At 51.5% G+C, this 115,343-nt stretch carries 95 protein-coding genes and 7 tRNA genes (2 of these 102 cut by a window edge); 53 read left to right on the top strand and 49 right to left on the bottom strand.

Annotation, left to right across the window (positions count from 1 at the left end; translation table 11 throughout):
- The 4 genes in view from tgt to B9Y58_RS03775 are tightly spaced (at most 20 nt apart) and all read right to left on the bottom strand, a layout consistent with a single transcriptional unit that may run on beyond the window.
- Positions 1–1,042: the 5' portion of a tRNA guanosine(34) transglycosylase Tgt gene (gene tgt / locus B9Y58_RS03790; protein ID WP_085534752.1), read on the bottom strand. It extends 101 nt beyond the left edge of the window; 1,042 of the gene's 1,143 nt are visible here — the first part of the coding sequence; its start codon is at positions 1,040–1,042; the stop codon falls past the left edge of the window.
- 14 nt (positions 1,043–1,056) lie between these two features.
- Positions 1,057–2,010, bottom strand: a complete 954-nt coding sequence (gene hemC, locus B9Y58_RS03785) for a hydroxymethylbilane synthase (RefSeq protein ID WP_073054336.1) — start codon at positions 2,008–2,010, stop codon at positions 1,057–1,059.
- Entirely contained in the window at positions 2,003–3,238 is a 1,236-nt protein-coding gene (hemA, locus tag B9Y58_RS03780; RefSeq protein WP_073054334.1) for a glutamyl-tRNA reductase, read from the bottom strand. Before hemA ends, hemC begins: the two co-directional genes overlap by 8 nt.
- A gap of 20 nt (positions 3,239–3,258) precedes the next feature.
- Entirely contained in the window at positions 3,259–4,524 is a 1,266-nt protein-coding gene (locus B9Y58_RS03775) for a CotH kinase family protein (RefSeq protein WP_073054332.1), read from the bottom strand.
- 101 nt (positions 4,525–4,625) lie between these two features.
- Here B9Y58_RS03775 and B9Y58_RS03770 point away from each other — a divergent pair, with 101 nt between their 5' ends.
- On the top strand, positions 4,626–5,435 hold the full coding sequence (locus B9Y58_RS03770) for a hypothetical protein (RefSeq protein ID WP_073054330.1): 810 nt from the start codon (positions 4,626–4,628) through the stop codon (positions 5,433–5,435).
- 8 nt (positions 5,436–5,443) lie between these two features.
- Here the strand turns inward: B9Y58_RS03770 and B9Y58_RS03765 are convergent, their stop codons facing one another.
- The 9 genes from B9Y58_RS03765 to B9Y58_RS03725 all read right to left on the bottom strand — a co-directional run bounded on the left by B9Y58_RS03765 (position 5,444) and on the right by B9Y58_RS03725 (position 16,373).
- Positions 5,444–6,457 carry an Lrp/AsnC family transcriptional regulator gene (locus tag B9Y58_RS03765; protein WP_073054328.1) on the bottom strand — a complete coding sequence of 338 codons (1,014 nt, stop codon included), beginning with the start codon at positions 6,455–6,457 and terminating at the stop codon, positions 5,444–5,446.
- Positions 6,458–6,521: 64 nt separating this feature from the next.
- The gene (nirJ1, locus tag B9Y58_RS03760) at positions 6,522–7,694 is read right to left on the bottom strand and encodes a putative heme d1 biosynthesis radical SAM protein NirJ1 (protein WP_073054756.1); all 1,173 of its coding nucleotides are present in this window, start codon (positions 7,692–7,694) and stop codon (positions 6,522–6,524) included.
- A gap of 90 nt (positions 7,695–7,784) precedes the next feature.
- Positions 7,785–8,390 (bottom strand): penicillin-binding protein activator LpoB, encoded by a 606-nt coding sequence (locus B9Y58_RS03755; RefSeq protein ID WP_073054326.1) that lies wholly within the window; start codon positions 8,388–8,390, stop codon positions 7,785–7,787.
- Between the two features lie 173 nt (positions 8,391–8,563).
- Positions 8,564–8,851 (bottom strand): hypothetical protein, encoded by a 288-nt coding sequence (locus tag B9Y58_RS03750; protein WP_073054325.1) that lies wholly within the window; start codon positions 8,849–8,851, stop codon positions 8,564–8,566.
- Positions 8,852–8,975: 124 nt separating this feature from the next.
- Positions 8,976–10,901 (bottom strand): tRNA uridine-5-carboxymethylaminomethyl(34) synthesis enzyme MnmG, encoded by a 1,926-nt coding sequence (gene mnmG, locus B9Y58_RS03745; protein ID WP_073054324.1) that lies wholly within the window; start codon positions 10,899–10,901, stop codon positions 8,976–8,978.
- A gap of 9 nt (positions 10,902–10,910) precedes the next feature.
- Positions 10,911–12,197, bottom strand: a complete 1,287-nt coding sequence (locus tag B9Y58_RS03740; protein WP_073054323.1) for an FKBP-type peptidyl-prolyl cis-trans isomerase N-terminal domain-containing protein — start codon at positions 12,195–12,197, stop codon at positions 10,911–10,913.
- Positions 12,198–12,338: 141 nt separating this feature from the next.
- Positions 12,339–13,112, bottom strand: coding sequence for a hypothetical protein (locus B9Y58_RS03735; protein WP_073054322.1), 774 nt, complete (start codon positions 13,110–13,112; stop codon positions 12,339–12,341).
- Between the two features lie 115 nt (positions 13,113–13,227).
- The gene (locus tag B9Y58_RS03730; protein ID WP_073054321.1) at positions 13,228–14,922 is read right to left on the bottom strand and encodes a proline--tRNA ligase; all 1,695 of its coding nucleotides are present in this window, start codon (positions 14,920–14,922) and stop codon (positions 13,228–13,230) included.
- Positions 14,923–15,008: 86 nt separating this feature from the next.
- Complete coding sequence (locus B9Y58_RS03725) at positions 15,009–16,373, bottom strand: aminopeptidase P family protein (RefSeq protein WP_083532196.1); 1,365 nt, start codon at positions 16,371–16,373, stop codon at positions 15,009–15,011.
- A gap of 112 nt (positions 16,374–16,485) precedes the next feature.
- Here B9Y58_RS03725 and B9Y58_RS03720 point away from each other — a divergent pair, with 112 nt between their 5' ends.
- From B9Y58_RS03720 to B9Y58_RS03695, 6 genes are all read left to right on the top strand, one after another.
- Entirely contained in the window at positions 16,486–16,776 is a 291-nt protein-coding gene (locus tag B9Y58_RS03720; protein ID WP_073054320.1) for a hypothetical protein, read from the top strand.
- Between the two features lie 21 nt (positions 16,777–16,797).
- A complete protein-coding gene (locus tag B9Y58_RS03715; protein ID WP_073054319.1) occupies positions 16,798–17,748 on the top strand; it encodes a PhoH family protein in 951 nt (316 codons plus the stop codon).
- Positions 17,749–17,787: 39 nt separating this feature from the next.
- The gene (locus tag B9Y58_RS03710; RefSeq protein WP_073054318.1) at positions 17,788–20,073 is read left to right on the top strand and encodes an HD family phosphohydrolase; all 2,286 of its coding nucleotides are present in this window, start codon (positions 17,788–17,790) and stop codon (positions 20,071–20,073) included.
- A 185-nt stretch (positions 20,074–20,258) separates the two neighbouring features.
- Positions 20,259–20,447, top strand: coding sequence for a hypothetical protein (locus B9Y58_RS03705; RefSeq protein WP_073054315.1), 189 nt, complete (start codon positions 20,259–20,261; stop codon positions 20,445–20,447).
- 6 nt (positions 20,448–20,453) lie between these two features.
- A tRNA-Val gene (locus tag B9Y58_RS03700) sits at positions 20,454–20,528 on the top strand.
- Between the two features lie 23 nt (positions 20,529–20,551).
- A tRNA-Asp gene (locus B9Y58_RS03695) sits at positions 20,552–20,627 on the top strand.
- An 82-nt stretch (positions 20,628–20,709) separates the two neighbouring features.
- On the opposite strand, the gene B9Y58_RS14340 is transcribed toward B9Y58_RS03695, so the two are convergent.
- The 6 genes from B9Y58_RS14340 to B9Y58_RS03665 all read right to left on the bottom strand — a co-directional run bounded on the left by B9Y58_RS14340 (position 20,710) and on the right by B9Y58_RS03665 (position 27,494).
- Positions 20,710–21,894 carry an RICIN domain-containing protein gene (locus tag B9Y58_RS14340; RefSeq protein ID WP_073054313.1) on the bottom strand — a complete coding sequence of 395 codons (1,185 nt, stop codon included), beginning with the start codon at positions 21,892–21,894 and terminating at the stop codon, positions 20,710–20,712.
- 82 nt (positions 21,895–21,976) lie between these two features.
- Positions 21,977–23,542 (bottom strand): peptide chain release factor 3, encoded by a 1,566-nt coding sequence (locus tag B9Y58_RS03685; protein ID WP_073054311.1) that lies wholly within the window; start codon positions 23,540–23,542, stop codon positions 21,977–21,979.
- Between the two features lie 113 nt (positions 23,543–23,655).
- Positions 23,656–23,728: transfer RNA gene (locus B9Y58_RS03680), tRNA-Lys, on the bottom strand.
- A 259-nt stretch (positions 23,729–23,987) separates the two neighbouring features.
- Positions 23,988–24,449, bottom strand: coding sequence for a 23S rRNA (pseudouridine(1915)-N(3))-methyltransferase RlmH (locus B9Y58_RS03675; RefSeq protein ID WP_073054307.1), 462 nt, complete (start codon positions 24,447–24,449; stop codon positions 23,988–23,990).
- A gap of 98 nt (positions 24,450–24,547) precedes the next feature.
- Positions 24,548–25,276 carry a metallophosphoesterase family protein gene (locus B9Y58_RS03670; protein ID WP_073054305.1) on the bottom strand — a complete coding sequence of 243 codons (729 nt, stop codon included), beginning with the start codon at positions 25,274–25,276 and terminating at the stop codon, positions 24,548–24,550.
- Positions 25,277–25,334: 58 nt separating this feature from the next.
- Positions 25,335–27,494: an FISUMP domain-containing protein gene (locus B9Y58_RS03665; RefSeq protein WP_158278311.1), complete on the bottom strand. Its 2,160-nt coding sequence runs from the start codon at positions 27,492–27,494 to the stop codon at positions 25,335–25,337.
- Positions 27,495–27,618: 124 nt separating this feature from the next.
- On the opposite strand from B9Y58_RS03665, the gene B9Y58_RS03660 reads away from it, so the two are divergent.
- Both B9Y58_RS03660 and rpiA read left to right on the top strand, forming a co-directional pair.
- Positions 27,619–28,248: an FKBP-type peptidyl-prolyl cis-trans isomerase gene (locus B9Y58_RS03660; protein ID WP_073054752.1), complete on the top strand. Its 630-nt coding sequence runs from the start codon at positions 27,619–27,621 to the stop codon at positions 28,246–28,248.
- The gene (rpiA, locus tag B9Y58_RS03655; RefSeq protein WP_233247825.1) at positions 28,248–28,937 is read left to right on the top strand and encodes a ribose-5-phosphate isomerase RpiA; all 690 of its coding nucleotides are present in this window, start codon (positions 28,248–28,250) and stop codon (positions 28,935–28,937) included. Before B9Y58_RS03660 ends, rpiA begins: the two co-directional genes overlap by 1 nt.
- A 150-nt stretch (positions 28,938–29,087) precedes the next feature.
- On the opposite strand, the gene B9Y58_RS03650 is transcribed toward rpiA, so the two are convergent.
- Both B9Y58_RS03650 and B9Y58_RS03645 read right to left on the bottom strand, forming a co-directional pair.
- Positions 29,088–29,729 carry a hypothetical protein gene (locus tag B9Y58_RS03650; RefSeq protein WP_073054300.1) on the bottom strand — a complete coding sequence of 214 codons (642 nt, stop codon included), beginning with the start codon at positions 29,727–29,729 and terminating at the stop codon, positions 29,088–29,090.
- Positions 29,730–30,015: 286 nt separating this feature from the next.
- On the bottom strand, positions 30,016–30,240 hold the full coding sequence (locus B9Y58_RS03645) for a hypothetical protein (RefSeq protein WP_141225612.1): 225 nt from the start codon (positions 30,238–30,240) through the stop codon (positions 30,016–30,018).
- 75 nt (positions 30,241–30,315) lie between these two features.
- Between B9Y58_RS03645 and B9Y58_RS03640 the strand changes: the two genes are divergently transcribed.
- Complete coding sequence (locus B9Y58_RS03640; RefSeq protein ID WP_073054296.1) at positions 30,316–32,880, top strand: U32 family peptidase; 2,565 nt, start codon at positions 30,316–30,318, stop codon at positions 32,878–32,880.
- A gap of 219 nt (positions 32,881–33,099) precedes the next feature.
- Here the strand turns inward: B9Y58_RS03640 and B9Y58_RS03635 are convergent, their stop codons facing one another.
- Positions 33,100–33,681 carry a ribonuclease H1 domain-containing protein gene (locus B9Y58_RS03635; protein ID WP_072797750.1) on the bottom strand — a complete coding sequence of 194 codons (582 nt, stop codon included), beginning with the start codon at positions 33,679–33,681 and terminating at the stop codon, positions 33,100–33,102.
- 157 nt (positions 33,682–33,838) lie between these two features.
- Between B9Y58_RS03635 and B9Y58_RS03630 the strand changes: the two genes are divergently transcribed.
- From B9Y58_RS03630 to B9Y58_RS03620, 3 genes are all read left to right on the top strand, one after another.
- Positions 33,839–34,258, top strand: a complete 420-nt coding sequence (locus tag B9Y58_RS03630) for a hypothetical protein (protein ID WP_143154642.1) — start codon at positions 33,839–33,841, stop codon at positions 34,256–34,258.
- On the top strand, positions 34,258–35,130 hold the full coding sequence (locus tag B9Y58_RS03625; protein WP_073054293.1) for a PHP domain-containing protein: 873 nt from the start codon (positions 34,258–34,260) through the stop codon (positions 35,128–35,130). The genes B9Y58_RS03630 and B9Y58_RS03625 overlap by 1 nt, the downstream gene beginning before the upstream one ends.
- A gap of 71 nt (positions 35,131–35,201) precedes the next feature.
- Positions 35,202–37,256 carry a hypothetical protein gene (locus B9Y58_RS03620; RefSeq protein ID WP_073054291.1) on the top strand — a complete coding sequence of 685 codons (2,055 nt, stop codon included), beginning with the start codon at positions 35,202–35,204 and terminating at the stop codon, positions 37,254–37,256.
- 43 nt (positions 37,257–37,299) lie between these two features.
- Here the strand turns inward: B9Y58_RS03620 and B9Y58_RS03615 are convergent, their stop codons facing one another.
- On the bottom strand, positions 37,300–38,040 hold the full coding sequence (locus tag B9Y58_RS03615) for a glutaminyl-peptide cyclotransferase (RefSeq protein WP_073054289.1): 741 nt from the start codon (positions 38,038–38,040) through the stop codon (positions 37,300–37,302).
- Between the two features lie 26 nt (positions 38,041–38,066).
- Here B9Y58_RS03615 and B9Y58_RS03610 point away from each other — a divergent pair, with 26 nt between their 5' ends.
- The 3 genes from B9Y58_RS03610 to B9Y58_RS03600 are packed head-to-tail and all read left to right on the top strand — an operon-like array spanning position 38,067 to position 40,065.
- Positions 38,067–38,633 (top strand): DUF4416 family protein, encoded by a 567-nt coding sequence (locus tag B9Y58_RS03610; protein WP_073054287.1) that lies wholly within the window; start codon positions 38,067–38,069, stop codon positions 38,631–38,633.
- Between the two features lie 45 nt (positions 38,634–38,678).
- On the top strand, positions 38,679–39,050 hold the full coding sequence (locus B9Y58_RS03605) for a DMT family protein (protein WP_073054285.1): 372 nt from the start codon (positions 38,679–38,681) through the stop codon (positions 39,048–39,050).
- Between the two features lie 40 nt (positions 39,051–39,090).
- Positions 39,091–40,065: a M23 family metallopeptidase gene (locus B9Y58_RS03600; RefSeq protein ID WP_159450066.1), complete on the top strand. Its 975-nt coding sequence runs from the start codon at positions 39,091–39,093 to the stop codon at positions 40,063–40,065.
- 100 nt (positions 40,066–40,165) lie between these two features.
- On the opposite strand, the gene thiE is transcribed toward B9Y58_RS03600, so the two are convergent.
- From thiE to B9Y58_RS03580, 4 genes are all read right to left on the bottom strand, one after another.
- Positions 40,166–40,795, bottom strand: coding sequence for a thiamine phosphate synthase (gene thiE / locus B9Y58_RS03595; RefSeq protein WP_073054750.1), 630 nt, complete (start codon positions 40,793–40,795; stop codon positions 40,166–40,168).
- 167 nt (positions 40,796–40,962) lie between these two features.
- A complete protein-coding gene (locus B9Y58_RS03590; RefSeq protein ID WP_073054281.1) occupies positions 40,963–43,485 on the bottom strand; it encodes a glycoside hydrolase family 94 protein in 2,523 nt (840 codons plus the stop codon).
- A 53-nt stretch (positions 43,486–43,538) separates the two neighbouring features.
- Positions 43,539–44,135 (bottom strand): PadR family transcriptional regulator, encoded by a 597-nt coding sequence (locus B9Y58_RS03585; protein ID WP_073054279.1) that lies wholly within the window; start codon positions 44,133–44,135, stop codon positions 43,539–43,541.
- A gap of 289 nt (positions 44,136–44,424) precedes the next feature.
- A complete protein-coding gene (locus B9Y58_RS03580; RefSeq protein WP_073054277.1) occupies positions 44,425–46,287 on the bottom strand; it encodes a phosphoenolpyruvate carboxykinase (GTP) in 1,863 nt (620 codons plus the stop codon).
- Positions 46,288–46,557: 270 nt separating this feature from the next.
- Here B9Y58_RS03580 and glgC point away from each other — a divergent pair, with 270 nt between their 5' ends.
- Positions 46,558–47,808, top strand: coding sequence for a glucose-1-phosphate adenylyltransferase (gene glgC / locus B9Y58_RS03575; RefSeq protein ID WP_073054276.1), 1,251 nt, complete (start codon positions 46,558–46,560; stop codon positions 47,806–47,808).
- Between the two features lie 65 nt (positions 47,809–47,873).
- On the opposite strand, the gene B9Y58_RS03570 is transcribed toward glgC, so the two are convergent.
- On the bottom strand, positions 47,874–48,611 hold the full coding sequence (locus B9Y58_RS03570) for a hypothetical protein (RefSeq protein WP_073054275.1): 738 nt from the start codon (positions 48,609–48,611) through the stop codon (positions 47,874–47,876).
- Positions 48,612–48,789: 178 nt separating this feature from the next.
- Here B9Y58_RS03570 and B9Y58_RS03565 point away from each other — a divergent pair, with 178 nt between their 5' ends.
- Genes B9Y58_RS03565 through trmFO form a run of 4 tightly spaced genes read left to right on the top strand, consistent with a single transcriptional unit; the run spans position 48,790 to position 52,532 of the window.
- Entirely contained in the window at positions 48,790–49,644 is an 855-nt protein-coding gene (locus tag B9Y58_RS03565) for a NifU family protein (RefSeq protein ID WP_233247823.1), read from the top strand.
- Positions 49,645–49,683: 39 nt separating this feature from the next.
- Positions 49,684–50,736 (top strand): IMP cyclohydrolase, encoded by a 1,053-nt coding sequence (locus B9Y58_RS03560; RefSeq protein ID WP_072978933.1) that lies wholly within the window; start codon positions 49,684–49,686, stop codon positions 50,734–50,736.
- Between the two features lie 9 nt (positions 50,737–50,745).
- Entirely contained in the window at positions 50,746–51,201 is a 456-nt protein-coding gene (locus tag B9Y58_RS03555) for a hypothetical protein (RefSeq protein ID WP_073054274.1), read from the top strand.
- Positions 51,201–52,532 carry a methylenetetrahydrofolate--tRNA-(uracil(54)-C(5))-methyltransferase (FADH(2)-oxidizing) TrmFO gene (trmFO, locus tag B9Y58_RS03550; RefSeq protein WP_073054273.1) on the top strand — a complete coding sequence of 444 codons (1,332 nt, stop codon included), beginning with the start codon at positions 51,201–51,203 and terminating at the stop codon, positions 52,530–52,532. Before B9Y58_RS03555 ends, trmFO begins: the two co-directional genes overlap by 1 nt.
- Before the next feature lie 390 nt (positions 52,533–52,922).
- Here the strand turns inward: trmFO and B9Y58_RS03545 are convergent.
- A tRNA-Pro gene (locus B9Y58_RS03545) sits at positions 52,923–52,996 on the bottom strand.
- A gap of 88 nt (positions 52,997–53,084) precedes the next feature.
- Positions 53,085–53,157 (bottom strand) — tRNA-Lys (locus B9Y58_RS03540).
- Positions 53,158–53,283: 126 nt separating this feature from the next.
- On the opposite strand from B9Y58_RS03540, the gene B9Y58_RS03535 reads away from it, so the two are divergent.
- Together B9Y58_RS03535 and B9Y58_RS03530 are read left to right on the top strand one after the other, a co-directional pair.
- On the top strand, positions 53,284–54,294 hold the full coding sequence (locus B9Y58_RS03535; RefSeq protein WP_073054271.1) for a PorV/PorQ family protein: 1,011 nt from the start codon (positions 53,284–53,286) through the stop codon (positions 54,292–54,294).
- A gap of 12 nt (positions 54,295–54,306) precedes the next feature.
- Positions 54,307–55,056: a hypothetical protein gene (locus B9Y58_RS03530; protein ID WP_073054270.1), complete on the top strand. Its 750-nt coding sequence runs from the start codon at positions 54,307–54,309 to the stop codon at positions 55,054–55,056.
- Between the two features lie 43 nt (positions 55,057–55,099).
- On the opposite strand, the gene B9Y58_RS03525 is transcribed toward B9Y58_RS03530, so the two are convergent.
- From B9Y58_RS03525 to B9Y58_RS03505, 5 genes are read right to left on the bottom strand one after another with little or no spacing between them, the layout of a single operon-like run.
- Positions 55,100–55,546, bottom strand: a complete 447-nt coding sequence (locus B9Y58_RS03525; RefSeq protein WP_073054267.1) for a hypothetical protein — start codon at positions 55,544–55,546, stop codon at positions 55,100–55,102.
- Positions 55,546–57,336 carry an NrfD/PsrC family molybdoenzyme membrane anchor subunit gene (nrfD, locus tag B9Y58_RS03520; RefSeq protein ID WP_073054265.1) on the bottom strand — a complete coding sequence of 597 codons (1,791 nt, stop codon included), beginning with the start codon at positions 57,334–57,336 and terminating at the stop codon, positions 55,546–55,548. Before nrfD ends, B9Y58_RS03525 begins: the two co-directional genes overlap by 1 nt.
- Entirely contained in the window at positions 57,336–58,223 is an 888-nt protein-coding gene (locus B9Y58_RS03515) for a 4Fe-4S dicluster domain-containing protein (protein ID WP_158278310.1), read from the bottom strand. The genes nrfD and B9Y58_RS03515 overlap by 1 nt, the downstream gene beginning before the upstream one ends.
- A 22-nt stretch (positions 58,224–58,245) precedes the next feature.
- Complete coding sequence (locus B9Y58_RS03510) at positions 58,246–58,797, bottom strand: cytochrome c3 family protein (protein ID WP_143154641.1); 552 nt, start codon at positions 58,795–58,797, stop codon at positions 58,246–58,248.
- A gap of 32 nt (positions 58,798–58,829) precedes the next feature.
- Complete coding sequence (locus tag B9Y58_RS03505; RefSeq protein WP_073054261.1) at positions 58,830–59,240, bottom strand: hypothetical protein; 411 nt, start codon at positions 59,238–59,240, stop codon at positions 58,830–58,832.
- A gap of 42 nt (positions 59,241–59,282) precedes the next feature.
- Between B9Y58_RS03505 and B9Y58_RS03500 the strand changes: the two genes are divergently transcribed.
- The 6 genes from B9Y58_RS03500 (at position 59,283) to fabF (ending at position 66,755) form a co-directional block, all read left to right on the top strand.
- A complete protein-coding gene (locus B9Y58_RS03500; RefSeq protein ID WP_073054259.1) occupies positions 59,283–60,080 on the top strand; it encodes a hypothetical protein in 798 nt (265 codons plus the stop codon).
- A gap of 1 nt (position 60,081) precedes the next feature.
- On the top strand, positions 60,082–60,645 hold the full coding sequence (locus tag B9Y58_RS03495) for a manganese efflux pump MntP (RefSeq protein ID WP_073054257.1): 564 nt from the start codon (positions 60,082–60,084) through the stop codon (positions 60,643–60,645).
- 95 nt (positions 60,646–60,740) lie between these two features.
- Entirely contained in the window at positions 60,741–62,912 is a 2,172-nt protein-coding gene (gene ligA, locus B9Y58_RS03490; RefSeq protein WP_073054255.1) for an NAD-dependent DNA ligase LigA, read from the top strand.
- A 46-nt stretch (positions 62,913–62,958) separates the two neighbouring features.
- Positions 62,959–63,729, top strand: a complete 771-nt coding sequence (locus B9Y58_RS03485; RefSeq protein ID WP_073054253.1) for a DUF2334 domain-containing protein — start codon at positions 62,959–62,961, stop codon at positions 63,727–63,729.
- Between the two features lie 18 nt (positions 63,730–63,747).
- Positions 63,748–65,469, top strand: coding sequence for an AMP-binding protein (locus B9Y58_RS03480; RefSeq protein WP_073054251.1), 1,722 nt, complete (start codon positions 63,748–63,750; stop codon positions 65,467–65,469).
- A 35-nt stretch (positions 65,470–65,504) separates the two neighbouring features.
- Entirely contained in the window at positions 65,505–66,755 is a 1,251-nt protein-coding gene (fabF, locus tag B9Y58_RS03475; RefSeq protein WP_073054249.1) for a beta-ketoacyl-ACP synthase II, read from the top strand.
- On the opposite strand, the gene ruvX is transcribed toward fabF, so the two are convergent.
- Positions 66,752–67,162 (bottom strand): Holliday junction resolvase RuvX, encoded by a 411-nt coding sequence (gene ruvX, locus B9Y58_RS03470; RefSeq protein WP_073054247.1) that lies wholly within the window; start codon positions 67,160–67,162, stop codon positions 66,752–66,754. The two genes, fabF and ruvX, sit on opposite strands and share 4 nt — an antisense overlap.
- Before the next feature lie 179 nt (positions 67,163–67,341).
- On the opposite strand from ruvX, the gene nifJ reads away from it, so the two are divergent.
- Positions 67,342–70,911, top strand: a complete 3,570-nt coding sequence (gene nifJ / locus B9Y58_RS03465; protein WP_073054245.1) for a pyruvate:ferredoxin (flavodoxin) oxidoreductase — start codon at positions 67,342–67,344, stop codon at positions 70,909–70,911.
- 100 nt (positions 70,912–71,011) lie between these two features.
- Here nifJ and B9Y58_RS03460 read toward each other — a convergent pair whose 3' ends face one another.
- Positions 71,012–71,329 carry an STAS domain-containing protein gene (locus tag B9Y58_RS03460; protein WP_073054243.1) on the bottom strand — a complete coding sequence of 106 codons (318 nt, stop codon included), beginning with the start codon at positions 71,327–71,329 and terminating at the stop codon, positions 71,012–71,014.
- Positions 71,330–71,534: 205 nt separating this feature from the next.
- Between B9Y58_RS03460 and B9Y58_RS03455 the strand changes: the two genes are divergently transcribed.
- The 3 genes from B9Y58_RS03455 (at position 71,535) to B9Y58_RS03445 (ending at position 77,871) form a co-directional block, all read left to right on the top strand.
- Positions 71,535–71,610: transfer RNA gene (locus B9Y58_RS03455), tRNA-Asp, on the top strand.
- An 84-nt stretch (positions 71,611–71,694) separates the two neighbouring features.
- Positions 71,695–74,769 carry an FISUMP domain-containing protein gene (locus tag B9Y58_RS03450; RefSeq protein WP_073054241.1) on the top strand — a complete coding sequence of 1,025 codons (3,075 nt, stop codon included), beginning with the start codon at positions 71,695–71,697 and terminating at the stop codon, positions 74,767–74,769.
- A 21-nt stretch (positions 74,770–74,790) separates the two neighbouring features.
- On the top strand, positions 74,791–77,871 hold the full coding sequence (locus tag B9Y58_RS03445; RefSeq protein WP_073054239.1) for an FISUMP domain-containing protein: 3,081 nt from the start codon (positions 74,791–74,793) through the stop codon (positions 77,869–77,871).
- Between the two features lie 71 nt (positions 77,872–77,942).
- Here B9Y58_RS03445 and B9Y58_RS03440 read toward each other — a convergent pair whose 3' ends face one another.
- Entirely contained in the window at positions 77,943–78,866 is a 924-nt protein-coding gene (locus B9Y58_RS03440; protein ID WP_073054237.1) for a sugar phosphate nucleotidyltransferase, read from the bottom strand.
- Between the two features lie 143 nt (positions 78,867–79,009).
- A tRNA-Lys gene (locus B9Y58_RS03435) sits at positions 79,010–79,082 on the bottom strand.
- Positions 79,083–79,175: 93 nt separating this feature from the next.
- Between B9Y58_RS03435 and B9Y58_RS03430 the strand changes: the two genes are divergently transcribed.
- The 3 genes from B9Y58_RS03430 to B9Y58_RS03420 all read left to right on the top strand — a co-directional run bounded on the left by B9Y58_RS03430 (position 79,176) and on the right by B9Y58_RS03420 (position 83,327).
- A complete protein-coding gene (locus tag B9Y58_RS03430) occupies positions 79,176–80,087 on the top strand; it encodes a tyrosine recombinase (protein WP_073054235.1) in 912 nt (303 codons plus the stop codon).
- Between the two features lie 58 nt (positions 80,088–80,145).
- A complete protein-coding gene (locus B9Y58_RS03425; protein ID WP_073054233.1) occupies positions 80,146–81,939 on the top strand; it encodes a hypothetical protein in 1,794 nt (597 codons plus the stop codon).
- Positions 81,940–82,067: 128 nt separating this feature from the next.
- Complete coding sequence (locus B9Y58_RS03420) at positions 82,068–83,327, top strand: endo-1,4-beta-xylanase (protein ID WP_083532193.1); 1,260 nt, start codon at positions 82,068–82,070, stop codon at positions 83,325–83,327.
- Positions 83,328–83,329: 2 nt separating this feature from the next.
- On the opposite strand, the gene B9Y58_RS14335 is transcribed toward B9Y58_RS03420, so the two are convergent.
- Positions 83,330–84,382, bottom strand: a complete 1,053-nt coding sequence (locus B9Y58_RS14335) for a hypothetical protein (RefSeq protein WP_143154640.1) — start codon at positions 84,380–84,382, stop codon at positions 83,330–83,332.
- 79 nt (positions 84,383–84,461) lie between these two features.
- On the opposite strand from B9Y58_RS14335, the gene leuB reads away from it, so the two are divergent.
- A complete protein-coding gene (gene leuB, locus B9Y58_RS03410) occupies positions 84,462–85,553 on the top strand; it encodes a 3-isopropylmalate dehydrogenase (protein WP_072797651.1) in 1,092 nt (363 codons plus the stop codon).
- Positions 85,554–85,723: 170 nt separating this feature from the next.
- Positions 85,724–86,215, top strand: coding sequence for an NUDIX hydrolase (locus B9Y58_RS03405; protein WP_073054227.1), 492 nt, complete (start codon positions 85,724–85,726; stop codon positions 86,213–86,215).
- Between the two features lie 180 nt (positions 86,216–86,395).
- On the opposite strand, the gene lptE is transcribed toward B9Y58_RS03405, so the two are convergent.
- Complete coding sequence (gene lptE / locus B9Y58_RS03400; protein ID WP_073054225.1) at positions 86,396–86,908, bottom strand: LPS assembly lipoprotein LptE; 513 nt, start codon at positions 86,906–86,908, stop codon at positions 86,396–86,398.
- A gap of 63 nt (positions 86,909–86,971) precedes the next feature.
- Positions 86,972–88,123, bottom strand: a complete 1,152-nt coding sequence (locus B9Y58_RS03395) for a T9SS type A sorting domain-containing protein (protein WP_083532192.1) — start codon at positions 88,121–88,123, stop codon at positions 86,972–86,974.
- A gap of 212 nt (positions 88,124–88,335) precedes the next feature.
- On the opposite strand from B9Y58_RS03395, the gene serS reads away from it, so the two are divergent.
- The 4 genes from serS to B9Y58_RS03375 all read left to right on the top strand — a co-directional run bounded on the left by serS (position 88,336) and on the right by B9Y58_RS03375 (position 92,901).
- A complete protein-coding gene (serS, locus tag B9Y58_RS03390) occupies positions 88,336–89,622 on the top strand; it encodes a serine--tRNA ligase (protein WP_073054221.1) in 1,287 nt (428 codons plus the stop codon).
- A gap of 246 nt (positions 89,623–89,868) precedes the next feature.
- Positions 89,869–91,173: a hypothetical protein gene (locus tag B9Y58_RS03385; protein WP_073054219.1), complete on the top strand. Its 1,305-nt coding sequence runs from the start codon at positions 89,869–89,871 to the stop codon at positions 91,171–91,173.
- 11 nt (positions 91,174–91,184) lie between these two features.
- A complete protein-coding gene (locus tag B9Y58_RS03380; RefSeq protein ID WP_073054217.1) occupies positions 91,185–91,577 on the top strand; it encodes a hypothetical protein in 393 nt (130 codons plus the stop codon).
- A gap of 79 nt (positions 91,578–91,656) precedes the next feature.
- Positions 91,657–92,901 (top strand): nucleoside recognition domain-containing protein, encoded by a 1,245-nt coding sequence (locus tag B9Y58_RS03375; RefSeq protein ID WP_073054215.1) that lies wholly within the window; start codon positions 91,657–91,659, stop codon positions 92,899–92,901.
- A 7-nt stretch (positions 92,902–92,908) separates the two neighbouring features.
- On the opposite strand, the gene B9Y58_RS03370 is transcribed toward B9Y58_RS03375, so the two are convergent.
- The gene (locus B9Y58_RS03370) at positions 92,909–93,880 is read right to left on the bottom strand and encodes a calcium/sodium antiporter (protein WP_073054213.1); all 972 of its coding nucleotides are present in this window, start codon (positions 93,878–93,880) and stop codon (positions 92,909–92,911) included.
- 3 nt (positions 93,881–93,883) lie between these two features.
- Positions 93,884–94,957 (bottom strand): outer membrane beta-barrel protein, encoded by a 1,074-nt coding sequence (locus B9Y58_RS03365; protein WP_143154639.1) that lies wholly within the window; start codon positions 94,955–94,957, stop codon positions 93,884–93,886.
- Between the two features lie 249 nt (positions 94,958–95,206).
- Between B9Y58_RS03365 and B9Y58_RS03360 the strand changes: the two genes are divergently transcribed.
- Both B9Y58_RS03360 and guaA read left to right on the top strand, forming a co-directional pair.
- Positions 95,207–96,673, top strand: coding sequence for a leucyl aminopeptidase family protein (locus B9Y58_RS03360; protein WP_073054209.1), 1,467 nt, complete (start codon positions 95,207–95,209; stop codon positions 96,671–96,673).
- A gap of 20 nt (positions 96,674–96,693) precedes the next feature.
- Positions 96,694–98,529 (top strand): glutamine-hydrolyzing GMP synthase, encoded by a 1,836-nt coding sequence (gene guaA / locus B9Y58_RS03355; protein WP_073054207.1) that lies wholly within the window; start codon positions 96,694–96,696, stop codon positions 98,527–98,529.
- Positions 98,530–98,589: 60 nt separating this feature from the next.
- Here the strand turns inward: guaA and B9Y58_RS03350 are convergent, their stop codons facing one another.
- Positions 98,590–100,155, bottom strand: a complete 1,566-nt coding sequence (locus B9Y58_RS03350) for a YDG domain-containing protein (RefSeq protein WP_073054205.1) — start codon at positions 100,153–100,155, stop codon at positions 98,590–98,592.
- 109 nt (positions 100,156–100,264) lie between these two features.
- On the opposite strand from B9Y58_RS03350, the gene B9Y58_RS03345 reads away from it, so the two are divergent.
- The 4 genes from B9Y58_RS03345 to B9Y58_RS03330 all read left to right on the top strand — a co-directional run bounded on the left by B9Y58_RS03345 (position 100,265) and on the right by B9Y58_RS03330 (position 103,686).
- Positions 100,265–100,864, top strand: a complete 600-nt coding sequence (locus tag B9Y58_RS03345; RefSeq protein ID WP_073054745.1) for a TIGR01440 family protein — start codon at positions 100,265–100,267, stop codon at positions 100,862–100,864.
- Between the two features lie 145 nt (positions 100,865–101,009).
- Positions 101,010–102,734, top strand: coding sequence for a GGDEF domain-containing phosphodiesterase (locus tag B9Y58_RS03340; protein WP_158278309.1), 1,725 nt, complete (start codon positions 101,010–101,012; stop codon positions 102,732–102,734).
- 169 nt (positions 102,735–102,903) lie between these two features.
- Positions 102,904–103,110, top strand: coding sequence for a hypothetical protein (locus B9Y58_RS03335; RefSeq protein ID WP_073054201.1), 207 nt, complete (start codon positions 102,904–102,906; stop codon positions 103,108–103,110).
- A gap of 87 nt (positions 103,111–103,197) precedes the next feature.
- Positions 103,198–103,686: a phosphatidylglycerophosphatase A family protein gene (locus B9Y58_RS03330; RefSeq protein WP_233247822.1), complete on the top strand. Its 489-nt coding sequence runs from the start codon at positions 103,198–103,200 to the stop codon at positions 103,684–103,686.
- Between the two features lie 88 nt (positions 103,687–103,774).
- On the opposite strand, the gene purB is transcribed toward B9Y58_RS03330, so the two are convergent.
- On the bottom strand, positions 103,775–105,217 hold the full coding sequence (purB, locus tag B9Y58_RS03325; protein WP_073054197.1) for an adenylosuccinate lyase: 1,443 nt from the start codon (positions 105,215–105,217) through the stop codon (positions 103,775–103,777).
- A gap of 44 nt (positions 105,218–105,261) precedes the next feature.
- Positions 105,262–106,728 (bottom strand): BamA/TamA family outer membrane protein, encoded by a 1,467-nt coding sequence (locus tag B9Y58_RS03320; RefSeq protein ID WP_073054195.1) that lies wholly within the window; start codon positions 106,726–106,728, stop codon positions 105,262–105,264.
- 106 nt (positions 106,729–106,834) lie between these two features.
- On the opposite strand from B9Y58_RS03320, the gene B9Y58_RS03315 reads away from it, so the two are divergent.
- The 5 genes from B9Y58_RS03315 (at position 106,835) to B9Y58_RS03295 (ending at position 114,487) form a co-directional block, all read left to right on the top strand.
- On the top strand, positions 106,835–109,204 hold the full coding sequence (locus B9Y58_RS03315) for an MMPL family transporter (protein ID WP_158278308.1): 2,370 nt from the start codon (positions 106,835–106,837) through the stop codon (positions 109,202–109,204).
- Positions 109,176–110,369 carry a pyridoxal phosphate-dependent aminotransferase gene (locus tag B9Y58_RS03310; protein ID WP_073054191.1) on the top strand — a complete coding sequence of 398 codons (1,194 nt, stop codon included), beginning with the start codon at positions 109,176–109,178 and terminating at the stop codon, positions 110,367–110,369. The genes B9Y58_RS03315 and B9Y58_RS03310 overlap by 29 nt, the downstream gene beginning before the upstream one ends.
- Before the next feature lie 38 nt (positions 110,370–110,407).
- Positions 110,408–112,498 (top strand): ATP-binding cassette domain-containing protein, encoded by a 2,091-nt coding sequence (locus tag B9Y58_RS03305; protein WP_073054189.1) that lies wholly within the window; start codon positions 110,408–110,410, stop codon positions 112,496–112,498.
- On the top strand, positions 112,495–113,997 hold the full coding sequence (locus tag B9Y58_RS03300; protein WP_073054187.1) for a serine/threonine-protein kinase: 1,503 nt from the start codon (positions 112,495–112,497) through the stop codon (positions 113,995–113,997). The genes B9Y58_RS03305 and B9Y58_RS03300 overlap by 4 nt, the downstream gene beginning before the upstream one ends.
- Before the next feature lie 61 nt (positions 113,998–114,058).
- Positions 114,059–114,487: a YraN family protein gene (locus B9Y58_RS03295; RefSeq protein ID WP_073054185.1), complete on the top strand. Its 429-nt coding sequence runs from the start codon at positions 114,059–114,061 to the stop codon at positions 114,485–114,487.
- 63 nt (positions 114,488–114,550) lie between these two features.
- On the opposite strand, the gene B9Y58_RS03290 is transcribed toward B9Y58_RS03295, so the two are convergent.
- Both B9Y58_RS03290 and B9Y58_RS03285 read right to left on the bottom strand, forming a co-directional pair.
- The gene (locus tag B9Y58_RS03290) at positions 114,551–114,988 is read right to left on the bottom strand and encodes a type II toxin-antitoxin system VapC family toxin (protein WP_073054183.1); all 438 of its coding nucleotides are present in this window, start codon (positions 114,986–114,988) and stop codon (positions 114,551–114,553) included.
- Positions 114,981–115,343 carry the 3' portion of a hypothetical protein gene (locus B9Y58_RS03285; RefSeq protein WP_073054181.1) on the bottom strand. Its footprint extends 720 nt past the window's final position, so the window shows 363 of its 1,083 coding nt (coding positions 721–1,083); the start codon falls outside the window, past its right edge; its stop codon occupies positions 114,981–114,983. The genes B9Y58_RS03290 and B9Y58_RS03285 overlap by 8 nt, the downstream gene beginning before the upstream one ends.

The raw sequence follows: 115,343 nt of genomic DNA, 5'->3' as shown, positions 1-115,343 counted from the left end.
AGAAATGCAAGTTGTGGAGTGTTGAAAGAGTCCAGCCGAGGGGTTCCTTCGTCTTGAACAAGTGACGCACGTAGGCGCGTGTGTAGTTCCTGCAGCAATGGCAGTCACATTCCGGGTCTAGCGGGCGTTCGTCATCGGCAAATTTGGCGTTCTTGTAACGAAGCACTCCCCTGCTGGTATAAACGAGGCCATCCTGCGCGTTCTTGGCGGGCAGAATGCAGTCGAACATGTCGACGCCGCGCTTGATGAGCTCCAGCAGATTCCAAGGCGTGCCCACCCCCATCACGTAGCGGGCGCGGTCGGCAGGCAGCGAATTCGTGCAGAAATCCGCAATTTCGTACATGGTTTCAACAGGTTCGCCTACGGAAAGGCCGCCCATCGCATAGCCATCGGGAGCAATTTCCTTGAGGGCATCAATGGATTTTTGGCGGAGTTCCTTGTGCATGCCACCCTGCACAATCCCGAAAAAGAATTGCGGATAATCGTGAACCGGCGGGTTCTTTTCAAGCCAATCCTTCGCGCGCTTTGTCCAGGCGAGCGTGTAGTCCAGCGAGTGAGAAGCCTCCTCAACGGTGCTCGGATAAGGCGTGCATTCGTCAAAGGCCATAATGATGTCGGCCCCGATTTCGCGCTGGGCCTTCATCACCGATTCCGGTGAGAACAAATGATGCGAGCCGTCCAGATGACTACGAAATTCTACGCCCTCTTCGGTAATGTGGCGAAGGTCTTTGAGGCTCCAGACTTGGAATCCGCCGCTGTCCGTGAGCATCGGGCCGTTCCAGCCCATGAACTTCTGCACGCCACCCGCCTCGGCAATGAGCTTGGTGCCAGGGCGCAGATACAGGTGGTACGTATTCGCGAGAATGATCTGCGCCTGCATTTCGCGAAGGTCTCGCGACGAAAGTCCCTTTACGCTCGCGAGCGTGCCCACTGGCATAAAAATCGGCGTTTCGATTGTGCCGTGGCCCGTGCGGATTCGTCCGCGACGGGCTTTGCTGCGCGGCGACTTTGCCAGAAGTTCGAATGGGTTGCGGTTTTCCACGGGGCAATCCGAAATTAAAGTTGTTCGCGGATTTTTTGTGCAAGGGCGATGCCGGCGGCGCGGGCCTGTGAAACAGAGTCGGCGGCGCGGGCGTCAAGGGGCTGCGAAACCTGAGCGCGGAGCAGACGTTTGCTAGATTCATCCCAGTAGATGCCGCGGAGCGCGAGGGTGCTTGCATCGCTAAATTCAGCAAAGCTTGCGACCGGGAACTGGCAGCCTGCATTGAGTGCCTTGAGGTAAGCCATTTCGGCGACGGCGATGGCATACGATTCGGCGTCATTGACATGCGCAAGAATTGCGTCTATGGATTGCTTCGGGCTATTGCCCTCGCAATGACGCAGCTGAGAAAGTGTTTCGATGGCGAGGATGCCTTGGCCCGATGCCGGGAGCACTTGTTCGGTGCTGAAGTATTCTGTCACTTGGTCGGCAAGGCCCATGCGCTTGAGGCCGGCGGCGGCGAGCACAACGGCGTCGAGCTCCGCAAGCTTGGAAAGTCGCGTCTGGATGTTTCCGCGGATAGGCACGTATTCCAAATCCGGGCGAAGCGCTTTAAGTTGCACGACGCGGCGAATGCTACCGGTGCCGACGCGGGCCCCTGCAGGCAAATCCATGAATTTGATACCGTCCACTCCCCCGCGTGCAATAAAGGCATCGCGCGGGTCTTCACGTTTAAGAACCGCTGCAAGCTTAAATTCGGGCAATACTTCGGCAGGCATGTCCTTGAGGCTATGCACCGCAATGTCTGCGCGGCCTTCGAGGAGCGCCACTTCAAGTTCCTTGATGAATACGCCCTTGCCGCCGAAGCTCGCCAAGGACTTGTCGAGTCGGCGGTCGCCTTCGGTCGTCATCGAAACGAGTTCATAAGTCAGGCCAGGGTTTGCCGCTGCAATCGCCTCGGCGACCAATGTCGTCTGCGCCATGGCAAGGGCACTCTTGCGTGTCGCGACTCTAAGTTTCAATTCATTCATTGTTCGCCCCCAAGCACTTGAGGAACACTTGCACATCTTCGGGCGAATTTTCGGCCTTGACCTTGTACAAGAAATCATTCGCCATCTTTTTGGCAAAACGTTCGTACATCATTTGCACACGGTGGCGGTCTTCTTCGGGCAAATCCGGCATCGAGCGCAGCAATTTTTCGGATTCTTCGTTCGCCGACTTCAACATTCTTTCGGCATGCACGCTAATCTGCTTCGAGACTTCGTCCATACGCATCCACTGCAAGAATTCCTCGATGCCTTCTTTCAGAATTTTCTGGGCAGCTTCAAGCTCGATCATGCGCAGGCGGCGATTTTCAGACACGACCTTTTCAAGGTCATCGACACAAACGTATTGCACGCCAGCAAGTTCACCAATGTTAGATTCTGCATTGCGCGGGCTACCCAAATCAATCACCAAGCGTTTGGATTTTTCTACGGTCCCAATCGCTTTCGCATATTCCTCTTTCGTGATAATCGGTTCTTGGCAAGCACTGCAAAGAATCACCACGTCGCACTTGCCGATGACCTGGTAGCGGTCTTCGTAACGCACTGGCGTGAGCACGTCGGAATACTTTTCTGCATTTGCAAAAGTCTTGCTGCTTGCAAAAATCTTGGTCGTATTTTCTTGCACGTACTTGAGCATCAAGGAACCCATTTCTCCAAGGCCCACAATGTACACCGTTCGATTTTCCAAGTCATCGAAAGTGTGCTGCACCTGTTTCATTGCCAGGAACGGAATATTGCAGCTGAGCTTGCTCAAGTTGGTTTCAGTCTTGATGCGCTTGGTGGTGTGAATAGCGCTCTGAAAGAGTTTGTTCAGGGTGTTGCCCGTTGCGTGCAACTGGTGCGCCGTTTCGTAGGCGCGGCCAATCTGGTGCAAGATTTGGTCTTCACCCATTGCCACCGAATCAAGACCCGCACATACGTTCATCACGTGGTGCGCCACCTCGTCGTCCGACTTAAAATAAAAGAATTTCGCAAAATCGTCGTAGCTCTGCCCCGCCAGTTTGCAAACGTACTGAACAAGTTCGGCATCGGACAGGTCGCGGTCAGAGGCCACGTAAACTTCAGTGCGGTTGCAGGTCGCAAGAATCAAAAGTTCATCAAAAGGAGAATTACTCAATGCATTGGTCTTGACATCCATCGGGATGTAGAACTTTTCGCGGACTGCGATTTCGGCCACCTTGTGGCTCATGCCTGCCATGTAGATTTTACGCATGGACTAAATTTAGAAAAATCTCAATAGCCGATTTCTTTGTCAATCCACTGGTAACGTTGTTTCATCCATTCGATCATGGTCTCAACAGCCTCGTCATAAGAATCGTAAGGATCCTTAAGCGCCCAGTTTTCTGTATTTCGAATTATGGGCCAACGACGATATTCGTTCTTAATCGCCTTTTCGATAATGGAGCGGTAAACAGGAATGCTGTCAATCAGTTCCTTGAAGGTTTCTCGATGTTCGTTCCAATAATTGATAGCGGCATTGTCGACTAAAGAATTGTGAACGATATAGTAATTCAGGCGGTATCTGCGAATATACCAGTCTTCAGGATTCTTGTTCTGTTCACGAGAGGCGTTCCCAAAGGCCAAATCAAAATCCCATAGCGGTCCAAAGTGGATCGGTTCTCCTTTTTTCCAGGTGAAGAAAACGCTGCGGGCGTAATTGCCGTCTTCGTTTTTAGAATATTCCTGCACCCAGTAACAGAGAAGGTAGTCGTCGATATCAATCCAGTCCTTGATTTCGCTTGCCTTATGAAGGTATTGTTCCGCCATGAAATTTTCAAAAGCGTTCAAGTGGTTTTTCAAAAGTTCTTCTGTTTCGGGTGACGGATTCTTGGGAGATTTAATGTGGTAGTAGTATCCGTTATTGTCCGTCTGAATGTAGGGCGGGTCAAATTTTTTGGAATCTTCTTTTTCGACTAAAAATGTGGTGTCATTTTTTTCAATATTGACGCGATTCTTGGCCACCTTCACCGTTTCGGAGAACAAGTATAACCCCATATATTTACGATTCAGGTAAACTTCCACAAACTGCATTTTAGGCGTATACTTGGCACCGAGCCATTCCGAAAGGCGGGTCATCATGTAGTTACGCAAATGGGTCTTGTCGCCATAATTAGCAATCAGTGCCCAATCACGATTCTTGGGCATTCCAAGGAGTTTTACTTTGTCTTTAAATTCAAGTTTTAGGCCGTACTTGGGCATTTTAAAACTGGAATTGCCGCGGCCGCGCACGGTCAGTTCGTAGACTTCGCTTTCGGGGGCTTTTTCGCCATAGATTTGCAGGTGCGAAGGAATCTCGGTTTCTCGGTCACGAACACCTGCAAAGTCTTCGGTTTCAATTACGATTCTCGGGAGTCCGGCATAAGGATACATGGAATCGTCTATAGTCAAATTTTCGGGATCATTTTCTGGTTCAGCCCAGTAACATGCGTACAAACCGATGCAACAAAGAAATGCGGCAAGTAGTTTGAACAAGTTTATTTTGCGGGCAGAAAGAATCACTTGCGGAAATATAATTCTTTTATCTGTCACACTAATGGAATTTCACTGATATGAAATCCGTTTAGGGAATAAAATTCAGAAAAAAAAATTATATTTCTGATATGAACAAATTCTTCGGGTGCATTTTATTGGTTTCTTTTGCGGCATGTTTTGCCACAGAAAATTTGCATCCGATTGCGGCCCCAGCGACGAACGTTGGCATTCAAGGGACAGTTGAATTAGACGATGACGTTTACAGCGGCGACGTGGAACTTTCAGCGGAATATGCAGTGCACCAACGCCTAAGCCTTTATGTTGACGGCGCTTTCCGTTTCTTGAGTTACAGCTACGAGTATTCCACCGAAGGCTACATTCACAATTACTGCAACCTGCACGTGAACGGCTTTAACGAGACATACGTGGGAGCGAAAGGCCTTATTCTCCCCTATTTGGGGCTGAATCTCGGCTGGCAAATCCCGCCCGGCGAAGGCTCCCAAAAGAACCGCTTCCACCGCCTGAACATAGAGCCATTTAGCTTGCTGCAGATTTCCAAAAATCTAACCGTTGGCACCGCGATTCGCTACAACACCTTCCTCGAAGACAAAAACTATAAGCCCGGCGATGAAATCGGATTCAAGGCTTCATTTGTATGGAAACCGGGTTGGAATGATTCTTTAAAAAAAGGTTGGGAATTCAGCGAAGTCATTCTTTACCAGGCACGATTCAAAGAATCTGAAAACAGGAACCTAGACAAACGCTATCGCGGCATGAAGGACAAGTATCGCGGCATGAAAATGAAATTCGATGCCATGCGCTATTTTAACATTGCTGGAATGTCCACCGGGTTCGGTCTCAATTACGAAATCCATGACGGCACTCTGTTCGGCTTCGAAACTGGCCATCGAATTGGATTCGAAATGAAAATTAGGTAATCACCTTTTTAGGCGAAAAATTCAAAGCTTGTCTTCTTGAGTTCACGCACCGAATGTAAAACTGCGTAGTCGGGTTTGCCAATGGATTTGGCAGCCTCTTTGATGTAGCGGTCTAAATCTTCGGCAGATTGCGCATGCATCATAGCATACAGCGTGTACGGAAAGCCTTCGAAAGCCGGCCGCTCGTAACAGTGCGAAATGTAAGGCTTGCTTGCAAGAATTGCTCCAGCAGGATTAACCGAGTTCCTGTCTACTGACCACTGTCTACTGTCTACTGTTTCCGCAAAGCAGACCATCGCATTAAAAGCAAAACCAGCCTCTTGATGTCTAAGAATTGCCCCGAAACGGCGCATCCGTCTTAACGCCAAGTCTTCGCGGAGTTCGTCACACGAAACATCCCAATCCTTGAACGGGGTGAGCGTATGCGGTATGTCATTGCAAGCAATACGGATACGGGCTCTGTCATTTGCGGATAAGAAGTGGGCAGGAGATTGCTTCGCCTTCGGCTCGCAATGACGTTTTTCGTCACCAATTCTGTTTGCTGGTGCGCCAGCGCCCTTCATCACCGTGTTAATCTTGAACTTCTCGGTCGCACTAAGGATATGGACATCGTGCAGTTCCGTATTCGCACAAACTTCATCGACTATCTTTTGAATCTCTGCTTCAGATTGGGCCATGACCGTAAACCACACGTTGTATTCGTGGCTGCGCACGTAATTGTGGGTAATGGCAGGAATCACATTAACAACGGCAGCAAATTTTTCTAGAGCAGAATCGTCAGCAGCGCCGGAAACGGTTGACGGCACCTTGCCCGCGCAAAGGCGTGAAATAAAACCGAGCGCCTTGGAATCATAAACTCCCCCGATGCGGCGGATTATACCCGACCGGCGCAAATTCTCGATCGCGGCAAAAACGCTCTGTTCATCGGAGCCGAGCTGTTCCGCCAACACCAGATACGGGTGTTCTTCCAGCGGGAAGGCATCCTGGATGATAGCGAGAAGATGCTGTTCAAGTTCAGTCATGTAAAACTAGAAGTGAATGGTGTGGAGTGTGAGGTGTGAAATGATTTTCATTACACATTACACATTATCCATTAATCTCTTCGTCGGTCAGGTAGCAAGCCGGGTCCTCTTCCCAGAAATCGCCCGTTACAGCCTCGGCGCGGGTACGGAAGTTTCCGTTACAGAGATTCAGGTAGGCGCACTTGGGGCAGCGTCCCTTCAGAATCGGCTTACGGTTCTTGAGGCCCGCCATAATCGGGTTCGATTCGTCACTCCAGATTTCGCCGAAATTACGTTCGCGTACGTTGCCAAGTGTAATATACTGCGTAAACTGGTCGGGGTGAACGTTTCCGATGCTATCGACGTTTCCAAAGGCCATACCGCTACGGTTACCACCATTGCGCCGGATGAGTTCCAGCACCTTCTCGGCACGGGCAGGATCTTCGCGCTTCATGCGCAGGTAAAGGTAAACGGCATCGGCGTGGTTGTCGACTGTAAGTATTTCCTTGTTGATTCCGCGCTTCTTGAAGTCGAGCGTGCGGTCAATAATCAAATCCATGGCTTTGCGGCTTTCTTCATGGTTCAAGTCGTTTTGCACCATCGCCGAGCCGCGGCCGCTGTAAACCAAGTGATAGAAGCACACGCGGTCGATATTTTCGGCTTCGAGCAAGTCAAAAATCGCATTCAAGTCTTGCACGTTGTAGCGCGTAATGGTAAAGCGAAGGCCCACCTTCTGGCCCGTAGCCACACAGTTACGGATACCGCGCAAAGCGAGCTTGTAAGCGCCTTCCTTGCCGCGGAATTTGTCATGAGTCGCTTCGCAACCGTCTAAGCTGATACCCACGTAGCCCACACCCATGTCCTTGAGTTTCTTTGCAACATCGGGCGTAATGCAGGTACCGTTCGTGCTGATTGTCGGGCGAATGCCTTTAGAGGCTGCATAATTTGCCAATTCAAAAAAGTCCGGGCGCAAAAGCGGTTCACCACCGCTAAAGAGAATCACCGGCACCTTAAAATCGGCCAACTGGTCGATCAAAGCCAAGCCTTCTTCGTGGGTCAGTTCGTTCTGGTACTTGATGGCCTCGGAACGGGCATAGCAGTGCACGCAACTCAAGTTGCAGGTCTTGGTGCAGTTCCATACCACCACCGGGCCGCGACCGGGCACAACCCCATTCTTCGATTCATGGGCTTTGGGTTCGTAACGTAGCTGATCCCCATAGTTCGGGGTGTCCATCAAGAGCTTGGTAATACTGATCATAATCAAAAACTTTTTTGGGAATGTCCCAAAGATAGAAAAATAACCCCGGAGCCCGAGGTTATTTAAAGGTTACGCAAGAAAACTTGTAGATTAAAGCTTCACAGAATCCTTAGAGATGAACTTCTTGATCTTCTTGTCACCCATCCAGAGTTTCTTGTGGCTCTGCAGGTCGGTGAGTTCGAGATCCACCTGGTAGAAAATAACGGACTGGCCGCCTTCCTGGTCAACGATGGTATTGATGGTGCCGGTCAGCATCCAGTCAGCACCGGTTTCCTGGTGGAGTTCCTTGGAGGTTTCTTCAGTAGCGTTACCCTGTTGGTCGCGGACTTCTTCACGGAGTTCGGCACGTTCGGCAGAGTTGGCAACGAAGTCAACTGCGCCAGAATTCAAGAGGGCACGTTCCATGTCCTTGATAAAGGTTTCGACGCTGATGTGTTCGTGGCTCTTGTTGCGAACCTTACCGATCACGACAGTCGGGGTACGGCCCATTTCGCCGATAATCTTTTCAATCTTGGTGCTACCCAAGCAGCCAGAAATCATTTCATCAGCCACCAAGCGGGAGTCGGTGTCGTTCCACTTACCCGAAAGGTCCGTTGTAGAATTAGTGTCGATACGAGTGACAGTCTTGCCACCGCTGCTGCAAGCGACCATGCAGAGGCTGCAACCGAGAGCGAGAATAGCAAACAATTTACGCATTAGATTTCTCCTTGAAAATTTTTTACAAATGTACAATCTTTCGCTTTGTTTGTCTATGAATTAAGCCCTTCTATAGAAATAAAAAAGACAAATAGCCTAATCTGCCTGACAGAATAAAAAATACCGCAGAGCGAAATCTGCGGTACTTTTAAATTGTCGAAGAAAATCCGGAATTACTTTTCAGCGAATTTCTTAGAAGCTGCCTTGACCTTCGGGTCGTTCTGGGCATCCTTGATCTTCTGCTTGATACCGTCTTCAATCTGCTTCTTGAGCTTGGCGGCGAGGGCGGGGAAACGTTCTTCCAGGGAATCGCTAAAGACAGCCGGTTTCTTGGGAGCGGGAGCACCCTTACGCTTGGCGTTCAGGGGGCGCTTCTTCTTGGCCGGGGCCTTCTTTTCTTGGGATTTTGTTTCCTGAGGCTTAACTTCTTCTGTGGATTTGACTTCAGTTTCTTCTGACATAATAGACCTCTTGGAAATATTGTTAATTTGACGGCGCAAAAATAGTAAAAAATTCGCCTGTTCCTAGGTTTTGCAATTAAAAATTATGCTTTTTTAAGCTAAAAAAGGCGATTTTAGACTACCACTAGCCGTTCAATTTCTTGTTTTCGAGCCAATGGGCAAGCACGGTAATGTCGGCGGGGCGTACGCCGGGAATACGGCTAGCCTGGCCGAGCGTCAGCGGCTTGTGGGCATTCAAGCGCTGGCGACTTTCGATACTCACGGCGGTCACCTGCATGTAGTCAAAGTCGACGGGCAGGCGCACGGATTCCATCTTCTTCTGGTCATCGATTTCGCGGGCCTGCCGGTCGAAGAATCCTGCATAGATTTCTTCGGCATACATGAACCACTGGTCGCGGCGAGTCAGATTCAGGTCCGGCAGCGCGGTCCGGAACAATTGCTCGGGGTTAATTCCCGGACGGCGCAACACATTAATCCAGCGGGTACGTTCGGTCGACAACGCCTGGCCACCGGCTTCGAGAATCGGGTTTGCCTGGTCGGGCATTGCAGATTCTTCGGTCATGCGGGTGCGGGCGGTCGCCATCAGTTGCTGACGGCGTTTCCAGTCAGCGTAGTCGCTGTCCGAAATCATGCCGATTTTGTGGGCACGATCCTTAAGGCGAGTTTCTGCGTTATCGCTACGGAGGAACAGCCTGTATTCAGCGCGGCTCGTGAACATGCGGTAAGGCTCGTCGAGCAAAATATTCACCAAGTCATCGGCCATCACGCCAAGGTAACTATCCGAACGGCCAAGAATCAAAGGTTCTTCGCCCTTGATCTTGAGGGCGGCGTTAATACCAGCCAGGAGTCCTTGACCAGCCGCTTCTTCGTAACCGCTTGTGCCGCAAACCTGGCCTGCAAAATAAAGCCCGGAGACCTTCTTGCATTCAAATGTCGGGAAAAGCTGCGTAGCGTCTACAGAATCATATTCCACGGCATAGCCAATCTGCAATACACGGGCGCGCGTGAGCCCAGGAATCGTATGGATGGCTGCAAGCTGAATGTCTGCCGGCAAGCTGGAACTAAAGCCGTTAATATAGACGCGACCGATATCCGCCTGTTCCGGTTCAAGGAACAATTGGTGGCCGTCGCGGTCGCCAAAGCGGTTAATCTTGTCTTCGATACTCGGGCAGTAGCGCGGGCCCTTGCCGTGAATGCGGCCGCTGAACATGGGACTGTCCTTAAAGCCGCTGCGCAGAATGTCATGCGTCTTCAGGTTCGTGCGCGTAATCCAGCACACGCAGTCATTGCGGACGAATTTGTTCGCAGCATCGCCCCAAAAGTAATTTGCATCGCGGCCAGGAACGGTTTCTGCCAAATGACGGTCGCTCATGGGCCACGGAGTATCGTCTCCGCGTTGCACGTCGCATTCGTTAAAGTCAATGGAATCGGGGTCCAGGCGGCTCGGCGTCCCCGTCTTAAGGCGACGGAGCGCAATTCCTTCGCGGGCAAGGCATTCCGAGAGTTTATCTGCACTGGGCTCGCCCACTCGCCCACCGATGCTCGTTTCGAGCCCGGTAAACATCTTGGAAGCAAGGAAGGTTCCGCTCGTAATCACGAGCGAACGGGTAATATAGCGTTCGCCGTTCAGGAGCGTGAGTTCCAGGCGACCGTCGGCCATACGCGTAAAGGCAGCGAGTTCCCCCTGAATCACCGAAAGCCCCGGAAGGCTTGTAATGACTTCGCGGGCCACTTCGCTGTAGAACTTCATGTCGCACTGTGCACGCGGGCCCCACACGGCCGGCCCCTTGCTCATATTGAGCATGCGGAACTGGATGCCCGCCTTGTCGGTGAGTAGGCCCATCAGGCCGCCGAGTGCATCGATATCACGGACAATCTGACCTTTGGCCACCCCGCCTACGGCCGGGTTACAGCTCATACGACCGATGGCGTTAATATCCATCGTGAGCATGGCTGTTTTTACACCGAGTTTCCAGGCGGCATGGGTCGCTTCAATTCCAGCGTGCCCACCACCGACAACGACTACGTCGTATTCTGCGATTAGAGACATTAGAAGCGATTACTTCTTTTCTTCAGTCTTCGGAGCTTCAGGATTCCATTCTACCTTCTTGCCAGAGACAAGATCAGCGAGGTCCTTCTTGAGCTGTTCCTTTTCGCTTTCGAATGCAGCGTACATCTTGTACGTGCCGTCCGGGTTCACAACGTAGACCTTCGGAACGTAGCCGTCGCTATAGAGTTCGCCGAACTGGCGAGATTCGTCCCAAACCACGTTGATGGATTCGTCCCACTTGGCATTGTCCATGAACTTGCGGATGCCAACCTTCTGGTTTCCACCGCTTGCCACAGCGAGCGTAATCAAGCCCTTCGGGGCAAATTCCTTAGCCATGGCAAGAACTTCGGGTGCTGCGTGAGCGCAGTGACCGCAAGTAGCAGAGAAATACATAACCAGGAGCGGCTTGTTTGCAAACGGTTCAAGATTTTCGAGATCCTTTGCAATAGTCTTATCTACGGAAATCTTGGTGGCCTTCACCTTCAGGTTGAACTTCTGCGGCATACCGTTAGCAAGGGTATCGCCACGGAGCGGTGCAATTTCTTCTTTAAGCTTGGCTTCTTCTTCCTGCTGCTTCTTAATAGCTTCAGCACGCAAATCCTGCATTTTTTGCTGGTAGCGCTGGCCAATGGCATTGAGCGAATCCTGCGGGAGCTGGAGCGTGTAAGTAGAATCAGCAACCTTGGCGGCAGATTCTTTGATGCCCAAAATAAAGTAGTCCACATCGAATTCGGTCTGGAATTGGTTACCGATATTGATAAATTGGTGTGCAAACTGAAGACCGAGCAGGTAAGAGAACTTGGTGTTGTCTGGAGAATCGGCAGCAATAGTAATAGCGGCACCAGTAGAAGTCGGAGCCTTTGCAATCGGCTGAGCGCGGGCCACGGAATCAATGTAAGCCTTGATCTTTTCGTTATTACCTTCGGCCATCATAGCGCTATCCGGGCGGGTTTCTTCGTAACGCTTACGAGCGATCGTAGAGTAGCGCTGGCTAATAGCCTGCAGGGAATCCGGAATCATCTGGGGTTTGAAGTTCGTGTCTTTGCTAGACTTCACATCGTCAAGAACACCCTGGATAACGGCGTCTTGGAAAAGTTCCTCGCCCATCTGGCGCGGAATAATCGTGAAGTTCTGGCCACCGAACTGGGCACCCAGCATATAGGCGAACTTCTGGTCGTCGGTAGAATTTGCAGTAATTGCGGCCGGAGCCTTTTCAATAGCCTTTTCGCCATTGCAACCCATAAGACCAAATGCAGCCAATGCCGCAGAACCAAGAGCAATTTTCTTCATGTCCATATTGAATCTCCTTAGAGAAATTTTTTCGTCGTAAAATATAGAAAAAATGACTTTTTAGAAAAACTGGCCGACGCTTTTTTCAAATAAAAAAATCCTATAGCATTAGCTACAGGATTTTGCAATTCGAATATACACAGGCAATTAGGGAATCATTTGATAGCTAAAAGCTATCCCAACATCAAGCAGAGCCCCATTTTCATCGGGTCCATAACCTAATTCGAAAAGATAATTGTTAACCTGTTTTTGGAAACAGTATGCATCAGCATCTAAATCTAGACGACGGGCGCAACCAGTCGTTACAGCCCAACCATCTGCTACAAGAGTAGCCATTTTTTCTTCTAACTGCATTTGCGTCATAGGAATTTCAGAATATTTATATGCAGATGTATAAAGGGTACAAGAAACGTCCCCATCGTCGCCTTCACTATTCCAAATAGAATCTTTTTCTGGAATATTTGCCACATAGGCTGCATTTCGGCAATCACTTTCTAAACGAATACTAAAGTGATTTTCCCCTTCATACCAAAGCGTAACACCCATGTTCACACTATAGCTATAAGCCCACGATTGAGACCCTTTTTCAACTAACGTAGGAGCAATAGCCTCACCATATGCACTCAAATTATTCAAAAAATTCATTATAGTTGATGAGTCAACGGCTGTAGGGATTTCAACATTACATTGATCATCTGAATTCACTTCATTGACTGTGACATAAGGCAATTCCGGCTGGACAGGCAAGGCCTGCATGATTTTTTCACACTCATGCGGCAGAAGGATTGCCGATGTATTACCCACCGACGGTGTATTGATCGCACCCCCGTTCGAGCCGGAATTGGTACCGGAATCGCTTCCACAAGCAAGCATCATGGCGCAGACTGCGGCGACGAATGAAGTCAAAAGAATCTTTTTCATAAAACACCTCTGTTTATATAATCTCTCACGGAATGTAAGAAAAAAACACAGCTCCGTCAAGAAAAAAACACCCCTGCCGAAGCAGAGGTGATTAAACGCACGAACAACGCTTCGTTTATTCTTTAAAGTATGCCTTGGCCTTTTCGACAACGTCTTCGACCTTGACCATGGAGAATTCCTTTTCGTTACGGAACTTCCATTCGACTTCACCGTTCGCAAGTCCCTTCTTGCCGATGGCGATGCGCACCGGAGAGCCCCACAGGTCGGCGTCCTTGAATTTGACGCCCGGACGTTCGTCGCGGTCGTCCACGAGCACGTCGATGCCGGCGGCTTCGAGCTCCTTTTCGAACTTTTCAGCGAGTTCCACGAGTTCGGCTTCCTTGCCGATGGGAACGATTTCAACCTGGAACGGAGCGATGGACTTGGGCCAAATCGGTCCGAAGTCATCGTGGCTATTTTCCACGACAGAGGCCATCAGGCGGCCCACGCCGATGCCGTAGCAGCCCATGATGGCGGGTGCGGTGGTCTTTTCGGCGGTGAGGAACTTGGCACCCATGGATTCGGAGAACTTGGTGCCGAGCTTGAAGATGTTGCCCATTTCGATACCGCGAGTTTCCGTAAGGAGTTCACCGCAGCAAGGGCACTTGCAGACTTCGGAAGCTTCGGCAATGTCGGCCACTTCGAACTTCGGGAAGTCGCGCTTCGGGTTGCAATGCTTGAAGTGGAAGCCTTCTTCGTTGGCGCCGGTCACGAGGTCGAAGGAATCGGCGATTGCTTCGTCCACGATGATGCGGGTGTCGTGAGAATTGATCGGGGAAGCAAAGCCCGGAACCATGCCGCAGGCCTTGATGAGGCTGTCTTCGGCAGGGTAAAGTTCCTTCGCCTTCAGTAGGTTGTGGAGCTTGATTTCGGAAACGTCGAGGTTGCCCGGGACAACGACCGTGATGAGCTTGCCTTCGAAGTCGAAGAACACGCACTTGGCAGTTGATTCGGCAGGCACGTTCAGGAACTTGGTGAGATCTTCGATGCTTGCGCAGTGCGGAGTTTCGACCTTTTCGAGAGCTGCATTTTCGTCGCCCTTGAACGGCACGCGCTGGAATTTGGCGATTTCGCGGTTGGCCTGGTAGCCGCACTTCTTACAAAGAATCAAGTAGTCTTCGCCGTTCGGAGTATCCAGCATGAATTCGTGAGCGACCTTACCGCCCATGATACCCGTATCGCTCTGCACCACCACCGGTTCAATGCCCACGCGACGGTAGATGCGCAGGTAGGCGTCGTATTCTTCCTGGTAGTGACGGTCCAGATCTTCCTGGCTGGTGTGGAAACTGTAGGCGTCCTTCATCAGGAATTCGCGAACGCGGATAAGGCCGCCACGGGCACGGGCTTCGTCGCGGTACTTGGTCTTGAACTGGTAGAGCATCACCGGCAGCTGCTTGTAGCTGTTGAGCACGTAGCGCACGAGGTCCGTCATGGCTTCTTCGTGGGTCATGGCGAGCACCATGTTGTGGTTGTTGCGGTCCTTGAAACGCAGGAGTTCTTCACCGATGGCCTGGTAACGGCCCGATTCGCTCCAGAGTTCGGCGGTCTGTACCACCGGCAGGTCCACTTCGATACCGCCAATCTTGTTCATTTCTTCGCGGATGATGTTCACGATCTTCTGGATCACGCGGAAACCCATCGGCATCATGGAGTAGATACCGGTAGAGACGGGCTTGATGTAGCCGCCGCGCATCAAAAAGATATGGCTGGGCATGGTGGCGTCGCTCGGCGTTTCGCGGAGCGTCACGTAAAAGTACTTGGAGAGTTTCATGGTTTTTGCCTTTTAAAATTTTACGGACTAAATTTAGAAATTAGACGAGAGACGAGAGGCGAGAGACGAGAGAAACCGATAAAAAATCAACCTTTCATCAACCGTTCCAAATCGTCAACGGACTTCGGGATATCTTCTGAAATATTCCTGAATCCGTCCTTGGTAATCAGCAGGTCGTCTTCGATGCGGATACCGATTTTTTCGCGGTAGGTCTTGCCGGCAATGGTCGCCTTGAATTCGCCGTAGAGCCCCGGCTCGCAAGAAATCAGCATTCCCGGCTTGAGGACTGTATCCAAGGAGCGGGTTCCCGGTTCGCCTTCATGAATCTGTTCGCCGATAAAGTGGCTTACGCCGTGCGGGCGCTTGTCATACAATAGTTTGTACGAACCCTTCGCACCTTTAACCAAACGGCTTTCCAGTTCCTGCATAATATAGTCCCAAGGGACCATCCCGATTTCCTTGAGAGATACGCCCGGGCGCACATGCTTCTGGTACTCAACCTGAGAATCAAGCACTATCTGGTACAGCAATCTCTGCAACGGATTAAACTTGCCGTTTACAGGAATGGTGCGGGAAAGATCGCTGTGCAGGCTTCCGATGCGGATACCGAAATCTAACAGCACCAACTCCCCTGCTTTAAGCGGTTCGTCTTTTTTGACATAATGCAAGCAGCAAGCGTTTGCACCACCCGCGACAATCGTCGGGAACGCAAGGTCGCCATCGCTCTTGCGCTGCATTTCGTAATCGAGCTTCAAGCCCAATTCGCGCTCAGTCTTGAAGGCCTTCATTTCGGCAAGTACCATGCGGAAGGCGTTATTCGTGACCGCCTGCGCCGCTTCGGCATCCTTAATGCGCTCAGGTTCCAGCGGGAGTCTGAGGGCCCAGTGCAGAGCTGCAGCACTCTTGAGCTTGATGCCGGTTGGCTTAAGTGCCTTGAGCAACTGGTGCCTGAACCGGTCGTTGTGGTCTTCCTTGAACTTTTCAAAGTAGTAGGCGTAAGCGTAGCCCCCCTTCGAAAGCTTTTTCGCGCGGGCAACCACCGTGTCCATGAGTTCATCTACAGGGCGAACATCCTTAATTCCCGTTACGCGGGCCACCTCTTTATCGCCTTCCAAAAAGCCCAAGCGCTTGCCGTTCCAAAATTCCTTGAACGGGTCCTTGGGCGGAACAAACAAGATTTCTTCGTCGGTCCTAGGATCGAGCAACAGGTAGCAACCCGCCTGGTTGATTCCCGTCAGGTACATGAACGCCGGTTCCTGCACCATTTTATTCCAGATTTGCACGTAGGCTTCTTCTGTTCCGGGGTCCATCGGGATTCCTGCAAAAACGCAGAACGAATCAAGTTCCTTGAGCATGGCCTTGCGGCGTTTTTTATACAAATTCTTGGAATTGTAGCGTTCAGATGAGATAAAAACTTGCGAATAGGGCTTATAAATTGACTTTTCAACCATTTTTTCGCCTCTGAAAAGGTAAAATTTCGGTATAAATTTACCTTTTTCGCACCGCTTTTGCTTTAAATTATATACATTTGAGGCATCACAGACTAGAATGGAGCCTGATTAAATGTCTCTTTTTAAAAATTGGAAATTGATCCTTGCAGCATCAACTGTAGCACTGTTCACCGCTTGCGCCGGTTCTTCCGGTGGTTCTTCTAGCGACGACGATTATGGCGACGATAGCAGCTCTCCGTCCGCTCAGAGATCTGCTCCTAAGGAAAAGATTGACGAAAACAAGCTGAAAAAGACCGAAGACGAAGCTGTCGCCATTACCGAAGAAAACCATAAGCTCCGCAAGGAAATCTTCGAAGCCAAGAACAAGCTCGGTATCTCTACAGCTCCTGCTTCCGAGGAATAATTTATAGCTGACACGTTCTCGATGAACGAACTACGCTATTCTTTATCAGACGACCTGAAACGAACGATTTCAGGTGAGAACGAAACGGTTTTCCGCTTATTGGAGAGCCGTTTTTGTGTTGAAATACAGACAAGACTCCCGGGACTCCGCATTATTCCCAAAGAAAACGGCGATACAACGGGGGTTTTTGCTGTACTCGACCAGCTGAAAATGGCTGCGAGACACGGCAAGGTGCTTACGGCTAACGAACTGGAACGGATGCTAAACCCCACCGACGTTTCTCTAGATGACCGTAGCGGGGCTATTCCCACTACGCCCATTTTCAGAAACCGCATGGGTGTTTCTGTATTCGCAAAAACGAAAGCCCAGGCCGAACTAGTATCCGCAGTCGAACATAACGACATCATCTTTGCCAAAGGCCCCGCCGGAACCGGCAAGACCTTCTTGGCGGTAACGCTTGCAGTCGCAAGCTTGGAGCGGCACGAGGCAGAACGCATTTGCCTGGTGCGCCCGGCAGTCGAAGCAGGCGAATCGCTCGGCTACCTGCCCGGCGACTTAAAAGAAAAAATCGCGCCGTATCTGCGCCCCATCCACGACAGCCTCGCCGAGCTTTTGCCAGTGGAAAGGCTGCGCAAGTACGAAGAAACTGGCGCTATCGAAGTCGCCCCGCTCGCCTACATGCGCGGCCGCACCCTTAAGCGCGCCTTTATTATTCTAGACGAAGCGCAAAACACTACGCCCGAACAAATGAAAATGTTCCTCACTCGCTTAGGCCCCCACAGCAAAGCTATTATTACTGGTGATGCTACTCAAGTGGACTTGGGCAAGGGCCAAAAGTCGGGCCTGGTACATGCCATGAAACTCTTGAAAGGCATCCACGGAATTGCACAGGTGGAATTCGAAGCGACCGACGTGCTCCGCCACCCGCTCGTGAAAGACATATTGAACGCTTATGAAAAAGGGAAGGAATAACTTCCCAAAGTCCACTTCCTACGGTCTTAGAGAATATTTATGAAAAAGAAACAGATGAGACTTCATTTTATTATCGGCTGGGTTTTGATTGTCGCCGCCGCGATTTTCATGTTCCCCGATAAGAACATCGCGCTCCAGTCGGAACGCCCGCACTTGGGCCAGGTGAGTACGCGTACAATCGTCGCCCCCATCAACTTCGAAGTGCCCAAGTCTGAACAGGAAATTGAGGCCGAAAAGACCCGCGCCGCCGAAAAGGTGAATGCCATCTTTGGCTACAACAGCGACGAAACCAACCGCGTTTACGAAGACCTCAAGTCGTTCCTGCACAAGCTCGCCCAGTACGGTTCATTGCAAATTCAAATCAACCAGCTTACCGCAAGCGGCGAAAGCGACTCTACCCTGCAGTCCAAGGTGGTGCAGGCGTCCCGCATTTACGAAGTCTTGAAGCAGCGTATTTCAACATCTGCAATTAAGCCATTGAGTCTCAATTCCAAGGCTCGTGACTCGTTGCTGAACGTTTTCAACCGCATGTTGCAGGCAGGCGTTTCGAACACATTTATCGCAAGCACCGAAACGGCTGCTCAGCTTTACCGAGACAACTACAATTTGCAAGACTTCAAGTACATCGTCTACACCAAGCCGAACATTACGCTGATTAAAGATAACGAAAAGACGACTATTGAAGCAAGCAACATCCAGCCGCTCCGCCGCCGTATCGACGAAGCCTTTGCCCAGCTTCAGATGAGTTTCCCGAACGAACAGGGGCTCTTGAGCGCCTTCTACGAAACGTTGTTCGTGTTCATGATGCCGAACGTTTTCTACCTCGAAAAAGAAACGATTGCAAGTCGCGAAGAAGCCCGCAACAAGGTGACGCTCATTAAGGGCATGGTGCCGCGCGGCATGGAAATTGTGGCCCAGGGTGCTCCCATCACCAAGGAAATCCTCGAAAAGATTGACGCATTGCAGCGTGCCCAACAAAAAGAAGAAAACTCCAAGACCTTTACGGCCATTTATGGTAACGCTCTTATTTTTGTCTTGATTATTTCGTTCTTCTTCATGTTCCTGTATAGCACGCCCTCTAGAGGCATGTTCAAAAATGCTCGCCAGCTTTGGAGCCTTATCGCTCTTGCCATGTTGCAAATTATCGCCTTCTGGGGTGTGCGCCATCTGTCAGGTAGCATAAATAGTCTTGAAATTTCGATTATTTCCGAAAATCTCGACTTTATGTGGCTGTACCCGTTTGCATTTGCCCCCATTACGGCCACCGTGCTTTATGATCGCCGCATAGGCATTGCATTCACCGTTTTCTCGGCCATGATTTTTGGCATTTTGAACGGCTACGACCTCGCCGCCATGATATGCGCCATTGCAGTGACCTTTGTGGCAACCGCACCCATCGCCCGCATTCGCTACAGAGTGCAGTTCGTTTGGGGAATCATTGTCGGCATTCTTGCCATGGCCGCGGCGATTAGCGTTATGTTCTTGCTGCGCAACAGGCTTTCGTTCGAAGCATTCTACCAGAACTTGATTGCGGCAGGTGCAAACATCGTGCTTTGCTACGCCCTTACTTCTGTGGCATTGATTCACTTGATGGAACGTATTTTCGGTATCACCACGGTGCTGACCCTTATGGAAATGTCGGACTTCAACCGTCCGGCTCTCAAGCGCATTTCGGAATATGCTCCGGGTACATTCCACCACAGTATTCAGGTTTCAAACCTTGCCGAACATGTCGCCGAAAGCATCGGAGCCAATTCACTCTTGGTGCGCGTGATGGCGCTTTATCACGATATCGGCAAAACCATGCGCCCCGAATATTTTACTGAAAACCAGAAGCAAGGAATCAACCCGCATAACAACATCGATCCGTTGCAGTCGGTCAAGATTATTACCGGGCATGTGGAACAAGGCACGGCCCTTGCCAACGAATACAACATTCCGACCCTTGTTGCCGCAGGCATTCGCGAACACCACGGTTCTTCGATTATCCAATACTTCTACCACAAGGCGCTTGAAAACGCCAAGGAAACCGGCGAAGAAGTAAAGGTCGAAGATTACAGCTACAAGGGCCCGAAGCCGCAGAGCAAGGAAACAGCAATTCTTATGCTCGCCGACATTATCGAAGCGACTAGCCGCTCCATGACAGATACAAGTCCCGAAGCATTGGCTGCGATGATTCACAAGACCATCGAAAGCCGCTTTACCGAAGGCCAGTTTAACGAATGTAACTTGTCTATTAAGGAGCTGTTCAAGCTCGAACGGGCATTCCTGGATAGTTTGGACGGAACGTACCACACCCGCGTCAAGTATCCGGGACAGAAATAGACCGCTCGCGCCCAATCTACTAAGTACGTCCCCCGAGCGCTCGCTCTCGCAACCACGCCTCGTTAATACGAGGCGTTTATTGCTCACAGAGCAAAAAAAGTGCGCTTTTTAGCCCTAAATCGGTTGACAAGCGCCGTAAACTTTGTATATTTGGCTTCGTAATCTTGAGAAGAGGATTAATACTGATGGATAAAAAGAATATCATTCTGATTGCTCTCGGTGTGTTGCTCCTCGTTATCGGTTTCATTTGCCTCGCCACTGGCCCTGCAGACAATCCGGTTTCTCTCACGGTTGCACCGCTTATCTTGGTTGCCGCCTATCTCGTGGTCATTCCGCTCGGAATCCTCTGGAAGGGCAAAAAGCAAGACAAGTAAAATTTCGGGCGATTAGCTCAGCTGGTTCAGAGCGTCTGCCTTACAAGCAGAATGTCAGCGGTTCGAATCCGTTATCGCCCACTACCGAAAATCGGAAATGATTTGGGGTGGTAGCTCAATTTTGGTTAGAGCACCGGCCTGTCACGCCGGAGGTTGCGAGTTCAAGCCTCGTCTATCCCGCGAAAAAAGACTCTCTTTTAGAGAGTCTTTTTCGTTTGCAGTCATTCCGAACTTGGTTCGGAATTAGCTTATAAAATTGATTTCACCTGTTAAATAGAATCGTTCCGCGCCCGCGGCTTAGCGTCTGCTTGCGAACGGCGCGTCCCTTCAGGTCGAAGGTTCTCGTCGGCAACCGGAGCTGCTGCGTGTGTACAATTTGCCTTGCAGCAATATCCGTCTTGGAAGTATCCTTCTTGCTCGTATCCGCGACAGAGGTATCTGCAGACGAGGTGTCTGTAGCCGAAGTATCTTCCTCGATAGTTTCTTGAATCTGCCAGATGAACGAATCGTTCTGCTGTTTCGGATTCTGCACTACGGTATTTTCCACCGACTGCAGATAATGCCCGCTCTTGTAATTCTTGAGGTAGAATGCATTCGGTGTATTGACTGGAGCGCCTTCAAATACGTACCGCTGGTGAGCGCCGCCATTATAACCGTAGGTGGCCGCTCTAATGCCTGCCGCCGTGGATTCGTTCGGGATATCCACGACGCGGTTCCCGAGCTGAATGTAGTATGTAACCGGGTTGTCGCCCACCGAGAAAATCTTCACAAAAGTCGCCGTATCCTTACAATCCATCAATTCCAGAGCGTTACTCGAAGTAATCCCCATGCACTTCTTGGTATCGCCAAGGGACTTGATTCTCCCCTCTTTGTAGAACGCCACCTTGAACAGCTGCTGGTAAATGGTCTCCACGAGAATCACGTGGTTGATCAGGTCCTGCTCGGACTTGGCTTCGCTTGCCTGGTTCAAACCATACGGCCAGATATGCTGACGGTCGCAATGGAGTTCCGCGTTCGGGCCATCCATCTCACGAAGTTTCGCCTGAACTTTGTCGTTCCTGAAGACTCCATCTACACACGTTGCCGCATATTCCGACGTGGTCCCGATACCCATCGTGTGGCCCATCTCGTGCATGGCTGTCGGTACCACCATGTAGCTGCGGTTTTCGCCAAAGCGCAAGTCTCCGTTACTGCTGGCTTCGGCCGTGGGCACGCCCGGTGCGTAATACACGTTGATGAACTTCGAGAGGTTCGAGTAGGTATTGTAGAGTTTGACCGCCGAATCCATGACGGTCGTGATGCGCTTATAGGCATCCTGCTCGTCGGCGGTTGGATTCGTCGACTTATTATGCAAAGTGTATTCAACAGCTGAGAATGCATTGCCGGCAAGGCATACCGTCAAAATTGCAGACAATGTAAGGAACTTAAGCGACCCTGTAAAATTCATAAAGACTCCAATCCGAACACCATTCTAAATGTATATTCAGACCGGAGTCTATGCAAGTAAAATTTTCGATTTTACCTTGATTCTAGCCCTGCGAGGTAGCCGCGAAGGTCAGCTTTTCGTAGTTCTTGATGGCGAGGTTCAGACGATACTCGTTGGGGAACAGGCAAACGAGATTACGTTCCTTGTCCATCATGCAATCCATCGCATATTCTTCGGCGAACTTGGCCACATCGGCTTCGGGGCCCGACACCCAGCGGATTCCGTGTGCGGGCACGCGGTCCAGCGACACATCGGCACCGTATTCGCTCTGCAGGCGGAACTTGAGCACGTCAAACTGCAACTCGCCCACCACGCCAATCACAGGAATAGCGGACTTGAGCGGTTCGTACAGCTGGGTTGCGCCTTCTTCGCTAAGTTCGGCAAGGCCCTTCGCCATCTGCTTAGACTTAAGCGGATTCAAAAGCGTTACGCGGGCGAAGTGTTCCGGAGCAAAATCCGGAATGCCGGTGAAGTTGATTTTTTCGCCGTCGGTCAAGGTATCGCCGATGCGGAACAGTCCCGGGTCGTTGATACCCACGATATCGCCCGCCCAGGCGTGATCGATCACTTCCTTGTCCTTCGCGAGGAAAGCGGTCGGAGCAGCCAGGCGGATTTCGCGGCCCGTGCGCACGTGGTAAACCTTTTCGCCACGGGTAAAGCTGCCCGAGCAAATGCGCAGGAATGCCGTACGGTCGCGGTGCTTGGGGTCCATGTTGGCCTGAATCTTGAAGACAAACGCACTGAAGGCATCTTCGTCGGGGCTCACCGGGCGCTTGTCGGTCTCACGAACCATCGGGGGCGGCGCAAGCTTTGCAAAAGCGTTCAACAGTTGACGCACACCGAAGTTGTTCACCGCAGAACCGAAGAACACGGGGCACATTTCGCCCTTCAGGAACTTTTCGTGGTCGAACGGATCCATGGCGCCGGTCACCATCTCGTATTCTTCCTTGAACTGGGCGACCCAGTTTTCGCCGCACATTTCTACAAGGCGCGGATCGTCGGGGCCTTCCATCTGGATGATTTCCTGATGGCCTTCTTCTTTATTGAAGGTGTGGAAGGTGTTTTCAGCGATGGAATACACGCCCTTGAAAAGCTTACCCACGCCAATGGGGAGCGTAAAGGGGGCGACCTTGATTTTCAAGATGCTTTCAATTTCGTCGAGCAAGTCGAGCACGTGGCGGCCATCCAAGTCCATCTTGTTGATGAACGTGATGATCGGCGTATGGCGCATGCGGCACACATCCATGAGCTTGATGGTCTGCTTTTCCACACCGTTCACGCTATCGATAAGCACGAGGGCGGCATCCACGGCGGTGAGGGCGCGGTAGGTGTCTTCGCAGAAGTCCTGGTGCCCCGGGGTATCAACCAGGTTGAACATGCAACCTTCGAACGGGAAATTCAGCACGGAACTCGAAACCGAAATACCGCGCTGCTGTTCGATCTTCATCCAGTCACTCACCGTATAGCTGCGGTTCGCCTTGGCGCGCACGTGACCCGCTTCGCGGATGACGTTTCCGTACCAGAGGAACTTTTCGGTGATGGTGGTTTTACCTGCGTCAGGGTGGCTGACAATGGCAAAAGTGCGGCGTTTTTCGATTTCGGAATTCATGGCGCCAAATATAGAATAATGTTAATCAATTAAACAATGCTGATTCTGGCTCAAGGCCGGAATGACTTGCAGGCAAAAAAAGAAAAACCGCCTCGGGGTGAGACGGTTTTAAGTGGATGATGCAGGGGTCGAACCTGCGACCCGCTGATTAAGAGTCAGCTGCTCTACCAACTGAGCTAATCATCCATAGTCGCTTGGACGCGCACAATAATAGAAAAGATTTTTGACTCCGTCAAGGGGATATTCGAGCTTTTTTTTATAAAAAATCAAGAAAAAAAACTTTTTTTGATGCGGGCGGGGCCCCAGCTCGGAGTTGCGAAGGCCGCACGGGCCCCTCCCTGCACCCTCCCCATCCTTGGCCAACGCTATTGCTTCCACAACGATATACAACATTGATTTTCATCAACGTCATTCTCACTTGCATTTTACACAATATTTTGAATTTTTATCTATGATGGTACGGGTGGTTTTGCATGACCATCTGGACTCGGTAAAGCTGTTCCGCGAAAAGTACGCGGGCGTGGTCATGGGTAAAAGTCAGCGGCGAAAGCGACAGGAGCAAGTCGGCGGTCTTCTTCAAGTTTTCGTCGATGCCGTACGCCGACCCGATCAAAAACACGATATTCCCCGGAAAACGGTCGCGCAAGGTGTCCGACAGCTTGACCGTGTCCATCAGCTTGCCTTCTTCAGACAAAATAACGCGCTTGTATTCCGACTTCGGGAATTTCTTATCGAACAGGGCCGCCTCTTGAGCCAGCGCCTGCACGCGGTCGTCTATCTTGGATTCCTTGAGTTCCACAACTTCGAGCGGATACACTCCCCCACGCAAGCGCTTCACGTACTTGTCGACCTCGTCGGCAATAAACGGCGAACCCGCCTTACCAAAAACTGCTAAAACCCATTTCATTGTTTAGTAGGAAGTTAGAAGTAGGAAGTTGGAAGTTTTATGTTTAAGAGTAAAAGTAGGAAGATCCTGTCTACCGTCTACTTCCTACTGTCTACTATTTACCTTCCCACGCTTAAACGATCTATGAGGAAGCTCGGCATGCCGGCTTTTTTCATGCGTTCCTGCGTCTGGTATACGTCGTAGTCCACGCGAATCAGGCGCACGCACTTGGTCTCGGTATCAAGCAAGCACCAGCAAGAACGCGGGTCACGGTCACGCGGCTGACCTACGCTGCCCACATTCACCAGCAAGCGTTCCGTGTCTTCGATCCTGTATTCGTATTCATCCAGAATCTTAGGGATGGCGTTCGGGCGACTCGCCACAATCACCGGGCTGTGCGTATGCCCCACAAAGCAGTAGCGGCCCTTGAAATGTTCAAAAGCGTCGAGGGCGTCTTCGAGCTCGGTCACGTACACCCAGTCCGCGGGCGAAAGCGGAGAGGCGTGCACAAAACAAATATCGTTTTCTTCGCAAATGTACGGGAGCGTCCTCAAGAACGAGACGGATTCGTCGGACAAATGATTCTGGGTCCATTCAATCGCCTGCTTGGCATACGGGTTGAACCCGGCGCTGGATTCATGCTTGATCGCCACACTGTCGTGGTTACCGATAATGCAAATGTCCATATTTTCGCGAGCAAGACGAACGCATTCGTTCGGATCGGCACCATAACCCACCAAATCACCAAGGCAAACTTTCCTATCGACGTTGTTGTCTTTCATAGAAGCTATAACCGCTTCAAAGGCAACCGCATTCGAATGGATATCAGAACAAATTCCGTAAAGCATGGTCGTAATGTAGTAAAAAATGAGGGGATGAATGTCTTACACTTGTCGATAACTAGGGCTAATCCTTGACGCAACGGACGCTGAAACCATAATTATCAGCGCTACTAGATTGATAAATTTGAGAGCGATCACTGAGCAAAGAGATAGTGCCAAATTTACCATTATCTTCCTGTGCCAACCAAAAAGTCGCAAGCTCACCCGCATCATAGAAATAATCGTTTCCTTGGCTACCTCCGACAGGAATTGCCGAGAAACCGAAATCATCCGTACCATTGGCGTCAGCCCCCCAACCACTTGTGGATTTAAGCTTGTCTCCCGAATGTTCAACAATTTCATATAAAGCAAGCCAATCTTCTTTCGTCGGCAAATGCCATTTTTCAGGGCATGCGTTTGCCAAAGCCTTTACCTTGTAGAATCGTCCCGCCACAGTACACCATTCTTCTTTATTATAAGGGCACCAACTGATGGGAGGGTCGGAAGCATACTCTGGATGAATTTCATAATTCAAGTTTTCCGCCATCCACACTCTGTCACCGATTTTTACGGCCTTATAAACCTTGCCGTCGCGAGGGTCTTTCATGGTTTCATAAGCGATATCGGGGTTCAGACGTTTTTCTTTTGGAACATCCCAATGCCAATAATCCATCGATTGCTTTGAATATGCTTTTGCTAGCGTATCATTAACGCAACGAACAGATTTATAACTCGTTTTTAAATCGCCATACAAAATAAAATCATCAGTTTTATCCCATGAGCTTGTTGTTTTAACAGAAATAGAATGAACTAGATTATACGCAAGCTCAATAGAAGTCCAAAAGGCCGCATATTCATTATCCCTTGTTTGAGAAGAATCTATTTGAGAAGGAATGACAGAAAAACCATAGAGATCATATCCATTCCAATCGGTAGACGATTTAAATTTGTCCCCTTGATTGCTGCCGGGTGAAGTATAATCAAACAGCTCTTGCCATTCGGCTGATTGCGGCAGATGCCATCCTTCAGGGCAGACTCCACGTATCGGATAAATTGGCATACAAATCTTGCCGTAACCACAACCCTTACTATTGGAACTAAACCTTCCCGCACTATCAACAGCGTCACTCCATAGATAGTACTGGCCCGCCTTTAAGCAGTCTACTCCTTCATCTGGACATTTACTGTTTTCGGTTTCATAGTTCAGATTCTCAGCCATCCATGTATATACACCGATAACCACCGTCTTGTATGTCTTTCCGTCTCGACTGTCTGTCAATGTTCCGTACTTGCAAGTATCCGAAGAATCGCTTTTGCAAGGTTCAATCTTTTTTACGGGCTGGGGAACGGCAGCAACAGGTTCTATAGATTTCCTATCTTTCTTTGCATTTTCGGCAGCCTCGTCATCCATGATGCATCGAACCGAGAATACTTTTTCTTTTGATATACTCCCTTCATGTGCAGAACAATGGTAATAATCCAAAAGCAAATTATGAGCAAAAAGACCGCCATCATCTATTGAACTCCAAAAATTTGCAGATTGTTCCCCCACGCCTAATGCAGAAAAACCAAAATCATCTGTTCCGCGACAATTCTCATCAGTCACTTTCCAACCAGTAGTAGACTTCAGGGGACAACCGGCATCACTACTTACAGAATTTTTATGAAAATAAGGATCACGACCATCTATTGTAGTGAATAGGACGCTCCATTCTGCAGTCATCGGCAAATGCCAACCTTTGGGGCATACGCCACGCACTGGATAAATCGGCGAACAAACATTATTGAAGCCACAGCCTTTACCACTTTTGGAGAATATTCCAGCACTGTCCATCGCGGCACTCCAATAATAAAGTCGCCCGAATTTTTCACATGTGGAATCGCCATCAGCGTAGCAAAAGCTGGAAGAGTCGATATTCAAGGTCGGTTGCAGATATGCGTAGTTCAGATTTTCGGCCATCCAAATTTGGTCGCCGATTTTTACCGTCCGGTAAACATGCCCGTCGCGACCATCAGTCAGAGTATTGGCTGTTTCGTCATATATACTTTCGGCGTCACGCATCTCAATCTTGGAGGAACTAGAATTCTTTCCGGAGCCGCGACTGTCCGAAGAAAACGATGAATCCTTATCCGTTTTTTGAATTTCATCGGAAGATGGAGAACTGGAGCTGTCATCGCAGGCTACAGCCGCAAAAGACATTACCAGAAAAACGAGCAATGCAAGTATGTATTTAAGAATCTTCACTGAAGACCTCCTAGGTTCCCAAAACAATAATTCGGGCGAAATATAGTTTTTTTGCCGGTACGAGAAGCTGATGCTGACCTTCGTCAGCATGACTTCGTACGGGGATTGCTATATTTGGGCGCGTATGGAAATTATTCAAGACAAGCTGAAGGTCAGCATTGCCTATTCCTTGAAGGAACGCACCGGAAAGATTCTCGAAGAAGTGCCCGCGAGCTACCCGTTCGTGTACATTCACGGGTTCAACAACATTATTCCGGGGCTTGAAGACGCGCTGGAAGGCCGTCACTTGAATGAAAGTTTTTCTGTCGATATTCCGTTTGAACAGGGCTACGGCCCCTACCGTCCCGACTTGGTGATGGAGGTCCCGAAGGACGAACTCCGCGAGGTGGGCGAAATCTGGCTCGGAATGGAGCTCGAGATGTACATGGACGAGGACGTGCGCGAATTCCAGCTGCCGGAGACGGCGGACGAGTTCGTGGACGGGCTGAATCTGGACGACGACGAGGAATCCGACGGGATTTACACGATCAAGGAAATCAAGAAGGACACGGTGGTCGTGGACGGGAACCACCCCTTTGCAGGAAAGGACCTGACTTTCGACGTGACGGTGGTCGCTATCGAGCAGCCGAGTTTTACCGAGCTCGAAAGCGGCTACCCCGACCGCGAAGAGGATTTTGACAATTTTGACGACGGCTTCGACGGGGCCGACGGCGAAGATTTTGACGACAACAACCACAACAGGAGATGGCGCTAATGGCATCGATGGACGAACTCAAGAAGGCTGCAGGCGTACGCGCGGCAGATATGATCAAGGACGGCATGACCGTGGGTCTTGGAACGGGTAGCACCGCCGCCCACATGGTGAACCGCCTTGCCGAGCGCATCAAGACAGAAGGCTTGCATGTTGTGGGCGTGAGCACGAGCTGGAGCACCACGCTGCAATGCCGAAGCCTCGGCATTCCGCTCAAAGAAATGGGCGAAGTGAGCCACCTCGATATGGTGATTGACGGTGCCGACGAAATCGACGACCAGCGCAATTTGATCAAGGGCCGCGGGGCTGCCCACCTGCTCGAAAAGATTGTGGCCTCGATGACGGACAACTACGTGATTATCGCGGACAGCGGCAAGAAGGTGAACAAGCTCGGCGAAAAGTTCGCGGTACCGCTGGAAATCATTCCGGGCGCAATCGCCGTGGTGACCGAACGCGTGAAAAAGCTCGGCGGCGACTTGAAGGTACGCATGGGCGCTCCGGGCAAGGACGGTCCGGTGATTAGCGATAGCGGCAACCTGATTGCAGACGCCAAGTTCGGCATTATCGAAGACGCCGACAAGCTCGCCCGCAACCTGGAACACATCGTGGGTATCGTGGGTCATGGCCTGTTCGTGGGCATGGCGACCAAGGTGATTCTCGCCGACGCCGAAAAGGGCCTCGTGGAATTCTAGGCGAAATTAAGCATTCCCGCCAAAGCGGGAAATTTTATACAAATTAGAAAATCCTCGGCAAGATCCGGGGATTTTTTGTTCGCTTTGAAAAAAGCGAAAACCTCCGGTCGATGACCGGAGGCTTTCAATTTCGCGCTAGCGCGTGCTCAATTAGTCTTCGTCGGCGAGTTCCGGAGCCTTCTTGATCACGTTGCGGCGGCCGTAGCGGACCTTGGACGGATCGAAGGTGGTTTCGACGGCTTCGACTGCGGGTTCAGCGACAGGTGCTGCAGGAGCAGCAACCGGAGCTTCAACGGCAGGAGCGGCCGGAGTTTCAACCGGAATACGCGGAGCGAGCGGGCGGCGTGCTTCGGGAGCGGCGGCCGGGGCGGCTTCGACGGCGGGAGCTGCAGCTGCGGGAGCCTGGGCTTCGGCAGCTACGTTCTGAGCTTCAACGTTCTGTTCGCGGCGGCCTTCGCGGCGGTCGCGACGATCGCGGCGGTTGCCGCGGTCACGCTGTTCATTACGGTCGCGAGCAGGCTGCTGCTGTTTGTCGGCAGCGCGATTGTCGCGATTTTCCTTAGCAGGACGGTCCTTGCCATTGTTGTTCTGGCGATTTTCCTTGCGTTCACCGCGCTGAGCCATTTCCTGTGCGCTGATCGGGCGACGGGAAGCCGGCTTCAAGTTCATGTCCGGGGTGAGCTTCTTGAAAATCGGGGTACGAAGCATGGTAAGGAGCTTGTTAACCTTCGTGAGGATAACGATGCACAGAATCACTGCAACGAGTGAGAGTGCGAGTGCGATGTATTCCATTCGGGGCACCTCATAAGTAAGGGTTGACCGCAGGTGCAGGCTGGAAATAAACCCGCAGGCGGTGTGGCTGGTTCGTGTTTGTGTGTGCTTAAAGCCATCTTACTAGCGCCTCCTGAGAGGCTTGACGGCGATAAGGTTTCGGGCAAATTGGGCCAGCGAAACATTAAGGGGTCGCTGCCGCGGCAGCAGACCATGGTGAGCCACGGGCGCAAATATAACAAAACTGTTAAATAATTGGGGATTGATAGTTAAGAAACTCCCCCCAAAACCGCTCCGCCGATGGCGGTTAGGGGTGCATATCCAGCTTTTCCAGCGATTTTTTGACCGAATCGCCGTAAGCGGTCAGAGAATCCAGGTTTTTCTGCAACGAATCTACCTGGCCCTGGAGCACAGCATTTTCAGCCTTCAGGCGGTTCATTTCGGCCTCAGCCGCCTCGTCGGTACAGGCAGAAAGCGAAAAAGCGGACAAAAGGGCAAAGAAAATTGCAGACAAAGTAACCATTCGATTCATGCAACAAATATAATAAAACTTCCTACTGCCAACTGTCTACTGCCTACTGCCAACTATTATTCTATCTTTCCCCACATGAATTCAATCGCGCAGATAACGCCGGAACTGCTTTTACCGGTGGGAACCCGTGAAATGCTCGAAGCAGCCGTGAACAACGGAGCCGACGCCGTATACTTTGGAGTCCCCCACTGGAACGCCCGCGGCCGCACCGAAGACTTTACGTTTGACGACGTGCGCGACATGATCCGCTACGCCCGCATTCACGGAGTGCGCACCTTCTTGGCCATGAACGTGCTTGTTTTTGAGCGCGAGCTGCAAGAATTGCCTGAATTCCTCGAAAAAATCATTTCGCTTGAACCCGACGCCTTCATTATCCAGGACATCGGTCTTGCCCGCCTGATTCGCGCCATTTGCCCGAACCAGGAAATCCACGCCAGCACACAAATGACGCTTGCTAGCGCCGAGGGCGTGAATCTGGTGAAATCCATCGGATTCAACCGCGCGGTACTCGCCCGCGAACTTTCGGTGAAAGAAATTGCCGCCATCAAGGCCGCCACCGATCTCGAACTCGAAGTATTCATTCACGGGGCGCTTTGCGTCAGCTACTCGGGCCAGTGCCTGACCAGCGAAAACTTCGGCGGCCGCAGCGCGAATCGCGGCCAATGCGCCCAAAATTGCCGACTCCCCTACCGCATTTTTGTGGACGGCAAGGAATTCCGCGACACCGACGCCCAATACCTCTTTAGCACTCGCGACCTATGCGCCCTGCCGAAACTAGAGGAACTCGAAGAAATCGGCGTGAATTCGCTCAAAGTCGAGGGTCGCCTCAAGAGCCCCGAATACGTAGCCGCCGTTTCACGCGCCTACCGTAAGGCGTTGAACCGGATTCCGCTTGACGCCAAGGACATGGAACCGCTCGAAGTGCTATTCAGCCGCGGGCTTACCACCGGTTGGCTCGACGGAGACAATCACCAGGAGCTGGTGAACGGCACCTTCAGCAATCACCATGGTATGGTCCTCGGGCAAGTCGTGAAGGCAGACCGCGGGCAGATTATTGTCGATCTCGACAGTGCAATCTCCGACGCCGGCGAAAACGCTTGCTACCCGCAACCGGGCGACGGCATTCTGTTTGAAAATGCGGCTCTCGGCGTGAGTATCGGCAGCCGCCTGTACGCCGCGCAAGTCACCCATTTACCGCACGCCAAGCGCGGCGACCCCAAGCTCTTGAAACTTGAATTCGGGCGTGAATTCGATACCCGCCAGATTGCCGTGGGCATGCAAGTTTACCGCAACGACTCGCCCGCGCTTGAACGCGAGTTGCGCAAGACTTTTACCGACCGCGAACAACTCGCACGCTTGCCGATACACATGACGCTTTCAGGAAAAATCGGCGGCCCGCTCAAGCTTTCCGTTTACGACTCGCCGAAAAACGCCGTCGAAGTCGAGGCCGATTTTACTCTCGAAGAAGCCCGCAACAAAGGAAACGATGCCGACAAGGCGCTCCGCGAACTTGCCCAAAAAGAACTTTCGGGCCTGAGCGCCACAGCCTACCAGCTAAAGCACTTGGACATTCAAGTGGACCGCGGCGCATTCATCCCCGGAAAAATCCTTCGTACGCTCCGCCAGGCCGCCATCGAAAAGCTCGACGAAAAGCGCACCGAATGGAAGGTTTTGAACCCGAGCGCAGAGGCCGGCAAAAAATTCTTGAACGAGACCCGCATCAAGTTCAAGTCCGGCGCAGCTAGCAGCGGTGCACCTGCCGCCAACGGCACCACGCACCCGATTATCAGTGTCCTTGTCCGCAATCCCGACCAAATTGCAGCCCTCAAGGGCCTCGATATCGACCGCGTTATCATGGATTTCGACTGGGGCGTCAAATACGACGAATCCCTGCAGCAAATTCGCGACCTCGGCTTTGCGGCGGGCATGGCGACGCTTCGCATCCACAAGCCGGGCGAAAGCCATTACCTCAAGAACATCTTGCGGCTTTGCCCGGACTTTGCCCTGGTGCGAAACCTGGGAGCGCTCTCGATCCTTAAAGAAAGTGGAATTCCGCTCACCGGCGACTACAGCTTGAACGCTGCCAACAGCGCAAGCTACGACTGGCTCCTCTCGCAGGGGCTAACCACGCTCCATCCATCGTGGGACCTCAACAGCACGCAGCTCTTTGACCTTCTCGAAAACATCGACGGAGAGCGCCTGGAACTCACGCTGCACCAGTACATGCCCGCCTTCCATTCGGAATACTGCGCCTTCGCCCGCGCACTCACCACAGGCCGCCGCTTCCCCGAATGCGACAAGATTTGCACCAAGCACAAGGTGGAAATCCTGGACCACAAGGGCGAACGCCACTTTTTGCAGAGCGACGCCGAATGCCGCAACACGCTCTTTGTGGGCAAGCCACAATCGGCCCTCAAACTGCTCCCCCGCCTCCGCACCGCAGGCGTGAACCACTTCCGCCTCGAAATGCTCACCGAAGACGCCGAAACCGTGCGCCGCAAGGTGCTCATTTACACGCAGGCCATCCAAGGTAAAATCTCTATCGAAGACGCCATCCGCGAAGCGGGCATTCAAGAAAAGTACGGCCTTTCCGAAGGCCAGCTCTTTAACGAAAGTACCTGGCAAGACCGCAAGAAATAACGCTCTTGCGCTTTTGAAAGAAGCCCCGCCGCACCTAGAATTGGCGGAGCTTCCCAACTGAAAATTCGCCATCGGGTGGATAGCAAATTGCCGACATTCGCCGACAAAATCAAATTTAGTCACAATCCAGCCGAAACAGCAAAAAAAAATAAATTCCTGCAAACAAGTATTTGCAGGAATCTTCATTTTTTACAATTTGTCAAACCTTGTTTGCAAGAATCATTTCTTGGCGCGGGCAATGGCATCCTTTGCTAGTTTGTCCACAAGTTCGTTCCACTTGACACCGGTATGGGCTTCCACCTTTTCAAAACTCACGCGATGCAAGTAAGGCTGGGCCGCAGCCACATAACGCTTGGCGATATTGCTCTTCGCTTGCCATTCGCCTTTTGCCCAACGCGCAATGCCTTCATAGTCGTGGCAAATGACGCCGCATTTGTCGTTGGCATCGAGCCAGCGCATGGCTTGGTAAGAGGCCATCACTTCGCCGTCAATATTACGACTTTCAGCATCGAAGGCCGTAATGCCAGAACCGCGGGCGATTTCTTTATCATTTTCGGTCACAACGAATGCCCAACCCGATTTCGCAAATCCCGGCGAGAAGGATCCGTCTACAAAAACGCGTAAGCCTTCGGGCACAGGAGCTTCCATTCCAGAAATCCACGCTTCCGCCTCGGCGCGGGAACCAAAGGATTTAAAGAGTACACCTTTGACCCCATGGGTCAATTTTTCACATTCGGCCCAAGTCATAACGATTTTACTTTCGTTCGGGGACTTTATCGCATAGAATTTCTGTTTAGGCATGGCCCAAAATTAGTATATTTTGGATGTGAAACCGTCTCCATATTTTAAAGATTCTTTTAAATACTTTTTTAAACGATTCAGCAAAAAAGAATCGTTGTTTAAATGGTTTTTAAGTCAAGCTGGAGAAGACTCCGGCGTATTCGATTTTCCAGCATCTTTGAAAGGAAATCCGAAAACTCTCGTATTTTTGGACCGCACCTTGGAAAAGTCCGCCGCGTTCATACGCGCCATGCCCGACATATTTTTCAAAAATGCCCTCTTATGCGCCCATGAATCGCAGCAAGTTCTCGTTTCTGCTAGGCGTGCAACCGCAGTCTACTACACCGACTTGGAATGTCGCTACGGTGAAACCGCCTTCGAAGAGTTGGAAAACAAATTTAGGGCCTACAAGCCAGAAGTTTGCATATACCTGGGCGAGGCTTTTCTCCCCACCCTTTACTTGGCGAAAGTCAGTGGAGCCGGTTGCAGAATCGGCTTTGCAGACGAAAACTGTTTCCCCTTCTTGAACGTGTGCCTAAAGCCCACCCAATCCAGCGAAGCGGCCTTGATTAGACAGTATTACTACGGGGCCAAGTAATGCAAAAAGGGTATTCTACCATCATTACCGAAAACGGTGGCTATGCGGATCTCCACATGCACACCAAGCTCTCGGATGGTAACCTTTCGGTCGAAGAACTGCTCACCCTTTGCAAGCGCAAGGGTCTTCGTTGCATTTCCATTACCGACCACGACAACCTGGACAGCTATAACCTGGCTGTAGAACCCGCCAAGGAAATTGGCCTCGAAATCATTCCCGGCATCGAAATTTCAGCAGTGTGGCAGGGCAAGGATATCCATATTCTAGGCTACTTTTGCGATCCGACGAACCTCGCCCTGAACATGGAACTACAGGATTTCGCGAAACAGCGAGTCACCCGTGCGAAGGCCATTATCAAAAAATTGAACGCCCTGGGCATCGACATCACCTACGAAAAAGTCGTGAGCTACTGCAAGGGTAAAGTCATCGGCCGCCCGCACATCGCCATGTCCATGGTCGACGAAGAATACATTTCGAACTTCTCCGAAGCATTCACCAAATATTTAGGTGACGGCTGCGTAGCCTTTGTCGAAAAGAAGGGCCTGAACCCGCAACAGACTATCAAGCTCATTGAAAACGCCGGTGGAATCGCCGTACTCGCCCACCCCTACAAGTCGGGCCTTTCCGACGAGTTCATCGAGAACATGGTGGAATGGGGCGTACAAGGGATCGAAGTCTACAGCCCCGCCCAGAAGGGAGCTGTCGGTCGCAAATACAAAGAAATGGCCCAGAAATTCGGCCTCGTAGGCACCGGCGGTTCGGACTTCCATACCGAAGCTGGCGCATACCCGCCCAACTGCATGAAAATGCCTTACTCCGTGGTGAACGCCCTGCGCGAACGCCGTGAAAAGCTGAGAGCGGAATGGTACTAAAGAGAGTAGGAAGTAGACCGTAGGAAGTTGGAAGTGGTTAGTGATGTAGAATGTTTAATGTGGAATGTGTGATGAATAATGATGAATTAAAAAATAAGAATGATACGAGATTGTTCTTTGTTCGTTGTTCATTGTTCATTCTTCTTTTCTTGGCGACATCCCTATTCGCAGAGCAGATCAAGCCGGATCCGTACAACCTCCCGAAAGCGCAGGATTCCGTTTACAAGACTCCTTGGGGAATCGACCCTGCCCCGCGTGAAACTGACGCCGGCCGTTGGGTACTCCCCCTTCGCGGACTCATGCAGCGCACTTACGACATCTCCGGCCAAAAGTCCGAATGGGTGCTCGGCACCTCGATTCTCGGCGCACCGGAACTGGATGCAGACTTTTTAGGCATGGGTTCAATCCAGACCCGTTACCCGAGCAAGCTTGCAGGACTTTTTACCACACGGCTAGGTTACGACGCCACGACCCTCGGGCTGAACGGTGAAAACGGAATTCTGACCGAAGAACGCAAGGGAGTCCCGGTCGACACACCCGTGACCGACCTCAACTGGGAACGCCCCGCCTTTGGCGGTAATGCGCTCCGCCTCGACTTCCGCAGGCTCGTGACCGATTCCGTTTCGCTTGAATTCGGACTCGCCAGCCATTCCGACGTCGATTCCAAGGAATACAGCTACCAGAACGTGACGCACTCGCCCTACTTCGCCATGGGCCGCGACTCGACGCAAATTCCTTTTGGCGGGCGAAACATCGCCATGAACAGTATGCACATCCAGCCAATTCTCACCTGGAGATTCGGATTCGGTAAGGCATTCGCCAAATTGAACTACATAAACCTTCGTAACGCCGACAACACGAACCACAAGGTTCTGCTTGACACGCTCGACAAGGCGGTTCGCACATTCCAGACCGACCCCTACGTCATCGAGACACACACCTTCGGCTACGGCGGCGGAGTCGAATTCTACCCCACCCGTAAGCTTACCCTTTCAACTGATTTCCAATACACCGAACACGATATCGAACAGGATTCCCTCGGCCGTATTTTCAGGAAAACGCACGAATACACTGACACCTTGGGCAGGAAACTCGTTGATTCGCTCTTCTACGACACCGTGCGAACCACGAATTACCAATCGATGCTCGGAAACTTCGGCATCGCCTACCACACCATCTTCAATCCGGCTATCAAGTTCAAGTACGAATTCCTGAACACCGACAACACGAGTGCAAACGACACGACGCGCACTTACTACCAAGACCGCGAAGTCGGCTACCTGGAACTCAAGGACACCCTCTGGAACATGCTCCTTTTCCGCACGCAAACGGGCTTACAGCGCAACAGTTCCGTACGCGATTCCGTCGATATCGCTCCGGCCTACTCCGCCGACGTTTTAGCATTCTTGCCGTACCACCTGCGTGCAAGCGCCGGCTGGCGTCATGATAACAAGTTCCCCGATGTAGGCCAGCTCAAGATTGACGAAACAGGGCGCCTCGCCTTTGCACGCAAAGACCTCAAGTACGAAGAACGCGACCGCTATTCATTCAATTTAGGCTACCAGCAGCGAGAAGTCTTTTACGGACTCGGCCTCCGTTACGAAAACGTCGACAACCTGATTAAGCCCCGCTGGGTCAAGCGCGGTGCGGTCGACTCCACCGACGCCATCGACGACGTTTACACCTGGAGCAACATCGACAACGTGAACAGCCTCGACTGGATTCTGCAAGTCGGCTTCAGGCTTGGTAACTGGAAATTTTACCTGGAACGCGGCGAAACGCTCGACCGCAGCTTCAAGCTCATCGACACGCCAGAACTCTACTACAAGGGCTCCATTCATTGGCAAAACCGCTTTGTGCAAGACCGCCTGGGCGTGAGCGTACGTGTGGACTGGCAGTGGTTCGGCGAACGCTACGACTGTACGATTGGCGAACACGGCGGGCCCGAACTGGAACTTATGAAGAAGTACCTGGCGCTCGATTTTGAAGCCCGCATGCAGATTCTTTCGTTCGAGCTCTACACCCGAATCGAAAACTTCAACCACAGCATTTACATGCCTGCTAGCGGCTACACGCCCGAGGGGCTGCGCTTTGCCTACGGCATCGTGTGGAGCTTCAAGAATTAAGAATTCAGATTTCGGATTTCAGAGTTAAAAAACAATTCCGAAATCAGAATTCTGAACTCCGAATTTTATAAATAAACGGCCAGTTCTTGCCGGTAATCCAAAGATTCTTGCCGTCGTAGGCGATGCCGTTCAGCACGTCTACGTCAGGGTGCTTGCGCTGGATTTCGGCAACCTTGCGGCTTAAATCCAGGTAGCGAATTACCTTTCCGCTCGGGAGAGATATGACAGCTATTGCGCCTGTCTGCCAGATGTTCGCATAAAGCGTATCGCCCACGATTTCAAGTTCGTTCAAGAGCTTTACCGGGCGACCGCCATCGGTCACGGGAATGACTCCTACTACGTAGAATCCGCCCAAGGCAATCTGTAACAATTCGCTGGAACCGTTACTCATGAGGAGTGCATTTTTCCAATAGGTCAGGCCCCAGCCTTCGGTAGGAATGCTGAATTCGCCTTTCTTTGCAAAAGGCTTACGGCTGTAAATAAAGGCCTTCTTGGATTTCCAGGTCAAGTAGAAAATATCGTCGCCAACCGCAATCGAGCCTTCGCCAAAATACTTGTCTTCAAGCCTGGCGGAATCCAGAATCTTGCCGTCAAGCGTGCGGCGGTACAAGCCCGATTTTCCATACAGGCCGGTCGATTCAATCAGGTCGTTGCCATCAAAGAACAAGCCTTGCGTAAAATGGGTCTTTTCGTGAGGAATCGAATCTACAATTTCGGGAACCACACGAGGTGCTTCAGCAAAGGCGATAGAAACGAGAATACAAAAGGCAAGTAGAAAACGCATGGGCAAAAATTACTAAATTACGGCCCATGGGTGAACTAAGGACACCAGCCAAGGTCAAGATAATCGTAGGGATTCTTGCGAAAGATTCCCAGGCAGTTGAGGCAGTGCGCGACACGCTCCGCAACCGCTTCGGCGAAGAGGAGCTTGCGCTCCCGCCGTTCCCGTTTACCTTCACCAACTACTACGTCGATGAAATCGGGAACGCCCCCGTGCGTGCCTTTTTCAGCTACGAAACTCTGGTCGACCGCGAAACCATCGTCGACATCAAGCTCTGGAGCAACGACGTCGAACTCGAAATTGCCAAGCAGAACGGCACGCCCGGGCTTCGCCCCGTGAACCTGGACCCCGGCTACATGACGCTCGGGCAATTCTTCTTAGCGACCACCAAGGACCAGCGCCAGCGCGTATACATGCAACGCGGCATTTTCGTAGAACCCACGCTGTACTTTCAAGACGGGCATTTCCATGCCTTCGAATGGACCTACCGCGACTACCAAAGCGAAAAATACATCAACTATCTTGAACAAGTGCGCGCCCGCCTCGCCTACCAGATGAGCACCGGAAAGCCCTACCGTTTGCGAGCCAATCACTAACCACCAACCACTGACTACTGTCTACTTCCTACTGTCTACTATATTATGAAAGCCGGCATTTTCACCATTCTTCTCCTTTGCTGTTCCAACGTATTCATGACTTTCGCCTGGTACGGGAACCTTAAACTCAAGGAAATGCACATCAGCACCGACTGGCCGCTATTTCTCGTAATCGTAGCCTCTTGGGGAATCGCATTTTTCGAATACTGCATCGCCGTTCCGGCAAACGTCATCGGCAGCCGCATCAACGGCGGTCCCTTCACCCTGATGCAACTAAAAATCATCCAGGAAGCCATCTCCCTAACAGTATTCACCATCATCGCGACGACCGTTTTCAACAACGAAGCATTGCACTGGAACCATATTGTAGCCTTCGTTTGCATTATTGCAGCCGTATTCTTCGCATTTTTAAAGTAAATTTCACTCACTAGAATTTTCTTTGGGTTAAATGAGCTTTTTGGGACTTCACAAGTGGATGGGTTTATTTGTCGCGATCATCGTGGCAATCTCTTTCACGAGTGCCCCCGCTTACGCAAAAACCGCAACCGCCAAAAAATCCGAAAAAGAAACCTCGGCCCAAACGACGAAAAAGAAGTCCGACTCCAAAAAGTCCTCCAAAAAATCAAAAAAAGCCAAGCCCAAGAAGCCCAAGAAAATCAAACTCAGCGAAGACGACCCGAAAGCCTTCACCAAGGCCTTGCTCTACGACAAGCAGGGCGTCGAATACGAAATCGTCGAATCCAAAAAGAAAAAGCGCGAAAGAGCTAAGCAGCAAAAGAAGGAAGAAGAAGTCGCACAAATGGTCGACTCCTTCGACTTTTCGACAATCCTCCCGCCTATCACGCATGAGGCTCTCATCGGCTCGCCCTACGGCATCCGCAGCCACCGCCTGCACCGCGGCGTAGACGTCAACGTCATCAAGGACGAACCCGTCGTGGCCGCCTACCCCGGCGAAGTCACCATGTCGCGCTACAACAAGGGCGGTTACGGCCACTACGTACTCATTAAGCACCCGAACGGAATCGAGACTCTTTACGCCCACCTTTCCAAGCGCCTGCTCAAAGTCGGCGACAAGGTTTTCCCCGGCGATATCGTAGGCCTCGCGGGCAACTCCGGCAGGTCATCGGCGGCGCACTTGCATTTTGAAATCCGGTTTGGCGAAGTAAACATCGACCCCACCACCGTCATCGATTTCCCGCACTGGTCGCTAAAGCCGGGTATCGACAAATTCTCGATGAAAAAGGCCCGCAACGATCACCGCAAAATCCAGGCTCAACTCCGCAACTACAACTTTTATGTTGTTCAAGCCGGCGACTCCCAAGGGGATGTCGCCAACTGGTTCAATATTTCAATCGAATCGCTCTGCCGCATCAATGATTTAAAGCCCGGCGCTCCGCTCAAGGCAGGCCAGAAGCTCCGCGGCAGCAAATGACACAAAGAGTCATTACAATGACTCTTTGTGTCATTACAATGACTCATTGTGTCATCCTGAGCAGAAACCGTTAGGTTTCGTGTCGAAGGATCTACACCGATTATTTAAGCTCTAGAAAAGCTTGCTTCAATTCTCGCGTCGCCGTTTCCGGATCAGCCGCTTTCATAATCGCAGACACGGCGCAAATGCCCGCAATGCCCGAGCCCTTCAGCACATAAATGTTGTCCTTATTGAGCCCGCCAATCGCATTCACCGGAATCGGCACCGCCTTCACCACCTCTTTCAAGGTTTCTACCGGCGTAATCACCGTTTTCACATGGGTCGTCGTCGGGTAAATCGCGCCACATCCCAGGTAATCTGCGCCCTGCTCATAAGCTTCAAGCGCCTGCGGCACCGTCTTTGCAGTCGCCCCCACAATCGCGTTTTCGCCCATGAGCTTGCGCACAAATTTCACCGGCATATCGCTTTGCCCCACATGAACGCCCTCGGCACCAATCGCAAGCGCCACATCCACGCGGTCATCAATCATCAGAGGAATCCCGTAACGAGCCGTAATCGCATGCACTGCCTCGGCCAGCTGCAAATACTCGCGGGTAGAACGATCCTTTTCGCGCAACTGAATAATCGTCGCGCCCCCCTTGCAAGCAGCCTCCACCACAGGCAAAAAACGATCTTCCGGCACAGTCGTGCTATCCGTAATAAAATAAAGCGTCGTATCGAGATTCTTCATGCGCACAAATATAAAAATGTCCACTTCGTCAGAAGCGGACATTTTTTTAATCGTTTCTCAAACAAGAAACGCAGAGAGCCTAGCGAGAGCAGGAACGCTTGCCCGTAGCGTACAAAGCGTACGTGAGGGCGAGAGTGACGAACTATCGCGACGGCTATATGTGTTTCTTAACCCAAAGTGACAACGACCTTATGAACACCCTTCGTAAAGATCGGGGCCACGTCAGCATCAATCTTCTTGCCATCGACGATCATCTCGGCGACACCCTTGCACACGTGCTTCGGGTTCTTCACTTCGATTTCGTAGGTAGCGCCGCGGAACTTGCGGGTTACCTTGAAGCCGTCCCACTTGGAGGGGATGCAGGGGTTGATAATCAGGCCCTTGAAGCTTGCACGGACACCGATGATGAACTGCGTCGCAGCCTGGTAGGTCCAGGAGCTGGTGCCGGAGAGCCATGCGTTACGGCCCATGCCGAACTGCTTGTGTTCGTCACCGAGAATGTTCTGCGGATAGCAATACGGTTCAGATTCGAACTCGTCGAGCTTGGTGTTCTTGGCAGCCGGGTTAATTTGGCTGTAATACTGGAAGGCCTTGTCGCCACGGCCGAGAATCGTTTCGGCAATCATCACCCACGGGTTGGTGTGGAGGAAGATACCGCCGTTTTCCTTGGCTCCAGGAGGATAAGTGGAGATGCCACCCACGTTCGGGTCGAAGCCGCGGTAGCCCGGAGTAGAGCTCTTCACGCCGTTGGCGGTGTTGAGGAGCTTGTTCAAGCTGTCCATGCCCATCACGGCACGGTCGCCAGTAGCAATGCCAGAAATCACAGACCAGGACTGGCTGTTGCAGTAAATCTTGCCGTACTTGGCCTTGTTGGTGCCGTAGGCGTTGCCCTGCTTGTCGAACCAGCGGACCCACCACTTGCCGTCCCAAGCGCAGTCATTGAAGGCCTTCTTCACGTCTTCGTACCAGCCCTTGTACATTTCGACAGACTTGGTGTCGCCGAGAGCTTCGCAGATGTCCATCATTTCAAGGAGTGCCTTAGCATACAGGCCCGTGTTGAAGGAGGATTCTGCACCGAGCGGGAGGTTCATGCAGTCGTTCCAGTCGGCAAAGCCGAGGAGCGGAAGGCCGTGCTTACCGAGGTGAGTACGGGTGAAGTTGAGGGAGCGCTTGAGGTGTTCGAGCACAGTGCCCTTTTCACGCTGGGCGCGCTTCTTGCCGGCTTCGTAGAACGGAACTTCCTTCTTGAGGAGGTCCATGTTGCCGGTTTCCTTGAGGTAGTTGGCAATAGTGAGAACGATCCACAGGTGGTCGTCGCCGTACCAGTCAGCGTAAGCCGGGTTGCCGTTTTCGTCGAGCACACCCTTCTTTTCGCGGGAGTCACCGGCGTTAGCTTCGTTGCCGTTGTCTTCGGCAAGAGCAAGCGGAGCGTACTGGTGCATGGCGTTACCTTCCGGACGCTGCACAGAGAGCAGGTTCAAGGCGAGTTCCAATGCTTCTTCCGGCATGTGGCTCATCACGCCCATAAGGTCCTGGCTGGAGTCACGGTAACCGATACCGCGGCTGGTGCCGTAGCCCAGCTGATACAGGGACAGGTAGCGGCTCCAGTTCTTGGTGGTGTGGCACTGACGCGGGTTGTGAACGTTCACCATGGAGTTGAACGCTGCATCCGGAGTCTGCACCTGGATCGTAGAGAGGTACTTTTCCCAGAACTTGGCGAGTTCGTCGAAAGCCTTGTCAACGTTCTTCAAGTCGCGGTACTTCTTGATAGCCTTGGCAGCAACCTTCAGGCTCTGTTCCTGACCGAGCTGGGTGCAGGTGCGGAAGGTCTTGCCGGCGGCAATCTTGCCAGCGTGGATCATGAGAGCGGCAATGTTGTCGCCACGGTCGCATTCGCTGTTGGAAAGTTCTTTGTTGGCGAGGCTGAGCGGAGCGGCCCAGGAACCCATTTCGTTTGCGCCGAGGAACACGCGGCGGTCGCCATCGAAGCTACCGACCTTGCAGTTAGCGGTCACGTAGTTCACGGCGAAGTCACGCTTCATGTAAGCGTACTGTTCGAGCACCACGTGGCCGTCCTTTTCCCAGTGGCCCTTGAGGGTCATGGTCTGCGGGACCCAGTCGGCGTTCGTGAGCTGCTTTTCAGCTTCGAAGTGGCTGAATTCATAAACCGGGATAATGTCCACTTCCTTGGAAGCCTTGTCGAGGTTCGTGACCTGGATGTCCTGGAGGAGTGTGTTGGAGCCGGTCGGAACGAAAATCGTCACCTGCGTACGGAGGCCTTCGCATTCGGCGATCCAGCGCATGTAAGAAAGACCCACGTGGCATTCCCACTTCTTCATCTTGGTGAGAGTCGGAACCACGAACGGAGAGAACACGGTGTAACCCTTGGCGTTCTTCACGCGGATATAGATGGTGCTGGCCTTAAAGTCAGAGCAAGGCATCTGGGCGATGTACTTGGTGATACGGTTCAGGGCCGGGTCGCCCTTGCAAACGAGGGTACCGCCAGTAGTATCCACGATACCACCAAAGTTCAAAGTACCAACATAGTTGCACCACTTGATCGGGGTTGCCGGCGTGGTAAGCACGTATTCTTTCTTGGCGTCATCAAAGTAGCCGTACTTAGCTGCAGCCTTAGCTGTAACCTTCTTGGCGGCCTTCGGGGCGCTCTTCTTGGTCTGTTTTGTAGCCATTTTGTCTCCGTAAGAGGGGGTTGTTAAATTCCGGGTGTAAATATAGAAAAAAACTAGTCTTTCTTATTCACAAAATCGCGGTTTCCAAAGTTGATGTAGAAGTAGCCGTCGAGTTTCTTGTTGCGAACCGGATCGCGCAAGATTCCGATAGCGGCGCGCACGTACTTAAGTTCCACCAGAATGTGGTCGCGGCTCATGCAGTTCAGGAACGGGCCTTCGGCAAACAAAGTCGGGCGCGGTTCTTCGGCAATCATCTGTTCCAAACGTTCTACCTCTTTCACCAGACGGCGTTCATGCGCTTCCAGTGTGCGAATCAATTCCTTTTGTTCGGCACCGAACAAGAAGGCGAATCCGAGCGTTCTCGGGTCATCGTTAAAGCCGGTCAAATGCTTAAGCACTTCCTTACGCAAGGTTTCTCGACCCTTTTCGGTAATCGTGAAAACCACACGTTCGGGGCGGTTGCCGTCGCGTTCGGCACGACCTTCAATATCGCCATGCTTTTCGAGTGTCGAAAGCCTGTTGTAAACGGTCGACGTACTGAGGTTTGCCCAGCGGTCCAGTTCGCGGTTACGAACCTCGGTTATGATGTCGTAACCACTACGTTGCTTCTCGAGGATCAACCCCAGAAGAACCAAGTCATAACGATTCATATTTTACCTTCTTCTAATTCCACAGAATTTCATCTGTTAGATTATTCCAACTTGGAATATAACTAAAAATTGCCGTGTTGCGACAATTTTTTCTAAAAAAAAGTGTACACACGGCTATAATTTTTGACTATAACAGCAAAAAGAACCGCGGCCGGCAAATTGCCAGTCGCGGTTTCTTTAAGGATTTCCGTTAGGAATATAAGGTTGATTATGCGTTGCGCTCTTCGAGCGCAGGCATATCGCCTCGGTCATAGGGAAATGCAAGCATTTCCCTGCGACGCTCGGCTTATTATGCCTTGTTCAAACGATCCTGGATCTGGTCGATGATGTCGGAGAGTTCCTTCGGGAGGTGCTTGCCGAACTTCGGATAGTGGTTTTCCTTAACGTCAGCAAGTTCCTTCTTCCAGCCTTCCACGTCAACCTTGAGGATCTGCGGGAGGGTTTCCTTATAGTAGTCAGCGAGACCATCAGTATTGATGGCGCCTTCCTTCGGCATGTAACCGATCGGAGTTTCGACAGCGTTGTCAACACCGTTGCAGCGGTCGAAGATCCAAGCGAGCACGCGGCTGTTGTCGCCGTAACCCGGCCACATGAAGCCACCCGGAAGCTTTTCGTTGTTGGCATCCTTACGGAACCAGTTCACGTAGAAGATCTTCGGAAGCTTGTCTTCAGTGGACTTCTTACCGATTTCGATCCAGTGCTTGAAGTAGTCACCCATGTTGTAGCCGCAGAACGGGAGGATTGCGAACGGGTCGCGACGGATCTTACCGACCTGAGAGGCGTCAATCGTAGAGGCAGCCGTGATTTCGGAACCCACGATGGAGCCGAGGAACACGCCGTGGTTCCAGCTGAGGGACTGGTGAACCAGAGGAATGGTGGACGGACGACGGCCACCGAAGAGGATTGCAGAGATAGGCACGCCTGCCGGATCTTCCCATTCCTTGGCAATGCAGGGGCACTGCTTGGCCGGAGCGGTGAAGCGAGCGTTCGGGTGAGCCATTTCTTCGCCCTTAGGAGCCTTGTCCTTCGGGAGAGCGTCACGGGTCTTGCCCTTCCAGTCAACGAGCTTGCCCTTGGCCGGGTAGCCGATGCCTTCCCACCACACGTCGCCGTCTTCAGTGAGGGCGCAGTTGGTGTAAATGGTGTTCTTTTCTGCAGAGATAAGAGCGTTCTTGTTGGATTCTGCAGAAGTACCCGGAGCAACGCCGAAGAAGCCGGCTTCCGGGTTGATAGCGTAGAGACGGCCATCCTTACCAAACTTCATCCATGCAATGTCGTCACCGATGGTTTCGACCTTCCAGCCCGGGATAGTCGGGATGAGCATGGCGAGGTTCGTCTTACCGCAAGCAGACGGGAAGGCGCCAGTCACGTACTTGACTTCGCCCTTCGGGTTGGTGAGCTTGAGGATGAGCATGTGTTCAGCGAGCCAGCCTTCGTCGCGAGCGAGAACGGTAGCGATACGGAGAGCGAAGCACTTCTTACCGAGAAGAGCGTTTCCACCGTAGCCCGAACCGTAGGACCAAATGAGGCGTTCTTCGGGGAACTGAGTGATGTACTTGTATTCAACGTCAGCGCAGGGCCAGATGCCGTTGTCGCTTTCGCATTCGCGGAGCGGCTTACCAACGGAGTGGAGGCACGGAACGAAGTCAGCGTTCACGTCTGCATTGAAGATGTCGAGAACCTTCTTACCGGCGCGAGTCATGATGTCCATGTTGAGAACAACGTATTCGGAGTCCGTGACTTCGATACCGTTCTTGGAAATCGGGGAGCCGAGCGGGCCCATGCAGAACGGAATCACGTACATGGTACGGCCGTGCATACAACCCTTATAGAGCTTACGCATCGTCTGCTTGAGTTCAGACGGGTCGATCCAGTGGTTGGTCGGACCTGCATCTTCTTCCTTCACAGAGGAAATGAAGGTACGGGATTCGACGCGGGCCACATCAGACGGGAGAGAACGGAACAGGTAGCAGTTTTCCTTCTTGGCGAGCTTCGTGGCGAGGCCAGCCTTGACGCACTTCTGCATAAGGGCATCGTATTCTTCCTTGGAGCCGTCAACGACAACGACGTTGTCCGGTTCGCACATGGCAATCATTTCATTCACCCAAGTACTGATCTTCGGGTGCTTGATATCGTTAAGGGTAAGACTCATTATGAGCTCCTGTTTGGTTTAACGTTAAGTTTCGATAATTTCGAACGCGGTAAAATTTACAAAAAACAACGTCCAAATTGCAGGGGCATTGGCAATTTTTTGAACTAAATCACCCCATCCATCCGCCACACGCAGTCCGCCCTATACTGGCGAGCACAAAAAAAATTCGTTTTTTTTTGTAAAAATCTTTTCATTTAGCCTAAAATTACATAAATTAGGCTTGTATACACGAAAAGGGCGTTATAGCCCTCATTATAAGGTTATTAATATATGAGTTGGTCTTATTCTAGAGAACACCAGAAAAACATCCTTTGCATGATCATGGCCGGCGGTCAAGGCAGCCGTTTACAGCCCCTCACCCGCGACCGCGCGAAGCCTGCCGTCCATTTTGGCGGAACTTACCGCATTATCGACTTTGTGCTGAACAACTTCATCAACTCCGGCATCTTTAAAATCAAGGTCTTGACCCAGTTCAAGAGCGATTCCTTGAACAAGCACATTTCTGCCGCCTGGAACCTGAACGCAAGTCTCGACCAGTACGTGGACCTGGTTCCTGCACAGATGCGCACCGGTGATGACTGGTACAAGGGCACTGCCGACGCCATTTTCCAGAATATCAACTTGATTACGGACGAACGCCCGGACCTCGTGGCAATCTTCGGTGGCGACCATATTTACAAGATGGACATCAACCAGATGATTGATTTCCACCTGAGCCGCGCCGCCCTTTTGACCATCGCCGCCATTCCGGTGCCGGTCTCCGAAGCACGCGAATTCGGCATTATCGAAGTGGACGCCGACAACCGCATGATCGGTTTCGAAGAAAAGCCCAAGAACCCCAAAGAAATGCCCGGCAACCCCGGCTACTGTTTGGCCAGTATGGGCAACTACATCTTTACGAGCAAGTTTTTGGTGCGCGAACTCTTGAAGGGTGCTCAAAACGGCGCTACCGACTTCGGCAAGCACATTATTCCGAGCCTGTACAAGGACTACCCCGTTTACGTGTACGACTTCAACACCAACATCGTGCGCGGCGAACAGGCTAGCACCAAGGGTTACTGGCGCGATGTGGGTACGCTCGATGCCTTCTTCGAAGCGAACATGGACCTTTGCTCCGAAAACCCGCCGTTTGATCTTTACAACAACTACTGGCCCATCCGTACGTTCAACTGGAACCAGCCACCTGCAAGGTTCTTTGCCGGCGAAGGCAACGCCCACCAGGGTGCAGCCATCGACTCCATCGTGTCTTCGGGCTGTATCATTGGCGGCGGTACCGTTGTCAAGAGCATTCTTTCCCCCGGCGTTTCTATCCAGAAAGACGCCCTTGTCGAAGAATCGATACTGTTCCCGAACGTGACGATTGGCCCGGGTGCCAAGGTCCGCCGAGCTATCATCGAAAAGGGCCTACACATTCCGGCCGGCTTCCAGATTGGCTACGACCTGGAACGCGACAAGAAGCTCTTCCACGTCACCGAATCCGGCATCGTCGTGCTCGCGAAGGATACAATCATTAAGGCTTAATTGAAGACTTCTACTAGAAAAGCCCCGACATAGTCGAGGCTTTTTAGGTATTTTGGGAGAGAAAACTACTTTAAGCCAGGGGTTTGTTCAGGAATTTCGCCGCCACCCGGCATCGTAAAGCTGGAATCGCCCCAGTTGCCCATGCCACCCGGGAATTCACCGGTGCTGTCGCCACCGAACATTCCACCGAAGTCGGGCATCTGCATTTCCCACTGACCATCCTTGCAGATATAGGTCATGTCCATGCTAAAGGCGTCACCCATTCCCATGGATTCAGTCTTCGTGGCACCTTCTTCGTCGCACTTGTTGGCTGCAGCAGTCGCTGTGGAATCATATACCCACTGACCGTCCGTGCAAACTAACACGGCAGCACCCATCATATTCTGGGTAGCGCCTTCTTCGTCACACTTCATCATGTCGGCGAAAGCCGTGGAATCAAAAGTAAAGCCCGTAGTATCGAAATCAAACGAACCTGGGCCAACATTGGCAGATGTATCTACTGGGGCGTCCGTATTGGGTTCTTCGTTTGCGGGTTCCTCGCTTGCAGAACTTGCTGCCGGAGGTTCATCTGTCTTGCCTTCAGAGCCTTCTTTTGCAGGGTCTGTCGATTCTTTTGTAGAACTCTCTACACTTGAAGAACTTGCAGGGGCTTCATCTCCACCGGCATTAGATTCGCTCGAAAGAGTCGGCTGATCTTCACCGCCTGTAGGCGTTTCGGAACTAGCCGAAGAGGAATCGTCGCAAGCCATGAAAGTGAACATGGATGCAGCAACTACTGCAAAGCCCAACTTTTTTAGATTCATATTGTCACTCCTTGAAAAAGATATCTTCAATATAAGCATTTCTTACTCAGAAATACGCTGTTTAAACAATTTTAAACAATATTTCGAATAGTCTTGAAATAATTTTTACACACTTATAAAAACATTGCATTCTTCGCTTTTTCACACAAAACAGCCCAAAATTTCTAAATTTGTGCCCATGAGTGAAGAAAACCTGAGCCAAGCGCCGTGTAACGAAATGTCCCAAAAATTGCAAGAAATTGCCAAGGCCCCCAAATACCGTGGCGCCATTTTCCAGATTGAAGCCGACGAAAAAGGCCTCGCCCTGGTCGATGTCAAAGAGGCTAGCCTTAAAGTTTATTTGATGATAGACCCGGAATGCGACAAGATTCTGGAAACCAGGTTCTTTACCTACGGCGGCCCGATTTTTACTGCTCTTGCAGACACCTTCTGCAAAAAAATTCAGATGGCGACCATCGACGAAGCCTGCGCCATTACCGCCGAAAGCTTGGAACTCGAACTCCGCGACACGCCGGATGTTCCGGCCATTGCAGGCGCTGCTCCAGAAATCAAGCAGATGAACACGCTGATCAAGCGCGTTTACGATGTGTACCCCGAAAAGAAGGCGACCGCCATTCTGGTGCGCGAAAAGATGGAGCGCATCAAATACCGCACGCAAACCGCCGAAGGCCGCGCCGAAGCGGACGCCGAATGGAATGCCCTCACCAAGGTTCAGAAGATTGAAAAAATCGAAGCCTGGCTGCACCAGTCCGTACGCGGCATGCTCCAGGGCGATGGCGGCGACGTTGAAATTCTTGACTTGACCGAAGATAACCGCCTGAAAATCCGCTACCAGGGCGCATGTGCCGGTTGCGGTTCTGCCATGGGCGGAACGCTCTTCTACATTGAAGACGAACTGAAAAACAACGTGTACTACAACCTGATTGTGGAACCGGAAGACCCGCTCGACAACTTTACGCCGAACGAAATGTCCGATGCCGACCGCAATTTGGCTGGACTGGACGACAACAATCCTCCCCCCAGCCTTTTCTAAAATTTTATATTAAAGTTTGAAATCATCAAAGGAAACTCTATGTCCGAAGAACTCGTTTTGAAATTCGTTGACCCGAAGCCGATGCGCTACGGTGAAAATTCCCACCAGTCCGCTGTATTCTACCGCGACCCGACCTGCACCGAAGCAAGCCTCGCTACCGCCAAGCAACTCTGGGGTAAGGAACTTTCTTACAACAACATCGTGGACGCTGACGCAGCCCTCGAAATGGCCCGCGAATTCAGCGAAGGCAATGCCGTCGTGATCGTGAAGCACATGAACCCCTGCGGACTTGCAACGGGTGAATCCCTCCGCGAAGCTATGGAAGCAGCCTGGGCAGGTGACCCGGTGTCGGCCTTCGGTTCCGTGATTGCTGTGACCCGCAAGGTAGACCTCAAGACTGCTGAATTCCTGAAGGGTCGCTTTGTCGAAATCTTGCTCGCTCCGGCATTCGACGACGACGCTCTCGAATTTCTGAAGAACAAGTCCAAGGACATTCGCCTCCTCGAAGTCGGCGAAATCAAGAAGGCAACGCACTGCAAGGTGTACAAGCACGTGATTGGCGGCATGCTGGTGCAGGACCGCGACGTGGACACCTACGAAAAGTTTGAATGCGTGACCAAGGCCCAGTTCCCGAAGAACAAGGAAGACCTCGCCCGCTTTACCTGGCTCGTGACCAAGCACACCAAGTCTAACGCCATCGTGATGGGTTACGAATACAAGCCCGGCTACTTCCAGGTGATGGGTCTTGGCCCCGGCCAGCCGAACCGCATCGACTCTAACCTCCGTCTTTGTCAGCCGCGCGTTCGCGACAACGTCGCCCGCATGGAAGAAGCCAAGGCATTCTTCGACGAAAACGGCAAGTGCATTAACGAAGCCGGCCTCAAGGCTCTCGAAAAGAAGGTCTTCGGCGAAGTCGTGATGGGTTCCGACGCCTTCTTCCCGTTCCCGGACAACGTCGAAGCCGCCCACGATGCTGGCGTGCGCTACATCGTGCAGCCGGGTGGTTCCAAGAAGGACGACCTCTCTATCGAGAAGTGCGACGAATTCGGCATCGCCATGGTATTCACCGGCATGAGGCACTTCCGCCACTAAGGGTCGCCTATGGTTCCAACCTCCCAAAAGGAAATCAATCAGCGGGAAAAGGACCTGTACTACACGGTCCTTTCCTTCCTGAAAAAAATTCGCAAGGCAGGCAAAACTACCGCGAAAGAGTGGGACGAATACCGTTCCGCTATCAAGAGTGTTGCCATGACCGCCGATATGGGGAAGGCCGCTGACCTGTGGACCATGGACAACTTGGACCAGTTCAGCCCCGACAAAAGCCAGCTCCCGCCGCTCAACGACATGGAATACGTGGCACGTGTGTCACCGGAATTCTTGTCGCAGCTCATGGAAGCGCTCTATTACGGCATGCTTAACCCGACCCAGGCGAACATGATTTCCGACGAGATCCAGGACGCCGATCCGGAATACGTGACTTCGGCCTCGCTCGAGGAACTGCTCGTAAAGCTCTGGATTGGGAACGCCAAAAGCTACCGCAAGATGGTGGCGAACTAATGAACGAACGCGTACGTGTAATTGGTGGCGGCCTTGCTGGCTGCGAAGCGGCTTTGCAACTGGCGAGCCGCGGTTTTAAGGTTGACCTATATGAAATGCGCCCGGTCAAGAATACTCCCGCCCACAAGGACGGACACCTCGCGCAATTAGTTTGTTCCAACAGCTTTAAGGCTTTGGGCATTACATCTGCCCACGGGCTCTTGAAACAGGAACTCACGATGCTCGGGAGTTTTTTGCTGGATTCCGCCCGCGAAGCGGCCGTGCCCGCAGGCGACTCGCTCACCGTGAACCGCGATATCTTCAGCGAATCGGTTGAACGTAAAATTGCTGAATCGCCAAACATTACACTCCACCGCGAAGAAGTCACAAGCCTCGAAGGCGACTGCCCTACGCTCGTTGCCGCGGGCCCCTTGGCAAGCGATGCGCTCGCCGATGACATATTCAAGCGCCTCGGCAGCAACCGCCTGCATTTCTTTGACGCCATCGCCCCGGTTGTCGAAACGGACAGCATCGACTTTGACCACGCCTTTTACCGCAACCGCTGGGAAAAGGGCGAAACGGCAGACTTTATCAACTGCCCCTTGGACAAAGAAACCTACGCAGAATTTGTTCGCAAGCTCTGCGAAGCCGAAAGCACCGAGCCGCGCCCGTTCGAAAAGAACGAACTGTTCGAAGGTTGCTTGCCAGTCGAAGAAATGGCGCGTCGTGGCTACGAAACGTTACGCCACGGGCCCATGCGCCCGATAGGGCTTGGGCTTGGAAACGACGGTCATTTGTGGTACGCAGTCATCCAGCTCCGCGCCGAAAACAAGCAGAAGACTTTGTTCAACATGGTGGGTTTCCAGACGCGCCTCAAGTGGGGCACGCAAAAAGAAATCTTCACCATGGTGCCGGCGCTCAAGAACGCGAAATTTGCACGCCTCGGCTGCATGCACCGCAACACCTTCATTGAATCGCCCAAGTTCCTGGATAAAACGCTTCGCCTGCGCCCGGACCTTGAATGCGCCAAGGGCATTCCGCCTACATGGTTTGCGGGGCAAATTACCGGCAGCGAAGGCTACACCGAAGCGGTCGCCACCGGCTGGTACACCGCCTGGAACATGGCGCAGACCCTTTTGCACGGGCATGCCGACCCGCTCCCCGACGAAAGCTGCATCGGTTCCTTGATGAACCGCCTGGTGGAAGAAAACGAAGACTTCCAGCCGATGAATTTCAACTTCGGGTTGCTCCCCCACCACGAAGGTTTAAAGAAGAAGAACAAGAAGGAAATTCTTGCCGCCCGCGCCGAAGAAGCCGTGCGGAAATGGATTGCTGATAGGAAATTGGTGTAAGAAGGGCTTCACCTTCGGTGAAGCTGATCTGGCTACCTAAGATATAGAAAAAGCACCCACAAGGGGTGTTTTTTTCTATATCGGGGTAACCAGATTGTTCTTGCCGCTATTCGGCTTCGCCGAGCGGCGCGAACCCTACGGGCTATGCCTTAACGGCATAGCGCAAAATTCGCCTTACGCACTCTCGTTGTTCGTGCATAGGCAAATTTTGTGCCGCAAACCTCACTTTGTTTCGTATTTTGCCCTTCGGGCTTACTTGAACTTCGTTCAAGTTAAGGCCTAAAACCATCTGAGTTCGCTTCGCTCTCGATGGTTTTAGTCGAACTGGTCAGTTCGATCTGGCGTTAGCACGATACAAAAAGCGACCCCCTGAAGGGGTCGCGTTTTGTATCGGGGTAGCCAGATTCGAACTGACGACATTCTGCTCCCAAAGCAGACGCTCTACCAGGCTGAGCTACACCCCGAGTGTGTGCAAATATAATAAAATAACATTCGCTTGAGGAGGATTTTTTAAAAGAAAAACCGATTCTAGAAAATCTAGAACCGGTTTCCTGAGCTACGAAGGGCTCGAACCTTCGACCCACGCCTTAAAAGGGCGTTGCTCTACCAACTGAGCTAGTAGCCCGAACGCACCCAAATATATTAAACGTTTCGCCTTTTGTAAAGGCGAATCTTGCATTTATTCGTAAAAATTAACGCTTTTTTGAGGTTTTTCCCGCTCGCATTGCAACAATATTTGTAAATTTCAATCATGAATTTCAAACACCTTCTGACAGCGGTCTCGGCACTACTCGTAATTCCCGTAGCAAGCCATGCCTATTTCACTCAAGGCGATGCCGGACAAGAGGTGTTTTCGTTCATCAATACCTTTGATAGCCCACGTAATGCCGCTCTCGAAAAATCGGCCGGTTCAGGCGTAACTACCGATCCAACGGTTACGCAATTGAACCCCGCCGCAGTGATTTTACCCGAAGGCAAGAACCATATTGCATCGGCACACTGGCAAACGGGCGACATGGCCGACAACCAGGGTAGCATCTACTACACCGGTGACTACAACAAGTACATTTACCAAGTTTCGTACAATTGGCTTTCTTACGGCAATATCGACGGTTATAACGAATACGGTGAACCTACCGGTCAATCCTACGAACCGTTCAGCCAGTTGGTGACAGCAACAATCGCCTTTCCGCTCAAGCACATTCGCTTCGGCGCAACACTTAAGTTTGCGGCCGACAAATTGACCGATGAATCGGGCGACCGCACCGCTCTAGGAGCCGCTTTTGACTGGGGTATCACCTGGCAGTCCCAAAGCAACCGTTACGGACTTGCACTCATGGGCCGCGATTTCGGATGCCTGTTACGCGACTACGTAGACGACGGCGAAAACGAATACTACCCCATGTCGCAGACCTTTGCTATCGCAGGCTTTTTCAGACCCACGGTACTCCCCCGCCTCACGGTTTTTGTGGATAGCGATTTTCCGCGTTACCAAGAAGCCTTCCTGAGCCTAGGTGGCGAATACGCCTTCGGTCAGCACTTCTTTATTCGCGCGGGCTTTCAGCGCACCTGGCTCGACTTGATTCGCGACGCCAAGGAACTGATGGCCTCTGAAGACCGCCCAGACGAAACGAACAACGCCCACATGTTGAGCGCGGGCCTTGGCTACGCCATGGACTTGTTCGCCCTCGATTACAGCTTCTCGTACCTGGCAGAAGGAATGGGCCACGAGCACAGGCTCGGAGTTCGCGTGAACTTCTAATTCAGGTGCGCGATGCGGCAATTTGACGTCATTGTACTCGAAGCTCCTTCCTCTTCTAACAAATGGATTCCGCCTTTTGAAGACCCTGCTCTAGGGTGGTTTCACAGTCTTGACTGGAATCAGCCCCTGCAAAGCATTGATGCCGAATGGGTGGTTTTTGCCAACCCCGCCGTGAAAATTGACCGCGACTTTCTGAATAGTTTGGCCGAATGCATCGAAGGATTCCCGATGGTGGACGCCTTCGCGCCGAGGGTTAAGTTTGAAAGTCACTTTTACGGCGGTTTGCTCTTGAACGGCGCGAAGGGTTTCGCCCCGATTTCTGAAAACGAGAAGATGCGATTTGTCGCGGCTCCAAGCCCGATGATTGCTGTGTTTTCGAGCCGGATTATCCAGCGCACCGGGCTGTTCGATTTGGACCTGCCGCCCGAATTCAGACTGTTGGATTACACGCTCCGCATGGCACACGCCGGCGGTAAAATGTTTAGCGTGCCGTACCTGGTAGCCTCACTAAACGAAGGCAATTACGCCGGACTTTTGACAAGGCGATTCTTACACGAAAAGCAGGCTATCGCTCCGCTGTGGGAAATCTATTACAAAAGCCTCCCCATTGGCCTGCTATCGGCCTTCACGTTCCGCCATCTGACCATGCTCCCAAAATTCTTGGGGCTCGACAAAGGTAAAAAACGCCGGCAGTTCAAGCGCGACAAGGCCACTTCGCTGTCAAAACTGACCGCGAAATACCTCAAGGAAATTTCACTGTAAAACGAATCCCGCATCCTAATTACAGACAACTTCCTACTGTCTACTAAAAGAACACCCAGACGGCAAGCCAGAAGACCATCAAGCAGAATTCCATTTCCTTTGAAATTTTAGAAAGGAACGTGCTGCAAAGGGTCATGCAGAGTAGGGCCGCAATTCGGGTCCAGGCGATGTCGATTCCGCGGTAATAAAGGGCGATGCCACCAAAGAGTTCAATCCAGCACCAAAGCGATTGCGCAAGCACCAGATAACGCCTGCGGTAAAGCGGAAGGGAGGTGGTCGAAAGGCAAAGGCAGAGGGCCAACATGCGGAACGGGTAATGTTCCAGAGTCGGGTCGTTGATGTCGCCGGCAAAATAGCAGAACACTCCGAACAGGACCAAGAAGCCGGCAAGCAGGCCTCCATTGCGGTATGGCGACGAGCCCTTGCGCCACAGGAACGAGGCGCAACCGAGAGCGATGAGGCAAGAGAGCGAATTGGCAAGAGGAGTCATTACTGATCCTCCTTTACCGATTCGGGTACGGCGTTTTCGGCAAGCGTTTCGGCAAGCACGCGCATGTAATTCACTAGCCCAAGCGCTTCTTCTGACGTCAAGCGGCCCGCATAGGCATTCATGTTGTTGCGACCGTTCAGAATCACCTTGACAAGAGAATCGACGCCAAGACTATCGATTCGCTGCACACTCAGTTTTTGCGGCACAGGGTAAAATTCGCGCACAAATTTTTCGTTGAGGCGGCCGTCAACCCCGTGGCACGTGGCGCAGCGGGCATTCCATAGCAAACGGACATGATTTTGAGAAACCGGAGTATCGACACCTATCGGTTGTGAATCAAGTACATTCGATGTTTTTTCAGAAGAACCACCCGCAAAGAACGCCCCAAGGCAAGCTGCCGCCAAAACGAGCAAAACTACGCACAGAGTTTTTTCACGGCGAGTCATGTCGAAGGATTTTTCAACAAAGTAAGCGCGAACACACAGCGTAAAGGCTGTCACGACCGCAACAATCGGATACAGGAGCGGAACCACGTTCGCAATCGAAAGATCGACATTCGCAAACACGCTCTGGCCCCACACCCACACAGAGAAGAGAACAGCCGCGGCAAAGCCCACCAGCAAGGGGAATCGCAGGATGCGGTATTCTTCGGAAGACCAGGGCTGCATGTAAAAGCCCTTTCTGAGTTTCTGGATGCCGCGCACGCCCGTGAAGTTTTCTTTTTCGAATTCTTCTTGTTCGGCTTCGGCCAGATCGGTGCCGTCGACTTCGCCAAAATAGGAGCCTGCTCCTTCCATTTTCCTGTTCAAGTAGCGACGAATTCCAAAAAACAGCAGCATGAAACCGCCCACCGAGAAGGCGACAAGGCCCAAGTCAATCCGTCCAAAAGTTGCCGAGGCCGCCGTGGGCGAAACGAGATAGTAGCGTTCCAGGAACAGGCCGACGAGAATCGAGACCGAGAAAAAGATTCGGCCAAGACGGTGTTCGCGAATCACCGACACCATTCGGAGCTGCGGAAGGACTCCGGCAAAGATAAACGCCGAAGTGCAGAAATATCCTTTAAGAATGAGATCCCAAATCCAGATGGCGCAAAGAATCCAGGTACAAATGAGTTGCAAGCGTTCCAAAAGACGCACTCGGTAGCCTTCGGCGCAAATCAAAAGGTTCACAAGCGCAAGGCCCGAAAGAATTGCCCCCGCGATAAAGTAGACCGGAAAGAATGCGCCACGCCACTCCGGCACAAACGTGGTTGCAAAATCCAGGCTCACTATCGTATGTACCCAAAGCACCAACGGGAACAGGAGCCACGCCAAGGGCTTACGGTATTTATCGAGAGCCGGAATTTCGCGGGACTTTAAATGCACTCCAAAGAACAAGAGCGACAGAAGCGCATACACGGCAATGCAGCAGAAGTCCCAAACCAGGGGCGAACGCACATTCGCGAAATTGCCGCGGGCATCGAGGAAGGGGGCCACCATGTAAAAGTTATCGATAACGCCCAAGTGCATCAGCGGGAAAATTCCTGCAAACACAAGGCTTACGAGTGTCGAAAGTTCTGCAATCAAGGCCGTGCGACGGTCCAGTTTGATATCAAGCGCAAGGAATATCGCCGACAACAGCGTGCCGGCATGGGCAAGCCCAATCCAGAAAACAAACAGGCTAATGGGCGTTCCCCAGAAGGTCTGGGAATCCACCATCCAAGCCGAAGGCCCCTGATAAACGGAGTAACCCAGAGCGTAAAGCCCCGGCAAAAAAAGCGTTAGCCCTAGAATCATCAAGTAGCGAAACATTAACGCCTCCCCCGCATAAATACCACGGAAGGATCGAGTGCGGCAAGTTCTCGCGGCGCATACAGCACACGGTTCTTGGTGAGCTGGACAAGCGGCGACTTGTCATCGAGCCAGTTTCCAAAGACGATGGCGTTCTTGGGGCAAGCTTCGGCGCAGGCTGTTTTGACGCCGCGGCCACGCCATTCGGCATCGGTGCCCACGGTGAGCGAGGTCTTGAATTCAAGGCGGTCGTTCTGCAGGCGGTGCAGGCAAAGGCTGCATTTTTCCATAACGCCCTTGTCGCGGAGCGGAACTTCGCGATTGAACTGGCGGGCTAGCCCGAGTTTTTGGGCGTCGTTGAAATTGAACTTGCGGGCCTGAACGGGGCAATTCGCGCCGCAGAAACGGCTTCCGGTGCAGCGCTTGTACATCATAGCGCTCAGGCCATCGGGCGTGTGATTGGCGGCCCCCGTCGGGCATACGCGTTCACACGGGGCATTCCCGCAGTGCGCGCACATGAAGGGGGCGCCGCCGCGCATGTCGACCCAGTGCATAAAACGCCCGCGAGCGGCATCTTCTTCGGGAACGAGCGGCACGTTGTTTTCAAGGTTACAGGCCAGGATGCACTTGCCACAACCATCGCAAGCATCCAAATCGATCGCCATGCCGAAACGGTTGAGAGTCGAGGCTCCCGGAATCTTGAGGGCACCCGGAGTCGGGACTTTCTCGAGGTCGAGGGATTTTTTCGCCTGCGACATGGCGAGGCGGACTTCGTCTTCAAAGCGCTTGAGTTCGGGCACCGAGAGCTGCGACGCGATATCGCCGAGGACCGCCGACTTACGGCAACCGAAAAGGAGCCCCATGACAGCCACCAGCGAGCAACTCTTGATGAATTCGCGACGATCCATTCCCATAAGATACCTTACCGCGCTAGCGATGGCAAGCGGCGCAGTACGTGGCCGCCGGTTTAAAGCCTTTTTCTTTGAAAGTTTCGCCGCGATGGCACTTTAAACAACTCTGCATGTCGAATTTTTCGCCGCCGTAGCGGTTTTGCATATGGTTTGAACCATGGCAGTCGCTGCAAGCAACGCCTGCAGCCGCATGCACGCCGTGATGGAACACCACATGTTCCGGCAAAATCCGCTTGTGCGACCAGGGGCGGTCATCGGCCTTTGCCAAGACGGAATCCAACGTTTCGATTCCGGGATTTTCTGTCAGCGGGAGCCTGTGGCAATCCATGCAGTCCGCCTTGGAGGGCATGTAGGCATTCGCCGAGGCGCGAGCGCCCGTATGGCAGGCGGCGCAATCCAAACCGATGGAATCGCCGTGCAACGCGTGGTCAAAAGGGATCGGGCCCGGAGCATGTTCAGGAACGCGCGACTCCCCCATCAAGAAATCCGCCAAGAAGAAAGAGAATACGACGGCAAAACAAACTGCCGCCCACTTAAATAACCTTGATTTCTTTTCCTTCTCTCTTCTCATAGCTCAGAGCGTAGCGACCTCATCGCTCACACCTACTTCGGCCTTCCCGGATCATCCGGATTCTTGAGAATGTACAGGAGCCACGCCGTCATCATTTTCGCCTGTTCTTCGGTAAGCGGAGTGATTTCCATGGCCGGCCATTCTTCGGGGTGTTGCGGAGTCGGGTGCATCAGGTAGCGCACCATGCCTTCCGGATTTTCGGCATAATGCTCCACATTGTCGTGCATCGGAGGGGCAGCAAACTTGCGCGCCCAGCGGTGGCAGGCCTTACATTCGTAGTTATAGTATTCCTGGGCTTGCTTTTTAAGTTCAGGCGTAACCGGCGGAAGCACAGACAAATTCGAGACTGCATCTACCGCAAAAAGCGTACATGCCACTCCAAATACAAATGCTGCGACGCGCAATTTCACTAAAACACCATCCTTCAGGAGCGAGAGTCCCACGTGTCAAATATATGTTTTTATTTTTACACATAGGAGACACAAATGAAAAAAATACTTTTTTGCCTACTTCTTTTAGCGGGGTTTGCCGCAGCGAATACATGTACCGAAGCGGTGTTAAAACTTTACAAGGGATCATTGGATATCAAAAAAGGTGAAGCCTATCACGACTCATCTTATTTCATGGAAAACTATTATAAAGAAAATCCCTGGTCCCATAAACGGTATTATACCAACGGGAAACCTGATAGCTTAGTTATGGACCCTATGGATGGAGAAAGCCTCAGAATTACTCATTACTATTGGAATATTGATGAAACAAAACTTTCTGGCAAAGGTTCAGAACTTGTCTTTTTTCAAGAAGCTTCGGGTGATACAATCGTACTTAAAGAGAAAATTTATTCCGATGGAGAATTTGAAAGTTCCACTATAGTAAAAATAACGGACTCGTATATATCCACATTGGATGAACAAGACCATTCCTTTCAAGAACTTTTTTTCTCAAACGATACTTTATTCAAAAAAAATGTTTTTGATTATGATTCTGAAAATTCTAGACCCGAAATATTTTTTACGGTTGGCGATTCCACAAATGAATTAAAATGCTACGAATACAGAATGGAAGACGACAAGCCAGAACTATATGAGACCATAGAGATAATCAATACAGATAACGGTTATATGCTAAAATTTCTAGAAGAATCATCTACGGGATACTATCTGCGAGAATTCTTCTTTGTCAACCCAAGCACCACCGCCATCCGCAAGCAGCGTCCGACGGTAAAGATTTCGCCGAAGGCTAGGTACTTCGATTTGCTGGGTAGGTATAAATTCAGTAAGTAAAATGGGCATTATTGAAATCATTATTATCGCGATTGTAGAGGCGATGGATTGCTTCGCGGTCGCGATTGCCACGGGGCTTTCTAAAAAAGGAATCAAGTATAGCCGCGCCATGCTCCAGGCGGTTAGCTTCGGAGTATTCCAGGGTGGCATGACGCTGCTCGGGTATTTCCTCGGGAGTTTCGCCGAGCGCTGGTTCAATTCCGTCGGCACTCCCGTCGCCTGCACCATCCTTTGCATTCTGGGCGGGCGCATGATTTGGGGAGCCGTCCGTGGTGATGCGGGCGAAGAAGAAGGCGAACAGATTGCCGCGAAGAACTTGACGATTGCAAACATCCTGTTGCTTTCGGTCGCGACAAGTATTGACGCATTTGCTGTCGGGATTTCGTTTGCATTTCTGAACGCGAACATGGTTCTTGCCACCAGCGCCATCGCATGCGCAAGCTTTATCATGGGCGTCCTCGGGTACGAAATCGGCCGTCACGCCGCCAAACGATTCAAGACAAAGATTCCCGAAATCATCGCAGGAATTATTTTGATTTCAATCGGAATCAAAATGTTTGTATAACGCCTTCGGCACGCCGATAATATAGCCCATACCTCAAAGTGCCGCAGGCACGAGCCCACACCTCACTACCTTAAACTCTTTCTATATTAGCAGGTATGGACCAGAAAGACATTGACCGCACCCGGTATTTTGAGCTAAAGAAACAGCTAGAAGAAGCGAGCCGCCTTTATTACAAGGATGGCATCTCCCCCATGAGCGACCAGGATTTCGACTTCGGGCTCAAGGAGATGGAAACTCTCGAAGCCAAGTACCCGGAGCTGCGCGGCAAGGATTCCCTGACGCAGCGGGTCGGCAGTGACCTGACGAATGACTTTGCGAAAGTCGCACATGCGGTTCCGATGCTCAGTATCGCGAACGTGTACAGCGCCGAAGAGATGGCGGAGTTCGTGAAAGCCGCCGAGGACGGAATTTCAGCCCTTGAACCCCAAACCTCAAACCCCAAAGCGACCGAAGATCGCGACCTCATACCTCATACCTGGATCTGCGAGCGGAAAATCGATGGCGTTTCGCTTTCGATTGTGTACGAGAATGGACGTTTGAAGCAGGCGGCCACCCGCGGCGACGGAACCCAGGGCGACGACGTGACCCTGAACGCGCTCACGATTGCGGACATTCCCGAATACTTTGACGCGAAGAAGTTGAAAATTGACCCGAGCGAAATCCCGCAGGGCACATTCGAGGTACGCGGCGAAGTGTACATGGAACGCGAAGCCTTCGAACGCCTGAACGAGCAGTTCATTCTAGAAGGCAAGAAAATTTTCCAGAACCCGCGCAATACCGTCTCGGGTTCGCTCAAGCTCAAGAGCGTAGCCGAATGCAAGACTCGCCCGATGCGATTCTTCGCTTACCACATTCCGCAGAGCAACAACAAGACACACGAAGAAAACCTGCTACAGCTCAAGCGCCTCGGGTTCCACACGAACGACTACTGGACAGCCGATACCACCGATGAAATCATGAAGATTTCGGAGCAGATTGGCGCGAGCCGCGACAGCCTCCCCTTCGAAATCGACGGCATGGTCGTAAAGCTGAACGACCTTGCCATGCAGCGCGCCCTCGGCACCACGAGCAAGAGCCCGCGTTGGGCCATCGCCTACAAGTTCAAGGCCGAGCGCGCCTACACACCGCTCCTTTCTGTTGAATTCCAGGTGGGGCGCACCGGGGCCGTGACGCCCGTGGCAAACCTTGCCCCCGTGCGCCTTGCGGGCACCACCGTCAAGCGCGCCACCCTCCACAACTTCGACGAAGTCTCGCGCCTGGACCTGCATTACGGCGACACCGTCGGCGTCGAGAAGGGCGGCGAAATCATCCCGAAGATTACCGATGTCAAGAAGGAACTCCGCCCGGCAGGGGCCGTCCCCGTGACCGCCCCCGAAAAATGCCCCGTATGCGGCGAACCGCTCACCCACATCGACGACGAAGTGATTTTGCGCTGCGAAAACATGCACTGCCCGGCGCAGGTGCAATGTCTATTCGAGCATTTCGTGAGCCGCGAGGCCATGAACATCGAAAACTTGGGCCCTGCCCTTATCGCAAGCCTGATTGCCACGGGCAAAATCAAGCGCATTCCGGACCTGTACCGCCTCACGCTCGAAGACCTCGAATCGCAAGAGCGCATGGCCAAGAAGAGCGCCAAAAACGTCTTCGACGCCATTGCCGCATCGAAGGAACGTAGCCTCGAGAACCTGTTGCACGGCCTCGGAATTCGATTCGTGGGCCGCACCAGCGCCAGGAATCTCGCGAAGCACTTCCGCACGCTCGAAGCCATCCGTACCGCCACTGTCGAAGACTTGCAAAACGTCACCGACGTCGGCGAACGCATCGGAAAATCCGTCTACGACTTCTTCCACACCGAGCGCTACACGCAGGAAATTGACGAGTTGATTGAACTCGGGTGCCCCACCGAATTCAAGGGCGTCGTGAAGACGCTGTTCCAGGGACAAACCGCCGTCATCACCGGAACGCTCCCGAGCATGGACCGCGACGAAGCCCGCAAACTCATCGAAGAAAACGGCGGCAAGGTCAGTGGCTCCGTAAGCAAGAAGACCAGCTGGGTCCTCGCGGGCGAAGCCGCCGGTTCCAAGCTCACGAAGGCGAACGAACTCGGCATTCCCGTGCACGACGAAGCCTGGCTTCTAGCCCAAATCGCCTCCAGTGCCGACGAATCTCTTACAGATTCTGTAAAAAGCGCCGAATCTAGCCAGCAGAGTCGTTCCGAGAATCGCAATGACGTTCAAAACCCGAACGAACAATTAAGTCTTTTCTAGCCACATTTTCTATATATATGGCGTAAAATTCAATTAGGTTACCCTTATGGAAATCAACAAGGACATTGCCGACATCCGCGCCGCCGAAGCCATTCTTCACAAAAAGAAGAAGTACCTGCTGTGCTATCATAATTTTAACGTGAAAAACTGCAAGAAATCCGCCGAAGAAATTCGAAAGATTGCCGCTGCCGCCGGTTCACCCATCTCGATTGCCGTCGTTCCCTCTATCGGGGGCGTCCCTGAATCCGAAGCCGACGCCTTCCGCGAAGAAATCGGAAAATTCGTGCAGGAAGGCTACGAAATCTTGCTCCACGGTGTGCGCCACAACGCAGACCTGTTCATCAAGCGTAATCCCATCGGCAAGCTCGCGCTCGCCATTTCGCACAACGGTGCCGAATTTGCAGGCCTGAACAAGAAACTTTCGCAGATGCTCCTGAACCGAAGCATCGCCCTCTGGAAGGCCCACGGCTTTGGCCGCCCCTCCGGATTCATCGCGCCGGTCTGGCTCGACAACAAGCACCTCAAGAAGCAGGTGCTCGAGGAATTCAACTTCTACGAAGATTTGTTCTACATCTACCGCAAGGTCGGTAAACGCGTCAAGCCGTCGTTCTCGCAGATTTTGTCCTTCTCGATTATTCCGCATGCACTCCTCGGTGCCATGCAGATATTCTCGCGACTCGCCCTCCTCATTTACCGTGGAACACCGCGTCTTGTATTTCACGCCGGCGACATGAAGGCCATGGGTGAAGAAAACCTGCTTTCGCTTGTGAAGTTCGCTTCCAAGCACCGCGAAAAAATTATGTACCAGGATCTATAAGAGACCGGAGAGACACAAATGATACTCAATAGATTCCTAACACGAACCGAGTACTCCTCTTACGAGGATCTCTACGAAAACTTTAAGCTCAATATTCCCGAAGACTTTAACTTCGCCTACGACGTGGTCGACGAATACGCGAAGACCGAACCCAAGCGCGAAGCATTAGTCTGGTGCGATGACAACGACGAAAACCACATCTTTACCTTCAAGGACCTTTCGATTGCCTCGCAGCGTACCGCGAACTTTTTGGTAGAAAAGGGAATCAAGAAAGGCGACCGCGTGATGCTGATTTTGCGCCGCCGCTACGAATTCTGGTTTTTCCTCTTGGCGCTCCACCGCATTGGTGCAATTGCCATTCCGGCAACGAACATGCTCGCCGCCGAAGACCTGGAATATCGCTTTAAAGCCGCCGACATCAAGATGGTCGTCTCTTACGACGATCCAGCACTCCAAAAGGAAATCGACACCGCCTGCGAACACACGCACATTGTCGAAACGCTCGTGACCATCGGACAGTCCCGTCAGAACTGGATTAGCTTCTACGACGACTACGAAATCTGCCCGCCGAGTTTCCCGCGCCCCACAGGAGACGCCGCCACGCACAACGACGACATCATGATCGTCTACTTTACGAGTGGCACCAGCAGCAACCCCAAAATGGTCGCCCACACCTTCAGCTACCCGCTCGGTCACATCGTGACCGCCAAGTACTGGCAGAACGTGATTGACGGAGGCCGCCACCTGACCGTTGCCGAAACCGGCTGGGCCAAGGCGCTCTGGGGCAAAATTTACGGCCAGTGGATTGCAGGTTCTGCCGTATTCACCTACGACATGAACGTGTTTATTCCGGGCAAGCTGCTCGAAAAGATGCAGGAATACAAGGTGACCACCTTCTGTGCGCCGCCAACCGTATACCGCTACATTCTGCAGCACGGCGTTGAAAAGTACGACCTTTCAAGCCTCAAGTACTGCACCACCGCAGGCGAGGCATTGAACCTCGACATTTACAAGAAGTTCTTCGAAAAGACGGGGCTCCGCCTGCACGAAGGCTACGGCCAGACCGAACTGACGCTTACGACGGGCAACTTCGAATGGATGGAACCGCGCCCGGGTTCTATGGGCAAACCCTCCCCCGGCTACCGCATGGATATCGTGGATGCCGATGGCAACAGCTGCGGTCCCGACGAAGTCGGCGAAATCATCATCAAGATTGACGAAGGCAAGCCCTTCGGCATGTTCGGCGGCTACTACCGCGACGAAGAACGCACCCAGAAAGTCTTCGAGGGCGGCGTCTACCACACCGGCGACACCGCTACCCGCGACAAGGACGGATTCTTCTGGTTCGTGGGCCGTACCGATGACTTGATCAAGAGTTCCGGCTACCGCATCAGCCCCTTCGAAGTCGAAGAAGTGCTCCACAAGCACCCGGCCGTCTTGGAAGTTGCTGTGACTGGCGTCGAAGACAAGTCCCGCGGACAGGCCGTGAAGGCAACCGTCGTGCTCCAGAAGGGCTACGAAGCGTCGAAGGAACTGGCTAAGGAAATCCAGCTATTCGCAAAGAACGTGGCCGCCTCTTACAAGAGCCCGCGTATCATCGACTTCGTGTCGGAACTGCCGAAGACCATCAGCGGAAAAATCCGCCGCGCCTCTATCCGCGACAAGGACAAGGAAGATGCCAACGCGGCTAAGGACGCAGCCAATGCGGAGCAGCCCAAGACCGAAGAAAAAGAGAATTAAAATTTAAAGAGAAACAATCAACATTTAAGTATTACATGACAAAAAGACGCGTAGTAATCACTGGTATGGGAGCCGTGACTCCCGTTGGCAAGAACATCAACGATTTTTGGGCAGCCATTCGCGAAGGCAAGTGCGGTGTCGGTCCCATCACGCTTTTTGACGCAAGCAGCTGTCCGGTAAAGATTGCGGCCGAAGTCAAGGACTTCAAGCCCGAAGAACACGATATCGACCCCAAGGAAGCCCGCCGCATGGCCCGTTTCACGCAGTTCCTGCTCGCCGCCTCCAAAGAAGCAGTCAAAGACGCAAGCCTTACGCCCGAAGACCTTGCCCAAGATACCACAGGCATTGTCGCTGGTACAGGCCTCGGTGGCATGGACATTATCGATTCTACCTACACGCAGTACATGAATGGCGGCAAGCGCAAGGTTTCGCCCCTCGCCATGCCGCAGTTGATTCCGAACGAAGCGGGCGCAAATGTGTCTATCGCCCTCGGCATCACGGGTCAGGCCCATACGGTCTGCACGGCATGCGCTTCGGGCACTGACGCTATCGGTATCGCCCTTGACGCTATCCGCTCGGGTCGCCTGGATATTTGCCTTGCCGGTGGTTCCGAAAGCGGCATTACCGATTACAGTATCAAGAGCTTCGCCGGCATGCACGCCCTTACAGACAAATTCAACGACTGCCCGGAAAAGGCCAGCCGCCCGTTCGACTTGAACCGTTCCGGATTCGTGATGGGTGAAGGCGGTGCCGTGATGATTCTCGAAGAATTGGAACATGCCAAGGCACGCGGCGCGAAGATTTACGCCGAACTCGCTGGCTACGGAGCTTCTGCCGATGCCTACCACATCACGAGCCCGCGCCCAGGTGGAGAAACCTGCGCGAAGGCTCTCACCCGCGCCATCAAGGATGCAGGCATTGCCCCGACCGACATCGACTACTATAACGCCCACGGAACCTCGACGCATCTGAACGACGCGACCGAAACCGCCATGCTCAAGGTCGCCCTCGGTGATCACGCCTACAAGATCAAGGTGTCGAGCACCAAGAGCATGACAGGCCACTGCGTGGGTGCCGCCGGTGTGTGCGAGGCCATCGTCTCAACTCTTGCGATTCGCGACTCGTTCTACCCCGCCACCATCAACTACGAGACTCCGGATCCGGAATGCGACCTCGATTACGTTCCGAACAAGGGCGTCGAAGGCAACATCGACGTCGCTGCGTCCGCCTCACTTGGGTTCGGCGGTCACAACGGCGTGGTGATTATTAAAAAGTACAACGGCTAGTTTTCATCTAGCCATCTTTGTAGAATTATGGCGGCAGCGAGTTGATCGATGACCGCCTTATTTTTTTGCTTTTTCTTCTTGCTAAAGTAAGAAGTCTTTTCTTGCGCCTGCACGCTGGAATACGATTCATCCTGCGTGTACACAGGCATGCCCGGGAAACGCGTTTTCAAGTCTTCGATGAACTTCTCCACCACCACATTCTTGCCGTCTTTACGGCCATCAGGGTGATACGGCATTCCCACCACAAAAGCGTCTACCTTATTGATTTTCACCAACTCGTCTAGGCGAACAAACAGGTTTGTCGTCTTCTGGTCAATCGTTTCTCGCGAAAAAGCCATACGGAACTCGGAATCGGCAAATGCGACACCGACGCGGTGTTCACCATAATCAAGGGCTAAGTAGTTCATCGGCCATAATATAGAATTTAAAACACCCCCTAGATTTACGCAATTTTTCAAAAAAAATCCGTTCAAACCCCTTTAATCTTTATATTTTTCATCTTGGATTTTTCGCTTTTGGCTCCAAATGGGCCGAAAGTGCACTTAAATCAGATTTTTTCGAAAAAACCTAAAAATTGGAGACACACATGGCAAAAAAGATGATTGCGTGTGATGGTAACGAGGCCACCGCTAGCGTAGCATTTGCTGTTAGCGAAGTTGCGGCTATTTACCCGATTACACCGTCTAGTCCTATGGCTGAGCACGCCGACAACTGGAGTGCTGCAGGCAAGAAGAATATTTGGGGACAGGTTCCCCGCGTGTTTGAAATGCAGTCCGAAGGTGGCGCTGCCGGTACCGTTCACGGTGCTCTGCAGGCCGGTGCTTTGACCACGACCTTCACCGCTTCCCAGGGTCTTCTCTTGATGATCCCGAACATGTACAAGATTGCGGGCGAACTGACCCCCACGGTCTTCCATGTGACTGCCCGTGCCCTTGCCATGCAGGGCCTTTCTATTTTCGGTGACCATTCCGACGTGATGGCTTGCCGCCAGACCGGCTTTGCCATGCTCGCCTCCAGCTGCGTGCAGGAATGCCAGGACCTCGCTCTCGTGGCCCACGCATCCACTCTCGAAAGCCGCGTGCCCTTCATGCACTTCTTCGACGGTTTCCGTACCTCTCACGAAGTGATGAAGATCGAAGCTCTCGAAGACGGCGTTATCCGTAACGTCATCGACGAAAAGTATGTGAAGGCATGCCGGCAGCGCAGCCTCACTCCGGACCGCCCGACCATGCGCGGTACCGCACAGAACCCGGACGTTTACTTCCAGGGCCGCGAAACGGTGAACCCGTTCTACGCCAAGGTTCCGGAAATTGTCCAGAAGTACATGGACAAGGTCGCAAGCTACACTGGCCGTCAGTACCACATTGTCGATTACGTCGGTGCACCCGACGCCGAACGCGTGATCATTTCCATGGGTTCTTCGACCTGCACCATCGGTGACACCGTCAAGTACCTCAATTCCAAGGGCGAAAAGGTCGGTCTCGTGAACATCCGCCTGTACCGCCCGTTCCCGATGGAAGCCGTCGTTGCAGCCCTCCCGAAGACCGTCAAGAAGATTGCCGTCCTCGACCGCTGCAAGGAACCGGGTTCCGCTGGCGAACCGCTCTTCCAGGACGCCCTGACCGCTATCTCCGAAGCCGTGATGGCTGGCAAGATGGCCATGCCGAAGATGATCGGCGGCCGCTACGGTCTCTCTTCCAAGGAATTCACCCCGGCCATGGTCAAGGCCATCTACGACGAACTTGCCAAGGCCGACCCGAAGGCTCGCTTCACCGTCGGTATCAACGACGACGTTTGCCACACGAGCCTCACCATCGACCCGAACTTCAAGCTGGAAAGCGACTTCTTCCAGGCCATGTTCTTCGGGCTCGGTTCCGACGGTACCGTGGGTGCCAACAAGAACTCCATCAAGATTATCGGTAACGAAACCGACAACTACGCCCAGGGCTACTTCGTCTATGACTCCAAGAAGTCCGGCTCCATGACCACCTCTCACCTCCGCTTTGGTAAGAGCATCATCGATGCCCCGTACCTGATTGGCGAAAACGAAGCCGACTTCGTGGCATGCCACCATACTCCGCACCTGGAATCCGTGAACATGCTGAAGTACGCGAAGGATGGCGCAACCTTCCTCGTGAATACTCCGCACTCCGCCGACACCGTGTGGGATACCTTCCCGCGTCCGGTGCAGGAAGCCATCATCAAGAAGCACCTCAAGGTGTACGTGATCGACGCCTACGCCGTTGCCGCTAAGACCGGCATGGGCCGCCGCATCAACACCGTGATGCAGACCTGCTTCTTCTCCAAGCTCGGTAACGTGCTCGATGCCGAAACCGCCATCAAGTACATCAAGAAGTACGCCGAAAAGACTTACGCCAAGAAGGGTCAGGAAGTGGTCCAGAAGAACTGGGACGCAATTGATGCTTCTCTTGCTAACCTGTTCGAAGTCAAGGTTCCGGCCACTGTCACCAGCACCAAGGAATTCCGCGCTCCGATCCATGGCAACGCTCCGAAGTTCGTGAACGAAGTCACCGCAGAAATCATCAAGGGCAACGGCGAGCTCCTCCCCGTTTCCAAGATGCCTTGCGACGGCGTGTTCCCGACCGGTACCACCAAGTACGAAAAGCGCGACCTCGCCCTCAACATCCCGTCCTGGAATCCAGACGCTTGCGTGCAGTGCGGCAAGTGCGCCATGGTCTGCCCGCATGCAGCCATCCGCGTGAAGGTCGTTGACGAATCCGCAGTGAAGAACGCTCCGGAAGGCTTCAAGTACACCCCGGCCAAGGGCTTCAAGCTCGAAGGTTCCGAAAAGCCGGTATTCGCGATTTCCGTGTCCAGCTACGACTGTACGGGTTGCGGCGTCTGTACGCAGGCCTGTATCGGTAAGGACAAGACCGACGAGACCAAGAAGGCCATCAACATGGTGCCGCAGGAACCCATCAAGGTCCAGGAAGGCAAGTGCTGGGACTTCTTCGTCGATCTCCCGGAATTCGACCGCACAAAGGTCAACAAGAGCCTCGTCAAGCAGGCCATGCTCCTCGAACCGTTGTTCGAATTCTCCGGCTCCTGCGCAGGCTGCGGCGAAACCGCTTACGTGCGTCTCGTTTCTCAGTTGTTCGGTGACCGCATGGTTGTCGCCAACGCTACGGGTTGCTCCTCCATTTACGGCGGTAACCTCCCGACCACTCCGTGGGCAAAGAACAAGGAAGGCCGCGGTCCCGCTTGGGCGAACTCCCTCTTCGAAGACAACGCTGAATTCGGTCTCGGTATGCGTCTCGCTATCACAAAGCATGCCAAGCAGGCTCTCAGCCTCCTCGAAGCCGTGAACGTTCCTGCCGAACTCAAGGAAAAGCTCACGACCCAGAAGCAGGACGACGAAGCCGGCATCAAGGCCCAGCGTGAAAACGTTGCCGCCCTTAAGGCCGCACTCGCCGGTGCTACCGACGACGCATCCGTCAGCCTCCGCGACGAATTCGCCGATTACCTCGTGAAGAAATCCGTGTGGATCTTCGGTGGTGATGGTTGGGCATACGACATCGGTTACGGTGGTCTCGACCACGTGATGGCAACCGGTGAAAACGTGAACATCTGCGTCCTCGATACCGAAGTGTACTCCAACACCGGTGGACAGGCTTCCAAAGCCACGAACCGTGGCGCAGTCGCCCTCTTCGCTGCCGCTGGTAAGCGCGCCGGCAAGAAGGACCTCGGCCTTATCGCCATGAGCTACAAGAACGTTTACGTGGGCCGTATCGCCCTCGGTGCAAACGACGCTCAGGCCCTGAAGGTTCTCCAGGAAGCGGAAGCACACAATGGTCCGTCTCTGATCATCTGCTACTGCCCCTGCATCAACCACGGTTTCGATCTCAACAGCCAGCTTCAGCACCAGAAGATGGCCGTGGATTCCGGTTACTGGACTCTGCTCCGCTACAACCCGGCTCTCGCCGCCGAAGGAAAGGCTCCGCTTATCCTCGACTCCAAGAAGCCGACGATCCCGGTCGCAGAATACATCTATACCGAAAACCGCTACAAGCAGCTCACCCGTAGCAATCCGGAAGTGGCCAAGAAGCTCGCCGACGACCTCCAGAAGGAAGTTGACGCCCGCTACGCATTCTACGATGCCATGAGCAAGGATACCGAAGGGCTGATCAGCCTCTAATCGGTTAACGACCAATTAAAACGCCCCGTCACGATGAGTGGCGGGGTGTTTTGTTATACTCAAATCTTTTTGCACCAAGAGGCGCAAGATTAATTTGTCATTAAGCGATGTTCAGCATACTTGTAAAGCCGGTCATTTCCAAAATTTCGCGAACACCCTGCTGCAAATTGATGAGCGTCATTTTCCCCTTTTCAGCAATCATCTTCTTTTGAGAAGACAAAAGCACTCGCAGACCGGCAGACGAAATAAAATTGACATTGGCAAAATCAGCAACAAGATTCTTGCTTTTTGTGCAAGCCGAAGCCATTTCCGCTTCGAAAATATCTGCTGTCGTTGATTCGATTACACCATGTAACGAAAGGGTCAAAGTACCGTTATTTTCAGAAACTTCAACACCAAATTTTGGATGTCCAAACATAACAAACACCTCTTAAAAAACACCAGCATAATATTAAGTATTCGTTATAACGATTTCAAGGCGAACCTAAAGCGAGTGTGATTATTCGCACGGCAAATTTTATTAAAAATCAAGTTTTTTCGCCCATATCCCTTGACAAGGCGAAATGTTCTTTTTATATTTGGCTCGTTCGGTTAGGAAACTGACTCGAACAAAACAAACCACTGGGGTGGTAGCTCAATTTTGGTTAGAGCACCGGCCTGTCACGCCGGAGGTTGCGAGTTCAAGCCTCGTCTATCCCGCTAAAAAAGCCTCTCTTTTAGAGAGGCTTTTTAGTTATATCCTCCAAATATTTTCTATAATTTACATTGTGCTTAGGAGGATATATGCGGTTAACAATCGTCATTGCCAGTACTGTACTGATTTTGAACGCCATATTTATTGGCTGTAGCGGCTACGGCTCTGAATATACCCCAGAGGAATATTCCTCGGATTCCTTCAGTTTCCTCTATTCTTCCAGTTACAAGGGCGGCTCCTCCAGTTCCGCTTATTCCAGCGCGTACAATTCATCTTACTATTCCTCCAGCTCGGAAACCCTCTTTATCCCCGACCTCGAATACGACAAAAACCTGAATGCCACAGTTAAGCTGGATTCCGTGTGGTACAAAGGCAGCTACGCCAAGACCATCCAGATCGGCAGCTACATTTGGCTCGCCGAAAACGCCAAGGAATACCCCACTTGGAGAACCAGCAAATGTTACGACGTTAAAGACGAGAACTGCGAAAAATACGGTTACCTTTACCTTCAGTGGGACGCAGCCACCCTTTGCCCAGACGACTTTTCCATTGCAACCGCCTCCGCTTGGGAATCCCTCTTTAAAAACGTGAGTTCCAACAAATACGTTATTTCTAGCACCTTGTGGAGCGGCACCGCCAACGGTACCTACGCATTGAACCTGGTACCCGGCGGCATGTGCGATGGGTTCACCTGCACCGACGGCGGCAAGAAAGCCTACTATGTCGGCGCTGGCGAGAGCAAAAGCGATACCAAGATTTACGTTATCGATAGCGACAGCCACACATCCAAGCCGCTCTCTTCATTCAGCGATTCCTCATTCTTCTCTGTCCGCTGCGCCAAGCTGTCTACCCAAGTCAAGAAAGGTTCCGACCTCAGCGCCTGCGACACCAAGGAAAAGATTATGGTACAGGAAGATTCCAGCACCTACACCTGTATCTACGGCAAATGGTTCAAGGAAGTCTATAGGGAACCCGAATGTTCCAAGTCTACCGAAGGTAGCACCTACTACAAGATTCGCCCCTATGTCTGCCAAGACGGCGAATGGCGTGAACTTGAGGAACTGGAAATCAGGCTGGGCTACTGCACCAGCGCCACGCAAAATGCAACCGCCTTCTACAACGACACCTCCTACATTTGCGACTCCCTCTCCTGGCGAAAGCAGACACTTCTCGACGCCCAAGGAGAATGCAACGAGCAAAAGGGCGGCGATTCCATATACCATAATGGCATAAGCTACGTCTGCCGCAACAGTATGTGGCAGACACTCAGCTCCATGGAAAACAAATATGGCGTCTGTAACCCGAAACGCCTCAGCGAAGTAATCGTAGAACAGGGCGACCACTACATCTGCAAGAACAATACATGGAGTAGGACTACCGCTGCTGTAGATGTCTACGGTAAATGCGACACCACCAAGACCGATTCCATTTACGTTGTATCGAATCACGGCTATGTATGCGAAGGCGGCGCATGGCGCGGTATTTCCAACCATGAAACTCTATACGGGCTCTGCAACGCCAAAAAACAAGACACCCTTATCACGTTGGGCAACTACAAGATTATTTGTGACAACAAGGCATGGCGGTACGCCACCTTGCAAGAAGCCTACGGCGCATGTACCGCAGAACTTCAGGATACAATATATATCTATGCCACGGACACCAACACCTATGTCTGCGACAACCTGACCTGGAGCAAATTGACGAAGCCCAACGTTTCGCTTTCGTACTGCACCAAGAAAAACCAGGGTTCAAAAGCCAAGACGACTACCCCCAAGGCTTTCTGGTATTGCAACAATTACCAATGGACCCGCATTGATTCCCTCTCCTACAATTATGGAATTTGCTCCGGCGACAGCGTCGGCAACAAAATCTACCCGAAGAAAGACTCCCTTGGCTACATATGCAAGTCTACAGGAGCCGGCCTATACCAATGGGTGCAAATGACAATCAAGGAACAGTTCAACCTGGATTGCGACGAAACCACCCAAGACACCATGGTTGTCGGCAGGCTCTGCGACAACGGCACCTGGAGAACCCCCACTTCGCTCGAAAAAACGATTGGCAAATATTGCTCGAAAAAGAATATTGGTGAAAAAGCAACCACCTCTTCTAAATACTATGAATGCGAATCAACCGGTTGGACTAGCATTACCCAAAGCATGTATTACCTAGGGGAATGCTCACGCGACAGCCTCATTTCCGTTTTGGATGGCGTCGAATACTATTGCTCCGACGGCAAGTGGATTACACCACCCAATGCGATCAATGATACGACCAAGTCTTGCAGCGGCCAGTCCGGAAAGACCGGCGCCTACAAGGGCAAGATTTACATATGCAAATACAATAGCGGATATTACAACTGGGTTCGCCTAAACGATGCAGCCATCAAACTCGGTTTTTGCACCAATGCGCGCGAAGGCGAACTCGCTAAATTGAACGACAAGTACTATATGTGCCAATACTCTTGGTGGAGAGTACCGGACCTTTCCTTAATATTGAGCAAAAGCGAATGTGGAACTATTAATATTGACGGCCAAGAATACACCTGCTCCGGAGACAAATGGACGCCGGTTTACGGCTCAATGACGGATTCCGATGAAAACACCTACAAGACCCTTAAGGTAGGTACGCAAACCTGGATGGTAGAAAACCTGAACTATAAAACTGAGAACAGCTGGTGTTACAACAACGCCGACAGATACTGCGCCCAATACGGAAGGCTCTACACCTGGGATGCCGCCCAAACAGCATGTCCCAAGGGTTGGCATCTTCCAAGCCACGAAGAATTCAACTCGTTAAGGAGTAATTCTCTTCATATTTACCTTTCAAACCACGATAACGGTAACTGGCAGACCCAAAACGCCAATATAAAATACCAAGCCCCTGGTTTTGAGTTCTTGGCTGCAGGAATCAGAACGGACGAAGGATCATTTGACTACGAGCACCGTCTTGCGGGCATGTGGCTAACCGATACGCTCGGTAACGACGCAAATAAGGCTTGTTTTATGAAATTCATGGACGAAAGCATGCCTGGCGACTATACTCTTGAGAATAGCTGCGGTTCTAAAACCGAAGGGTACAATAGTCTTCCCGAATCTCCTGATGTGTTCTCAAACAAAAAAGGCTACGGGTATTCCGTTCGCTGCGTCAAAGATAATTAAATTTTATGGTTAGGTAAATTTATGCGAAATTCCCTTATTCTCTCTAGTTTCATTCTGACTTTAACCGTCCTGTTTGTTGGCTGTAGCGGCTACGGTTCCGACTACACCGAAGAAATCTTTTCTTCGGATTCCTACAGCTACAACAGTTCCTCGAGCTACAAGGGTAGTTCTTCGAGCACCAAAGGTTCTTCGTCTTCCAGCGAGAACGGCTCTTGTTCTTCTGAATCCGACCCGGACCTCGACGAATCTTCTTCCAGTGAAGAAATCAAGTCCGTTCCGGATTTGGAATTCGACAAGAACTTGAACGCCACGGTGAAACTGGACTCCGTATGGTACAAAGGCAACTACACCAAGACCATCCAGATCGGCAACTTCATATGGACCATCGAAAACGCGAACGAATACCCCACTTGGAAAACCAGCAAGTGCTACGATGTCGACAAAAGCTATTGCGAGAAATACGGTTACCTTTACCGCGAATGGGATTCCAAAACCCTATGCCCTGACAGTTTTTCGATTGCCTCCACCACCGCTTGGGAATCTCTCCTTGATAACGTGGGTTCATCCTTAAAATACATCAAGTCAAGCACATTGTGGAACGGCAGTGCCAACGGCACCTACGCCTTGAACCTGGTGCCCGGCGGAACATGCACTGGCATCACCTGTACCGATGCCGGCAAAAAAGCATACTACATCGGTGTAGGAAACTCCAACAATGATTCGAAAATCTACATTATTGGCGACGACGGCTACACCATAAAGCCCGCATCCGAATTTACGGATTCGTCATACTTCTCGGTCCGTTGCGTCAAGGAAACCTTCCAAGTCTTGAAGGGGTCTGACCTCAGTTCCTGCGACACAAAGAACAAAGTCTGGGTTCAAGAAGATTCTAGCACCTACACCTGCGTTTATGGCAAATGGTTCAAGGAAGTATTCAGGGAACCCGAATGTTCCAAGGCAACCGAAGGAGCCACCTACTACAAGAACCGCCCCTATGTCTGCGACAACGGCGAATGGCGCGAAATCAACGAACTCGAAGCAAGAATCGGTTATTGCACCAAAGCAAGCCAAAGGGATACGATAGCCTATAAAGACACCATGTACATTTGCGACAGCCTCAGTTGGCGAAAGCGCACCCTTACCGACGCTCATGGAACATGTACCGATACAAATGCGGGCGATTCCGTTTACTATGAAGGCAACAATTATGTTTGCAAAGACAATTACTGGCGGACCCTAAACAATATCGAAACTAAATTCGGGGTTTGCACCAAGGAACGCTTCGGCGAAGTGATTTTCGACAATGCATACTACAACGTCTGTAAAAACTACGAATGGCAAGTCACTTATGAACCCGAAGACGTTTACGGTAAATGCGACACTACCAAGACCGATTCTGTCTACACGGTTGTATACTATAATTACGTGTGCAAGGGTGGATCCTGGGTTACAGCAAATGCAAAAGAAATCGCCTTCGGCGTCTGCAACGGCAAGACGCAGGGTACCGTCAAGCATACAGACACCACGACATACGTTTGCGACAAGGGCATTTGGCGCATCGCGTCTGTCGAAGAGGCAATGGGTAATTGTAGCGCTGCGCTTCAAGATACAATCTATGTAGCAGACGGCACTACCTACGCCTGCAACAACCTGCAATGGCAAAAACTGACAGTCCCTGTATCTTCGTTCCCCTACTGCACCAAGAAAAACAACGGCGCAAAAAAGATCTCGAGTTCAAAGTATTATATCTGCGAAGACTACGTATGGAAACAAGTGGACATGCCCACCTACTACTACGGTGAGTGCAACGAAAAGATTGTGAATGACATCTGGCATTCCAACAAAGATTCTCTTGGCTACAAGTGCGCATTGTCCTCTGGCACCTACAGCTGGGTAAGGGCAACCATCGTAGACGAGTCGGGAGAATGCACCACCGCCATTCAAGACAGCGTATACCGAGGATACGTTTGCGATGACGGCAAATGGCGCACTTTGACAGCCTTCGAAAAGAAGAACGGGAAATGCACGCAAAAAAATACCGGTGACTTGCTTGCCGCAGCCGGCTACTATTACCAATGCGTTGCTGCCGGCTGGGTAACCATTGAAGAAGAAGATTACAACGTATACCAAACGCCCTGCAACGAAGACAACGACAGCCTTGTCATCAAGACCAAGGCAAGCATTTACCTATGCAGCAACAACAAATGGGGACTTTTCCCCACGACCTCTGAAGTAAAATGCCAATCCGATGAAGATGATGGCAAATTGGCCGTTTCCAACGGCAGACTTACCAGCTGCTACTACCGCTATACATGGAGAACACCCGAAGACGAAGAGGTTATATATCAGCACGGAATATGCACCCAAAAAAGAAACGGAATGATCGTCCCGTTTAATAATGAATTTAAAATATGCAACAATGGAACTTGGCAGTTTTCCACATTTGCAGATTATTTAAAGAGCAAACCCTGTAACGAAACCGTCACTACAGGCGGAATCGAATACGCCTGCAAGAACAATGTTTGGGCGCCTATCTATGGGACCATGAAAGATAGCCGCGACGGCCAAACCTACAGAACTCTCAAGGCCGGTGAACAAACCTGGATGGTCGACAACCTGAACTACGAAACAGAAAACAGTTGGTGCTTTGCAAATGCAAACACTCAAGAAGAATGTGCCGTTTACGGAAGGTATTACACGTGGAAAAATGTCAAAGACGCATGTCCTAAAGGTTGGCATGTTCCCGATGCATACGAGTTCAAAAAATTGAGATACGTTCCGAAAATACAAATAAAGGATATGGATTATTGGCAAAGCACCGAATACGATCAAAGTGTCTATAAAGGCTTTGAACTTAGGGGTACTGGAATCCGTAACACAAACGGAACATACGAATACGCAAACCGCGTCGGAGGTTTCTGGTACGCAGATTCCGTAAGTGCAACAACCGCATTTGTCGAATTTTACGGCGTTACGAGTGCACAGACATTCACCACATCTCTAGACAGTGACCACTATAATCCGAAAGACAGTGAATCTCCCTTCACCTACATCATTGACCAGAATATGGGTGTCAATATCCGCTGCGTAAAAGACGAATAATCAAGATAATCGACACCAATGAGAAAGCCGCCCTGTGAACCAGGGCGGCTTCTTAAATGATCTTGATATAATTACTCGTGAAGGATGACGTTATCAATCGTCTGGCCGCTTACCTTGACGGAATCCCACAATACGGCGTTGCTGATCGTGCTGTTCTCGATGACGCAGTCGTCGCCCACTGACACGTTCGGGCCGATGGTACTATTCGTAATCTTTGCGCCCTTGCCGATGTAGCACGGAGCGATCACCTTCACGCCAGGGAGATTCACCGAGGCGGAATTGTCGATACGCTTGAGCACGTGGGCGTTGGTTTCGAGCAAGGTTTCTGCCAGGCCGCAGTCCAGCCACTTTTGCACCGGAGCGGTACGGAAATGGCAGCCCTTTTCAAGCATCATCTGGAGAGCGTCTGTCAACTGGAATTCGTTCTTGGTGCGGATATTGTTATCCATCAGGTACTTGAGACTCTGCTTGAGCACCTTGGTATCCTTAATGTAGTAGATACCCACAATGGCTTCGTCACTCACGAATTCCTGGGGTTTTTCGACCAGGCGGGTAATACGACCGGTACTGTCGGTCACGGCTACACCAAATCGGCGCGGGTCCTCGACCTTATAGGTGTAAAGGATGTTTTCGTCCACATTATGGAGAATGGAAAGGTCCGCTTCAAAAAGGGTGTCACCCAGAATAATCAGGACCGGTTCGTCATCATCCACGTAAGGCAGTGCGAGGCTGATCGCTTCGCCCAGGCCCTGGGGATTGGACTGGACCACAGCACGGGTTTTACCCCAAGCAGGGCGCTTTTCCAAAAAAGAGTCTACAGCCTCAGCCTTGTAGCCGGTAATAAAAATCGTTTCCGTGGGCTTCAGGCTCAGGGAATCTTCAACAATCCAATCCAAAATCGTCTTACCGGCAACAGGCAGCAAGCACTTCGGCACATTCTCGGTGTAAGGCCGCAGACGCAGTCCGTTTCCAGCGACGGGCAGAACAATCTTCATTTAATCCAAATTCCTCAAAACAAAACTTTACACTCGCAATATAGCATTTTATATGGAACAAGGTTATGGGAAAATAATAATAATGTTGTAAACTAGTCCATAATACCAAAAAAGAAAAACCTCTCCGTTGGGAGAGGTCTTCGTGGATGATGCAGGGGTCGAACCTGCGACCCGCTGATTAAGAGTCAGCTGCTCTACCAACTGAGCTAATCATCCATAGTCGCTTAGGACGCGCACAATAATAGAATTAAAATGGGCCGCTGTCAAGGGGTGAAAACGCAATTTTTCAAAAAAATCTATATTTTTTTCATGAGCCTGAATTCGAATCGTATGGATGCCTACTTGGCGTTTTTGGGGGTAGAACGCAACTTATCCCCAGCGACGATTCAAAGCTACCAGGAAGACTTGCGGCACTTTGTCGGCTGGCTAGACGAAACCGGGCTCGACCTCAAGGATTTGACCCCCGAAAAGCTGGACGAATTCCTGACGCTCACCGCCGGACAGACGGAATACTCCCCCACATCCATCGCAAGACACTTTTCGAGCCTGCGCGGGTTCCTCAAGTACATGCAGAGTCAGGGCGAATACGACTTCAGTACGGAATCCATGCTGGATCGCCCAAAGCTCGGGCATTACCTGCCGCAGTACCTGACCCGCGAAGAAATCGACAGCGTTTTTGAAAGTGCGGCCAACGGCAAGAACCCGTTGCGAGACACCGCCCTATTCGAGCTCATGTACAGTGCCGGGCTCCGCATTTCGGAAACCTTGAACATCAAGCTCTCGCAGCTGGACTTGGACAACGAATGGCTCACACCTATCGGCAAAGGGAACAAGCAGCGCCTGGTGCCGCTCGGCAGCAAAGCCAAAGAAAATCTGAAAGCCTGGATCGAGCTTGGCAGGCCCCTCACCCACCCGACCACGGACAACATCATCCTGAATTCCCGCGGCAAGCCCATGACCCGCATGGGAGCCTGGAAAATCGTACAATTGCATACGATGCACTTGAGCAAGCAAGTTTCGCCGCATACCTTCCGGCACAGTTTTGCCACCCACTGCCTTGAAGCGGGCATGGATTTGCGCGTATTGCAGGAACTACTGGGGCACGCCGATATCAGCACAACCCAGATTTACACGCATATTGACAAGGAATTTATAAAGCAGGAACACCGTGCGCACCATCCTAGAGAACAGACAAATTCTTACCATCGGCCCATACCCTGATTTGACACCTCCCTAAATTCTAGATATATTTGAACAAAAGATAAAAGCAGAGGCTAAAATGAAAAAAATTTCATTCCTTTTGTTTCCTGCACTCACTGCAGCCGCTTTTTTCGTTGCCTGTAGCGACGACGACTCTTCAAGCCGCAAGGTGATTACCGAAGTCAACTCGATTTACGAACTCGGAATTTGCGGAGAAGACAACCAAGGCGATACCGTCTACGCCAAAAAAGAAGACGCCCAGTATTACTGCGACGACGCGAACTGGGTTCCCGTTGCCACCAAGGAATCGACTGGTTCCTCAAGTTCGTCTAGCCAAAAAGCAAGTTCCTCGTCCATGACCAAGGCGGAACTCGATAAATTTACCGAATTGTGCAAGGCTTCCGGCGGCAAGGTAAAAGACGGTGCCTGCTCCTGTAAAAACGAGCTCTGCGATGTCGGTGCGGTCTGCAACACCATCACGGGCATCTGCGGCAACCAGAGCAAACCAACTGACATAGACTCCACCGCCAGTTCTTCCTCGACCGTGACCACATTCGCCGACTTGTGCAAGGCATCTGGCGGTACGGCAAAAGACGGGGCTTGCGTCTGCGACGAAGTCTCCTGCGACGAAGGCGTTCTCTGCAACACCAAGAGCAAGGAATGTGCGAACAAGGACGCTGTTGAAATCGAGTGCGACGACAGCTACAAGAGTACATGCTCCGACAGCCCCGCAAGTATCGGCATTGTCAAGGAATGCGTGAAGGGAATCGTCGTGAACCGCTCGTGCGGCACGGTCTCTTGTAACGAAGAGGGCACAGACTGCGGCGAATGCCTCAATGACGTACAGACCTGTACCGAAGACAAGAACTTCAAGGCGACCGTCACCCACTGCGAAAAGGGCAAGAAAGTAACTGAAAGTTGTGACGGTAAATCCTGCGACCCGCGCGACAACGGTTGCGGCGAGTGCACGAACTACGAACACACATGCACCAACGATGACGAAGGAAAGGGAACCGTCTACGAATGCGTCGCCGGCGAAGCCAAGAAGGCCGTTTCCATATGCGGCAACAAGTCGTGCCGTACCGACAAGGCCATCTGCGGCGAATGCCTTAACGGAGAACTGAGGTGCGACAACGACATCAACAACAATGCCGTCATGTACAGGTGCGTCGACGGACAATGGGAACGGCTCCATAACAAGTTCGACCCGCTCGACAAGGAGTATTACCAATGCCCCGTCGCTTGTAGAGAAGGCACCGATCCACAGAAGATGGAAATCGAATGCGACATAGACCAATGTTCTGATTGTGATCCATGCTGGGGTGAACCAATGGTGGGAGCTCCCTCCAATCCAAATCCCTGCTACGATGAGGAACGTTGCAAACAAATTCTCAAGGATGAAGACCCCGCCTACCCTCCGTTCAGGGATTTCGAAACGAAAAAAAAATGGAAGGCCCTGATTCCCGAAGAAAAAATGGCTGTGAAGACCGTTACAGGATACAACTGGAAAGACTATACCCACACTGACGTTAATGACCGAGTGGGGCCTTTCGAGTTTGACCTTACAAACGAGACGCGCCGCGTATCGTGCAACGCCTTGGGAACCTACTTCGGCAAATGCCACAACACCCTGCAGACCTGCATTAACAAGGCTTATCACACTGGGGGATTCATGGTTGTCTGCTCCAACGGAGACCTTGTTGACGCTGTTGATGGTGAAGAACCTAATGGAGACGGAATCGCTTGCAATTGCGAAGATCTTGGCAACGTCAACGCCTACGGATGTTGCTACACCAGAAGTGCCTGCTTCAAGCAAACCAACTGGTCTAGGGACCGCTGCGCTAAGCCCAAGAGCACCGCTGCCGACGAATAATTTCAAAGCCAAAACAAGCAGAAAGGAACCGCAAGGTTCCTTTTTGCATATTGACGTATTATCCACGACAAACAGCGCAACCCTGGGAATTTATCCCTAAAGGGAATATATGTTTATAATGGATAGCTATGACTTCTAGAATTTTAAAAATTGCGCCTGTGGCCCTTTTGTGCGTGGCCGTGAGTAGCGTTTTCGCCCTTGGCCTTGCCGACGGTGCGGCAAAGTTCCTCGGCAGTACAACTGTCGAAGGGCCTGTCCCTTCTGACTTCGGGACTTATTGGAATCAGATTACCCCAGAAAGGCAATGCACTTGGCGAACCGTCGAACAAACTCGCGGCACCTTCGATTTTTCCGAATGCGACATCCCCTACAACTGGGCAAAAGAGAACAAGGCTACATTCAAATTTCATGCCCTATTATGGGCTTCGGGAAACCCTTCTTGGCTTAGAGACCTTAGTGCGGACGAAACAAAAGAAGCCATTACCGCGTGGTTCGATGCCGTTGCGGAGCGTTATCCGGATCTAGAATACATCAACGTGGTCAGTGAAGCCAGGCGAATCCATTCACAAATAGGCAGCAACAACAAAATTATCGAAGCCCTTGGCGGCGACAACGAAGACTATAAATTCATAACCACCGCATTCAAGATGGCCCGCGAACGCTGGCCCCAAGCAATCCTCATTTACAACGACTACAACACAATCCAGTGGGAAAGAAATGAAGGGATCGACCTAATCAATACGATCAAGAACAACGGGGCCCCAGTTGACGCCTACGGACTTGAAGGCAACGATTTGATTGTGATGGGAACCGGCCCCATGAAATGCTACAATCCAGACTTGCTCAAGAACGCCCTTCAGGAGATTTACGAGAAAACAGAAACGCCTCTACTCATTTCTGAATACAACATCAGCAATGAAATAGACAGTATTCAAAAAAACTGCTTCGCGGAACATATTCCTGTTTTCATGGAAACCGAATATGTAGTAGGAGTCACCCTATGGGGCTATCTCTATGGGCAATCCTTAATGCAATGCATCACAAACCCAGGGATTAACTGTTGCGGCCTCATCAGGGATGGTGAAGACCGCCCGGCAATGACATGGCTCAAGGAATATTTCAATTTTCAGGAAGATACCACTGCGAGGGACACGACTATTGCCGATTCCACGATTGCAATCGGCAGCAGCCTCCACCTGCAGGCGAATACCCTCCAGGCGTACGACGTATTCGACCTGAACGGCGTCCGACTCGGCCGCCTGCGCGCCTACACCATGGACGAGGCTGTTTCGACACTCCAGAATACAAGCGACATCAAGGTCCAGGGCGTCTACATGCTCCGCTCCGTGAAGAACGGCACCGTAAAGCAAGTGCGGATTGCACGGTAGAATTATGGCACGTTTCTCACAAACGTACCATCTTTCTTATAGATGGACAATCCGTCATGCCAAATCACATCGCTAGCCAATTCATCTCGACAGGAATAATACAAATCCCCTAAATCAAAGCGACATACGCCCAGAGACTTTGTGTCAATCTGCCAATGCATTTCATCATTCCAGCGAACCAGAGCAAATAACTCCGAGCAATGAATTCCATCTTTAGAATAACATTGATGTTTGCTGGAAACGCTCCCTGCAAAGAATTGATCTGTATACCAACTCCCATACTGATAGGTAAATGAGACTAAAGTATCTAGCCGCCTTTTTATAACTTTACGAACATGTTCCACGACAGCAGAATCCATGATACAAGGTTCTGCAAATCCATCCTTATAACACATGTCAAAGTCTATTAAGGAATCTCGCGCACTTTCCTTCACATAGATTTCTTTTTCATACACCGAATCAAGCAATGCAGAAAGTTCATCTTTTGCACCAAAATCTTCGCCAATCAAGAAATTGTATTTCTTTGGCCAATATTTAGCAGATGGCTTCATCTTTTTAGAAACAACAACATTAGCATACAAAAAATCGCACTTCACGCTATCTTTGGAAGCACAAATTGCATCATAGGATCCATCTTCATTCTGATAAAGATGAGAAAAGCCTACAACACCAGAGTTAAGCACCATATCTGCATATGAAATATGATTCACCCTTGTTTCCAAATCTTTTACAGGATCACGAGAATTAAAATTTTTAAGAATTCGAACAAGTAATGAGGTGTCTAAATCGCAGGGATACCACAGGTTCTCTCCTTCTACACTCGTCGAACACGCCTTGTACAGTAACGCTTTACGGGGTATAGTGTCAATAAAATCGGCTCTGTTAGAGTGCGAATTAATCCAAGAAGAGCAATATTCCAAACTGTTGTGATACTGTTGTTCCGAGATTCCGGGACTCACTTCATTAGGGCACCATCCCGAAGGAGAGCACTTTGGCTTTGGGTGACACCCAGCCAAAACCGCCAAAATCAAAAGAATCAGAACTCTATAAAGCATACATCACCCGCAAAAAAGCGCCCTTCACCCATAATTTTACTAAATTTGAGCCGTTCAAATTATAAACCAAGGATTAACAATGAGCAAGAATTACAAGATTGCAGTGCTTCCGGGCGACGGTATCGGCCCCGAAGTCATGAAAGAAGCTGTCCGCGTGCTGGACGTGGTTTCCAAGAAGTTCGGCTTCGACGTGAACGCCGAATGGGCAAACGTCGGTGGTGCCGCCTACGACGAAAGCGGTTCTCCGCTGCCGGAAAGCACCCTCAAGCTGGGCGAAGCTTCTGACTGTATTCTTTTCGGTTCTGTGGGTGGTCCGAAGTGGGAACACCTCCCCCCGAACCTGCAGCCGGAACGCGGTGCACTTCTGCCGCTCCGTAAGCACTTCAAGCTTTTCTGCAACCTCCGCCCGGCCCGCGTCTATAAGGAACTCGCAGGCGCATGCCCGCTCCGCGCTGACATCGTTGGCGACGGCTTCAACATCCTCACCGTCCGCGAACTGACGGGTGACGTTTACTTTGGCCAGCCGAAGGGCCGCGAAGGCGTTCCGGGCTCCAAGGAAGAAATCGGCTTTGACACCATGAAGTACAGCCGCTACGAAGTCGAACGCATTGCCCGCTTCGCCTTTGACGCCGCCATGCTCCGCAACAAGAAGGTCGCCTCCATCGACAAGGCCAACGTGCTCACCACGAGCGTGCTCTGGCGCGAAGTCGTGAACGAAGTCATCAAGGACTACCCGGAACTGACTCTCGAACACCTCTACGTGGACAACGCTGCCATGCAGCTCCTGAAGCGCCCGCGCGAATTCGACGTGCTGCTCTGCCCGAACCTCTTCGGCGACATCCTCACCGACGAATGCGCCATGCTCACCGGTTCCATGGGTCTCCTCCCGTCCGCTTCTATCGCCGAAGGTTCTTTCGGCCTCTACGAACCGGCCGGTGGTTCCGCTCCGGACATCGCGGGCAAGGGTATCGCTAACCCGCTCGCACAGATTCTCTCCGTGGCTTTGATGCTTCGCTACACCTTCAAGGAAGAAGAAGCGGCCAAGGCTATCGAAGCTGCCTGCGAAAAGGTGATTGCCCAGGGCTTCCGCACTGGCGACATCTACCAGGAAGGCTGCACCAAGGTCGGCACGACCGGCATGGGCGACGCTATCATAGCCGCACTTGCCTAAGTGCTACTATAGAACCTACGATTGGCAAGTGCTCTCGCCACCACGGCTCGTTAAGACGAGCCGCTTGTGGCTCACGGATCAAGGCTTTGGGCTAATCGCAAACACGACCGGTTAATACCGGTCGCTTTTTGCTCACACTAATCACTGTCTACTTCCTACTGTCTACTAAAATGCTCAACACAACCCTCTGCTACATCGAACAAGACGGCAAGTACTTGCTGCTCCACCGCGTCAAGAAGAAAAACGACATCAACAAGGACAAGTGGATCGGCATTGGCGGCAAGTTCGAGGAATGGGAATCTCCCGAGGACTGCATCAAGCGCGAGGCTCTCGAAGAAACGGGCCTCACGCTGATTCGCCCCAAGTACAGAGGGATTGTCACCTTCATTAGCGACGGCATGGACCAGACCGAGTTCATGCACCTGTTCACGGCGACCGAGTTTACCGGCACGCTCAAGGAATGCGACGAAGGCACGCTCGAATGGGTTGCCAAGGAAGACGTGGCCAAGCTCCCCCACTGGGACGGCGACCTCATTTTCTTGGCACTCCTTGAACGAGGCGCGCCTTTCTTTTCACTCAAGCTCACCTACAAGGGAAGCTCCCTGACCGAAGCCTTGCTGAACGAAGAACCCGTGACCGTGAGCGACGTCACACAAGGGTAATCGCGCCCTTTAAAAAGCGGGGGAAAAAGTTACATTTACACGCAAAAAAACACGTAAGTCATTGTGAAAAAATATTTTACAAGATTTTCTATGACCTTTTTTGTGTAATAATTTTACATTATAGATATCCAAACCAACCCCTAGCACCGCCCGAGATTCTATCAAAGGCGGTGTATTTTTTTACCACTTTGCCAATGCATTTGTGATAATCAGGTCTTGGAGTTTTTCAATGGCGCGGGCCTGGCCATGACGGTCTTCAGTTTCATTCGCCTGCACGTCGTAGGTGCCTTCTGCACTGAGAGACTTAGATTCGTAAATCACCTTATCCTTCACGTTATCAAAGAACTTGACGCTCACGCGGATTGTCACGCGGTATGTTTCGACATCGCTGTTGCTGTTGTAGTTTTCGGGCTTGTTCGTATAGCTTAAGAGAGTCATCTCGAAGTCTGCCGTGGCGTCACCGGTTACAAGGCGCACGCCGCCTGCATTCTTGCGGAACATCTCGACCACGCCCTCACGAATGTTGTTGGCAAGCACCGGGTCAAGCGTCTTGTCTTCGACTTCGTGAATCTTGACCGTCTTGATATGGCTCGGGAGCGTCGACGCCGTAAAGCTGTAGCAACCACTCAAAAGCCCCGCAAATAGAGCGACAGCGACTAAACAAAGTAAACGAGACACGTTCCTAGAAAACATATTGCAAATTTAAAAAAAACACTCCCAAAGGGAGTGTCTTTAAGGCAAGAATTTGGTTAATTCTTAAAGCGAGGTCTTGAACGTTCTAGAACCGACCTTCACAATGTACACGCCCTTGGCTCCAGTGTAAACCTTCTGGGCGCCTGCAATGCCACGGGTCGTCGTGCTAACGACGTTGCCAAGGCTATTGAACACGGTGATGGACTTGCCCTGAGCGTTAGCAACCATGATGCTGTTGTCTGAAGACTTATAGACAGAGACCGAGGCCAAGCTAAGATCTTCGAGCAAAGCCTGAGGATTACCCGAGCTAGAAGATTCTGCGGGCTTTACACTGCTAGAGGACTTCGGAGCTTCAGAAGAAGAAGACGCCACTTCGCTAGAAGAGGATTCCGGTTCAGGCTTTTCGCTAATAAGGCCGTTTACATCCCACTGCTTGATGAAGTTCCAGATATCGGAGACATCTGCCTTGGAGGGGCTGTGACCACGGCCAGGGAGCTTCAAGTGCTTAATATAGACACCCTTGTCGCAAGGGCCCCAAGTGTACATCGTAGCACCATTATTTTCGGCATTGGGATAATTCGTTTCTTCTTTTGCCTGAGCCGGGCAGTTGAACTGGTCACGGTAATTCTTGATGAAGCCTTCCACCTGGCTGTAATTCAGCACATCATCGTTAGTTCCATGCGGATGGATGATAGGCACCGGACGCATCGCCTTGGACGCACCGAACACGTTCGTACCAGAAGTAGGCGCAAAGGCGGCGATCTTGTCGGCAATCTTGCTCATAGAATGATAGGTGAACATGCCACCCATCGAGAAGCCAGAAAGATACACGCGTTTCTTATCGATCTTGTAGTCGGTGTACATCTGGTCGATGATTTCGGTCATCCACTTGGTATCCTTATCGCCCTGGATATCCCAGGTACTCATGCCCGTACCGCCTCTCGGGTAAACAACCACAAAGCCCGCCGTATCGGCTACAGCTTCCCAGTGGGTGTTGGATTGCTGGTAATTGGGGTCCTGGTCCATACCGTGACATGAAATGAGCAACGGGCTATTTTCCTTAAGATCCGACGGGGCATAGACATGGATTTCTCGACCCGAAACGGACATCTTTTTGTAGTCGTTAAGAGTTTTTCCTCCACCGCCTCCGCCCCAGCCGCCCCATTGGGCAAAAGACATCGACGCTGCTGCCAAAATTGGTAACAAGTATTTCATTTTTCACTCCCTATGTATATGATACCTAGGGATAATATATACCGAAAAAATAGGATTAAAACATTCCACGATTCAATTGTGTTGTTGCAAAAGACAACACAGAAAATTAATTTGCACTCCTTTTTTCAGCATTTTGAAATCCGAATTTCGAAATCCGAATTCCGAATTAACTATCTTTTCCGCGTAAAATTTTTATCATCCGAGGCAATCAAATGCTTGATATCAAAAAGATCCGTGAAAATCCGGAATACTACATTGCTGAAACCGAAAAGAAATATACGACCGTAAGCCTTCGTGACGTGCTCGCCGTCGATAACGAACGCCGCCCGCTCCTCACTGAAGTCGAACGCCTCAAGAGCGAACGCAACGCACAGTCCAAGCGCATTGGCGAACTCAAGAAGAAGGGCGAAAACGCAGACGAAGCTCAGGCCGCCACACGCGAACTCGGCAACAAGATCGACGAACTCGACAAGAAGCTCAAGGAACTCGACTACAAGCAGACCGAAATGCTCATGCACGTGCCGAACATCGCTCCGCGTTCTCCGGAAGGCAAGGACTCTAGCGACAACGTGGTCGAAAAAGACGGCCCGATTCCCGCCGACTACTACACCAAGAACGACGACTTCGCCCGCGTGGACCACAAGACTTTGGGCGAACGCCTCGGCATTTTTGACTTCGAACGTGGCGCAAAGATTTCCGGTTCCGGCTTCCCGGTTTACCGCGGTCTCGGTTCCCGCCTGGAACGTGCCCTCATCCAATTCTTCCTCGACGAACACATGAAGAACGGCTTCGAAGAATTCACGCCGCCGTACTTGGTGACTCGCAACACCATGCGCGGCACGGGCCAGCTCCCGAAGTTCGAAGAAGACATGTACCGCTGCGACAAAGACGACGACCTGTTCCTCATCCCGACCGCAGAAGTGCCTCTGACTAACCTCTACTCCGGCGAAGTGATTCCGGAATCCGAACTCCCGAAGCGCATCTGCGCCTACTCCGCCTGCTTCCGCCGCGAAGCTGGCTCTTACGGCAAGGACACCCGCGGACTGCTGCGCCTGCACCAGTTCAACAAGGTCGAAATGGTCTACTTCGCTCACCCCGAACACAGCTACGAAGACCACGAAGAGCTCACCCGCTTCGGCGAAAAGCTCCTGGAAAAGCTCGGCCTCCCCTACCACCGCTTGGCCCTCTGCAAGGGCGACCTCGGTTTCGGTGCCGCCAAGTGCTATGACCTCGAAGTTTACGCTCCGGTCGAAAAGAAGTGGCTCGAAGTCAGCTCCTGCTCGAACTTCGAAGACTACCAGGCCCGCCGCGCAAACATCAAGACGAAGATTAACGGCAAGAACGTCTACGTCCACACGCTGAACGGTTCCGGCCTCGCCACTCCGCGCGTGATGGTCGGCATCTGCGACAACTACCAGCAGAAGGACGGCTCTCTCAAGATTCCTGAAGTGCTGCGTCCGTACATGGGCGGGCTCGAAGTTATCGAACCGAAGAAGTAATTCGTTAAAGTAGTTTTACGTGAGCCACAAGCGACTGATTCAAATCAGTCGTGGTGGCGAGAGCGAGTGCTTATCATATTTTTTCATTTGACTCTAGCACGAGCGGTCTCATAAGTAAACTTTTTTCAATACAGACGTATTGAAGGCTGAGTACAAAGTATATGGTTATGACTTGCATAGTCATAACCATTTTATTATATTTCTCTTAAAATCAACCCCCAAATCCTCTCTCGTAAGGAGATACGAATGAATATTAAGCTTATTTCTGTCGTCTCTGCACTCGCAGTGTCTGCTGCCGTTGCTCAGGACTATGACGACGAATATGAAGAATCCACCTCCTCTACCGAAAGCGTTCAGGAAGAAGAAGCTCCTGCCGCTCCGGCACCTGAACCGGCACCCGCAGCTGAATCTTCTTCTACAACCAGCTTCGAAGCTCCTGCCGCCTCCGAAAGCGTTCCGACTCCGGCCGCTACTGGCAAGTTCAACGTTCTCCACGGTAATGCTTACAACACCGTCAACAACCAGTTCGGCGCTTCTACCATCGATGGCGACATGAACGCAGTCTACAAGATGAACGGCCGCAAGCTGTTCTACGTTGAACCGACTGGTGAAGAAGGCGTTCTCGCTCTCGGCTCCAGCAGCATGACCTACCTCCTCGCTTTTGACAACAGAGCAGGTCTCGGCATGTTCACTGCCGGTATCGCTACTCCCGCTTTCGGTGTCGCTGTTGACCTCGCCATCGACAAGACCTGGACTTCTAACGAACAGAAGGCCGCCAACGTCAAGAACACCCGCGACGAATCCACGACCGCTGCAGGCGACTACATCAACGTGAAGTTCGGCGCTCCTCTCGGAACCTTCGACATCGTTGCTAACGTCTACTGGCTCACCTTCGATGAAGAAACCGACGTCGAAACCGACAACAACGGCAACAAGACCGAAGACGATCCGGACTTCTGGGATCTCGGTGCTAGCGTGACCCTCTCTAACGGTCCGTCCGCTACGAACTTTGCTTGGGCTGCTGGCCTCGACTTCTTGCGCCAGAAGAGCGATCGCCGCGTAAAGGCCGGTAACACCACTACCGAAACCACCAACAACAACGCCTACATCCTCATCCAGCCGCGTTTCGACTTCTCTTTCCCGGTTTTCACTGCTGAAAACGCTCAGGTGTTCCTTGGCTTGAACAACCGCTTGCCGGTCTACATCTTCGATGAAATCGAAAACGGCAACCAGACCACCAACACCTACGACTTCGGCCTGTTCTCTACACCGAACATCCTCGCCGAAATGGCCCTCAACGAAAACTGGATCCTCTTCGGTAGCGCAGCCTTCGTTTGGAAGGTCATCGACTACAAGACCGAATCCATCGAAGAAGGTGCAGCCAACAACGACACCTCCATCATCTCTATGCGCACCAACACGACGAACGCCAGCGCCGGTCTCCGCTTCAGCTACGACCACCTGGTTATCGAAGCTTCTGTTGCTGACAACCTGAACAACGATACATGGTCCGGCCTCGTCGGTAACCTCGGCATCTTCCTCGTGTTCTAAGTGAGGCTAACATGAAATCCGTTGCAAAGATTATTTTGGGATTCAGCCTGCTTGCCTTGGCAGCTTGCTCCGGCAAGGGCTCTGGCGAATCACGTATCAACAACGTTGATAACGACGGAAACGATTCTCCCTCCGTTATCGAAAATGAAGATACCCCTGCAGGTTCTTCGGGTAGCATTGTTGCCTGTAAGCATACGTCCGGTGCTTTCTGTGCCGAAACGACAGACAAGTCGATTAAAAGCGAATGCAACGAAGAAAACGAAGGAATTCTCTTAGACAAGTGTCCCGCTGGCGGAAAGAAGTGCGACATTGGCGACAAGAGTACCACCTTCTACGTTTATCAAGGTGAAATGACTTGCGAAATGTTGATTCAGTTCATGTCTATGGACGACGACGAAGACTAAGTCGAAAACAAACCCATCAACTATTAAAGGCGAACCTTTGAGAAAATCAAATGGTTCGCCTTTTTTTATTTTTCAGGCCATGGTTTTAAACATTATCTGGCTCGTATTCTTCTTTGGCGCGTTTGTCGCCTGCATGGTCCAATGGATCGCTTTTGGCGACTCCGGAATATTCAACAAGGCAATCCTCGGTGCATTCGACATGTCCAAGACGGCTTTCGAAATCGCGATTGGCCTTACAGGCATCTTGAGCCTTTGGCTTGGCATCATGAAGATTGGCGAAAAAGCTGGTGCGGTCCAGATTCTTGCAAGGATTGTCTCGCCTCTGTTCAGCAGGCTCTTCCCCGAAATTCCAAAGAACCACCCGGTGATTGGCACCATGCTCATGAACATCAGCGCCAACATGCTCGGACTCGATAACGCCGCCACTCCGATGGGCTTACAGGCCATGAAACAGCTGCAAGAAATCAACCCGAACGAAGACAAGTCCGTCGCAAGCAATTCCCAGATTATGTTCCTGGTGCTGAACGCGAGCGGCCTTACGCTGATTCCGGTGAGCATTATGACTTACCGCGCGCAGATGGGAGCATCCAATCCAAGCGACGTATTCCTTCCGCTCCTGCTTTCTACGTTCTTCAGCACTATCGCAGGCATTGTCGCCCTCAGCTTTTTCCAGAAGGTCAAGCTCAAGGATCCGGTAACAGTCGCCTGGCTCGGCGGACTTTCGGCTTGCGTTATTTCTATCATGGTCTACTTCAGCCACCTGACGGCCGAAGCAATCGGCACCACAAGCCTTTTGATTAGCGGTATCGCCCTGTTCGGAATTATCGTGGCCTTCCTCGGGCTGGCTGTCTACAAGAAGATTCAAGCTTACGAAGCCTTCGTAGAAGGCGCCAAGGACGGTTTCCATACCGCCGTCATGATTATTCCGAACTTGGTGGCAATCCTTGTAGGTGTCGCCGTTTTCCGTGCCAGCGGCGCTATGGATTTGTTACTGAACGGAGTTTCCTGGATTCTCGGACTTTGCGGTGCCGGTAGCGATATTGTGCCCGCACTCCCCACCGCCATCATGAAGCCCCTGAGCGGTAGCGGTGCCCGCGGCATGATGATCGATGCAATGAAGACTCTAGGCCCCGACAGCTTTGCCGGACGCCTCAGTTGCATGTTCCAGGGAGCCGCCGACACGACTTTCTACATCATCGCCGTGTACTTCGGATCGGTCGGGGTCAAGAAGACCCGCCACGCTGTTACCTGCGCTTTAATTGCAGATGCGGCAGGCGTGATTGCAGCCATCGCCATCGCCTACCTGTTCTTCCCACCCAATTAAAAAGCGACTAGCCTTTCGCTTGTGCTATAAGCAGGGCTAGGTAGCCAACATAAACCGCTAAAAGAATTGCACCGGCGATACGGTTTAAACGCCCCTCGCCTTTACGCCTAAAGCCAAGCACAATCAAGGCAACCGTCAAAGCAGTCATCAAAGGCATGTCGCGATAAGTGACCGCCTTTTCAATTTCATCCATCGGAGAAATAGTTGCCGCTAGGCCCACCACCGCAAGCGTATTGAACAGGTTAGAACCGATAATATTGCCCAAGGCAAGATCGTTTTCGCCCTTGCGCGCCGCAGCAATGGAACTTGCCAGTTCCGGCAAAGATGTACCGATAGCGACAATCGTAAGACCAATCAACAAGTCACTCACGCCAAGCGTACGGGCAATTTCGACAGCCCCCCAAACGAGAGCTCGAGAACTAGCCACCAGCAAGGCAAGCCCCAAGACAAGCCAGAAAATGGATTTGCCTAAGGAAGTCTGTTTTCCGGCGGATTCTTCTTCAACAGAATTTGATGCCTCGACCCTAGCCTTTTTCAATTCACGCCAAATGCTGTAAGCCATGACCAGCGCAAAGACAACCAGCAAAAGTACGCCATTCCAGCGCACCACGCTACCATCCCACACTAATGCAATAGAAAGCAACGACACAGCGATCAGAATCGGCAAATCACCGCGAATCACGGAGCGCTGCATTAGAATCGGAGAAATAAGCGCAGTCGCACCAAGGATCAAAGCGATATTTGCAATGTTACTGCCGTAGGCATTACCCAGTGCCAGTGCAGGATTCCCTTGAGAAGCCGATATAGCAGAAACCGTAAGCTCCGGAGCCGACGTTCCAAAGCCTACGATTACCATACCAATCAGAAGTGTAGACATGCCGCAAAATTCGGCAATACCTACGGCTCCGTCCACAAATTTATCAGCACTCCAGACGAGAACCGCAAGGCCAAGAATTACAGCGACAATGGCAAGAATCATATATTAGAACGGGTAAACGGAAATTCCCAAGTTGAGCGAAGAGGCATCCAAGTTCATATTCATGTTCTTACGATGACCGTCGTACAAATCGGACACACCCAGGTTGGCACTAATGTCAAGCGACAAGTAGTCGTTTGCCATAATCGAGAAACCAAAAACAAAAGCCCAATCCAATTCAGAACGATAGTCGTCAATCAAATCGATTCGTTCCGAATGTTTATTGTCATTACGGTCGGTATAAGAAACGCGAAGCTTGTCGTACAGCGGGATCGACATTTCGACACCGAGATCAAAGAAGAACCTTGATGAAGCGGACTTGAACGTAAAGAGAACCGGAATATCGATTTTCTTTTGACTGAATCTGTAACTCGTAGGAATTTCATCAATGCCTACATAATAGGATTCACTAGCCTTGCTCTGTTCAAAAAGTACGCCAAGCTTAATACCCATCGTATAAAGGTTCAGCGGAATGATAGATACAAGACCCGCTCTCCAGGTTACACCACTATACTGGTCGCTGTCCCAATCGTTACCGGCCAATTGGTAAGCACCCACAGAACCGCGGGCACCGATCTTAAACTTCATAGGATAAAGGCCCCTAAGTTCATCGAGGGTAACCGTGTCCTTTCCTTCGCGTTCGGCAACATAAACGGTACGGACAGGAACGCCGTCTTCACGTGTATAGACTGTTTCGTAATAAACGGTATTGCGAGCATCACGGAAACGCTGGGCGGCTTCAGAAGAAGGACCGACATCCTTGTTATCGGCTCCGCGAACAGCCTTGGGAGCAACAACCACGGCAGGTTCTGCAACAGGTTCTTCAGCGGGGGCTGCGGGAGCAGCAGCTACAGCGGCAGGAGCGGCCTGTTCAGCAGGGGCTGCAGTTTGTTCAGCGGCAACGGGAGCGGCTGCGTCTGCGCCACGAACGGCAACAGGAGCAGATTCTTCTGCCGGAGCAGCTGCAGGAGCCTGTTCAGCAGGAGCAGCAGTTGCAGCAGGGGCGGCTGCGGGAGCCTGGGCAAAAGACATCGCCGAAAGGGCTAGAACGCTAAGAATACCAGTAAGTTTACGATTCATTTGAACCTCCATTTTACAACTTCATTATAGCATTTTTTGAAGTAAATTGCAAAAGGACTCCCCAAAAAAGTGACGAGGTGACAATAAAAAGGTATCAAGCGTCACCAAGAACCCGAAGCATAAGCCAACCTACTTCCGACTTCCTACCGCCTACTTCCTACCGCCTACTTCCTACTGTCTACTTCCTACTGTCTACTTCCTACTGTCTACTTCCTACTGCCAACTTCCTATATTTACTACATTTGAGGCATGAATCTGAATATCGTTTCTTCCGAAAATCTCAAAAACGTTGACAGCAAGGCATACGCCCTGTTTTATGTCAAAGAATCTGTTCAATTTTCAACCGTTCTCTCCCCCGAAGGCGAAGAACAGGTCGAAACCATTCTGAAGGGCATGAAGGAAGGCCCCTTCGAAGACCTCGAATACCTAGAAATCGACGGCTGCAACACCTTCTTTGTAGACGCCGCCAAGGAGCGCGGCCTTTCCGCCCTCGACCACCTGCGCATGGCCGCCTACCGTCTCGCCAAAAAGGCGATGAAGAAGCAGATTCCCTGCGTAAGCCTGTTCCTCGCCGACGCGGCCGATGAACAGTTCAAGGCCATTTTGCACGGCCTGCATTACGCCGACTACAAGTTCGACGCTTACAAGAGCAAACAAAAGCCGAACTTCCAGGTGACCTACGAAATCGTTGCCGGCGAACACGTCAAGGAATTCAAGAAGATTGCCGAAGACGTCGCCGTAGAACAGAAGGCCATTACGCTTGCCAAGAACTTAATCAACACAAGTGCATCCGACCTCTACCCCGCCAAATTCGTGGAACGCGCAAAGACCGTCGCCAAGTACACCGAAGGCTTAAGCATCAAGGTTCGCAACATGAAGCAGCTCGAAAAGGAAGGCTTCATGGGCCACGTGACCGTCGGCAAGGGCAGCTCGCACGAGCCGCACATGATTACGCTTGAATACAAGCCCAGCAAGCGCACCTCCAAGGACCACTTGGTGATTGTCGGCAAGGGACTCACTTTTGATACCGGCGGACTCTGCCTGAAACCGCCTAAATCCATGCCCGAAATGATCAGCGACATGAGCGGTGCAGCGACCGCGCTCGCCGCCATCCAGGCTATCGCTACGCTCAAGCTCCCGATTCGCGTGAGCGCCGTCTGCTGCCTCGCCGAAAACGCCATTGGTAATAAGTCCGTGCTGCCGGGCGACATCTTTACCGCCAAGAACGGCAAGACCGTCATGGTCGACAACACCGACGCCGAAGGCCGCCTGGTCTTAAGCGACGGACTTGCCGAAGCGGGCCTCATCGGCGCAACGCACATCGTGGACCTCGCCACCCTTACGGGCGCCATGGTCCGCGCCCTCGGCTATGCCGTCACGGGATTCTTCAGCAACGATGACGACTTGGGCCTGAAGGTAATCAACTGCGGCGAAGCCTGCTGCGAAAAGTTCTGGAGCATGCCGCTCGAAGAAGAATACGCCGACGCGCTCAAGGATCACTTCGCCGACCTCAAGAACACCGGCAGCGACGCAGGTGCCATTTCTGCAGCGCTTTTCCTGCAGGAATTCGTGCCCGAAAACACCGCCTGGACGCACTGGGATATTGCAGGCACCGCATTCGTCGACAAGAAGTGGAAATACACCGAATACGGCGCGACTGGATTCGGTGTGCAGACACTGATTCAACTTGCCCGCGAATTTAGCGCAGCCGAGTAAATTTCTATCTTTGAGACTGTATGAAAAACGTCGATACTATTGCAGTTTTGGACTTTGGCGGGCAGTACGCCCACCTGATTGCTAACCGCGTGCGTCGCCTGGGCGTGTTTACCGAAATCCACTCTCCCGCCGCTCCCGTCAGCGAACTCGAAGGCGTGAAGGGAATCATTTACAGCGGCGGTCCCAGCAGCGTGTATGCGGCCGATGCCCCGGAATACAATCCCGAAATTCTGAACCTGCCGGTGCCCAAACTCGGCATCTGCTACGGTCACCAGCTCATTGCCCAGCAGCTGGGCGGTCACGTGGAACCGGGCAAGGTGAAGGAATACGGCATCGCCGACCTTATTGTAGGTGACGAGAATTGCCCGATTCTGAAGGGACTCCCGAAAGCTAGCCCCATGTGGATGAGCCACGGCGACCAGGTCACGAAGCTCCCCGAGGGCTACAAAATTGTGGCGAGCACCAAGGACTGCGAAATCGCGGCCGTCGCTTTCGACAGCGACAAGCCCGAACGCCAGATTTTCGGCATCCAGTTCCACCCCGAAGTCACCCACAGCAAGTTCGGCATGAAGCTGCTCGAGAACTTCGTGGACTTCACGGGTGCCAAGAAGACTTGGAACATGAAGAGCTACCTGCCGCTCATCACGGAACGCATCAAGGAACAGGTCAAGGACCGCAAGGTATTCCTGCTCGTGAGTGGCGGCGTGGACTCCACCGTTGCATTCGTGCTCCTGAACCGCGTGCTCGGACCGGAAAAGGTTCTCGGCCTGCATGTGGATAACGGCATGATGCGCCTCGGCGAATCCCAGAAGATTATGGACTTCCTCACGAAGGAAGGCATGAACAACCTCAAGGTCCGCGATGCAAGCGAACACTTCCTCGCAAAGCTCAAGGGCGTGACCGCACCGGAAACCAAGCGCGGAATCATCGGTAAGGAATTCTTGACGGTGAAGGACGAGGAAATGGCGAAACTCAACCTCGATCCGAACCAGTGGATGATGGCGCAGGGCACCATCTACCCCGACACCATCGAAAGCGGCGGCACCAAGAACGCCGACAAAATCAAGACGCACCACAACCGCGTGCAAGAAGTTTTGGATCTCATGGAAAAGGGACTCGTGCTCGAACCGCTCGCCGACCTGTACAAGGACGAAGTCCGCGCCCTCGGCGAAGAACTCGGCATTCCGCACAACCTCGTGTGGCGTCACCCGTTCCCGGGTCCGGGCCTCGGCGTTCGCCTGCTCTGCAGCGAAGGCAAGCTCACCGACGATATGGTGAAGTTCGAAGACGTTCGTGACACAAATGGCCAGAGCCTCGCCGACTACCTGAAGGCAAACAACATAGCAGGCCGCCTGCTCCCCATCAAGAGCGTGGGCGTGCAGGGCGACGGCCGCACCTACGCGCAGCCGTTCCTCATCACCACTCCGGGCCTTAGCTGGAAGGACTGCGAAAAGTTCTCCACCGAACTTGCCAACCGCTTCAAGGCCATCAACCGCGTGATTTACCAGATTGGTTCTGTTGCAGATGAAGACCCGAAGCTTGTGGAACAGTACGCCACTCGCGAAAACTTCGATACACTCCGCAAGTTCGACAACATCTGCACCGAATTCCTGCAGGCAAACGACCTGTACGAAAAAATCTGGCAGATGCCCGTGGTGCTCGTCCCGCTCCGTACGGCTAACAAGCCCTGCATCGTGATGCGCCCGGTGAACTCCACCGAAGCCATGACTGCCAATTTCGCCGAAATCGACCAGGGAATGCTGGCCGGACTCTGGCGCAAGTTCGAAGCAGAAGGTGCCGGCAGCCTGTGGTACGACGTGACCCACAAGCCCCCTGGTACAATTGAGTGGGAGTAAAAATTTAAAGCCGAATGAGATGAACTCACTCGGCTTTTTCTTTTCAAAAAATGCTCTACTCTATTTGAGCTTGTTGCCCAACAAATCGAAGCGCATTCCATTCTTTTTCATAATCACGGAATGACCGTCGAAATATATCTTTGACGGTTGGTCAACACGCTTTGCACAACCATATACAATAGATTCTGCAGAAGAGGAACTTTCTGCAGCGGTAATAGTCGCGCTTATTTCAGGCATCACAAGTTTATAGTTTACAAGCACAGAAGAATCGCCTGCTAAAGTCAAGCCGGAAAGAATCACCTTCTTGTTCTTTCCATCTCTCTCATTTTCAAATTCGGCAACCGGGGTCCCCATCAAGAAGACCTCGTCACTTTCGCAAACGCCTTCAAGTTTCGCTTCGCCAGAAACAACCGCACTAGTCGTTCCGTCATACACCTTGTCTGCAACGGTAAGACCACTCACCTTCAGAGTCAAAGGTTGAATAGGAATGTCAAGCGTATCACTCACAAACGCGTAGCCATTCTGATTCAGTGCATAGACTTCGGAGAAATCGACCACCATTTTGTCACCAATTTCCACCACATTGAACTTTCCGCCATAGTTCCGTTCATCCAAGCCCTCCGGCATCAGCGCCATGCCAGTACCCAGAACTTTACCGGTGCAGTATTCCTTAGCGTACCAGACAGGAACCACACCCTTGACAACTTTCAGGTTCGCCTTCAAGAACGGAAATGTTTTACCTTCGGTGATTCCCCATGTATCGCCAAAGTCAAAACCGACAAAGAAATCCTTGAACTTCATGCCGCCGTTGTAGTTGTAATCAAAGCACTCGACCGAAGCACTGTTGTCGTCGACGGTACCTAAATTCGAGCCCACCACCTTATGCCCACTGCAATCGGCATAGGTCATTCCGTACGAATTTTCTACAGAGCCCGTGACTTCATTTACGCCGACCACAGAGCCTATATCGTATTCGGACTTGTGCATGCCGCTCAGGGTTCCTTCATTGATGGCGTAGCTTGTTTTGACGGTTCCACCATTCTTACCAACAATACCGCCGATATGGTAAGTTTCACGGATCTCGCCGATAAAGTAACAATTCTCGATGCTTCCAGAAAATGTTCCGGCAATACCGCCAATGTATGATTCTTCCGGCTTATACCCCATAAATTGGACAGTCCCGGTCACATACACATTCCTGATGGTTCCGGAACCACCATACCCAACAACGGCTCCCGTATAATAGCCGCCATTGAGAAAGATGTTTTCCAGGCCAAGACTATCGACAAGGCCGTTCATTTCCTGTCCAAAGAGGCCCTCATAATTATCGTTATAAAGTTTCAAATTAATGATTCTATGCCCTGCCCCATGGAACTCGCCCGAAAAACCGGACGGGGAGTCAAAGCCGCCTATCGGAGGAAACCCGTGCCACTCGTCATTGCTTGGAGGGACTTCGATATCGGCAGTCAAGCGGTAGTTTGCATCCAAAGCGCAATCCTCGACACCCACCTTCGTCAAGTCTTCAAATGACCCAACTTCATACTCGCCCACCTCATTCAACATCAGGTCACAGGCGGCATGAACAGCTAAAGGCAAAGCTAAAAGAAGCGAACCCATTTTTTTCATACACCATTTCCTTGTAAAAATTTCTTGTCAAATATAGCAATCACGCAGAAAAAGCTATTATTTTATAAGGAAAATACCTTTGCAAGCTTTCAATTTGAAGAGGTACAATATGGCAGGCATTACATACGAAATAGACGACAAAGCAATTGTTGAACAGATTCGTAACGACGCGATAAACGCCGCGAAGGAACTTGTGGAAAAAGCTCACCTCACGGCGGGCCAGATTGTAGTTATCGGTTGCAGCACCAGCTCCACACTGGGTAACGACATCGGGAGCCACTCCGTGCCCGAAGTCGGCAAGGCGATTTTTGAAGGACTCTCCTCCGTATTCAAGCCGCTCGGCATCTACATCGCGGCGCAGTGCTGCGAGCACCTAAACCGGGCCATCATCGTCGAGCACGCGGCCGTGCTCAATGCCGAAATCGTGAACGTGGTTCCGCAACCCAAGGCCGGGGGCTCTTTTGCCACCGCCTGCTACAGCGCATTCGAGCATCCGGTCGCCATCGAGCATATCAAGGCCGACGCAGGCCTCGATATCGGCGGAACGCTCATCGGCATGCATTTGAAAGAAGTCGCGGTTCCTGTACACATGCAGCAGACGCATGTCGGCAAGGCAATCCTGATTGCGGCACGCACGCGCCCGAAGTTTATCGGCGGAGAACGCGCCCACTACGACGAAAGCCTCAAGGACGGCTATCCGAAATTCTAAAAAAATACGAATATTCCAAATTGGAGTAAGAAAATTGTAATAAATAGGGACTTTTTTCAAGGGAAAGTCCCTTTTCCTGTTTTCTTTAGTTAAATTGAACATAAGAATACAGGAGAAAATGATCGTGGAGCAAAATGAAACGAATATGATGCGGCCCATTGGAGCTAGTCCAAGCACATCGATTTTCGAAAAAGATGACCCGATTACCGGCCTGAATTTTGTGGCATGGTTCTTTGCCCAAACCCAGAAAGACCCCAACTTTTACCCTCTTGAAAGATCGACCATCACGTTCTTTAACGTGATGAATTTCAAGACTATTAACCAAAGATTCTCTTATCAAGGCGGAAACGAATACCTCTGCAAGTTCCGAGATGAGCTCAAAAGACTTTTTGAAGGAGAAACCGTCTTACGTGCAGGGGCTGACCACCTGGTGGTCATCAGTCTCAATCTCTCTGTCGAAGAAATCGCCCTACGAATCAAGCTTTTGAACAAAGCGATGACGAGTTACGAAAAAAGTCTCCGCAACCAAATCAAGGCGGGCATCTATATCGCCGACGGCACCCCACAACAACCAATTGTCATGATGGACCGAGCCTCCCTCGCCTGTCGAGAAGTCCATGGCATTTTTAACAGGGAATACGCCGTCTTTGACGAGGAACTCAACAAAAAGCACGAACAGAAACAATATGTGTTGGAACATTTTGACGAAGCCTTCGAAAAGGGATATTTCAAAGTGTATTACCAACCGATTTATCGAACACTGAACAAGAAAGTCTGCGGCTACGAGGCCCTTGCCCGATGGATCGATCCCAATCGGGGCATGATTTCACCCCTCATCTTTATCGAAGTTCTTGAAAAGGTCCACCTGATTCACAAACTGGATGCCTACATTATAGACCAGGTTTGCAAGGACCTTCGCAACGACATCGATGGCGGATACGCCTACCAACCCATTTCGGTCAACCTTTCGAGACTCGACTTTGAACTGAGCGATATCAAGAAAGTCGTTGATAACGCCGTCGCCAAATATAATGTTCCCAAGGAATACATTGTATTGGAAGTCACCGAAAGCGCTTTCGCGTCGGATCAGGAGAGCCTTGGAGATATAATCCACTGTTTTAGAGAGGACGGCTACCAAGTCTGGATTGACGACTTCGGTTCGGGATACAGTTCTTTCAATAACCTGCAAACTTACGATTTCGACTTCCTCAAGATAGACATGAACTTCCTCAGGAACTTCGACAAGACCCCGAAGTCCAAGGTGATTATCGCCTCTATCGTTGACTTGGCGAAAAAGCTCGGCATTCACACTCTGGCCGAGGGTGTCGAAACCGAAGACCAGTACGAATACCTGAAGAGAATAGGTTGCGAGCTGATTCAAGGTTACTATTTTGCCAAACCCATGCCCATTGACGACTTCCACAATAAACGGGCAGAGCTGTGCGGTTTTGAAACAAACGAAACGCCTGCAGAACGTCGCTACTATGACGACATGGGCAGAATCAATTTCCTGGATAACTCTCCGCTCACAAGAAAGCGCATGGATGTCACAAACGAAATTCCCATTGCACTTATCGAAGGCGAAAACCGAGTTTACCGCACGATATTTGCCAACAAGGCGTTCTACCAGGAAATCAGATCCTTTGGTGCAAACGACATCAATGAAGTGCTCAGTTTACTCACTCCCGAGAGCGCTCTAGATTGTTACAAGCGACTCGTATACTCCGAAGGATATAACGAAACCGTTGAATATAACCTGATATTGAACAATTCCGTGGTCAATACAAAGGTCCGCTTTTTGTCGCGTATGGGCACAAAAGCCGTTTACGCGTTCATGGCGAAAAACATTTCTGCCCACGAAAAAAAGTGACTTTTTGAGGTTTTTAACGACAAAAGTCTCCCAAAACGGGGGACTTTTTCATTTTCGCCCCCAAAATATGCAATATTTTTCACTTTTTTTGAAAAAAATCTCCTTTTTTACAAAAAATTTTATAATATAGCGGTAAAGAATACGAAAACGCCTTCACCAAGGAGAAAATATGGCTGGAAAGAAGAGCAAGAACGCGCTGGATGACGATCCGATCATTCCGAACGACGACCTCGAAATGGAAGAAGCATCCATCTTCGAAGAAGAGGACGACGATTCCGAAGACAAGGGCATTGACGAAATCCTCGGCGGTGCAACTCTTGGCCGTGCAGCGGGCGACCTCGACGGCTGGGGCAGTTCCGAATATGAGGACAACTAAGTACTCGTGAACCGCGAGGAACTTAAAGAAAAATATGGCAAAAAACAAGTGCCCCACGAGTGGCGGGGCACCGATTTCTTGTCTGTAATGGTAACCACCTTCTTCGGTTCGGGAATGTCACCCAAGGCTCCCGGCACCATGGGAAGCCTCGCCGCTGCGATTGTTGCCTATCCCATGGCAATTTTAGCGGTAAAGCTTTTTGGCGACATTCGATTCAACCCCTTATTTTTAATCGCCGCCATCATCGTCTTTTTCGGGGCAATCCCCTTCGTAAACAAGGCGATGAAAGACACCGGCACTGAAGACCCCGGCTGGATTGTGATTGACGAAGTCTGCGGAATCTTCATGACTTTTGCTCTGGTGAACCCTTACATCATACAGGACAGTCCCATTACGCTTCTCGTCGGGTTCGCCCTCTTCCGCTTTTTCGACATTCTTAAGCCCCTTGGCATTCACCGATTCGAAAAATTTCCCGGAGCATGGGGCGTCATGGCAGACGACTTGCTAGGCGGAATCTATGCGGGAATACTCATGTTTCCCCTAAGCATTGCGATTGCATGCATCGAAATGTTTTAAACAAAAAACGCTTTAGAATTTGTCTAAAGCGTTTTTTGAAAAATTGCGAAACTATTGAACTATCGCAAACGAGTAATTTGGCTTAGTGCTAAACCTTTAATTCACCCGCATCAATATTGCTCCATTCCGGAACAGCTTCAATCGCCGGGCGAACTTCTTCGGTCACGAATTTGACAACCTGTCCCGGAGCGCGCCCCACGAACTTGCGGAGGTCGAGGATTTCCTTGAGCTTCGCTTCGGTGATGCCGAGCTTCTGGAACTTTTCGTTCTTCAGCACGCGTTCGAGCAAGTCGTTGTCCTTGCCCTGTTCCTTGACGACCTTGCCCGCTTCCATGGACATCACGCGGATTTCTTCGTGGAGTTCCTGGCGGTCGCCGCCGTTCTTGACGCCTTCCATGATGATGTTTTCGGTAGCCATGAACGGGAGTTCCGCCATGATGCGCTTTTCGATAACCTTCGGGTAAACCACGAGGCCGTTGGTGACGTTCTCGGCGATGATGAGCATGGCATCCATGGCGAGGAACGCTTCCGGAATGGCGAGGCGCTTGTTGGCGCTGTCGTCAAGCGTACGTTCGAACCACTGGGTTGCCTGCGTGAAGGCGGTGCTGTTCACCTGGGCCATCACGAAACGAGCGAGGGAGCAAATGCGTTCGCTCCTCATCGGGTTACGCTTGTAAGCCATGGCGCTGGAACCGATCTGTGTCTTTTCGAACGGTTCTTCCACTTCCTTCACACCCTGCATGAGGCGCATGTCGGTGGCAAACTTGTGCAAACTCTGAGCGATGGAGCTGAGCACCTGGTTCACGCGGTTGTCCCACTTACGGGTGTAAGTCTGGCCGGTGATGGTGAGCACGCGCTTGAAGCCCGCCTTGGCGGTCACGCGGCGGTCCAGTTCCATAATCTTTTCTTCGTCGCCGTTGAACAGGTCCATAAAGCTCGCCTGCGTACCGGTGGTGCCCTTCACGCCGCGGAACGGAAGCACTTCGATGAGGAAGTTGAGTTCTTCGAGGTCGATGAGCATGTCCTGGAGCCAGAGGCAGGCGCGCTTACCCACGGTCGTGAGCTGAGCGGCCTGGAAGTGCGTGGCACCGAGCTGGGCCATATCCTTGTATTCCATCGCAAACTTAGAAAGCTTGTCCATCACGCGGCAAAGACGCTTGCGCACGAGAATCATGGCCTGCTGCATCTGGATAAGGTCGGTGTTGTCGCCCACAAAGGCAGACGTTGCACCCAGGTGGATGATGCCCTTGGCTTTGGGGCACTGGACGCCGTAAGCGTAAACGTGGCTCATCACGTCGTGACGGCGGCGCTTTTCTTCTTCTTCGGCGACTTCAAAGTTGATGTCCTTTTCGTGGGCCTTCAGTTCGTCCACCTGCTCCTGCGTAATGGGGAGGCCGAGTTCCATTTCGGATTCGGCGAGGTAAATCCACAGCTTGCGCCAAGTCTGGAACTTGTACTGCGGGCTGAAGATGAAACTCATTTCTTTGGAAGCATAGCGCTTGATGAGCGGGCTTTCGAATTGATCACGCATGATTTATCCTTGGTTTTAATTTTTGCAAGGATAAATGTAGAAAATTACTTGAATTCGGGGGCGATGGTCATGATAAGGTTCACGCCATGCAGGCCATGGAAACCGAACTGCAAGCGGAAAAGATAAAGATCCGGCTGACGTACACGGATACCAAAACCCCACGAATTGTAATAATGGTCCAAGCTCCACTTGTCGATTTTGGGTGCGATCAAGGCATATTCGTCAAAAATCACGCCGTCTACCAAGCGGTCCACCGGCCAGCGGTATTCCACGCTAAAAGACATCAGGTTATGAGTAACCCACTTGTCATCATAACCGCGCAAAGGTGCCTTAGAATTCAAGTTGATAAAAGCATCATGTGGAGCGCCCCCCTCCTCAAGCTCCCAAATGGAAACCAATCGATACTGCATGGCAATCACCCTGCGTTCAAAAAGGGTGTTACGCATATTTTCGGGTCGCCAAACACGCACCGCTTCTTCCCATGAAAAATCCGTATAGAACCGACGGTTTTCACGAGCTTCCTTTGCCGAAAGTACATATTGGTGCGAAGAACCCAATAAGAAATAATGCTGGAAAATGAATTCGGTGGTATAGAAATCATGTTTCTTTCCACCATCCTTGATAACTTCGTCTTGTCCATCCTCGATGGAAATGCCTAAATCATCGTAGCGCACCCCAGAATACTTGCCCACAAAGGTATAGGTACCATTCAAGACCACGCGGCTGCCACGTGAAGGAGCATAAGGCAAATCAAGATTGTCGTACACCAGAGAAAGGCCAACCGGCACTTGGGTTACATTCTGGTACAAGCCACGGTCTTCAATTTTATAGTCATCGCTTATCAGCACCGAATCTTGAATGTCGGGGTGACTGGCGCGGCTGAAATACAGGGACGCCCAAAGCTCTGCATTCCAATTAGCTGTTTTGGTAATAGGAGCGCCCAAACGCCAGGTAAACTGGTAGCTGGAATCAGGCTGCAAGTAACTTTCCTTGGTTTCAGGGATATTGAACCGTTTATCGCGATCCAGATCGATATCGTACCTAAAGCCGCCAAACAAACTGGTTCCAAACAAGGAATGCTTTACATAGCGGGCTGTCAAGCCCACATCACCATTGGCGTAGTATTCCCCCTGCATGACCAGATAATCTTTCTCGAGAAATACGCTACGGTGTCTATAATTCGCCCCCACCATGGTTCGCGAACCCGGCTTGAAATTGAAGCTCGGGTAAATCATGATCTTGTAGTCTTCGCCAAAAGAAATCAACTCGACAGACTTTTCAATAATACCGTTCTTGATGGCGTAGTCCACGGGCTTTGCCAACGGGTAAATCAAGCCGTTCAAGAAAGGCTGGATTATATATTCGAGCGGCCACGACATGGCCGATTTTTCTGACGTTTGTTCGGTAGAATTCGAAGGCGATTCATCTTCTGCATACAGCGAAACCGCGCCAAAGAACCATAGCGCGGCTAGCACCCAAACAAAGAGACATCGCGACTCCCTTTTTACCATACCCCTAATTTAGTTTTTTAATTCGAACAAGGAATATAATAGTTATATTATTTATATGTTTTCGGCTTTTGCCAAATTAATTCGAAAGATAGCCCACTATCCCAAAATGATGATCGGGCTGTTTCTTACGATTACCTTGTTGTGCATTTATCCTATCGAAAACCTACGTTGGGAAATCCAGCTGCAAGACACTCTTAAAGGTCATGAAGTCCAAGCGGACTACCAGACTATCGAGAAAGCTTTCGGTGGACTAGGCAGCCTGATTGTAGTCATACAATCCAAGGATAGTGCCGCCAACTATACTTTTGCACAAAAACTCGCCCGTCATTTAGAGAACGATCCTGCAGTCCATTACACCGAATACTACACGGATCTGGAATTCTTCAAGAAAAACAGGCTGCTATACGCCAGCGAGAACGACTTGGACCAAGTCATCGAAAAGCTGGACAAAATCAAAGATGAACAAATCAAAAAACACAATCCGCTACTGGTAGACTTATCCGAGACAGAGCAAGAAAAGCCTGTCACTCGCGACTCCATCGAAATCATTTCGCAAATCGAAGCCAAATACTTTAAAAGCCTTCAACAGGATTTTTCCAACCAGCAAGGTTCCATTCGAGTTATCGACATCTACCCCGCCACCTCCGTTTCGGACTTGCAAGCTAACAGAGAACTGCTGAAGAAAGTGGAGCGTTTTGTCGAAGAAAACGGAAATGGAATCCACGTCTACTACACCGGCAAAGTCTACGATTCCATTAAAGTCGGAAAGGCGCTCCTCCCCGAAGCCAAATTTGCCGGCGGCATGGCAGCACTCATTATCCTCGTCCTGCTAATCATCAACTTTTATCGCCAGCCCCAGTTGATTTTCATTTCGGCGGTTCCGCTCGCTCTTCCGACAGTATTCACGCTCGCCTTAGCCTACATACTGTTCGGGCGAATCAACTTGTTTACGCTTTCGCTAGGGCTTTTGCTTCCTGGGCATGCATGCCAGGTTCTAACGCACGTCTACACCAGATACTTCCATGAACGCGAAAAGAAACTGAGTCCAGCCCTCTGTATCGAAAGCGCCCTGCTTGGAATTGGTCCTGTGGTTGCCGCCTCTTCGCTCGTTATGGCGAGCCTCTTCAGCGCCTTTATTCTAGTTCCCCTGCCCGGACTTCGCGAATTCGGAATTCTCGGTGCCATCGGAAGCGTACTCAACCTGATGGTCTGTCCGCTATTGACAGCCTCGCTCTTGTTGCTTTTACAGCGCAAGAAGCCCTTCCAGATACAATTCGAAAGCATTACGCCTACCCAACGCAGGCGTCTATTCTCTTTCAAGACAAACTGGATTATCATTGTAACAATCAGCGTCGTGAGCGCCGCAGCCTGGCTTTACAGCGGCAAGAACCTTTCCTTCCTTTACGATTTCAAGAAGACAGAATTGCAGACCGAGGAACGCGAGGCCAAAGCCTTGATTGCGGAAACGGGCTTTTCTACCTACGACCCCATTATCGTCATGCTCCCCGATTCGTCTTACAACGACGACCTAGTCGAAAACTTCGAGCATTTGCAAAAGAAAGGCAGACTCAAGGATTTGGGCAAGATTTATACACAATACCAGTTCTTGCCTAAAATCAGCATCGAAAAGAAACATAAAATCGAGACCCTAAGAAAACTGATTTCGGACGATGTTCTGGCAAGGCTCAACCCCAAGGACAGCGCCGCCATTGTCGAAATGTTCGACAACTACGAAAACGACATCAAAGATTTCGTATTGTCCGAAAACATTCGTCGTAAATTCGCAGACAAAAGGGACAATCCGGGCGTATTCGCATTCATTATCCCGAGCTCCGATCCGAACAACGGACTCACCTGCCGTCATATCGCCAAGCAGCTACAGCAACTTGACGGAATCCACGACAAGACATTCAAAATTTGCGGCACTCCGATTTTGAGAGCCTCGCTTTTGGACACCATTCTCGGAAACATCAACAAGTCCATTCTCTTGGGAACGGTGCTACTTTGGATTATTCTCCTGATGTTCTATAACAAGCTAAGTCGAGCCTTCTTTACCTTATTGCCGTCGCTATTTGCCATGAGCTGGGTGACCATCTTGGTACATATTTTCGACATCCAGATTTCGGCTTACAGTTCCATCGCTTTTGTTTTGCTGATTGGCGCCAGTGTTGACGGTTCCTTGCAACTTTGGTCTTCGTACTACGAAAAACAGAATGGAAACGCTTGGAGCGTTCTGCAGACAAAGTTGATTTCGGTCATGATTGCGCAGGGTGCGTCATTCATCGGGGCAATCGCCATGCTGTTCTCGTCGCACCCGGGAATTAACGGCATGGGCCTCATTGCAGCACTCGGACTTATTTGCATCTTTATTTCGCATTTTACCATTTACCCCTTGGTAGCAAGCACCTTGGATGCCTACCGCATTTTGAAAAAGGCTAAACTCAGACATGAAAGACTTATCCACAAGAACTCTTAATATCGCCGCTTCTTTAACCGTCGCCATCGACACCTTGGCAAAACAGATGATTGCCGACGGCAAGGACGTCGTAAGCCTCGGCGCCGGCGAGCCCGATTTTCCGACTCCGACTCCGATTCAAGATGCCGCCTGCAAGGCCATTCGCGAAGGCAAGACCCGCTACACCGCTCCCGTAGGCATTCTCGATGTACGCAAGGCCGTCGCAGAAAAGCTCAAAGTCGAAAATGGTCTCGATTACAAGCCCGAACAGATCATTATGACCAGCGGCGCCAAGCACGCTGTGTTCAATTCCCTTGCAGCGCTCGTGAACGAAGGCGACGAGGTGATTATTCCGGCCCCGTACTGGGTGACTTACCCGGAACTGGTAAAGTGGCTTGGCGGAAAGCCGGTGATTGTAAACACCAGGATTGAAGATGGTTTCAAAATCAAACCCGAAGCCTTGAAAGCAGCCATTACCGCCAAGACCAAGGCGATCCTCTTGAACAACCCCTGCAACCCGACGGGTGCAGTCTACAGCAAGGCTGAACTCGAGGCTCTCTCGAAAGTGATTGTCGAAAGCGACATTTACTGCATTTCGGACGAAGTGTACGAATACTTCACCTACGACAACGAATTCTGCTCTGCAGCAGCCCTCCCCGGTATGGCCGAGCGCACCATCGTGATTAACGGATTTTCCAAGTCGCACTGCATGACCGGATGGCGTATCGGTTACGACGCCGCTCCTGCAGAAATCGCAAAGATTATCGGCAAGATTCAGGGACAAGCCACGCACCACCCGAGCAATGTGGCGCAGTATGCCGCCCTCGGTGCCTTGCAGATGGACAAGAGCAATGTTCACGCCATGCAGGCGGCCTTCCGCAAGCGTCGCGACTACATGCTCAAGCGCACCGCCGAAGTGTTGCCGGAACCTTGCCGCGCTCCCGAAGGGGCATTCTACCTGTTCGCGCCCGTCAAGAGTTTCTTCGGCAAGAAAACGCCCGAAGGCAAGGTAATAGGCGGTTCCATCGAACTTTGCGAATACCTGTTACAATCGCAAGGACTCGCGATTGTGCCGGGTGCCGCCTTCGGTGACGACAGCTGCGTGCGATTCTCTTATGCCGCAAGCGACGAAACATTGCAGAAGGCTTGTGACCGATTTATCAAGGGCCTTAAAGACCTTCGCTAACCTCTTCTAACTGTCTACTTCCTACTGTCTACTGATTCATGCAGTCTTTTAGAATCATCACTCCGCAGATTGGCGAGCCGTTTACCATCGGTCGCAAGCCAGATAACTCTCTGGTGCTGGACAACCCGATGGTTTCGCGCTACCATGCGGTGCTGGAATTCGAAGACAAGCATTGGAACCTAAAGAACCTCACGCAAAACAGCGTAACCCAGGTGAACGGCAACGATGTCGAGACGGCAGTCCTAGAAGATGGCGACACCATTCTCATAGGTCCCTTGCAACTCCGCGCCACCCTCAAGCGCGGGCACTTGCAACTTTTGCTGATGGAATCGGTCGAGCGCGACCTGGTGCAAACCAAAAGCCTGAATGGCAATTGGGAGACGCTTGACAGCCTGCACATGGATATTCCTGAAGGCACTAGCGCAAGACTCCATACCGGAAAAGCAGAGATCAGCTTTAAAGACAAGATTGTCAACACCCAAGGGAAATCTACCCGTCTGCTCCAGCTTGAAGAAGGCAGAATGATTCGCCTGCCAGGCTGCACTATGAGTTTTGCGCAAGGTGAACTCACCTGCAAGAACTTGCCGCTCGGCTTTGACGTTGAAGTCGAGAATTTGGATGTCTTTGCAGGTAAAAAGCAATTACTCAATGGGATTGACTTTAAGCTCCGTGCTGGAGAAATCCTCGCCATTATCGGGCGTTCGGGTCAAGGCAAGTCAACTCTTTTGCGCTTGCTGCAGGGCAAGCATAAAAGCGGTAACGATTCCTTTGTAAGCATCGGAAATCTCGATTACCGCAACGAAGAAATCCGCAAGCATATCGCCTTTTTGGAGCAAGATCCAGAACTGCGCCGCGACTTGACCGTTAAAGAAACACTCTTGGACGGAGCCCGAGTCGGAATGTCTAAGATCGATTTCAAGCGGAATGCGAACGGGCGACTCGAAAAGTTCAGCGAACTTTTCGGGCTGAGCGCTAGACTCGACAACCCCATTCGCACGCTCAGCGGCGGCGAATGCCGCCGAGTCGCCCTTGCTAAAGAACTCATGGGAAATCCGGGCCTGATTGTTCTCGACGAACCGCTTTCTGGCCTCGATCCTTACAACTCCAAGATTCTTTGCACGCACTTGAAGCAGCTCGCCTTTCTCGGGCACACAATTATCTTGACTACGCACAGCTACGAAGCGCTTGAAATCGCCGACAAGGTTCTTGTGCTTCACCAAGGCAAGCAGGCTTTCTATGGCACCCCCAAAGAAGCTTACCGCTATTTTGACAGCGAAGATCCTGAAACGATTCTCACGAACTTGAACGACGACACGGCTTCTAACTGGCAAACCATTCTACAGAACCGTGTCGGTCCCGTAAGAAGCACCTCGGCTCTCGAAGCGTTGGTCCCCAGTTTTTTCCCGAAGACCAAACTGTCCTCCGTTTTCCTGTACAAGATTGCAATCACCGCAAGGCAATGGTTCCGGGACAAAGGCAAATTCCTCACGCTTCTCTTGCAGCCGCTCATTATCGGATTCCTGTTCTCGCAAATATTCTCGGACGCCACATCGCTTTGGATTGTCGCGTTTGCAATCATACTCTCGGCGAACTGGCTTTCGCTTTCACTCTCGATCCGGGAAATCGTACAGGAAAAAGAAATCTTGCAGGCAGAATTCCGCAAGGGAGTCCCGATTCTTCCGACCATTTTGGCCAAAGCGATTCTCCCCACAGCGGTCGCCTTCATCCAGACCTTTATCGTTTTTGCCTTTGTCGGATTCCGTACGCATATCTGGCCCTCTCCCCTACCGCTTTTGGCCGTGATTTTGCTGATGGTTCTGCCGCCTGTTGCCGTAGGCCTTGCCGTAAGCTCGCTTTCTAAAAACGCCGGGCAAGCAAACGCCATGCTCCCGCTTTTGATTATTCCGCAGGTCGCCTTGGCCGGAGCCCTGGTGCCCTTGGACCAAATGCAAGCTATCGGGCGCATTCTTTCGACCATTATTTGGTCCCGCTACAACCAGGCAAGCCTTTTAAACCTGCTCCTAGAGCGCAAAGACGCTATCGAAAACACAATCCTTGCCCTCGGCATCACATTATGTTTTTATATTGTGGTTGCAATAAAACTAAACTGGTCTAAGAAAGCAAAATGATCGCCCCGCAAAAGTCTGAAGTATTTCCGCGTCCTTTTAACGAAAACTACGACCTCATTGGCACCCTCGGTAAGGGGGGCATGGGAAATGTTTACAAAGCCCTAGACAAAAGGCTCGGACGCGAAGTCGCATTCAAGATTTTGGACGCATCTTCCGATGAAGAAGCGATCAAGCGTTTCTATATGGAAGCGCAGGCAATGAAGGAACTGGACCACCAGAATATCGTTCACGTATTCGACTTCGGTCAAGAAAAGAACCAGCTCTTTATTGCCATGACTTATGTGGAAGGCATTAACCTTGCCGACATTCTGCACAAGAAGGAACAGCTTTCGTTCGAAGCGATCGAAGTCATTATCCGCCAGATTGCTCGCGGACTTCTTTACGCTCATAGCAAGGGCATCGTTCATCGCGACGTAAAACCCTCGAACATCATGCTTACCCGCGACAACCGAGTCTACATCATGGACTTCGGCATTTCCTACATCCAGGAAATGGAAAAGGACAGACTCACGCGCACGGGCATGACCATGGGTACCCCCGAATACATGAGCCCTGAACAGTGCCACGGCGACAACGTGACCATTCAGTCTGACATTTACAGCATGGGCGTGATCCTTTTCGAAATGACCTGCGGCCGCCTCCCCTTCGAAGGCAATCGCCCGGTAGAAATCGCCCTGAAGCACGTTCAGGAACAGCCGCCTGCACCGGAACTTTTCCGCAAGGACATGCCCCCCGGTCTTTCGAAGTTGATCCTCAAGTGCTTAAAGAAAAAGCTGAACGAACGTTTCCATGACATGCAAGAATTTTTGGACGCCTGCGACCAAGTGTTCCCTACCGAAAAGACGGTTCAGCGCCCCACCATGGGCCACACGCCGCTCCGCCGCCGCACGGCATCGATCGCCGAAATGGCAAACATCATTACGCCGCGCGCCCGCATGCTCCAAAAAAAGCTCACGGCTCTTGCCATCTTCATTTTCCCGCTCATCATCATGCTCCTAATTTTGCTGATGCTGACGCACAAGCCCGAAAGTACCTTGCGCGAACTGGAATGGAACGACGCTCTCGGAAATTTTGAAACGAAGCAGTTGGAAATCGACATTTCCGGTGGCTACCCGCTCAAGAACTTGAACGACAACGACCTTAAGACGGCATGGCTCTACACGATGCCGCAAAAGCCGCAGAATCCGGTACTCACGCTCTACTTCGACGGTAACGCCATCGTGACGCATTTCGGTATCGCGATTGGTTACCAGAAGTCCGTAGACGATGCCTTCGGCGACCGTTTCCGTATCTTCAAGAAGCCAAAGACGATTACGCTCGAAACCAAGGACGGATTTAAACAGAAGGTCAAACTTGAAAACATCCGTGGCATGCAATACCCGAATATTCAAGCTATGGAAACCAGCGAACTCAAGGTTTACCTTGACGACGTCTACGAAGCCGAAAATGAAGATTTTGCTATTTCGGAAATTCGCCTGCTGGGTATGGAACTGCCCTAAAATCACCACTTTTTCAAAAATCGGCGTATATACATAGAGACACTTTTAGAAAAGGAGCTCTATGTTGAAAAATGTACCTGTAAATAAAGTCGACAAAGCATCCAATCGGCCCAAGGGCAACTACATAGAAACACTCGCTTCGGCCTATCTAAGCCGCGAGGGCTACCAGATTCTAGCCCGCAATTACGCCTACATGGGCGGAGAGCTAGACATTGTTGCCCGCGACAGAGAAACGCTTGTGTTTGTGGAAGTCAAGTCCGTGTGGAACAACCAGCAAGGGAATCCCGCCGCCCGCGTGAACGCCCTAAAGCAAAAGAAAATCTGGAAGACCGCCTGTCATTTTATAGTCACGCAAAAAGAGCATGCGCCTTTAGGCTTTGACACGCCCTGCCGCTTTGACGTGCTGAGCGCAAGAGTCTACCAAAAGCCCCTGCAGTTCGCGCATTACAAAAACGCCTTTGATAGCAACCAGGTGATACCACAAGTATAATGACAAATGTGAAGTGTGAAATGATTAATTACTCATTCCACATTACACACCACACATTACCCATCACTCTACTTCGTCGAGGAGCACGACGGGAATGTCGGTCATGTCGCGGAAGGCCACGCAGTCGGTCAATATGCAGTCTGCACCGCAAACGTAAGCAGTCGCAAGACGCAGGGATTCTTCGTTTTTCAGCTTGTGGGTTCCGGCAAATTCGGCCGCTTTCACGGCAATCTCGCCCGTGACTTCGCATGCCTTGACATTGCGGGAATGTTCAAAGAATTCGCGGTACTGGCGCGACAACAAACCTTCGCCTGCGGCAAAAGCCTTCTTCGAAATTTCAAACAAAGTAACGTTCGATATCAAAACGGTCAAGTTATTTTCGTAGGCGAAATCAAGAACCGATGATACGACCGGATAATAGTCCGGGTGCATCTGCAGCAAGCGCACCACGGCGCCTGTATCCAAAAAGAGGACTCTCGACCTTTCAAGCGCCTTATTCATAGATTTCCATGTAGGCGATATCTTCGCGCATGCCGGCGCGAACCATCTTGAAGCGCTCCGCCTCCGGGTAGAAGTACCAAATCATCCACTCGCCCGCCATGTCGGTACGCTTGGTCTTGATGGCAATGGGCTTTTCGCCGTTGAAGAAGTCGCGCTTGTGCGGAATCACATGTTCGAACGGACGGTAAGTATGAACATCGTCACCTGCGGCACGTTCGATGAATCCGTTACCACCCTTACTCCAAGTAATGGTTACCACGCCATTGTCGTCCTTGACTTTTTCGCAGCTGTCGAAGCCACTTCCGCACCATAGGTACTTCTTGTACTTGAAGCTTTGTTCGGGCATGTTGAACGT

This window comes from Fibrobacter sp. UWB15, from assembly GCF_900177705.1.
GTDB lineage: Bacteria > Fibrobacterota > Fibrobacteria > Fibrobacterales > Fibrobacteraceae > Fibrobacter.
Note: the sequence above shows the minus strand (reverse complement) of the source record. Positions and strands in the feature narration are given on the sequence as shown.

Excerpts from the sequence above, each read along its gene's own strand:
- B9Y58_RS03610 (WP_073054287.1), top strand. The coding sequence starts at position 38,067 with ATGGGTGAACTAAGGACACCAGCCAAGGTCAAGATAATCGTAGGGATT.
- B9Y58_RS03395 (WP_083532192.1), bottom strand. The coding sequence starts at position 88,123 with ATGAAATACTTGTTACCAATTTTGGCAGCAGCGTCGATGTCTTTTGCC.
- B9Y58_RS03385 (WP_073054219.1), top strand. The coding sequence starts at position 89,869 with ATGAATATTAAGCTTATTTCTGTCGTCTCTGCACTCGCAGTGTCTGCT.
- B9Y58_RS03650 (WP_073054300.1), bottom strand. The coding sequence starts at position 29,729 with ATGGAATACATCGCACTCGCACTCTCACTCGTTGCAGTGATTCTGTGC.
- B9Y58_RS03635 (WP_072797750.1), bottom strand. The coding sequence starts at position 33,681 with ATGCCTAAACAGAAATTCTATGCGATAAAGTCCCCGAACGAAAGTAAA.
- B9Y58_RS03535 (WP_073054271.1), top strand. The coding sequence starts at position 53,284 with ATGAATTTCAAACACCTTCTGACAGCGGTCTCGGCACTACTCGTAATT.
- leuB (WP_072797651.1), top strand. The coding sequence starts at position 84,462 with ATGAGCAAGAATTACAAGATTGCAGTGCTTCCGGGCGACGGTATCGGC.
- glgC (WP_073054276.1), top strand. The coding sequence starts at position 46,558 with ATGAGTTGGTCTTATTCTAGAGAACACCAGAAAAACATCCTTTGCATG.
- trmFO (WP_073054273.1), top strand. The coding sequence starts at position 51,201 with ATGAACGAACGCGTACGTGTAATTGGTGGCGGCCTTGCTGGCTGCGAA.
- B9Y58_RS03720 (WP_073054320.1), top strand. The coding sequence starts at position 16,486 with ATGTCTCTTTTTAAAAATTGGAAATTGATCCTTGCAGCATCAACTGTA.
- B9Y58_RS03615 (WP_073054289.1), bottom strand. The coding sequence starts at position 38,040 with ATGCGTTTTCTACTTGCCTTTTGTATTCTCGTTTCTATCGCCTTTGCT.
- B9Y58_RS03755 (WP_073054326.1), bottom strand. The coding sequence starts at position 8,390 with ATGCGTAAATTGTTTGCTATTCTCGCTCTCGGTTGCAGCCTCTGCATG.
- nifJ (WP_073054245.1), top strand. The coding sequence starts at position 67,342 with ATGGCAAAAAAGATGATTGCGTGTGATGGTAACGAGGCCACCGCTAGC.
- B9Y58_RS03480 (WP_073054251.1), top strand. The coding sequence starts at position 63,748 with ATGATACTCAATAGATTCCTAACACGAACCGAGTACTCCTCTTACGAG.
- B9Y58_RS03750 (WP_073054325.1), bottom strand. The coding sequence starts at position 8,851 with ATGTCAGAAGAAACTGAAGTCAAATCCACAGAAGAAGTTAAGCCTCAG.
- B9Y58_RS03320 (WP_073054195.1), bottom strand. The coding sequence starts at position 106,728 with ATGGTAAAAAGGGAGTCGCGATGTCTCTTTGTTTGGGTGCTAGCCGCG.
- B9Y58_RS03725 (WP_083532196.1), bottom strand. The coding sequence starts at position 16,373 with ATGGTTGAAAAGTCAATTTATAAGCCCTATTCGCAAGTTTTTATCTCA.
- B9Y58_RS03555 (WP_073054274.1), top strand. The coding sequence starts at position 50,746 with ATGGTTCCAACCTCCCAAAAGGAAATCAATCAGCGGGAAAAGGACCTG.
- B9Y58_RS03425 (WP_073054233.1), top strand. The coding sequence starts at position 80,146 with ATGAAAAAAATTTCATTCCTTTTGTTTCCTGCACTCACTGCAGCCGCT.
- fabF (WP_073054249.1), top strand. The coding sequence starts at position 65,505 with ATGACAAAAAGACGCGTAGTAATCACTGGTATGGGAGCCGTGACTCCC.
- B9Y58_RS03675 (WP_073054307.1), bottom strand. The coding sequence starts at position 24,449 with ATGAAATGGGTTTTAGCAGTTTTTGGTAAGGCGGGTTCGCCGTTTATT.
- ligA (WP_073054255.1), top strand. The coding sequence starts at position 60,741 with ATGGACCAGAAAGACATTGACCGCACCCGGTATTTTGAGCTAAAGAAA.
- B9Y58_RS03450 (WP_073054241.1), top strand. The coding sequence starts at position 71,695 with ATGCGGTTAACAATCGTCATTGCCAGTACTGTACTGATTTTGAACGCC.
- B9Y58_RS03705 (WP_073054315.1), top strand. The coding sequence starts at position 20,259 with ATGGATAAAAAGAATATCATTCTGATTGCTCTCGGTGTGTTGCTCCTC.
- B9Y58_RS03620 (WP_073054291.1), top strand. The coding sequence starts at position 35,202 with ATGAATAATGATGAATTAAAAAATAAGAATGATACGAGATTGTTCTTT.
- B9Y58_RS03430 (WP_073054235.1), top strand. The coding sequence starts at position 79,176 with ATGAGCCTGAATTCGAATCGTATGGATGCCTACTTGGCGTTTTTGGGG.
- B9Y58_RS03530 (WP_073054270.1), top strand. The coding sequence starts at position 54,307 with ATGCGGCAATTTGACGTCATTGTACTCGAAGCTCCTTCCTCTTCTAAC.
- B9Y58_RS03335 (WP_073054201.1), top strand. The coding sequence starts at position 102,904 with ATGGCTGGAAAGAAGAGCAAGAACGCGCTGGATGACGATCCGATCATT.
- purB (WP_073054197.1), bottom strand. The coding sequence starts at position 105,217 with ATGCGTGATCAATTCGAAAGCCCGCTCATCAAGCGCTATGCTTCCAAA.
- B9Y58_RS03660 (WP_073054752.1), top strand. The coding sequence starts at position 27,619 with ATGGAAATTATTCAAGACAAGCTGAAGGTCAGCATTGCCTATTCCTTG.
- B9Y58_RS03735 (WP_073054322.1), bottom strand. The coding sequence starts at position 13,112 with ATGAAAAAGATTCTTTTGACTTCATTCGTCGCCGCAGTCTGCGCCATG.
- B9Y58_RS03580 (WP_073054277.1), bottom strand. The coding sequence starts at position 46,287 with ATGAGTCTTACCCTTAACGATATCAAGCACCCGAAGATCAGTACTTGG.
- B9Y58_RS03625 (WP_073054293.1), top strand. The coding sequence starts at position 34,258 with ATGCAAAAAGGGTATTCTACCATCATTACCGAAAACGGTGGCTATGCG.
- mnmG (WP_073054324.1), bottom strand. The coding sequence starts at position 10,901 with ATGTCTCTAATCGCAGAATACGACGTAGTCGTTGTCGGTGGTGGGCAC.
- B9Y58_RS03290 (WP_073054183.1), bottom strand. The coding sequence starts at position 114,988 with ATGAATAAGGCGCTTGAAAGGTCGAGAGTCCTCTTTTTGGATACAGGC.
- B9Y58_RS03515 (WP_158278310.1), bottom strand. The coding sequence starts at position 58,223 with ATGGATCGTCGCGAATTCATCAAGAGTTGCTCGCTGGTGGCTGTCATG.
- B9Y58_RS03685 (WP_073054311.1), bottom strand. The coding sequence starts at position 23,542 with ATGAATTCCGAAATCGAAAAACGCCGCACTTTTGCCATTGTCAGCCAC.
- rpiA (WP_233247825.1), top strand. The coding sequence starts at position 28,248 with ATGGCATCGATGGACGAACTCAAGAAGGCTGCAGGCGTACGCGCGGCA.
- B9Y58_RS03565 (WP_233247823.1), top strand. The coding sequence starts at position 48,790 with ATGAGTGAAGAAAACCTGAGCCAAGCGCCGTGTAACGAAATGTCCCAA.
- B9Y58_RS03300 (WP_073054187.1), top strand. The coding sequence starts at position 112,495 with ATGATCGCCCCGCAAAAGTCTGAAGTATTTCCGCGTCCTTTTAACGAA.
- B9Y58_RS03345 (WP_073054745.1), top strand. The coding sequence starts at position 100,265 with ATGGCAGGCATTACATACGAAATAGACGACAAAGCAATTGTTGAACAG.
- B9Y58_RS03715 (WP_073054319.1), top strand. The coding sequence starts at position 16,798 with ATGAACGAACTACGCTATTCTTTATCAGACGACCTGAAACGAACGATT.
- hemA (WP_073054334.1), bottom strand. The coding sequence starts at position 3,238 with ATGCGTAAAATCTACATGGCAGGCATGAGCCACAAGGTGGCCGAAATC.
- B9Y58_RS14335 (WP_143154640.1), bottom strand. The coding sequence starts at position 84,382 with ATGCTTTATAGAGTTCTGATTCTTTTGATTTTGGCGGTTTTGGCTGGG.
- B9Y58_RS03375 (WP_073054215.1), top strand. The coding sequence starts at position 91,657 with ATGGTTTTAAACATTATCTGGCTCGTATTCTTCTTTGGCGCGTTTGTC.
- B9Y58_RS03380 (WP_073054217.1), top strand. The coding sequence starts at position 91,185 with ATGAAATCCGTTGCAAAGATTATTTTGGGATTCAGCCTGCTTGCCTTG.
- B9Y58_RS03640 (WP_073054296.1), top strand. The coding sequence starts at position 30,316 with ATGAATTCAATCGCGCAGATAACGCCGGAACTGCTTTTACCGGTGGGA.
- B9Y58_RS03770 (WP_073054330.1), top strand. The coding sequence starts at position 4,626 with ATGAACAAATTCTTCGGGTGCATTTTATTGGTTTCTTTTGCGGCATGT.
- B9Y58_RS03440 (WP_073054237.1), bottom strand. The coding sequence starts at position 78,866 with ATGAAGATTGTTCTGCCCGTCGCTGGAAACGGACTGCGTCTGCGGCCT.
- B9Y58_RS03365 (WP_143154639.1), bottom strand. The coding sequence starts at position 94,957 with ATGAATCGTAAACTTACTGGTATTCTTAGCGTTCTAGCCCTTTCGGCG.
- hemC (WP_073054336.1), bottom strand. The coding sequence starts at position 2,010 with ATGAATGAATTGAAACTTAGAGTCGCGACACGCAAGAGTGCCCTTGCC.
- B9Y58_RS03340 (WP_158278309.1), top strand. The coding sequence starts at position 101,010 with ATGATGCGGCCCATTGGAGCTAGTCCAAGCACATCGATTTTCGAAAAA.
- B9Y58_RS03330 (WP_233247822.1), top strand. The coding sequence starts at position 103,198 with ATGGTAACCACCTTCTTCGGTTCGGGAATGTCACCCAAGGCTCCCGGC.
- nirJ1 (WP_073054756.1), bottom strand. The coding sequence starts at position 7,694 with ATGATCAGTATTACCAAGCTCTTGATGGACACCCCGAACTATGGGGAT.
- B9Y58_RS03670 (WP_073054305.1), bottom strand. The coding sequence starts at position 25,276 with ATGCTTTACGGAATTTGTTCTGATATCCATTCGAATGCGGTTGCCTTT.
- B9Y58_RS03445 (WP_073054239.1), top strand. The coding sequence starts at position 74,791 with ATGCGAAATTCCCTTATTCTCTCTAGTTTCATTCTGACTTTAACCGTC.
- B9Y58_RS03315 (WP_158278308.1), top strand. The coding sequence starts at position 106,835 with ATGATGATCGGGCTGTTTCTTACGATTACCTTGTTGTGCATTTATCCT.
- B9Y58_RS03460 (WP_073054243.1), bottom strand. The coding sequence starts at position 71,329 with ATGTTTGGACATCCAAAATTTGGTGTTGAAGTTTCTGAAAATAACGGT.
- B9Y58_RS03765 (WP_073054328.1), bottom strand. The coding sequence starts at position 6,457 with ATGACTGAACTTGAACAGCATCTTCTCGCTATCATCCAGGATGCCTTC.
- B9Y58_RS03560 (WP_072978933.1), top strand. The coding sequence starts at position 49,684 with ATGTCCGAAGAACTCGTTTTGAAATTCGTTGACCCGAAGCCGATGCGC.
- B9Y58_RS03495 (WP_073054257.1), top strand. The coding sequence starts at position 60,082 with ATGGGCATTATTGAAATCATTATTATCGCGATTGTAGAGGCGATGGAT.
- B9Y58_RS03420 (WP_083532193.1), top strand. The coding sequence starts at position 82,068 with ATGACTTCTAGAATTTTAAAAATTGCGCCTGTGGCCCTTTTGTGCGTG.
- ruvX (WP_073054247.1), bottom strand. The coding sequence starts at position 67,162 with ATGAACTACTTAGCCCTTGATTATGGTGAACACCGCGTCGGTGTCGCA.
- B9Y58_RS03370 (WP_073054213.1), bottom strand. The coding sequence starts at position 93,880 with ATGATTCTTGCCATTGTCGCTGTAATTCTTGGCCTTGCGGTTCTCGTC.
- B9Y58_RS03710 (WP_073054318.1), top strand. The coding sequence starts at position 17,788 with ATGAAAAAGAAACAGATGAGACTTCATTTTATTATCGGCTGGGTTTTG.
- lptE (WP_073054225.1), bottom strand. The coding sequence starts at position 86,908 with ATGTTTTCTAGGAACGTGTCTCGTTTACTTTGTTTAGTCGCTGTCGCT.
- B9Y58_RS03485 (WP_073054253.1), top strand. The coding sequence starts at position 62,959 with ATGGAAATCAACAAGGACATTGCCGACATCCGCGCCGCCGAAGCCATT.
- B9Y58_RS03350 (WP_073054205.1), bottom strand. The coding sequence starts at position 100,155 with ATGAAAAAAATGGGTTCGCTTCTTTTAGCTTTGCCTTTAGCTGTTCAT.
- B9Y58_RS03405 (WP_073054227.1), top strand. The coding sequence starts at position 85,724 with ATGCTCAACACAACCCTCTGCTACATCGAACAAGACGGCAAGTACTTG.
- B9Y58_RS03605 (WP_073054285.1), top strand. The coding sequence starts at position 38,679 with ATGAAAGCCGGCATTTTCACCATTCTTCTCCTTTGCTGTTCCAACGTA.
- B9Y58_RS03500 (WP_073054259.1), top strand. The coding sequence starts at position 59,283 with ATGAAAAAAATACTTTTTTGCCTACTTCTTTTAGCGGGGTTTGCCGCA.
- B9Y58_RS03295 (WP_073054185.1), top strand. The coding sequence starts at position 114,059 with ATGTTGAAAAATGTACCTGTAAATAAAGTCGACAAAGCATCCAATCGG.
- B9Y58_RS03570 (WP_073054275.1), bottom strand. The coding sequence starts at position 48,611 with ATGAATCTAAAAAAGTTGGGCTTTGCAGTAGTTGCTGCATCCATGTTC.
- B9Y58_RS03525 (WP_073054267.1), bottom strand. The coding sequence starts at position 55,546 with ATGACTCCTCTTGCCAATTCGCTCTCTTGCCTCATCGCTCTCGGTTGC.
- B9Y58_RS03360 (WP_073054209.1), top strand. The coding sequence starts at position 95,207 with ATGAATCTGAATATCGTTTCTTCCGAAAATCTCAAAAACGTTGACAGC.
- B9Y58_RS03645 (WP_141225612.1), bottom strand. The coding sequence starts at position 30,240 with ATGAATCGAATGGTTACTTTGTCTGCAATTTTCTTTGCCCTTTTGTCC.
- nrfD (WP_073054265.1), bottom strand. The coding sequence starts at position 57,336 with ATGTTTCGCTACTTGATGATTCTAGGGCTAACGCTTTTTTTGCCGGGG.
- B9Y58_RS03730 (WP_073054321.1), bottom strand. The coding sequence starts at position 14,922 with ATGAAACTCTCCAAGTACTTTTACGTGACGCTCCGCGAAACGCCGAGC.
- serS (WP_073054221.1), top strand. The coding sequence starts at position 88,336 with ATGCTTGATATCAAAAAGATCCGTGAAAATCCGGAATACTACATTGCT.
- B9Y58_RS03310 (WP_073054191.1), top strand. The coding sequence starts at position 109,176 with ATGAAAGACTTATCCACAAGAACTCTTAATATCGCCGCTTCTTTAACC.
- B9Y58_RS03510 (WP_143154641.1), bottom strand. The coding sequence starts at position 58,797 with ATGAGAAGAGAGAAGGAAAAGAAATCAAGGTTATTTAAGTGGGCGGCA.
- B9Y58_RS14340 (WP_073054313.1), bottom strand. The coding sequence starts at position 21,894 with ATGAATTTTACAGGGTCGCTTAAGTTCCTTACATTGTCTGCAATTTTG.
- B9Y58_RS03740 (WP_073054323.1), bottom strand. The coding sequence starts at position 12,197 with ATGGACATGAAGAAAATTGCTCTTGGTTCTGCGGCATTGGCTGCATTT.
- B9Y58_RS03305 (WP_073054189.1), top strand. The coding sequence starts at position 110,408 with ATGCAGTCTTTTAGAATCATCACTCCGCAGATTGGCGAGCCGTTTACC.
- thiE (WP_073054750.1), bottom strand. The coding sequence starts at position 40,795 with ATGAAGAATCTCGATACGACGCTTTATTTTATTACGGATAGCACGACT.
- guaA (WP_073054207.1), top strand. The coding sequence starts at position 96,694 with ATGAAAAACGTCGATACTATTGCAGTTTTGGACTTTGGCGGGCAGTAC.
- B9Y58_RS03590 (WP_073054281.1), bottom strand. The coding sequence starts at position 43,485 with ATGGCTACAAAACAGACCAAGAAGAGCGCCCCGAAGGCCGCCAAGAAG.
- B9Y58_RS03585 (WP_073054279.1), bottom strand. The coding sequence starts at position 44,135 with ATGAATCGTTATGACTTGGTTCTTCTGGGGTTGATCCTCGAGAAGCAA.